Source organism: Oceanobacillus kimchii X50 (genome assembly GCF_000340475.1).
Lineage (GTDB): Bacteria > Bacillota > Bacilli > Bacillales > Amphibacillaceae > Oceanobacillus > Oceanobacillus kimchii.
In genome coordinates, this window is record NZ_CM001792.1 from 2,653,606 (window position 1) to 2,768,948 (window position 115,343).

Annotated in this window: 105 protein-coding genes, 1 pseudogene and 1 riboswitch (2 of these 107 only partly in view); of the genes and pseudogenes, 20 read left to right on the forward strand and 86 right to left on the reverse strand. The window is 35.7% G+C overall.

Annotated features, from left to right (window positions below; translation table 11 throughout):
• From C794_RS13915 to C794_RS13945, 7 genes are all read right to left on the reverse strand, one after another.
• Positions 1–315 carry the start of an ABC transporter substrate-binding protein gene (locus C794_RS13915; protein ID WP_017797758.1) on the reverse strand. It extends 984 nt beyond the left edge of the window, so the window shows 315 of its 1,299 coding nt (coding positions 1–315); the start codon lies at positions 313–315; the stop codon falls past the left edge of the window.
• Positions 316–805: 490 nt separating this feature from the next.
• Positions 806–1,717 (reverse strand): ribose ABC transporter substrate-binding protein RbsB, encoded by a 912-nt coding sequence (gene rbsB, locus C794_RS13920; RefSeq protein ID WP_017797759.1) that lies wholly within the window; start codon positions 1,715–1,717, stop codon positions 806–808.
• A 13-nt stretch (positions 1,718–1,730) separates the two neighbouring features.
• Positions 1,731–2,669, reverse strand: a complete 939-nt coding sequence (locus C794_RS13925) for an ABC transporter permease subunit (protein WP_017797760.1) — start codon at positions 2,667–2,669, stop codon at positions 1,731–1,733.
• The gene (locus C794_RS13930) at positions 2,659–4,152 is read right to left on the reverse strand and encodes a sugar ABC transporter ATP-binding protein (protein WP_017797761.1); all 1,494 of its coding nucleotides are present in this window, start codon (positions 4,150–4,152) and stop codon (positions 2,659–2,661) included. Before C794_RS13930 ends, C794_RS13925 begins: the two co-directional genes overlap by 11 nt.
• 192 nt (positions 4,153–4,344) lie before the next feature.
• Positions 4,345–4,740 carry a D-ribose pyranase gene (gene rbsD / locus C794_RS13935; protein WP_017797762.1) on the reverse strand — a complete coding sequence of 132 codons (396 nt, stop codon included), beginning with the start codon at positions 4,738–4,740 and terminating at the stop codon, positions 4,345–4,347.
• Positions 4,741–4,745: 5 nt separating this feature from the next.
• Positions 4,746–5,618 carry a ribokinase gene (gene rbsK / locus C794_RS13940; protein WP_017797763.1) on the reverse strand — a complete coding sequence of 291 codons (873 nt, stop codon included), beginning with the start codon at positions 5,616–5,618 and terminating at the stop codon, positions 4,746–4,748.
• Positions 5,619–6,602: a LacI family DNA-binding transcriptional regulator gene (locus tag C794_RS13945; protein WP_017797764.1), complete on the reverse strand. Its 984-nt coding sequence runs from the start codon at positions 6,600–6,602 to the stop codon at positions 5,619–5,621.
• 169 nt (positions 6,603–6,771) lie between these two features.
• Between C794_RS13945 and C794_RS13950 the strand changes: the two genes are divergently transcribed.
• Together C794_RS13950 and C794_RS21195 are read left to right on the forward strand one after the other, a co-directional pair.
• Entirely contained in the window at positions 6,772–8,829 is a 2,058-nt protein-coding gene (locus tag C794_RS13950) for a thioredoxin domain-containing protein (RefSeq protein WP_017797765.1), read from the forward strand.
• 15 nt (positions 8,830–8,844) lie between these two features.
• The gene (locus C794_RS21195; RefSeq protein WP_017797766.1) at positions 8,845–8,979 is read left to right on the forward strand and encodes a hypothetical protein; all 135 of its coding nucleotides are present in this window, start codon (positions 8,845–8,847) and stop codon (positions 8,977–8,979) included.
• A gap of 252 nt (positions 8,980–9,231) precedes the next feature.
• Here C794_RS21195 and C794_RS13960 read toward each other — a convergent pair whose 3' ends face one another.
• The 5 genes from C794_RS13960 to C794_RS13980 all read right to left on the reverse strand — a co-directional run bounded on the left by C794_RS13960 (position 9,232) and on the right by C794_RS13980 (position 14,920).
• The gene (locus tag C794_RS13960) at positions 9,232–9,471 is read right to left on the reverse strand and encodes an indolepyruvate ferredoxin oxidoreductase subunit alpha (protein ID WP_017797767.1); all 240 of its coding nucleotides are present in this window, start codon (positions 9,469–9,471) and stop codon (positions 9,232–9,234) included.
• 93 nt (positions 9,472–9,564) lie between these two features.
• A complete protein-coding gene (locus C794_RS13965) occupies positions 9,565–11,055 on the reverse strand; it encodes an AbgT family transporter (RefSeq protein WP_039819809.1) in 1,491 nt (496 codons plus the stop codon).
• A 25-nt stretch (positions 11,056–11,080) separates the two neighbouring features.
• Positions 11,081–12,409 carry a hypothetical protein gene (locus C794_RS13970; RefSeq protein ID WP_017797769.1) on the reverse strand — a complete coding sequence of 443 codons (1,329 nt, stop codon included), beginning with the start codon at positions 12,407–12,409 and terminating at the stop codon, positions 11,081–11,083.
• Between the two features lie 5 nt (positions 12,410–12,414).
• Positions 12,415–13,722 carry an amidohydrolase gene (locus C794_RS13975; protein WP_017797770.1) on the reverse strand — a complete coding sequence of 436 codons (1,308 nt, stop codon included), beginning with the start codon at positions 13,720–13,722 and terminating at the stop codon, positions 12,415–12,417.
• On the reverse strand, positions 13,715–14,920 hold the full coding sequence (locus C794_RS13980) for a M20 metallopeptidase family protein (RefSeq protein WP_017797771.1): 1,206 nt from the start codon (positions 14,918–14,920) through the stop codon (positions 13,715–13,717). Before C794_RS13980 ends, C794_RS13975 begins: the two co-directional genes overlap by 8 nt.
• A 188-nt stretch (positions 14,921–15,108) precedes the next feature.
• Here C794_RS13980 and C794_RS13985 point away from each other — a divergent pair, with 188 nt between their 5' ends.
• Entirely contained in the window at positions 15,109–15,318 is a 210-nt protein-coding gene (locus C794_RS13985) for a DUF2188 domain-containing protein (protein WP_026133810.1), read from the forward strand.
• A gap of 517 nt (positions 15,319–15,835) precedes the next feature.
• Here C794_RS13985 and C794_RS21050 read toward each other — a convergent pair.
• The 4 genes and pseudogenes from C794_RS21050 to C794_RS14005 form a co-directional block, all read right to left on the reverse strand.
• A pseudogene (locus C794_RS21050) lies at positions 15,836–16,069 on the reverse strand (glycosyltransferase); the annotation flags it as partial.
• Positions 16,070–16,134: 65 nt separating this feature from the next.
• Positions 16,135–16,407, reverse strand: coding sequence for a YwqI/YxiC family protein (locus C794_RS13995; protein WP_017797773.1), 273 nt, complete (start codon positions 16,405–16,407; stop codon positions 16,135–16,137).
• The gene (locus C794_RS14000) at positions 16,408–16,824 is read right to left on the reverse strand and encodes a YwqH-like family protein (protein WP_017797774.1); all 417 of its coding nucleotides are present in this window, start codon (positions 16,822–16,824) and stop codon (positions 16,408–16,410) included.
• Between the two features lie 223 nt (positions 16,825–17,047).
• Positions 17,048–19,210: a DNA topoisomerase III gene (locus C794_RS14005; protein WP_017797775.1), complete on the reverse strand. Its 2,163-nt coding sequence runs from the start codon at positions 19,208–19,210 to the stop codon at positions 17,048–17,050.
• A 158-nt stretch (positions 19,211–19,368) separates the two neighbouring features.
• Between C794_RS14005 and ytaF the strand changes: the two genes are divergently transcribed.
• Complete coding sequence (gene ytaF / locus C794_RS14010) at positions 19,369–19,995, forward strand: sporulation membrane protein YtaF (protein ID WP_017797776.1); 627 nt, start codon at positions 19,369–19,371, stop codon at positions 19,993–19,995.
• A gap of 198 nt (positions 19,996–20,193) precedes the next feature.
• Here ytaF and C794_RS14015 read toward each other — a convergent pair whose 3' ends face one another.
• The gene (locus C794_RS14015) at positions 20,194–21,090 is read right to left on the reverse strand and encodes an AEC family transporter (RefSeq protein WP_017797777.1); all 897 of its coding nucleotides are present in this window, start codon (positions 21,088–21,090) and stop codon (positions 20,194–20,196) included.
• Between the two features lie 402 nt (positions 21,091–21,492).
• Here C794_RS14015 and C794_RS14020 point away from each other — a divergent pair, with 402 nt between their 5' ends.
• The gene (locus tag C794_RS14020) at positions 21,493–22,353 is read left to right on the forward strand and encodes a CvfB family protein (protein ID WP_017797778.1); all 861 of its coding nucleotides are present in this window, start codon (positions 21,493–21,495) and stop codon (positions 22,351–22,353) included.
• A gap of 527 nt (positions 22,354–22,880) precedes the next feature.
• Here the strand turns inward: C794_RS14020 and C794_RS14030 are convergent.
• On the reverse strand, positions 22,881–23,165 hold the full coding sequence (locus C794_RS14030) for a hypothetical protein (protein WP_017797780.1): 285 nt from the start codon (positions 23,163–23,165) through the stop codon (positions 22,881–22,883).
• Positions 23,166–23,353: 188 nt separating this feature from the next.
• Between C794_RS14030 and C794_RS14035 the strand changes: the two genes are divergently transcribed.
• Positions 23,354–25,051, forward strand: coding sequence for a M3 family oligoendopeptidase (locus C794_RS14035; protein ID WP_017797781.1), 1,698 nt, complete (start codon positions 23,354–23,356; stop codon positions 25,049–25,051).
• An 86-nt stretch (positions 25,052–25,137) separates the two neighbouring features.
• On the opposite strand, the gene C794_RS20875 is transcribed toward C794_RS14035, so the two are convergent.
• Positions 25,138–25,305 (reverse strand): hypothetical protein, encoded by a 168-nt coding sequence (locus C794_RS20875; protein WP_017797782.1) that lies wholly within the window; start codon positions 25,303–25,305, stop codon positions 25,138–25,140.
• A 5-nt stretch (positions 25,306–25,310) separates the two neighbouring features.
• Positions 25,311–26,564, reverse strand: a complete 1,254-nt coding sequence (locus C794_RS14045; RefSeq protein ID WP_230199350.1) for a helix-turn-helix domain-containing protein — start codon at positions 26,562–26,564, stop codon at positions 25,311–25,313.
• Positions 26,565–26,859: 295 nt separating this feature from the next.
• On the opposite strand from C794_RS14045, the gene C794_RS14050 reads away from it, so the two are divergent.
• Together C794_RS14050 and C794_RS14055 are read left to right on the forward strand one after the other, a co-directional pair.
• Positions 26,860–28,074 (forward strand): S8 family peptidase, encoded by a 1,215-nt coding sequence (locus tag C794_RS14050; protein ID WP_017797784.1) that lies wholly within the window; start codon positions 26,860–26,862, stop codon positions 28,072–28,074.
• Positions 28,075–28,406: 332 nt separating this feature from the next.
• Positions 28,407–29,195, forward strand: a complete 789-nt coding sequence (locus tag C794_RS14055; protein ID WP_017797785.1) for a Cof-type HAD-IIB family hydrolase — start codon at positions 28,407–28,409, stop codon at positions 29,193–29,195.
• Between the two features lie 117 nt (positions 29,196–29,312).
• Here C794_RS14055 and C794_RS14060 read toward each other — a convergent pair whose 3' ends face one another.
• The 25 genes from C794_RS14060 to ilvD form a co-directional block, all read right to left on the reverse strand.
• On the reverse strand, positions 29,313–30,473 hold the full coding sequence (locus C794_RS14060) for a mannitol-1-phosphate 5-dehydrogenase (RefSeq protein WP_017797786.1): 1,161 nt from the start codon (positions 30,471–30,473) through the stop codon (positions 29,313–29,315).
• Position 30,474: 1 nt separating this feature from the next.
• Positions 30,475–30,912, reverse strand: a complete 438-nt coding sequence (locus C794_RS14065; protein WP_017797787.1) for a PTS mannitol transporter subunit IIA — start codon at positions 30,910–30,912, stop codon at positions 30,475–30,477.
• Between the two features lie 13 nt (positions 30,913–30,925).
• Positions 30,926–33,022: a BglG family transcription antiterminator gene (locus C794_RS14070; RefSeq protein WP_260076122.1), complete on the reverse strand. Its 2,097-nt coding sequence runs from the start codon at positions 33,020–33,022 to the stop codon at positions 30,926–30,928.
• A 16-nt stretch (positions 33,023–33,038) separates the two neighbouring features.
• Positions 33,039–34,505 (reverse strand): PTS mannitol transporter subunit IIBC, encoded by a 1,467-nt coding sequence (locus C794_RS14075; RefSeq protein WP_017797789.1) that lies wholly within the window; start codon positions 34,503–34,505, stop codon positions 33,039–33,041.
• Between the two features lie 844 nt (positions 34,506–35,349).
• Positions 35,350–35,877 carry a chromate transporter gene (locus C794_RS14080; protein WP_017797790.1) on the reverse strand — a complete coding sequence of 176 codons (528 nt, stop codon included), beginning with the start codon at positions 35,875–35,877 and terminating at the stop codon, positions 35,350–35,352.
• Positions 35,874–36,437: a chromate transporter gene (locus tag C794_RS14085; RefSeq protein ID WP_017797791.1), complete on the reverse strand. Its 564-nt coding sequence runs from the start codon at positions 36,435–36,437 to the stop codon at positions 35,874–35,876. Before C794_RS14085 ends, C794_RS14080 begins: the two co-directional genes overlap by 4 nt.
• Before the next feature lie 191 nt (positions 36,438–36,628).
• The gene (locus C794_RS14090) at positions 36,629–37,309 is read right to left on the reverse strand and encodes a FadR/GntR family transcriptional regulator (protein WP_017797792.1); all 681 of its coding nucleotides are present in this window, start codon (positions 37,307–37,309) and stop codon (positions 36,629–36,631) included.
• Between the two features lie 242 nt (positions 37,310–37,551).
• Positions 37,552–37,830 (reverse strand): YciI family protein, encoded by a 279-nt coding sequence (locus tag C794_RS14095; protein ID WP_017797793.1) that lies wholly within the window; start codon positions 37,828–37,830, stop codon positions 37,552–37,554.
• 233 nt (positions 37,831–38,063) lie between these two features.
• Positions 38,064–39,908, reverse strand: coding sequence for an asparagine synthase (glutamine-hydrolyzing) (gene asnB, locus C794_RS14105; RefSeq protein ID WP_026133812.1), 1,845 nt, complete (start codon positions 39,906–39,908; stop codon positions 38,064–38,066).
• Positions 39,909–40,318: 410 nt separating this feature from the next.
• Entirely contained in the window at positions 40,319–40,993 is a 675-nt protein-coding gene (rpiA, locus tag C794_RS14110) for a ribose 5-phosphate isomerase A (protein WP_017797796.1), read from the reverse strand.
• 244 nt (positions 40,994–41,237) lie between these two features.
• Complete coding sequence (locus C794_RS14115; RefSeq protein WP_017797797.1) at positions 41,238–41,693, reverse strand: GNAT family N-acetyltransferase; 456 nt, start codon at positions 41,691–41,693, stop codon at positions 41,238–41,240.
• An 83-nt stretch (positions 41,694–41,776) separates the two neighbouring features.
• Positions 41,777–43,624, reverse strand: a complete 1,848-nt coding sequence (opp4A, locus tag C794_RS14120; RefSeq protein ID WP_017797798.1) for an oligopeptide ABC transporter substrate-binding protein — start codon at positions 43,622–43,624, stop codon at positions 41,777–41,779.
• A 107-nt stretch (positions 43,625–43,731) separates the two neighbouring features.
• The gene (locus C794_RS14125) at positions 43,732–44,628 is read right to left on the reverse strand and encodes an ABC transporter permease (RefSeq protein WP_017797799.1); all 897 of its coding nucleotides are present in this window, start codon (positions 44,626–44,628) and stop codon (positions 43,732–43,734) included.
• A gap of 26 nt (positions 44,629–44,654) precedes the next feature.
• A complete protein-coding gene (gene opp4B, locus C794_RS14130; protein WP_017797800.1) occupies positions 44,655–45,617 on the reverse strand; it encodes an oligopeptide ABC transporter permease in 963 nt (320 codons plus the stop codon).
• Positions 45,618–45,624: 7 nt separating this feature from the next.
• Positions 45,625–46,560, reverse strand: a complete 936-nt coding sequence (locus tag C794_RS14135) for an ABC transporter ATP-binding protein (protein WP_017797801.1) — start codon at positions 46,558–46,560, stop codon at positions 45,625–45,627.
• Positions 46,547–47,554: an ABC transporter ATP-binding protein gene (locus C794_RS14140; RefSeq protein ID WP_017797802.1), complete on the reverse strand. Its 1,008-nt coding sequence runs from the start codon at positions 47,552–47,554 to the stop codon at positions 46,547–46,549. The genes C794_RS14135 and C794_RS14140 overlap by 14 nt, the downstream gene beginning before the upstream one ends.
• 578 nt (positions 47,555–48,132) lie before the next feature.
• Complete coding sequence (ilvA, locus tag C794_RS14145) at positions 48,133–49,149, reverse strand: threonine ammonia-lyase (RefSeq protein ID WP_017797803.1); 1,017 nt, start codon at positions 49,147–49,149, stop codon at positions 48,133–48,135.
• A 52-nt stretch (positions 49,150–49,201) separates the two neighbouring features.
• A complete protein-coding gene (leuD, locus tag C794_RS14150) occupies positions 49,202–49,780 on the reverse strand; it encodes a 3-isopropylmalate dehydratase small subunit (RefSeq protein ID WP_017797804.1) in 579 nt (192 codons plus the stop codon).
• A gap of 13 nt (positions 49,781–49,793) precedes the next feature.
• A complete protein-coding gene (gene leuC / locus C794_RS14155; protein ID WP_017797805.1) occupies positions 49,794–51,200 on the reverse strand; it encodes a 3-isopropylmalate dehydratase large subunit in 1,407 nt (468 codons plus the stop codon).
• 16 nt (positions 51,201–51,216) lie between these two features.
• Positions 51,217–52,317 (reverse strand): 3-isopropylmalate dehydrogenase, encoded by a 1,101-nt coding sequence (leuB, locus tag C794_RS14160; protein WP_017797806.1) that lies wholly within the window; start codon positions 52,315–52,317, stop codon positions 51,217–51,219.
• A gap of 15 nt (positions 52,318–52,332) precedes the next feature.
• Positions 52,333–53,880: a 2-isopropylmalate synthase gene (locus C794_RS14165; RefSeq protein ID WP_017797807.1), complete on the reverse strand. Its 1,548-nt coding sequence runs from the start codon at positions 53,878–53,880 to the stop codon at positions 52,333–52,335.
• Positions 53,867–54,901, reverse strand: coding sequence for a ketol-acid reductoisomerase (gene ilvC, locus C794_RS14170; RefSeq protein WP_017797808.1), 1,035 nt, complete (start codon positions 54,899–54,901; stop codon positions 53,867–53,869). The genes C794_RS14165 and ilvC overlap by 14 nt, the downstream gene beginning before the upstream one ends.
• A 51-nt stretch (positions 54,902–54,952) precedes the next feature.
• Positions 54,953–55,477: an acetolactate synthase small subunit gene (gene ilvN / locus C794_RS14175; protein ID WP_011067015.1), complete on the reverse strand. Its 525-nt coding sequence runs from the start codon at positions 55,475–55,477 to the stop codon at positions 54,953–54,955.
• Complete coding sequence (gene ilvB, locus C794_RS14180; RefSeq protein WP_017797809.1) at positions 55,474–57,195, reverse strand: biosynthetic-type acetolactate synthase large subunit; 1,722 nt, start codon at positions 57,193–57,195, stop codon at positions 55,474–55,476. The genes ilvN and ilvB overlap by 4 nt, the downstream gene beginning before the upstream one ends.
• A gap of 993 nt (positions 57,196–58,188) precedes the next feature.
• Positions 58,189–59,874 (reverse strand): dihydroxy-acid dehydratase, encoded by a 1,686-nt coding sequence (gene ilvD / locus C794_RS14185; RefSeq protein ID WP_017797810.1) that lies wholly within the window; start codon positions 59,872–59,874, stop codon positions 58,189–58,191.
• 219 nt (positions 59,875–60,093) lie between these two features.
• On the opposite strand from ilvD, the gene C794_RS14190 reads away from it, so the two are divergent.
• Together C794_RS14190 and serA are read left to right on the forward strand one after the other, a co-directional pair.
• Entirely contained in the window at positions 60,094–61,251 is a 1,158-nt protein-coding gene (locus tag C794_RS14190) for a pyridoxal-phosphate-dependent aminotransferase family protein (RefSeq protein WP_017797811.1), read from the forward strand.
• A 3-nt stretch (positions 61,252–61,254) separates the two neighbouring features.
• Positions 61,255–62,841 carry a phosphoglycerate dehydrogenase gene (serA, locus tag C794_RS14195; protein WP_017797812.1) on the forward strand — a complete coding sequence of 529 codons (1,587 nt, stop codon included), beginning with the start codon at positions 61,255–61,257 and terminating at the stop codon, positions 62,839–62,841.
• A 176-nt stretch (positions 62,842–63,017) separates the two neighbouring features.
• Here serA and C794_RS14200 read toward each other — a convergent pair whose 3' ends face one another.
• On the reverse strand, positions 63,018–63,797 hold the full coding sequence (locus C794_RS14200) for an HAD family hydrolase (protein ID WP_017797813.1): 780 nt from the start codon (positions 63,795–63,797) through the stop codon (positions 63,018–63,020).
• A 146-nt stretch (positions 63,798–63,943) separates the two neighbouring features.
• Between C794_RS14200 and C794_RS14205 the strand changes: the two genes are divergently transcribed.
• Positions 63,944–65,038: a branched-chain amino acid aminotransferase gene (locus C794_RS14205; RefSeq protein WP_017797814.1), complete on the forward strand. Its 1,095-nt coding sequence runs from the start codon at positions 63,944–63,946 to the stop codon at positions 65,036–65,038.
• 325 nt (positions 65,039–65,363) lie between these two features.
• Here the strand turns inward: C794_RS14205 and C794_RS14210 are convergent, their stop codons facing one another.
• Both C794_RS14210 and C794_RS14220 read right to left on the reverse strand, forming a co-directional pair.
• Positions 65,364–66,278, reverse strand: a complete 915-nt coding sequence (locus tag C794_RS14210) for an aldo/keto reductase (protein WP_017797815.1) — start codon at positions 66,276–66,278, stop codon at positions 65,364–65,366.
• Between the two features lie 378 nt (positions 66,279–66,656).
• Positions 66,657–66,866, reverse strand: a complete 210-nt coding sequence (locus C794_RS14220; protein ID WP_017797817.1) for an alpha/beta-type small acid-soluble spore protein — start codon at positions 66,864–66,866, stop codon at positions 66,657–66,659.
• A gap of 208 nt (positions 66,867–67,074) precedes the next feature.
• On the opposite strand from C794_RS14220, the gene C794_RS14225 reads away from it, so the two are divergent.
• Positions 67,075–67,554 carry an SRPBCC family protein gene (locus tag C794_RS14225; RefSeq protein ID WP_017797818.1) on the forward strand — a complete coding sequence of 160 codons (480 nt, stop codon included), beginning with the start codon at positions 67,075–67,077 and terminating at the stop codon, positions 67,552–67,554.
• A 77-nt stretch (positions 67,555–67,631) separates the two neighbouring features.
• Positions 67,632–68,498, forward strand: a complete 867-nt coding sequence (locus C794_RS14230) for a YitT family protein (RefSeq protein WP_017797819.1) — start codon at positions 67,632–67,634, stop codon at positions 68,496–68,498.
• A 179-nt stretch (positions 68,499–68,677) separates the two neighbouring features.
• Here C794_RS14230 and C794_RS14240 read toward each other — a convergent pair whose 3' ends face one another.
• The 4 genes from C794_RS14240 to mbcS form a co-directional block, all read right to left on the reverse strand.
• Positions 68,678–69,973 carry an O-acetylhomoserine aminocarboxypropyltransferase/cysteine synthase family protein gene (locus C794_RS14240; RefSeq protein WP_017797821.1) on the reverse strand — a complete coding sequence of 432 codons (1,296 nt, stop codon included), beginning with the start codon at positions 69,971–69,973 and terminating at the stop codon, positions 68,678–68,680.
• Between the two features lie 77 nt (positions 69,974–70,050).
• Positions 70,051–70,157: riboswitch (SAM riboswitch) on the reverse strand.
• A 127-nt stretch (positions 70,158–70,284) separates the two neighbouring features.
• Positions 70,285–70,593: a hypothetical protein gene (locus C794_RS14245; RefSeq protein ID WP_017797822.1), complete on the reverse strand. Its 309-nt coding sequence runs from the start codon at positions 70,591–70,593 to the stop codon at positions 70,285–70,287.
• Positions 70,594–70,652: 59 nt separating this feature from the next.
• Positions 70,653–71,606 carry a dipeptidase gene (locus tag C794_RS14250; RefSeq protein ID WP_017797823.1) on the reverse strand — a complete coding sequence of 318 codons (954 nt, stop codon included), beginning with the start codon at positions 71,604–71,606 and terminating at the stop codon, positions 70,653–70,655.
• 379 nt (positions 71,607–71,985) lie between these two features.
• Entirely contained in the window at positions 71,986–73,578 is a 1,593-nt protein-coding gene (gene mbcS, locus C794_RS14255) for an acyl-CoA synthetase MbcS (protein ID WP_017797824.1), read from the reverse strand.
• Positions 73,579–73,760: 182 nt separating this feature from the next.
• Between mbcS and C794_RS14260 the strand changes: the two genes are divergently transcribed.
• A complete protein-coding gene (locus tag C794_RS14260; protein ID WP_017797825.1) occupies positions 73,761–74,765 on the forward strand; it encodes a YcjF family protein in 1,005 nt (334 codons plus the stop codon).
• A 79-nt stretch (positions 74,766–74,844) separates the two neighbouring features.
• On the opposite strand, the gene C794_RS14265 is transcribed toward C794_RS14260, so the two are convergent.
• The 12 genes from C794_RS14265 to C794_RS14320 form a co-directional block, all read right to left on the reverse strand.
• Positions 74,845–75,408 (reverse strand): GNAT family N-acetyltransferase, encoded by a 564-nt coding sequence (locus tag C794_RS14265; RefSeq protein WP_017797826.1) that lies wholly within the window; start codon positions 75,406–75,408, stop codon positions 74,845–74,847.
• Positions 75,409–75,509: 101 nt separating this feature from the next.
• Entirely contained in the window at positions 75,510–76,919 is a 1,410-nt protein-coding gene (locus C794_RS14270; protein ID WP_017797827.1) for a SpoVR family protein, read from the reverse strand.
• A 278-nt stretch (positions 76,920–77,197) separates the two neighbouring features.
• Positions 77,198–78,370 (reverse strand): sporulation protein YhbH, encoded by a 1,173-nt coding sequence (gene yhbH, locus C794_RS14275; RefSeq protein WP_017797828.1) that lies wholly within the window; start codon positions 78,368–78,370, stop codon positions 77,198–77,200.
• Between the two features lie 122 nt (positions 78,371–78,492).
• The gene (locus C794_RS14280) at positions 78,493–79,281 is read right to left on the reverse strand and encodes a sulfite exporter TauE/SafE family protein (RefSeq protein ID WP_017797829.1); all 789 of its coding nucleotides are present in this window, start codon (positions 79,279–79,281) and stop codon (positions 78,493–78,495) included.
• 316 nt (positions 79,282–79,597) lie between these two features.
• Positions 79,598–79,837, reverse strand: coding sequence for a sulfurtransferase TusA family protein (locus C794_RS14285; protein ID WP_017797830.1), 240 nt, complete (start codon positions 79,835–79,837; stop codon positions 79,598–79,600).
• A 31-nt stretch (positions 79,838–79,868) separates the two neighbouring features.
• Complete coding sequence (locus C794_RS14290) at positions 79,869–80,990, reverse strand: MBL fold metallo-hydrolase (RefSeq protein WP_017797831.1); 1,122 nt, start codon at positions 80,988–80,990, stop codon at positions 79,869–79,871.
• A gap of 52 nt (positions 80,991–81,042) precedes the next feature.
• Positions 81,043–81,621: a sulfurtransferase TusA family protein gene (locus tag C794_RS14295; RefSeq protein ID WP_017797832.1), complete on the reverse strand. Its 579-nt coding sequence runs from the start codon at positions 81,619–81,621 to the stop codon at positions 81,043–81,045.
• Positions 81,622–81,640: 19 nt separating this feature from the next.
• Entirely contained in the window at positions 81,641–82,120 is a 480-nt protein-coding gene (locus C794_RS14300; protein WP_026133816.1) for a DsrE/DsrF/DrsH-like family protein, read from the reverse strand.
• A 139-nt stretch (positions 82,121–82,259) separates the two neighbouring features.
• Complete coding sequence (locus C794_RS14305; protein ID WP_017797834.1) at positions 82,260–82,520, reverse strand: metal-sensitive transcriptional regulator; 261 nt, start codon at positions 82,518–82,520, stop codon at positions 82,260–82,262.
• A gap of 181 nt (positions 82,521–82,701) precedes the next feature.
• The gene (locus C794_RS14310; protein ID WP_017797835.1) at positions 82,702–84,597 is read right to left on the reverse strand and encodes a PrkA family serine protein kinase; all 1,896 of its coding nucleotides are present in this window, start codon (positions 84,595–84,597) and stop codon (positions 82,702–82,704) included.
• A 262-nt stretch (positions 84,598–84,859) separates the two neighbouring features.
• Positions 84,860–85,159, reverse strand: coding sequence for an iron-sulfur cluster assembly accessory protein (locus C794_RS14315; protein ID WP_017797836.1), 300 nt, complete (start codon positions 85,157–85,159; stop codon positions 84,860–84,862).
• A 23-nt stretch (positions 85,160–85,182) separates the two neighbouring features.
• Positions 85,183–85,623: a putative periplasmic lipoprotein gene (locus C794_RS14320; RefSeq protein WP_017797837.1), complete on the reverse strand. Its 441-nt coding sequence runs from the start codon at positions 85,621–85,623 to the stop codon at positions 85,183–85,185.
• A gap of 192 nt (positions 85,624–85,815) precedes the next feature.
• On the opposite strand from C794_RS14320, the gene C794_RS14325 reads away from it, so the two are divergent.
• The 3 genes from C794_RS14325 to C794_RS14335 all read left to right on the forward strand — a co-directional run bounded on the left by C794_RS14325 (position 85,816) and on the right by C794_RS14335 (position 90,124).
• The gene (locus C794_RS14325; protein WP_017797838.1) at positions 85,816–87,045 is read left to right on the forward strand and encodes an MFS transporter; all 1,230 of its coding nucleotides are present in this window, start codon (positions 85,816–85,818) and stop codon (positions 87,043–87,045) included.
• A gap of 62 nt (positions 87,046–87,107) precedes the next feature.
• Positions 87,108–87,896: a Cof-type HAD-IIB family hydrolase gene (locus C794_RS14330; RefSeq protein WP_017797839.1), complete on the forward strand. Its 789-nt coding sequence runs from the start codon at positions 87,108–87,110 to the stop codon at positions 87,894–87,896.
• 164 nt (positions 87,897–88,060) lie between these two features.
• Positions 88,061–90,124: a catalase gene (locus C794_RS14335; protein ID WP_017797840.1), complete on the forward strand. Its 2,064-nt coding sequence runs from the start codon at positions 88,061–88,063 to the stop codon at positions 90,122–90,124.
• 219 nt (positions 90,125–90,343) lie between these two features.
• On the opposite strand, the gene C794_RS14340 is transcribed toward C794_RS14335, so the two are convergent.
• The 19 genes from C794_RS14340 to C794_RS14430 form a co-directional block, all read right to left on the reverse strand.
• The gene (locus tag C794_RS14340) at positions 90,344–91,171 is read right to left on the reverse strand and encodes an aldo/keto reductase (RefSeq protein ID WP_017797841.1); all 828 of its coding nucleotides are present in this window, start codon (positions 91,169–91,171) and stop codon (positions 90,344–90,346) included.
• Between the two features lie 80 nt (positions 91,172–91,251).
• Positions 91,252–92,193 carry an MBL fold metallo-hydrolase gene (locus tag C794_RS14345; RefSeq protein WP_017797842.1) on the reverse strand — a complete coding sequence of 314 codons (942 nt, stop codon included), beginning with the start codon at positions 92,191–92,193 and terminating at the stop codon, positions 91,252–91,254.
• Between the two features lie 317 nt (positions 92,194–92,510).
• The gene (locus C794_RS14350) at positions 92,511–94,103 is read right to left on the reverse strand and encodes a long-chain-fatty-acid--CoA ligase (protein ID WP_017797843.1); all 1,593 of its coding nucleotides are present in this window, start codon (positions 94,101–94,103) and stop codon (positions 92,511–92,513) included.
• Positions 94,104–94,162: 59 nt separating this feature from the next.
• Positions 94,163–95,329, reverse strand: a complete 1,167-nt coding sequence (locus C794_RS14355) for an acyl-CoA dehydrogenase family protein (protein ID WP_017797844.1) — start codon at positions 95,327–95,329, stop codon at positions 94,163–94,165.
• A gap of 15 nt (positions 95,330–95,344) precedes the next feature.
• Positions 95,345–96,127, reverse strand: a complete 783-nt coding sequence (locus C794_RS14360; protein ID WP_017797845.1) for an enoyl-CoA hydratase/isomerase family protein — start codon at positions 96,125–96,127, stop codon at positions 95,345–95,347.
• A 12-nt stretch (positions 96,128–96,139) separates the two neighbouring features.
• Positions 96,140–97,108 (reverse strand): NAD(P)H-dependent flavin oxidoreductase, encoded by a 969-nt coding sequence (locus C794_RS14365; RefSeq protein ID WP_017797846.1) that lies wholly within the window; start codon positions 97,106–97,108, stop codon positions 96,140–96,142.
• 269 nt (positions 97,109–97,377) lie between these two features.
• Entirely contained in the window at positions 97,378–98,994 is a 1,617-nt protein-coding gene (locus C794_RS14370; RefSeq protein ID WP_017797847.1) for a long-chain fatty acid--CoA ligase, read from the reverse strand.
• 58 nt (positions 98,995–99,052) lie between these two features.
• Positions 99,053–100,174: a CaiB/BaiF CoA transferase family protein gene (locus tag C794_RS14375; RefSeq protein ID WP_017797848.1), complete on the reverse strand. Its 1,122-nt coding sequence runs from the start codon at positions 100,172–100,174 to the stop codon at positions 99,053–99,055.
• A 17-nt stretch (positions 100,175–100,191) separates the two neighbouring features.
• The gene (locus C794_RS14380) at positions 100,192–101,346 is read right to left on the reverse strand and encodes a thiolase family protein (protein ID WP_017797849.1); all 1,155 of its coding nucleotides are present in this window, start codon (positions 101,344–101,346) and stop codon (positions 100,192–100,194) included.
• A gap of 329 nt (positions 101,347–101,675) precedes the next feature.
• A complete protein-coding gene (locus C794_RS14385; protein WP_017797850.1) occupies positions 101,676–102,443 on the reverse strand; it encodes a 3-hydroxyacyl-CoA dehydrogenase in 768 nt (255 codons plus the stop codon).
• Positions 102,440–103,051 carry a TetR/AcrR family transcriptional regulator gene (locus tag C794_RS14390; RefSeq protein WP_017797851.1) on the reverse strand — a complete coding sequence of 204 codons (612 nt, stop codon included), beginning with the start codon at positions 103,049–103,051 and terminating at the stop codon, positions 102,440–102,442. Before C794_RS14390 ends, C794_RS14385 begins: the two co-directional genes overlap by 4 nt.
• A gap of 239 nt (positions 103,052–103,290) precedes the next feature.
• The gene (locus tag C794_RS14395) at positions 103,291–104,709 is read right to left on the reverse strand and encodes a hypothetical protein (RefSeq protein WP_017797852.1); all 1,419 of its coding nucleotides are present in this window, start codon (positions 104,707–104,709) and stop codon (positions 103,291–103,293) included.
• A gap of 300 nt (positions 104,710–105,009) precedes the next feature.
• On the reverse strand, positions 105,010–105,180 hold the full coding sequence (locus tag C794_RS20730) for a hypothetical protein (protein ID WP_017797853.1): 171 nt from the start codon (positions 105,178–105,180) through the stop codon (positions 105,010–105,012).
• Positions 105,181–105,253: 73 nt separating this feature from the next.
• Positions 105,254–106,204: a 5-oxoprolinase subunit C family protein gene (locus tag C794_RS14405; RefSeq protein WP_017797854.1), complete on the reverse strand. Its 951-nt coding sequence runs from the start codon at positions 106,202–106,204 to the stop codon at positions 105,254–105,256.
• On the reverse strand, positions 106,197–106,970 hold the full coding sequence (locus C794_RS14410; protein ID WP_017797855.1) for a LamB/YcsF family protein: 774 nt from the start codon (positions 106,968–106,970) through the stop codon (positions 106,197–106,199). Before C794_RS14410 ends, C794_RS14405 begins: the two co-directional genes overlap by 8 nt.
• 19 nt (positions 106,971–106,989) lie before the next feature.
• Positions 106,990–107,703: a 5-oxoprolinase subunit PxpB gene (gene pxpB, locus C794_RS14415; protein ID WP_017797856.1), complete on the reverse strand. Its 714-nt coding sequence runs from the start codon at positions 107,701–107,703 to the stop codon at positions 106,990–106,992.
• Between the two features lie 26 nt (positions 107,704–107,729).
• Entirely contained in the window at positions 107,730–108,953 is a 1,224-nt protein-coding gene (locus tag C794_RS14420; protein WP_017797857.1) for an NRAMP family divalent metal transporter, read from the reverse strand.
• A gap of 380 nt (positions 108,954–109,333) precedes the next feature.
• Positions 109,334–110,488, reverse strand: a complete 1,155-nt coding sequence (locus C794_RS14425) for a toxic anion resistance protein (RefSeq protein ID WP_017797858.1) — start codon at positions 110,486–110,488, stop codon at positions 109,334–109,336.
• 17 nt (positions 110,489–110,505) lie between these two features.
• Positions 110,506–111,129, reverse strand: coding sequence for a 5-bromo-4-chloroindolyl phosphate hydrolysis family protein (locus C794_RS14430; RefSeq protein ID WP_017797859.1), 624 nt, complete (start codon positions 111,127–111,129; stop codon positions 110,506–110,508).
• Positions 111,130–111,440: 311 nt separating this feature from the next.
• Here C794_RS14430 and coaW point away from each other — a divergent pair, with 311 nt between their 5' ends.
• From coaW to C794_RS14445, 3 genes are all read left to right on the forward strand, one after another.
• Positions 111,441–112,229: a type II pantothenate kinase gene (gene coaW / locus C794_RS14435; RefSeq protein WP_017797860.1), complete on the forward strand. Its 789-nt coding sequence runs from the start codon at positions 111,441–111,443 to the stop codon at positions 112,227–112,229.
• Between the two features lie 90 nt (positions 112,230–112,319).
• Entirely contained in the window at positions 112,320–113,396 is a 1,077-nt protein-coding gene (locus C794_RS14440; protein WP_017797861.1) for an MBL fold metallo-hydrolase, read from the forward strand.
• Positions 113,397–113,411: 15 nt separating this feature from the next.
• Entirely contained in the window at positions 113,412–113,672 is a 261-nt protein-coding gene (locus tag C794_RS14445; protein ID WP_017797862.1) for a DUF3006 domain-containing protein, read from the forward strand.
• A gap of 56 nt (positions 113,673–113,728) precedes the next feature.
• Here the strand turns inward: C794_RS14445 and C794_RS20500 are convergent, their stop codons facing one another.
• The 3 genes in view from C794_RS20500 to pdxS are tightly spaced (at most 54 nt apart) and all read right to left on the reverse strand, a layout consistent with a single transcriptional unit that may run on beyond the window.
• Complete coding sequence (locus C794_RS20500) at positions 113,729–113,905, reverse strand: CsbD family protein (protein WP_017797863.1); 177 nt, start codon at positions 113,903–113,905, stop codon at positions 113,729–113,731.
• 54 nt (positions 113,906–113,959) lie between these two features.
• Positions 113,960–114,562 carry a pyridoxal 5'-phosphate synthase glutaminase subunit PdxT gene (pdxT, locus tag C794_RS14455; RefSeq protein ID WP_017797864.1) on the reverse strand — a complete coding sequence of 201 codons (603 nt, stop codon included), beginning with the start codon at positions 114,560–114,562 and terminating at the stop codon, positions 113,960–113,962.
• Between the two features lie 23 nt (positions 114,563–114,585).
• Positions 114,586–115,343 carry the 3' portion of a pyridoxal 5'-phosphate synthase lyase subunit PdxS gene (pdxS, locus tag C794_RS14460; protein WP_017797865.1) on the reverse strand. Its footprint extends 130 nt past the window's final position, so the window shows 758 of its 888 coding nt (coding positions 131–888); its start codon lies beyond the right edge, outside the window; its stop codon occupies positions 114,586–114,588.

Below are 115,343 nucleotides of genomic sequence, written 5' to 3' on the forward strand. Positions count from 1 at the left end.
AGTCGGTCCACCAACATTGAAAATTGCCGGTTCATTTCCAGCAGCAAAAGATGATTTTAAGGAAGCAGCATAATCATTTCCTCCACCTACTGTTTGAACATCAATTTTCACATCAGGATTTTCTTCTTCATATTGTTTAACAATTTCTTCAAATTGTTCTTTAAATTCTACTTTAAATTGGAAAATATCTACTACTGTTTTTCCATCTGTTGACTCTTCATTTTCATCACCAGAAGAACAACCAGCTATAATAAGTACAGCTACAAACATAAATGCGATAAACCCTTTTGTAAGAAACGTTTTGTTTCTTTTCATGAACCCCACCCCTAAGTAGTATTTTTTAGTAATTTATGAAAACACTATAAAATAGCGCTTTCATAACACTATATTAATTTAGGACATATAATTTATGCCCTGGTATGCAAACAAGGAAAACGTTTGCATTAATATATCTGAATAATATCATAAGCATAGGAAACCAACAACCCTTTTTTATCGTATGTTTTAATTTCCATACTATTAAAGTTAACTATACCTATGCTCAATAATTGATATAACAACATCTAAGTAATAGAAATTCAACTTCTAAATAAATTTAAATTTTATTAAATCGTTTGCATAAATTATGCATAATGCTACTTAATGTTAGGTGGAAGATTCGGTCATTACAGGCAACTTAATTCCCGCCTAATTGCTTGAAATATATTTTCTATTCCCCGTTATATATGAAATAGATTCTAGAGTATGAAAAAAGCCAAACCAAACACAATAATAATAATTATCGTGTTCGTTTGGCTTACAATAATTATTCTTTTGTTTTTAAGTCTAATGGTACTGGAATTAATTCATCCACATCATTCCCTGCAAAAACTTCTTGCACTGTATTAATCGCTTCCTGTCCCATTAAATCAGGCTGTTGAGCTACTGTCGCTGTTAGTTCTCCTGCTTCTACAGCAGCAATTGCATCATCTACACCATCAAACCCTACAACAACAATATCTTTTCCGGTTGCTTTGATAGCTTCAATCGCGCCTAATGCCATTTCATCATTGTGCGCAAATACAGCATCAATATCGTTATACCCTTGTAACGTATTTTCCATAACCGTTAAACCTTCTGTTCGATCAAAATTTGCCGGTTGAGAAACCAATACATTCAGTTTTTCTTCAGCAACATTATGGAAGCCTTCACCACGTTCACGGGTTGCTGATGCTCCTGCGATTCCTTGAAGTTCAACAACATTTGCATCTTCTCCAACTGTTTCAGCGATAAATTCTGCTGCCATTTCTCCACCAGATATATTGTCTGATGTTATTAATGTTTCGACCTCTCCTTCATCCGCTGAACGATCAATTGTAATAACAGGAATATCTGCAGCATTTGCAGATTGTACCGCTGAAGATACCGCTGCTGAATCTGTTGGGTTAATTAATAAGATATCTACTTGCTGTTGAACTAAATCTTCTATTCCACTAATTTCCACTGAGGCATCATCTTGTGCATTTACAGTAACAATATCCATGCCTTGTTCTTCCGCTTCTTTCACAATCGTATCATGCAATGTAACAAAAAAAGGATTCTCCATTGTAGAAATACTTAGTCCAATTTTTATATTCCCTTCGTTATCTGAACCATTATTTACAAATGGACTTTCCATGGAACATGCTGCTAAAAATAATAACATTACACTTAATAATGCTATTTGGAAATTCTTCATTATATTCACCTCGTTAAGATTTTTTACGATCTAGTAGTACTGCGATTAGGATAACGACACCTTTTACTACTTGTTGATAGAAAGAGGAAATACCTAGTAAGTTCATTCCATTGTTTAAAATACCGATAATCAATACCCCGATAAACGTACCTGCTATACGTCCCTTCCCTCCAGCAAGACTTGTACCACCAAGAACTACGGCAGCAATAGCGTCCATTTCATAGGAAGTACCTGCAGTTGGTTGAGCAGAATTAAGACGTGAAGTAAGAATCATTCCTGCTAACGCTGCCATCATACCACTGATAGAGTAAATAAAGATTTTTACACGGTCTACCTTAATACCTGATATTTTTGCTGCCTTTTCATTCCCACCGATTGCATATGTTTTACGTCCAAATGACATCTTATGAAGTAAGAACCAAAGAATCACAAAAGCAATAATCATCGTTACTGCCGGAACCGGTATTCCTAAAAAGTATCCTTTACCAAATAATTGAAAGGCATAAGAATCTCCTAATCCAGTTACCGGTTTACCATCTGTAAACACTAATGTTAATCCTCTAAATATGGTCATTGTTGCTAATGTAACAATGAATGGTGCCAAGTTTCCTTTTGATACTAAAATACCATTCAGCGCCCCAAAAACAGCACCTAATAAAACACCGATAATCACGGCTAAAATAGGATCAATTCCAGACGTCATCATAATAGCCGCTATCGCACTTGACAAAGCAAGAATTGAGCCTACTGAGAGGTCTATTCCGCCTGTTAAAATTACAAATGTCATACCAAACGCAATTAATCCATTAATAGAAATTTGTCTTAGTAAGTTCATAATATTTGCTGGATCTAAAAATGCTGGATTCATGATGGTAACAGTGACAATTAGTAATACTAAAGCTATTAACGGAATTACTTTTTGCCACATCGAATCTATTTTATTATTTTTCATGCCCATTCCCTCCTGTAGCATATGTCATTATTTTTTCTTGCGTGGCTTCTTCTCGTGCTAATTCTCCTGCAATCTTCCCTTCGTGTATAACCATTACTCGGTCACTCATTCCAAGTACTTCTGGTAAATCAGAAGAAATCATTATAATTGCTAAGCCTCGTTCTGTTAATTCATTCATCAACTGATAAATTTCTCGTTTTGCTCCAACATCTATTCCTCTAGTAGGTTCGTCCATAATTAATACTCTTGGCGATGTCCCTACCCATTTTGCAATGACAACCTTTTGCTGGTTCCCACCAGATAAGTTACCTACAGGTAGCTCCTGGGTCTGTGTTTTAATTTGTAATCGCTTTATCATAAGTTCAACAAAATCTTTTTCGTCTTTACCTTTGATAAACCCTTTACTGGAGAAGCTTTTTAAATTTGATAAACCTATGTTCTCTCTAATCGAAAAGTCTAAAACTAATCCTTCATCTTTTCGGTTTTCTGTAATGAATGCTATTCCTGCTTTCATCGCATCTGTTGGATCTTTAATTGTCATTCTATTACCATCGAGGATTATTTCCCCTTGATCTACATCATCTATTCCAAAAATTGCTCGCATAATCTCTGTACGTCCAGCGCCCATTAATCCGGAAACACCGAGTATTTCTCCTTCTTTAACGGAAAAACTTATATCCTTGAAATAGCCTTTGCGATTAAAGTTATTCACTTGTAATATTGGATCGCCTAATGTAGGAGTACGATCAGGATAACGTTCTTCCAGTTCTCTTCCTACCATTTGTTTGACAACCTCGTTATAGTTTGTATCTTTGATCCAAGATGTTGTTACAGAAGTACCATCTCGCATGACAGTAATACGATCACAAATCGCAAAAATTTCTTCCATGCGATGTGAAATATAAACCAATGAAACTCCTTGTTGTGTAAGCTCTTTCATAATTTCAAATAACTTATCGATTTCTCTATCTGTGAGTGCAGCTGTTGGCTCATCCATGATAATAACTTTAGCGTTTAACATTAGCGCTTTGGCAATTTCAATTAGTTGTTGTTCACCAACAGAGCATTCGCCCGCTTCTTTATCAAAAGGAATTGAAAAATCTAATCTATCGAAGACTGCTTCTGCTTGTTTCTTCATTACTTTTTCTTTTAAGAATCCAAATGCATTTGTCATTTCTTTACCGATAAACAGGTTTTCTAATACGGTCATCTGTGGTAATATATTTAACTCTTGACGTATAAATGCAATTCCTGCTTGCTCCGATTCCTTTGAATCTTTATATTGTGTTTTTACTCCATCAATAGTAATCGAACCTTGGTTTGAAGGGAAAAGACCTGTGAGAATATTCATTAATGTAGACTTTCCAGCTCCATTCTCTCCCATCAGCGCATGGATTTCTCCAGGTTCTAATGTGAAATCTACACCTTGGAGCACTTTGTTGGAACCGAAAGATTTATGAATGTTTTCCATGACAATCTTCATTTTTAATCACTCCTCCTTTAATAAAACTCTACATTCAGTGTCGGTTTTCCGCACTGAATGTTCTTACTACAAGTGCATGACCTAATGGCCCTTGAACAGCGTCATACATTTACGGGTAATTTATATCCAACTTATTCACTATAGGTAAGCTGCATAGTCTTGAAGTAAGGAGATTTCTGCCTGATACATATGTTAGAAGAAAACACCCGATCGTAATATACAATTTGCGTAAGGAGTTGTTTCTCCTGTTCGTATAATTGCTTTCGCTTGTTTATTCAACGATTTGAATTGTTCATGGGTTACATAACTTATTGGTGTATCGTTAATAAGTTCCTTTACTTGCTTATGTTTTTCAGTATTATCTACCTTAATCTCTTGAGCTAATGTTACTTCTTCAATGACCATATCATCTATTAGTGCATTTAGTACTTCTATAAAAGATGGAGTACCAGGAGTTAAGGCTACATCAATCTTTTTAACTCCTTCTGGAACAGGTAACCCTGCATCGGCAATAACGATTTGATCGGTATGTCCCAAATCAGATAAAAGTTTTGATATATGACTATTTAACATACCTTTTTTCTTCATATGATTTATTCCTCCATCTCTTTTCTTGTTGGCATTCCGCCCTGAGCACCGAATTTTGTAATCGATATCGATGCAGCCTTATTTGCAAAACGAATTGCATCTGTTATTGATTTACCTTCTGCAATTGCAACTGCGAATGAAGCATTAAAGGTATCTCCAGCTCCAGTAGTGTCTACAGGGGTAACTTCAAAAGAAGGAACTACGACTTCTTTTTCACCGTCATAGTAGCGTACACCATTTTTTCCTTCAGTAATGAATAATTTATTAGGATAGAGTTGTAATACATCGCTTCGGTTCTCATTGCCAAACATAACCGCAAATTCATGTTCATTTGGGGTAAGATAAGTGGCACGTTCTATTACTCTATTGGATACTTCTCTTGCAGGAGCTGGATTTAGTAACACTGGTACTTCGAAAGCGTGGCAAGTTTCTACTACAAACTCCACCGTCTCTTCAGGAATTTCTTGTTGGATTAACACCATATCCGCTTCTTTCAATTTATCCATCGATTTTCTTATATAATCTGACGTCACATAATCATTCGCACCTTTTACGAAAATGATGCTATTATCTTCTTCAGCTAACGTAATATGCGCAGTTCCAGATGCAACATCGGTAACCGGTTCCACATACTCCACAGAAACACCGTTGTCTTGTAAATTGCTTAAAATTTCCTTACCAAACGTATCCTTTCCTACTCTTCCAATCATGGATACATTTGCACCTAACCGAGATGCAGCTACAGCTTGATTCGCTCCCTTACCACCTGGCACCGTTTGAAAATCATTACCAATTATTGTCTCTCCTGCCTTTGGTCTTGCTGGAGCTGTTACGACCAGGTCAATTGATGAGCTTCCTACTACAGTTATATTTACCATCTATATTCCTCCATTTAATGTTGAATTTCTTTCTTTTAAGTAAACAGGTAATTGTTCGTGTATCATACCTAGTTTTTCTTTATTTATGAGTTTTATAAGCATGTCTGCTGCTTTTACGCCCATATCATAAGTTGGCTGATGAATGGTGGTAAGACTTGGATGCACAATTTCACTAATCGTTATATTATCGTACCCGATTACTTGTAAATCAGTTGGTACGTTAATTCCTCTTGTTACAGCTTCATGTAACATCGCAGCAGCTACTAAATCATTACAAGCAATAATCCCTTCTGTATCAGGGAATTGATTAAATAGCTCTTTTGCTTTCTTTCTACCATCTTCAAAAGATAACTGACAATCTATAAAATTGACCGAAACGTTCTTTTCACTTAAATATTGCATCGCTGATTGAAATCGATCATATAACGGTTTCGCATCTTGCGGCCCTCTTAGAACAACAATTTTTTCACAACCAGATGATATTAATTTTTCTGCAGCTAATCGCCCTCCTGATTTATGATCTGCATACACTGCAGGAAGTTCTTCGGTAATACGATCGACTGTAACAACCGGTACACGCAAATTAGTAAGCACTTCATGATGCAAGTGATCCACAGAAGCTATTAATCCAACAACGTTATGTTGTAAAAATGTATCAATATATTCCATTTCCTTTGTGGTATCACCATCCGTATTACCAAAAATAACACGATACCCTTGTTGTTGAAGATTGTCTTCTACTCCTCTTGCTAATGCAGGAAAAAATGGGTTTGTAATATCTGGTAATACAAGTCCAATTAACTTAGATGTTCTTTTATACAAAGACCGTGCAACTTCATTAGGCTTATATTGCAGGTGATTAATTGCTTCCATAACTGCTTTCCTTGTATCCTCATATACATATCCACTATTATTAAGTACTCTTGATACAGTAGCCGCTGATACACCTGCTTTTTTAGCTACATCTTTAATAGTTACTGTCATATTCATTCATTCCTTCAAGAAAATGTGGAACCGTTTACAGATAAAATATTATCATGAAAGCGTTTTGATAGCAATAGAAATTATCACCCGTTACTGTACAGTTTCTGGAAATCCATTATTCTATTTCGTATGATAGAAGGAGACCATAAAGAAAAGGTGGAGCTTATATATGGAATCCTCAGAACATCATAATCATTTAATTAATGAAACCTCTCCCTATTTACTACAACATGTAAATAATCCAGTAGATTGGTATCCATGGGGGGAAGAGGCATTTAATAAAGCAAAAAAGGAACAAAAACCTATCTTTTTAAGTATAGGTTACAGTAGTTGTACATGGTGCCATAACATGAACCGAGAATCCTTTATGGATGAAGAAGTAGCTGCACTATTAAATCAACATTATATCTCTATTAAAGTAGATCGAGAGGAAAGACCTGATATAGATGGTTTATATATGAAAACATGTCAAATGATGACTGGACATGGTGGTTGGCCATTATCAATTATTATGACGGATGACCAAGTCCCTTTTTTTGCAGGAACTTATTTTCCAAAGCACCAAAATTATGGTTTACCGGGGTTAATGGATATATTACCTACAATCGCTAAAAAGTATAATGAAGATCCACAACAAATAACGGAGTATATGGAAAAAGTTGAATATGCATTACAAGAAACGCTTATTAAAAAAAGTAATGAATCACTTACTAGTGAAGATACGGTAAGAACTTACAAACAACTCAAAGATGTATTTGACTACCAGTATGGAGGTTTTCATAAAGAACCTAAATTTCCTTCTCCCCAACACCTTTCTTTTTTAATTCATTATTATCATATAACTGGAGAAAAAAATGCATTAAAAATGACGGATATGACATTAAAGTCAATTTTTAGAAGCGGTACTTGGGATCATGTGGGATTCGGACTTTTCCGATATGCTACTGATAGAAAATGGATGTTTCCTCATTTCGAGAAAATGCTTTATGACCAAGCTTTTTTATTAGATGTTTGCATAGATATGTTTCTCATCACGAAAGATCCTTACTATCAATTAAAAGTTGACCAAATTATCCAATTTGTAAAAAGAGAAATGACAGCTGAAAATGATTGTTTTTATGCTTCTTTAAGTGCAGATTCAAACGGAGAAGAAGGAGCTTATTATCTCTGGTCACTTGAAGAAATATATTCTTTATTAGGTGAAGATGAAGGAGATCTGTTCGCTGAAGTATATGGAATTTCCCCAGTGGGTGTTCATCAAAGAAAGAATCTACCTTATCGGCGGGGTATTTCTATAGAGTCACTTGCATCCACTTATGGAATTCATGTAGAGAAGGTAAAGACAACATTGACTAAGAGTTTAGATACATTAGAAAAAGCGAGAGTACAACGAGTAGCTCCTGCAACAGATGATAAGGTTCTAACAAGTTGGAATGGATATATGATAGCTGCACTTGCTAAGGCAGGAAGAGTTTTTCTAAATGAGAATTGGATTAATCACGCTATAAAGGCAATGGCTCAATTAAGAGATTTACTGACCAAAAATAATCGATGGTTCGCAAGTTATCGACATGGAAAAACCAACACGAAAGGATTTCTAGATGACTATGCAGCTATCCTTTGGGGGTATATAGAACTATATCAAGCTACAATGGAAATTGACTACCTTAAAAAAGCAGAAACAATTGCAAACGATATGATTGAACTTTTCTGGGATAGTAATCAAGGTGGATTCTTTTTTGTAGCGAATGACGCAGAGCAATTAATATCCAGAGAAAAGGAAATCTTCGATAGTCCTATACCATCAGGTAATAGCCTTGCCAGCATTCAATTGTCTCGATTAGCAAACTTAACTGAAAATATGAATTATTATCAGTATATTGATACGATGATGTATACTTTTTATAAAGAACTTCATAATGACCCAAGTGGAGCATCTTTCTTTATGCGAAATTTATTTTTACAACAAGACAAGACGAAGCAAGTCATTATCATCGGGGAAAACACGGAAGTTTTCTTTAATCAAATTAGAGAGAGTTATTTACCGAATGTCCATATTATCTCCGTAAAAGATTCTAAGTCTCTAGCCAAGTTATTACCTACTGGAGAGAATTTTAAAAAAATCAATGGACAAACAACCTATTATGTGTGCTCCAATTTTCACTGTAATCAACCAACTACTTCTATTAAGGAAGTTTTAGCAGAAATAATCAAGGAGACTAAGTAGAAAGGAGAGTTTTATATGAAAGTAAAAATGAATGTACAGACTGCTTATCATGGAGAATTATTACGTGCTGGAAAAGTATATGATATCGATGAAGAAACAGCAAAACGTTGGATTGCCAGTAAGATAGCTATAGAAGATAATGAAAGGTAATCCGCATAAGTTTGAAGATCCTAGTTGCTAGGCGCATGCCCCTAATGTAGCCGTTTCTCTCCACGTACAATATGAAGTCAAAAACACTAATAAAAAAAGAAGACTTGTCCACTACAACAAGCCTTCTTTTTTTTATTATCTAGTAAATTATAAAATTAGGTACTTGTAAAGATTACGACGATTGCCGAACTTCCTCAAAAAACAGAGGCGCACTCGCTACGTTGCTAAACGGGCGCTTGCGCCTTTGTTTCTTTATCTATTGGCGAAAAACTCTTCTGCCTCTTCTAAATATTTTTCTTGATCAGGAGTTAGATCATATTCTTCTTCAATGGCAGATACAGGGCATACTGCTTTACAAGCTCCACAATCAATACAAATATCCGGATCAATGTAAAACTGTTTTACGCCTTCTTCTATACAATCAACAGGACATACACTAACGCATTCTCCTGCTTTCTCACCTCTACAAGGGTCAAGTATGACAAAAGCCATAGATGGATTTACCTCCTTACTCATTAAACAATGCTCACCTTAAATGATAAGGGTTTTCAAAAAAGAAGTAAACCATTTGATATCACTTTATCTTTAAACATGTACATCTACACCTGGTCCAAATGGAATACCAGTATAGTAGAAAATTAATAACATAATAGTAAATGTGATTAAGAAGAAAATAGTATAAGGTAACATCAATGCAATGATTGTTCCTAGACCAGCTTTTTTATCGTACTGTCTCACAAATCCTAATACGATTATCATATATGGATTCATTGGAGTAATAACATTAGTAGAAGAATCTGCAATGCGATATGCTGCTTGTACAAATGCAGGACTGTATCCTAAATAATAGAACATTGGTACGAAAATTGGCGCTTCCAAAGCCCATTGTGCCGAACCACTAAATACAAACAAGTTTAGAATTGTTGTAAACAACACAAATGCTAGTATTACTATAATTCCTGTCATTCCAATAGATTGCAAGAATTCAGCCCCACTAATTGCTATCCAGGCTCCCATATTAGTCCAACTAAAGTAAGCAATAAATTGAGAAGCTGCAAACACTAATACGATGAAACCAGACATATCTTTCATTGCTTCTCCCATTAAGGAACCAACATCTCTAGATGATTTAATTTTCCCAACAGTAACCCCATAAGTGACGCCTGCAACTACAAAAAATAATAATAAAATTGGTACGATCCCAGTTAAGAATGGAGAAGGAACAATACTTCCATCTTCACCAGTTAATGGAGAGTTAGGAATCAAAATTGCAGTTACAAGTAATGCGACAAAAATCACACAAGCTATAACCGAATTTCTTAAACCTTTCATTTCTAGTGAAGTAGTTTCTTTTACTTCTTCTCCTGCATTACCTTCGTACTTACCTAAACGTGGTTCTACAATTTTTTCTGTGATGAAACCACCAACAAACGTTAAGATAAATGTACAAGCCATCATAAAGTACCAGTTATCAACAGGAGTTACGGATAAATTCTCATTTACTGTTCGAATTGCTTCTGTGGAAATCCCAGCAAGCAATGCATCGGTTCCTGTGACAATTAGATTAGATGTAAAGCCAGCTCCAACTCCAGCGAATCCAGCTGCAAGTCCTGCTAATGGATGGCGTCCTAGATTATAAAATACCATTGCCGCTAATGGAGGAATGATAACAAAAGCCGCATCGGATGCAATATTCCCTAAAATACCAGTTAGTACAATTGCATACGTAACAAGTGATCTTGGTGCTTTCAAAATCGTACTCTTTATCCCGGTTTCAATTAATCCTACTTTATCAGCTAATCCAATACCCAGCATCATCGTCAATACAATACCTAGAGGAGCGAATCCTACAAAATTTTCCAATGTATCCGATAGTATATATTGGATCCCCTCGGCAGAAAGAATACTCTTTATAGCTAATTCCTCTGGCTCATCACCAGGTACTACGAATGTTACATCAAATAACGAAATTACCCATGAAGCTACAGCAACAAGAGCTGCCAATACGATAAATAATATAAATGGATCGGGAAGTTTATTACCTATTCGTTCGACTCCATTTAAAAATTTTGCCATTCGTGCTTTCCTTTGCTTAGCCAATTTAATTTCCCCCTTTATTTAATTCTTTATCTTCTTTAAAACAAAAAACTCTACGTGGTCTGCCACGAATTCCAGATTGGATCTCACCACATTGTTCGATGATATTCGCTTTTTCTAACAACGTAATGATCCTTCTAGCATTTCGGTCCGTACCTTTAAGCCATCGTGATAAATCTTGAGCGGTAAATTCCCTATGGTTATATTGTTTGCTATATGAAAATATCCGATGGACTACACCTGGGCTAACACCTGTATGTTTAATCTTGTTCCGCCAACTTTCCCCTAATTCAATTGTTTTATAGGAAACAGATGCATCATTCCCATGTTTCACTGTGATTCTTTCGTCTTCATCAATGATAATAATAGAAGGAAGGTGTTGAACTTTTTGATGATGGAATCCTTTACGCACATGCTGTTCAGCCTGAGAAACCGTTTCTCCATAGCCAATTGTAATTAGAAGTTCCATATTTTCTTGCTCTTTTACATCATGAATCACACTTAATAATTCCTCCTCAGATAGTGGTCCAATTTCACCTCTGGTAGTGAATATTAAGAATAATCCGTCTCCTATTTGTAATAAAGATCCATGAACCTTTTCGGAAATAAATAAGAGGGTTCTTCGAAGTTCAATTTCCTTATGTTTCATTCGAAAAGAGTAATGAATATCTTCTATTGATGTATCCATATTGACTTGGCAACCAATTACCGCTAGTTGTGCATTTTTATAACGAGAGGTTTTTGCCCTTTCAACTAATATCCGAAAAGTTTGTTCGATTGATAAATAAGAAGGTGTAACACGAAATACTGGAATTCCATTCCTTTTGAGTTCATTGTATGTTTCCCATATAAAGGTGATAGCAATATCGATTTTGCCTTGTTCAAATAATTCTTTATGAAACTCCACTCGTTCTTCTTGATCTGCATATGATTGAAACGGACGATTAAAATAATTTATTCCTTCCAGTCTATAATAAGATACTATCTTTTCAACCTCTTCATTGGTGATTGTATCCATACTTATTCGTTTATACACTTGATTGTTTTCTAGTTGAGCTTCTAATAATGTACCGAAGAAAGTTGATCCACTCATATTTGGATATAAAGCATTAAGATTTGTAACCAACTTCTTTTCGATTGCATAACTGTAATTTAAAATCCCGGAAAAAAACCATTGATCCATTCGAAAATCATTTTCTTGAATAATGGCATGTATTTCTTCTAAATAATTATACGTAAAAGGGGTAATTTCAGTATTCGGAAATTCTTTTGCCACTGCCATTATTTGTTTCACGGAATCAGCAGGTCCAATAACCCCAATTTTTATTTTCACATTATCTACCCCTCTCCAATACTATAAATATTCTCTTGTTCTATAATTCTAGTAAAAGTATCAACAGCAACAGGTAATACCTCTTCCTGAAAATCAAAGGATGGATGATGATGCGGATAATCTAATTTTGTACCAAATAACATATATGTTGCTTCCCCACCATGTTTCAGTACTTCATTCATCATATAGCTCGCATCTTCAGAACCAGAAACCGATGTCTCTGAAATGACGTTTTTTACATAGTTACTTTTTTTACATGCATGTTTAATGTTATTTATTATGGATGAACTACAATCCATTTCCTCTGTTGAACCGACAGTTTTTATTTCACATTCCGTATCGTGCATCGTGGCAGCAGAATTTATTATTCTTTTTGCATGCTCTGTCATATAATTATTTAATTCTTTTGTCTCCCCGCGAACCTCTACTTCCATATAAGCTGCGTCAGGAATAATATTTCTGCCACTACCTGCTTCTAATCTTCCAACATTTACTCTCGTCGTACCTTCACTATGTCTAGGTATACCATATAGATGTATCGAAGCTGATGCCGCAGATAGAAGTGCATTCTTTCCTGTTTCAGGGTTCATACCTGCATGAGACGCATTACCATGATAGCGAACATTTAATTTAGTTGAGGCAAGGAATCCTTTAACAGTTGCAGCAACATTGCCAACAGACATTTCTTTTATTCCAATATGCCCAGCATAAAAGCGATCAACGTTAGCTAACCAGCCTTTTTTTGTCATTGCTAAAGCTCCTCGGCCACCTTCTTCTGCTGGTTGGAATAAGAAGGTGAATTTTCCGACTAATTGGTTTTGATGTTCATAAATATATTTAGCAACCCCTAACCCAATCGTTATATGACCATCATGACCACATGCATGCATCACTCTTGGATTTATGGAGTTAAACGCTTTGCTTGCTGGTATATGAGATTGATGTGTTGATTCATTAATTGGTAATGCGTCTATATCAAATCGAAGAGCAATATGTTTACCCGGCCTACCTGTATCAAAGGTAGCTACTAACCCAGTATTTCCACCTGTCATTTTACGAAGCCAAGATTCCTCAACCCCTTGCTCTTTTGCCTTTTGTTCAAAATGAGTTAATATGTCTTTATTTGGTATACCTACCCTTGCATCAGAATCAAGAGCATCTTTACCAATAAATAACGTATAATCCCATTCCTCTAAAATTTTCCCTATGCGATAAGTAGTTAAATATTCTGTAAATCCTAGTTCTGGATAAGAATGAAACATTCTACGCCATTGAGTTAGTTCTTGATTTAAATTGTGAATATACTTAGACATGATTTGCCTCCTGTTCCAACTCTCGTAAGGCATCTAGCGCTATTTGAACTAACAATTTTGTCCCATTCGGTAGTGCTCGCTCATCAATTTGAAATTTACTGTCATGAAGTGGTGCTTGTTCATATTCATTCTCTATTTGAGTACCTAACCAAACAAAAGCTCCTGGATATTTTTGTAAAAATCTACCGAAATCTTCTCCAGCTAAAGCAGGATTCAAATCTGGTGTTGCAGATTCACCATACACTCGTTGCGCAGACTGGCGAGCAATTCGTGCCCATTTTGGAGTATTAATAGTTGCAGGATATCCTTCTTGATAATCAATTTCAGCCTTCGTACCAAAAGCTTCCGCAATTTGATTAGTAATAGTAAAAAAACGTTCCTTTAATCGCTTTTGAATATGTGGTTGGAATGTTCGAATAGAACCTTGTAACGTAACTGTTTTTGGAATGATATTTGGCACACTTCCGGCTTCTAACATACTAACAGTAACTACAGACGCTTCCATCGGATCTAAATTTCTACTAACGATAGTCTGCAGAGAGGTAATTAAATGACCAGCTGCAATCACAGCATCATTCGTTTGGTGTGGCATACTTGCATGTCCACCTTTACCTTCGATTGTTATCTTGAAACGATCCGAAGCCCCCATCACTTCTTTATCATGCACCCCAATAATTCCAGGCTTTATAGACGGCCATACATGTTGAGCAAATATTACATCTGGCTCATATGTAGAAAATACTCCGCTATCCATCATTGCTTGTGAACCACCTATTGGCGCATCTTCTTCTGCAGGTTGGAATACAAGTAGTATGGTACCTGATAATTCTTTTTGCATTTGTTTTAAAATAAACCCTGCACCTAAAAGCATAGCGGTGTGTGCATCATGTCCACATGCATGCATGATATTTGCTTTTTTTGATTTAAAAGATAAATCTGTTTCCTCTTGAATAGGAAGTGCATCCATATCAGCTCTTAATGCAACGGTTTTTCCAGGCTTTTCTCCCTTTATAATTCCTAACACGCCATATCCAGAAAATCCTACCTCATAGTCAATACCATATTCTTGTAATTTCCGCTGTACAAAAGCAGATGTTTCTTTTTCTTGATGGCTTAATTCCGGATTTTCATGTAAAAATCTTCGATTATTAATAATTTCATCCGTTAAATCTGATAGTTGTTGATCGATATCTCTCATATTTATCCCTCCATTATTAACGGAAAATTTCCTTTAATATTCCTTTTTTGAGAATTATATAGGAAAATCTTAAATTTGTACATATTTATTTGAAAATTAGTTCTTATTATCAATGATGACCTTTTTCGTTTAAAAATAATTACACATGGGAATATCTTTAATAAATTCATAGATTAAAGGAGCTTTGTTTGATGAGATTATATACCGTAACACCAAATGTTGATGCAACTGGCTGGTTTATCAAATTAGAAAATGTAGCACCCGAGGAATTATACGATTCGAAAGATGAAGCAGTTAGTGCTGCCACACAAATGGCAAAGGAAAATACACCTAGTACAGTACAAATATTAGATGGTGATAATAACGTTGAGGACGAGTATCATTATAAAGGGATTTAAATAAAAATTTAAGGAGCTAACCCTAGATGGTTAGCTCTTTCTTGTGCTTTAATTTATTTTTATAAATATTATATATGGAAGTGAGTAATTTCCCCTTACCACCGTTTAGCTCTTGTATATATTAATATAAGGATTTTTTTAAGGGGGGTTATATTTTGAATAATCACTATGATTATAGAAGAAATAATATTTACTATTCTAGATCTAGAAGAAGACATCAATATAATCAGAATGATAGTTATGATTATTATCGACCAGAATTCCATTGTAACTGTAGATATAAGTGTACATGTATTGACCCTTTAACATCTCCTGGACCGACTGGGGCTGGCGGAATTGACGGCTTGATCGGACCGACTGGAGCCACGGGACCTACCGGCGCGGACGGAATCGTCGGTGCTACAGGCCCAACTGGAGCCATGGGACCTACCGGCGCGGATGGAGTGGCAGGAGCTACTGGTCCAATTGGCGTCACTGGACCTACGGGGGCGGACGGAATCAATGGCGCTACTGGCCCGATATAATCCTTAGTTGCTTTTGAGAATGAAAAGTTTCTAGCTTTTGCAAAAGAATCTACCCATTCAAACTCATAAATTTTATCCGTATATTTTCTCGCTATATCCATCGTAGTATCTGTTGATCCAGTATCTACAATTATAATTTCATCACAAAAACGTTTTGCACAAGACAGAATACGTTGCAAAACGTCCTCTTCGTTTTTTACAATCATACATAAACTTATACTGATCATTTCTTACCACCACCAATATTTATTTAAAATATTGTATGATGGAGGGAATCTTACTGATATTATCCTTAAATATTAAAATTTTGCGCAGACATTTTTTCTGCTTCTTCGAGGGATTCTACAACCAACTTTGTCGATTTTACATGTTGCTCAGCTAGTTGCTGATATGTTTGAAATATTTGCTTCATATTTTGATTAATTTCATTGATTTTTTCTGAAAAGTCCATAATACTTTGTCCGGTAGGTGGTTCTTGAATGTCAATATGTAAATTTGCAATTGTTTCATTTAATAAAATAAGTTTTTGCTCAACTTGCGCAATATCTAATTTAATCTCGCTCATCTATGAAAATTGCTCCTCTCGCTTCATCACTTCTAAATCATCCAACCGTAATTCTTGATGTTGAATATCAGATTCTAAACCAGTGACTTCTGAACGTAATGTATCTCTTGCTTTCAAAAGTGTATGTAAAATTTGGTCTAATTGAATCCTTGAAACATGATGATAGCTTTCCCGGATGTTTTCTTCTCGTATAGATTCAAATTGTTCTGCAAAATCTCCTGCCCATGTCGAATGAGTTAATAACGGTTGTTCCCAATGTTTTTTACTTTGGTTATATTCTTGTTGATATAATTTTACGTCACTAATTACTTGTTCTAACCGTTCTAGATCTTCTCTTCTCTGATCCATTTGATAATTTAAGTTATAAATTTGCTCATGAACATTACTCATTTGTAAATCAATTGAATGTAAAGACATTCAAACACACCTCGTTTCAAAATCAGAAAAATCCCATCATATCTTTATATTATAGCGACAAATCTATATCATTCGTAGAGTAGAATAGCACTGTTTTTATTTTAAATTCAAACAAAATTAGTCAAAAAGAACTAAGTATTAAGTATCTATTATAAAAATTATATTGCGAATTGTTAAATGAAAGAAACTGCCCTCAAAGAGAGACAGTTTCTTTCATAATAATTTATTCATCTTTCTTTAGTTTAGCCAATGCGTCAGCTAAAGCATTATTTTTAAATCCTTCATCTTGTTTATTCAAGTATTTTTTCACATCTTTCTTTGACACACGTTGTTTTTTTTCTTTCTCTCTTCTTGCCTGGAAAGTAGATAATTTTTCACGATGCCCACACTTGCAAGTGAATATTTGTCCATCGCCTTCTCCGCGAAGCTCTAATCGTTTATGGCAATTTGGACAGCGAGCATTCGTATACTTAGCAATATTTTTCTTGCCTCCACATGAACGATCCTGGCATACTAATTTTTTTCCGTGTTTATTTTTAATCTCTAGCATAAGTTTTCCACACTTCGGACATTTAGTTCCAGTCATGTTATCATGCTTGAAAGTTTCATTACTTTGCTTAATTTCTGAAACTGCTTCTTTAGTGTATGATTTAATTTCTTTGATAAACTGGTCTTTCTTTAATTTCCCTTCCGCAATAAGAGATAATTTTTGTTCCCATTCTGCAGTTAACAAAGGAGAGCGCAATTCTTCTGGTGCGAGATCTAAAAGTTGACGGCCCGTTTGTGTTAAATGAATATTTCTTCCTTTTAATTCAATATAGCTATTCATAAATAGTTTCTCAATAATATCTGCACGGGTTGCTACAGTACCTATTCCACCCGTTTCTTTAATTGTATCTACCAATTCTTTTTTATTTGTACCCATATAACGAGTCGGGTTTTCCATTGCTTGCAAAATAGTACCTTCAGTAAAGCGTTCAGGTGGCTTTGTTTCTCCTTCTTTCACCTCAACTTTTAGTGATAATTTGCTACCTTTTGAAATGTTTAATGGTTGTAGCTCGTCTTCCTCATCACTGTGTTTATAAATTTCTTTCCACCCTAGTCTTTTCGTAACTTTACCATTAGCTATAAATTGTTCGCCTGCAATGTCAATGGTAATCGTTGTTTGCTCATATTCCATAGGATCAGACAAAGCTGCCAAAAATCTTTGTACAATTAAGTGATATATCTTTTTTTCCTTCTCATCTAATGCAGTCCAATCAACTGGAACCTCTGTTGGAATAATGGCATGATGATCCGTTACTTTTGAATTGTCTACAATCGATTTACTCAATCGTAATTCTTTTTTCAAAATAGTATTTGCCGTTTTCGCATACTCATCTACACCACATGCCTTTACTCGATCTTTTAGTGTAGGTATGATATCGGTCGATAAATGTCTTGAATCTGTTCGGGGATAAGTTACCAATTTATGCTGTTCGTATAGTTTTTGCATAACAGATAATGTTTGTTTACCTGAAAATTGAAATATTCGGTTTGCATCACGTTGTAAATCCGTTAAATCGTATAGCCCTTGAGCGTGTTTCTTTTTCAGTTTTTTATCTACATGAATGACTGTAGCTTGTTTATTACTTAATTGTTCTTCTAACTTAAATGCGTGTTTTTTTGAAAAGATTCGGTTTTGGTTCTTATCATCTTTCCACAAAAAGCGGTGTCCTTTGTTTGTTTTGGCTTCTAATTGATAGAACTTTTGCGGTTGAAAATTTTTGATTTCTTGTTCTCGTAACGCCACCATTTCCAATGTAGGAGTCTGCACACGTCCACTAGATAATTGAGCATTATGTTTCGTTGTTAATGCTCTTGTAGCATTAAGTCCTACATACCAATCAGCCTCTGAACGTGCTACAGCAGATTGGTATAAATTCCAATAATTCTTTCCAGGCTTCAAATGTTTAAATCCATCTTTTATTGCTTTATCTGTCACGGAACTAATCCAAAGTCGTTTAATCGGTTTTTTTACTCTGGCTTTTTCAATAATCCAACGTGCTACCAACTCACCTTCTCTACCTGCATCTGTAGCGATAACAATATCGGCAACATCTTGACGGTTTAGTTGGGTTTTTACCGACTGGAATTGCTTACTTGTCTTTTTCATTACCACAAGCTTCAAGTGGTCTGGAAGCATAGGTAAATCTTCCATACGCCATGTTTTATATTTACTGTCATACATATCTGGATCTGCCAATGTTACTAAGTGTCCTAAAGCCCACGTTACAATATACTTTGATCCCTCTAAGTATCCATTTCCTTTTTTATGGCATCCGAGTACTTTCGCTATATCTCGACCAACGGATGGCTTTTCTGCTAAAACTACTGTTTTACTCATTTATGACTCCTCATTTCGAAGATTATCTATATTATTTCAATGTTTACTGTAACATATTTTCATCAAACTGTATGGCATGATGCAATCACAACATCCTCTCTATAACCATACTATAAATTACAAAACACCGAGTTTCATTATGAAAGAGGATGTACATCATGCTGATATATGTTGGAATGCTCTTACTTGTTATGGCAGTTAGTTTAGACGGATTAGGCGTCGGTATCACATATGGAATGCGTAAAATAAGAGTTCCATTTGTTGCAATTTTTATAATCATGATTTGTTCAGGATGCATTGTCTATACTTCGATGACAATTGGAGAGATTATAAGTAATCTTTTATCCACAAAAATTACGAGTATGTTAGGTGGTAGTATATTAATTTTCCTTGGGATTTTTTCTTTTATTAATATATTTCGTTCTAAAAATGATTCTACACAATCTCAAGAGATGAATGATTTATCGAGACTGGAAAATCTGAAAACTGTTATGTCAACACCAGATAATGCAGACCTTGATAAATCAGGAGTGATTTCAATTGGCGAAGCATTCTTGTTAGGCTTAGCGCTTGCATTAGATGCTTTTGGTGCTGGAATTGGTGCGGCTATGCTTGGTTACCCACCTTTCATAACAGCAATATTAACTGCTGTTATGAGCGGACTATTCTTAAAATGCGGTATCCAATTAGGCAGTTTTATCTCTAACAATCCGAGACTCCGCAGGCTTTCATTTTTACCACCAGCTATTTTAATAAGTATTGGAATTTTTAATCTAATTGGGTAACAAATAAAAATATCCCAGCAAAGACGAATGAACGTTCTTAACTGGGATATTTCTTTGTTTATTTTAAATCAACGATATAATAAAGCTGATAACTACAATAGCTCCAATGATCATTAATATTGTACGTAACATGACAATCCATCCTTTCATTATGCCTTTGTACGTTACAATACCCAATCATTCAAAAAGAAAAACCTTCTATGTAATTATATTTAGAAGTATAGTTAATGTGATAACACTTACGATCGTTGATATAAAGGTAATACTGGATACTAATTCTGGTTCCGTATCAAATTCAATAGCATACATAGTCGTCGTTGCTGCAGTCGGCATTGCTGAAATGATTATAAGTACTGATGCAATTAATGGATCTACATCAATAATAATAACGAATAACCAAGCAATCAAAGGTGCGATAATCATTTTTAATGATACCGAAGATAAAACAACTTGCCAGTCTAATTTTAAACCGATTAATGACCCTAGTTGCATCCCTAACATAATCATCATAACTGGAATTGCCGCATCACCAACCATTGTTAATGTTGAATGAATAAAATCAGGTATAGTTATCGACACCCAAGAACATACAAATGCGAAAACTGCTGCATATGTAGTTGGCATTTTTAGTACATTTTTTACTGCTTTTTTCATTCCACTCGTACTGCGGGACGCATAATATACACCAAAAAAATTATTCTGTAAGGCTTGAACAACCATTATAAAAATCGCATATGGAACCGCTGCTGGCCCTATACTATATAAAACTACAGGTAATCCATAATTTCCAGAATTCATAAATCCTGTTGCTAGAATGGCTGCACTTTCTTTATTCGAATTCCATCCGAATATTTTTGCTAATAATTTATTTATGAATACCATAATGAAAAATAGCACGAACATATAGATTAATATAATTAGAAAGCCACTATCGAAGGTTGCATCATATAACGTTACAAAGACTAAAGCTGGCGTTAATATGTATAAACTAACTGCGGAAACAGATTTCACATCTAACAATCGAATACGTTGTAATATAAATCCTGATGCAAAAACTGCCATAATCGGCAAAATAACCTCTATAAACAAACTCATTTAAACATCTCCATCTATCATAGTACTCTCATATTAGTTTACCATATACCGTCAAGAGTCAGATAAGATACTCTTGACAAATCGAATAAGTTAATTCATAATGTATTAGTTAAGAAGTAACATTTAGTGATGATCTGGCATTCTGCTATGTTTTAGGGAAGATGCTTATTCACACTGGCGCGACTAAGGGGTCGCAAGGATGTAAGAGCAGGTAGGGCTTACATTGCTTAAGTAGAAACATCAAGTAGGAAAATAACCGCGGTAAATGATATAAAAAATAAGTTTAATCTTAGAATGAAAAAATTATAAAGTGTTACTTTAACTATAAAAGGGTACTCTTTTAAAAAGGGTACCCTTTTTCCAATCCATACATAAAACCAAACGAAGAAAGGATTGTTGTGAATGCAAACAGAATTACCACTAGGCTCAATTGTAACAATGAAAGTATTACGAAAAATAGATACGGGATATGTACTTACTGCATTTGGAGAAGAAGCTTTACTACACAACAAGGAAACAGAAGAACAATTGGAGATTGATCAAGAAGTTGATGTTTTCCTCTATACCGATAAACAAGGGAAGATAATTTCTTCTGCTCGTTTACCATTTATTACAGTTGGTATATATGATTGGGCAGAAGTAGTAGGTGTCATTCCAAGACTAGGTGTATTTGTGTCTATCGGTATCGTGAAAGACATACTTGTATCTAAAGATGACTTACCATTATATAGAGATACGTGGCCAAAATCAGGTGACCGTTTATTCATCACCCTTAAAGTAGATAAAAAAGGTCGCTTATTAGCTGTGCCAGCAGAGGAAGACATTATTGCAAATGAAGTATTTGCTGCTCCCGAAAACATCATTCATGATAAAGTACGTGGGACGGTTTATCATACTGAAAAAGAAGGGGCTGCCTTACTGACGACCGAGGGATATCGGGGATTTATCCATCATACAGAAAGAAAGGAAGAGCCACGAGTCGGACAAGTAGTTGAAGGTAGAGTAATTGCAGTAAAAGAAGATGGTTCTATCAACATTTCTTTGCGACCATTAAAACAAGATAGTCTCGATGAGGACGCGGACTTAATTCTAAAACATTTAAAAGATAATCATGGTACCATTCCGTTCCACGATAAAAGTGAACCAGAAGAAATAAGAGCTACTTTTCAAATTAGTAAAGCTGCCTTTAAACGGGCATTAGGAAGATTACTTAAAGAAGGAAAAGTAAAACAAGAAAATGGACAGACCATTCTATTAGAATAATATGAAGAGGCGCTCGCTATCTTATGAGCGCCTCTTTTCTGTTTTTTCCCGATTCCTGGTCACTCATCTCCTTTATGAATTACCACTTTTACTTTTTTACAGAAATAAGGTAACCCATCTCTATTATGAGTTACCAGTTTGACTTCTTCTCTATATTCTCGGCACTCATTCTCCCACTCCTTACTCAGAACAAAAGCGGAAGCGCCCATTTAGCTAGTTCGTCCCTATTTTTAGGGGTGCTTCGACAAAGGGCGAACTTCCTCTTCCTTTAAGATAAAGGAATCGTGGTGAGGGAAGAGCTGATGATGATTATCACCGCAATGGTATAAGTAAGACTAAGCCTCATAAAGAGCATTCGGCAGTCTTCTTTAACGTATATCAATTTCATGAAGTTTCCTATTTTCTGCGCGCTGTAGCTGGACGGCTATTTCTGTCTACGAAAATATGACGTCCAAATATTTATACTTTCTTACTTTAAAACAAAGAAAAAAGCAGAGTCTGCAATTAAACAGATTCTGCTTTTTTCTTTAGGCTTCTGCGTTCTTATAAGAATCCATTACGGATGAAATTATAAAGCCTAGAGCGGAAGCGAATAAACAAGCGATGCCAAGTCCGCCAAATCCTGCCCCCATAATGTCAACTTTTGGTGCAACTGAAGAGACTAGAATTAATAATAAACCTACTATTGCTAATAAAAAGTTCGGATAGTATCCAGCATGCGATTTTTTAGAAGACATTCTAACTAAGAAAATACTCGCAACTGCTGTTACCGCTGTCAAAATAGCCCCAATCGTAATTACAGATTCGACCATATCTTTCACCTCATCACAAAAATAAATTACTCTAACTCAAGTCTACAATTGAATGTTTAGAAAGTCAATTACAGTACCAATATTGTAGGCAGACAATTTCTCTAATACAATTAATTATATCCATAACAAGGAATCTCATTACCCAATGTCGAAATAAGTTACCATAAAGAAAAGAGGGAGGAAATATAATGCTGACATTTAAAGACTATATATATGAACGTCCGGATATAGAAAAGAGCAAAGATAAATTCCATCAATTGGTGGACGTTTTTAAAAGTGCACCAGATGTGAAACAAGCTAAAAAAGCTATTGATGAAATTAATCAGTTAAGGAATAACCTTTATACAATGTATAATCTCGTATATATTCGTGCTTCTATTGACACAAAGGATGAATATTATCAACAAGAACGGGATCACTTTGACTTAATTGAACCCGAAATACAAGAAATGGTGACAAGCTTCTATAAAGCATTGTTTGAATCACCATTTGAAAAAGATTTACGAAAAGAGTATGGTTCACAACTTTTTGATTTAGCAGCTTGCAAGGTAAAAGCTTTTTCAAAAGAAATTATACCTCTGCTTCAACAAGAAAACAAACTTTCTTCGGAGTACTCTAAGTTAATTGCTTCTGCAGATATCGAATTCAAAGGCAAAACATATACTTTAGCTCAATTAGGTCCTTTTGCACAACATAAAGATCGTAGTGTGCGTAAAGATGCGATGAAGGCAGCTCAGAGTTTCTTTGTTGAAAATGAAGAAGCATTAGATCGGATCTACGATGATTTAGTTAAAGTCCGACATGAAATTGCCCAAAAGCTAGGATATGATAATTTTATTGAAGTTGGGTATCTACGTATGCAGCGAGTAGATTACAATGCAAATATGGTGGAGGTATTCCGACAACAAGTACGTGATGTCATAGTGCCAATAGCTACGAAACTATATAAAAAACAAGCAAAACGAATTGGTGTCGATAAACTGAAAGCATATGACGAAAGCTTTGTGTTTCCTTCTGGCAATGCTACACCTAAAGGATCTCCAGAATGGATTATTGAAAACGGAAAGAAAATGTATCAAGAGTTATCAAAGGAGACAGGTGAGTTCTTTCAATTTATGTTAGATCATGAGCTTATGGATTTAGAAGCAAAGAAAGGAAAAGAAGCTGGAGGATATTGTACGTTTATTGAGGATTATTCCTCTCCATACATCTTTGCTAATTTCAATGGAACATCGGATGATATTGATGTTTTAACACACGAAGCTGGTCACGCTTTCCAGGTTTATAGCAGTAGAAATTACAGTGTGCCAGAGTATTATTTTCCAACAAGTGAATCAGCTGAAATACATTCGATGAGTATGGAGTTCTTTACCTACCCTTGGATGAAAGAATTCTTTGGAGATGAGGTAGAAAAGTATAAATATGCTCATTTATCTGATGCTTTACAATTTATTCCTTATGGTGTTGCGGTAGATGAATTTCAACATTTAGTTTACGAAAATCCTGAATGGACTCCTATAGAAAGAAAACAAGCGTGGAAAAAACTTGAGGAAATTTACTTACCACACCGGGATTATGATGGTATTCCAAATCTAGAAGCTGGTGGATTCTGGCAAAAACAAGGTCATATCTATGAAGATCCTTTTTATTATATTGATTATACATTAGCACAAATTTGCGCATTCCAATTTTGGAAGAAAGCGCAAGAAGATAATGAATCTGCTTGGGAAGATTATGTAAAATTATGCAAACTAGGTGGATCTAAGCCATTTCTCCAACTTTTAAAAGAAGGTAATTTACAATCTCCTTTTGAAGAAGGTACAGTTGCCTCTGTAGTAAAAATAATTAAAGATTACTTAGAATCCATTGATGATAACAGCTTATAAAGCTTGATAATTTCTAAAAGAGTTACAAAAAAGGTGTTGGTACAAACTATTTCCAAAAAGAACAGTTTGTCCCAACACTTTTATTTTTAGCTAGGATCTGGATGTTCTTCTTCGCTTGGATCTGGATGCTCTTCTTCAGTTGGTTGGTAAGTGGATGACATTAAATCGAATTTCTCTGCTCCAACGTTCCCAGGAACAATTACCATTACAGTAAGCAGAAAAACGATTCCTAAAAGATAATTGATCTTTTTCATCTTAATCACCTCCCTTCAACAGCTTTTGTTGTATGGAGTGCATGATTGTAATAGGTAGCTGCTAGTTTGTATTTTCTTTGACCATAATAATGTGTAGCTAATATTTCTAGATAAGCAGTTTTCTTCAAATATAATTGTTTCTCATCAGCAAATGGTATAATTTTCTCCAAAATAATTTCTTCTAATTTCGATGATACTTTATTTATTAATTGATTATACACGTCTAACTCATACCGATATATCGATTGATCATCTTCTTCCACAATAGCTAGTCCTTTATCTAACCACTCTTTTGCATGAATTAAATCATGGATACGATAGTATTCTTTCATCAATCCAATAATTGGGTATAATTGCTTCTCTGGTTCAGCTCTTAGTACAAAACTTTTTTTATAATATTCTATGGCCTGTTCCGATTGCTTGCATTCAGAAAATAAATATCCAATATTTTGGTAACATTTTGTTTGTAAATTTATATTGTTGATTCGATCAGCAATTTTTTTTGCTTGTTGGTAGCTGTTCATCGCAGCTTCATAGTCCTGCATTCTAGAATGAGAAATACCCAATAATAAATAACATTGCGCTGTTCGTTTGAAGTTATATTGCTTTTGATAATAAATTAAGGTTTGTTGAGCATGGATGAGTGTCGTATAGGTTTCTCGAATGTAACTTGCAGATAAGGCAATCATATAGAATACATCGTGTTTCTCTTCTTTTTTTGATACTTCAATATAAGTTAATCGATCCAACGACTTTTGAAAATAATCAATTGCTTTCTTATATTTCTCTCGTGAAAAATAGTACTGTCCAATAAATTTCAACCAATAAAAGGATTCCGCATCTGTAAAATAAGGAGAGAGTAATTGAAGCTTTTGAAATTGCTCCTCTATCTTCTGTTTGTCATTTTGGATTAAATAGTACCTTAATTTATGAATTTCAAAGAGATGATTCATATCCTGAACAGTAATAAGTTGTTTATTACTACATAACAGCTTGTATAACATGACTGAAGAGTTTATATTTCTTAAAAACAAGGATTGAAACCATTTTTGACACAAATCTAAAATAGGGACTTGTCGTAATTGTGTTTCATTGATTCCTAATTTACTACAGAGTAATTCTTTTATTTCATCCGGAGGGTCGACATACTTATTCTCAATCTTTGATAAATAAGAAATTGATATAATACCATCGGCGAGTTCGGATTGCGTCATTTTTTGCTCTTGTCTATAAAATTTAAGCATATAGCCAAAATGCACCAATCGATATTCATCCCCCTCTATATTAATTTTCATTTATTTTACCATAAAATGTAAAAACTCACCATTTATTTTTATCTAAATTTTTTGATTTATCAACCAAATTTATATTTCAATTTGTTAGGATAATTTTAAAAGCTGGAAATAAGTCTTTTACATTATTATTTTCGAAAAAAATAGTTTTACGATGGATTTATCTTCTAACATTCTTATAGTTTTTCCCAACCTTTGATTAGCAGGATTCTCCGAAATTTTAAAGAATATGTATAAACATATCTTAAAAGGAGGAATCATGATGAAAAGCAAAATTTTTGGCGGATTAGCGTTAGCAACTTTATTAATTACTTCACCATTGGCCACGGATGCTGCAACGGACAGGAACATCGGGATTGACACAGAAAAAAACCCAAGTATTTCAGACTCTTATAACAAACAAGCCCCTTATGTTGAAGGAGAAGTTCTCGTTAAGTTCAAAGAGGATATGTCCATGAATATGCAACAAGACGTATTAAGTGATATTAATGCCGAAATTCTTGTTGATGAAAATGTAGTAGACTCTCCTTTTAATGTTTTAAAAGTAAAGGATGTAGATCAAGTAGTACAAACTTTAAGTAACAATTCTCAAATTGAATATGTCGAACCAAATTATATTATGAATGCAACTTACACACCAAATGATCCATTCTTTGATATTAGTTATCAATATGGATTATTTACAACAGAAACAACCTCAGCTTGGGATGTGACAACCGGTAATTCAAATCAAGTTGTTGCCGTTCTTGACACCGGAGTGGATTATAATCATGAAGATTTAGATGATAAGACGATTCTTGGATATAATTTTGTTAATAATAATAACAACCCTATGGATGGTAATGGACATGGTACGCATGTAGCTGGAACAGCAGCTGCAGAAACAAATAACGGGTTAGGAATTGCTGGCGTAGCTCCAGACACTTCTATATTAGCTGTTCAAGTTCTAGATAGCAGTGGTAGCGGAAGTTTAGCAAATATCGTTGATGGTATTATTTACGCAGCAGATTATGGTGCAGAAGTTATTAACCTTTCCTTAGGTTGTAATTGTGATACACAAGCAATGGAAGATGCTGTCGATTATGCTTGGGATAGTGGTTCTGTAGTTGTAGCAGCAGCAGGAAATAGTAGTACGTCTACAACATTTGAACCAGCATCATATGATAATGCTATCGCAGTTGGAGCAGTTGATGAAAATAATAATATAGCTAGCTTTTCAAACTATGGAAGTTGGGTGGATGTAACTGCACCAGGTGTTGAAATTGCAGGAACATACCCATCAAATAGATATGTCTATTTATCAGGAACTTCAATGGCTTCTCCACACGTTGCTGGTTTAGCTGCATTACTCGCCTCACAAGGTAAAGATAATAGCGAGGTTCGTCGTTCGATTGAAAATACAGCAACACCAATTAGCGGAACAGGTTATTACTTCCAACATGGATTAATCAATTCATTTGATGCAGTAAACTATTAATCTTTGAAAACGTGCCCCCTTCCCCTTCACTTTTTGAAGGGGAATTTTTTATGCGCTGAAGTTTGGTCAATAAATTTTGGATATAGGCTGGAAAATAATCAAAATCAGTGAGACTTCTCTGGGAATAAAGTAAAGAGCAAATCCCTATAGTTAAACAAAAGCTCATACACCGTAAAATAAGCGGAGGAAATTTTTGAAGGATTGCAAAAAGGCTCATTCAGATTTAACTTAAGTAAATCCTTGTATTTCACGTTAATTTACAGTAAATATGTGAATACGTGATAGCCAATATGATAAAATAAGTCTAATTACGTTAAGATAAGGAGAATACAATGAATTATCAAGCACTTTTCTTAGATATTGATGGAACTATTTTACGACCGGATCATACATATTCCGAACATACAAAAATAGCAATTGAACAAGTGAAAAAACAAGGAATAGAAGTTTTTCTTTGTACGGGAAGACCAATTATTGAAATTGATGATTTAGCAGACGAACTTGGTGTTGAATCATTAATTGGTTACAACGGTGCCTATGCAAAATATAAAGGAAAAACGATATTAAATGAGCCTATGCCGGAGAATGATGTAGATACGTTTTTAAGTGTAGCTAAAAGTGAAAACCATGAACTTATTTTATATACAAAGGATAAAAATCATTTTACAACATTCGAAGATGATTTTGTTCAAACTTTCAAAGAGATCTTTCAGCTACGGAAAAATGAATTATTTGATAAAAGTCTCAATGACCAAATTCTTGGTATTACTGCATTAAATGTGCACCCTAATGAAGCTAGTCACTATATTATTAATGATAATATTCGTCCTTCTCAAGTAAATGTTAATGGAGTTGTATCTGCATTTGATATTATTCGTATTAATATGAATAAAGGAGAAGCAATTAAGCGTGTACTACATGAACTTAATATCCCAATAGAAAATTCAATTGCTTTCGGTGATGGTATGAATGATAAAGAAATGCTACAAACAGTTGGTGTTGGATTTGCGATGGGGAATGCAGATAGCGAACTGGTTCAATACGCAGATTATCAAACTAAATCATCAGAGGAAGATGGAATTTTTTATGGCTTGAAACAATTAGGAGTCGTTAAAGAATAATTTTATAACGTTATTATCATGAGTAAATAACAGTACTAAATGAATATCCCTTACTAATTGAAAAGCCTAGAATGATGGCAGCGATTTTGTGCCTTTCTTCATTCTAGGCTTTATTTCCTACTTCTTATCTTGTAGTAGGCGAAGCTGCTCCATTACTGACTTTGTAAGTATAGAGTCTACATCACAACCACTTACTTCTACAAAAGCTTCTTGGTAACTAGTATTTGTAATTTTCTTTTGTAATTCTAATGCTTCTCCGTCTTCTTCATTATTAAATAATAAAGCTGCAGCGATTGTCTTCGCTAAATAAACAGGTGTTCTTCCTGTATATTCAATATACATTAAAGCTGGTTTTACTAAGCGATCCTTTGCACTTAATTTTCGAATAGGCCCACGTGCAACTCGTTTTACATCATCTGATATATAAGGATTTTTGAAACGCTGAATGATTTTATCCACATACTCTTGTTGAGTTTCGCGATTGAAACCATATGCTTGAATTAATGCTTCTCCTGATTCAGATAAGGCACCATGTATAGTATTATCAATAAGTGAATCTTTCATTGCTTCCACAATAGTATCATAGCCTAAATATGTTCCTACGTATGCCGGAATAGCATGTCCCGTATTTACTGTAAACAATTTACGTTCAATATAAGGTGCAAGGTCATCTACATAGGTAATCCCAGTAATTGAGGGTAGCTCATCGACGATCGCTTTTTTCTCAACTACCCACTCATAATAGGGTTCAACCATTACATCTAATATATTCTGATTTGTTTGATTAGGAACGATTCGATCTACTGCAGCATTAGGAAAACCATATAATTTTTCAAAGTCGCCTACTTCGTTAGCCTCTATTGATTCATATACATGCTCTTTTAACAATGAACTTCCGCCAACCATATTTTCACAAGCAATGATATTTAAGGGTCGTTTATTTTGCTTTGCTCTTTCTTGCAATCCTTTAGAAATTACCTTTGCAATAATTGGAAGAATTGTTGGTCCAACTGCAGTAGTAACTACATCAGCTTTCACGATAGCTTTTGTAACAGCATCTGGCTCTTCCACACTATTAATCCCAATAATATGACTTACTGTTAATTCTTGTTTTTCTTCACCTGCAAGGTAAACATGATATGATTTTTGTTTATTAATTTCTTCAATAACTCGACTATTTACATCGATAAAAATGGTTTGGTAATCTGATTGATCAAGTAAAAGTCCGATAAAACCTCGGCCAATATTTCCTGCTCCAAAATGGACTGCTGTTTTCATATTAGTTCACCTCTCGAAGGAGTCCTAAAATTTCTTCTTTAGTACTTGCAGCTACTAATTTCTCGACATTTTCAACTTCAGAACAAATAATCGCAATTTGAGACAGAATTTCCAAATGTTCATCACCTTTACCCGCAATTCCAATTAAAATTTGCACTTCATTTCCATCTCCAAAATCTACACCTTTTGGCACAGTTACAACAGATAACCCTGTTTCATTTACCATTTCTCTTGCATCTTCTGTTCCATGAGGAATCGCTAGTGCATTTCCCATAAATGTTGAAGTTAATTCTTCTCGTTCAAGCATTTTTTCAATATACGTTTTCTCTACATAACCATTACGGAATAAAATTTCTCCAGTATAACGAATTGCTTCTTCTTTTGATGAAATTTCAACACCTAATTGAATATTTTCTTTGCTTAAAATTTCTTTTGCCATGATGTATGCACTCCTACTCGTGAAATTTTTCGTTCATAAAATTTTGAAACTCATTTGCCAGAAATTGATGAATATCTTCCTCTGTTCCATATTCAAAAATTCGAATATTCTCTTCTTTTTGTATAAATAAGCCACTAATAAAACTTAAAATATTTAACACTTCTGAATCAGATGATTGTGGAGCCAACATTAGTAGAATTCGTTTTATCATCATCGGAGTATTATCCATTCCTTTTAAATAAATCGGTTGTTCCAATTCATATACCCGAAGATACGGCCCCTGAACCCATTCTGAACGAGTGTGGAACAATGCAAGCTGAGATAAAGGTATTCCTAACCCTCCCTGTTGTTCGCGTTCCACTAGTTTTTCTAAAATAAAATCGGCTTGTGTAACTATTTCTGCTTGTTCTATTTCTTTGCCAATTAACTGTAAATAAGACAGCATATCTGTATTCTTTGCTAAAGTAGTGACTTTCAAATTATTAATTAATTGAATCATAGCTTTTGAATAAAGTTGCATAGAATAAAGTTTGGCAACAAAATCATCCTGACTATTTCTTCTTTCCATTTGCTGCTTTTTAATTGGAGCTGTAATTTTACTTTTTCTCAATTCTACTTTTATTTTCCTTGCTTCTTCGTCCGTTAGCAATGGAGATATTAATACATAACTTCGATTAATATCTTCCAAAGCAACCGTTGATACAATAACATCATATCCTGACAATGTCTCTTCATTCAAGTCAAATAGAGATTGATGATTTGCGATACTTATCTCAGGAAATGTATTCTTCAATTTAGAAGCTAACATTTTTGAAGTCCCAATCCCACTTGAACAAATAACAAGAACCTTTATATCTGATTGTGAATCAGTCTGTAAAAACGTGGCTGCAAAATGAAGCACGATATAACCTATTTCTTCATCCGGAAACGCAATATTTGGGAATACATGTTGAATAGCTTTATCGACTACTTCAAACAGTTCAACATAATCTTTTTTAATTTCATCAATCATTGGGTTATTAATATTCATTTGTTGCTTTAGGCGATATACAGCTGGTTTTAAATGTGTCGTTAAATCATTTAAAAACCGATTGTTAGTTGTAACATCAATATTCATTTCATTGCTTACAAAGCGTATTAATTCTTTTGCTTTATAAGCTATATCCATACTCGATTCCTCTAAAAGATAATTTTGGTTCTCTCTTAACTTAGCTCCCATTAAATGCATCGTAATATAGCCTATTTCATCTTCTGGGATAGATAAAGAGAAAGCTTCTTCTAAATGGTCTATAATCTCTGCAGCAATTTTATATTCTTGTTTATCTTTGATTTGTTCTTTGTATCCATCATCGAAATGAATGGTATCTCCTTTTTGTAATCGTTCAATTGCTAAAGCAAGATGAACGACTAAACCTATATATGCACTATCAGCAAGATCATAAGGCAGTTGGTGTCGCATACGTTGAATTTGCTCTTCAATTTTATCCAGTTTATCGGCATCAACCAGTCCAAGTAAACGAGCTGAAATGGTATCTGATTTAGCTACATCCTCTTGAATTCTTTCTTTTAACTTCTCTACATATTGAAAAGGGTCAATATGACGGGAAATAAGGTGACTGAGCACGGATCTTTTCCGTGCTTCGTCCCCTTCAATTCGAACGCCATATCCTTTTTTTCTAATTAAACTAAGCCCGAAAGATTTCACTTGAGATTCTAACTTGTTTAAATCTTGACTTACCATGGCAATCGTCACATTTAGCTCGGTTGCCAAGTGAAATAATTTCACGGGATCCCGAAATTGCAATAATGTATATAACAATATCACCTGTCTTTCTTCTTCGGTTAATTCCGCAGAAGACAACTCTTCAATAGCTTGTTGTAAGACATTTTTATTTTCCAAAGAACCTTGGATTATAATACCTGTTCCTGTCTTTTTAGTAAGATTCAGTTGATAATCTTCAAGCACTTTCTCCGTCTTTTTTATTTCACGGTGAATGGTCCGAATACTTACGCCAAGTTGACCGGCAATATCTTTTACTGGCATTTCCTTTTCCGCCTCTAAAAGAATCTTCAGTATATGTCGCTCACGACTAGAAAGATACAAGACCATTCACCTCCAATAATAATTATTTATTTTTCAAACGTTCTACAAGCTCATCATATTTAGGACTGTTTAAGAAGTTCTCTACAGAAATATGCTCTGCAGTCGGCAATTTAGCCTTCGCGCGATTTGTTAACGTTTTTTGAGTAATTACAATATCGGCATCATCAGGTATTTCATTAATCGCTTTGTTCGTGACATCGATATTGATATCGTTCTTCTTAAATTTATTCTTTAATAATGATGCACCCATAGCACTTGAGCCCATTCCAGCATCACATGCAAAGATTATTTTATCTACTTGTGATACATCTTTTACAGGTGTTTCTGGTACAGCATCTTCGCCATTTACTTCAGAAGTATTCTCATTATTCTGATTCCCTTTCAATGTATCTGCTACACTACTTTCTTTTCCTTTCATTGCTTCCATTTTTTCTGTAGAAGCACTTAAATCCCCTTCGTCATCCGACTTCGATGATTTCAAGATAACTGCAGCAATAATAAAGGAAACAGCAGTTGCTAAAATAACACTTAAAATAACTCCAATATAACTATCAGAAGCTGTCATAGCTAATACTGCAAAAATACTACCTGGAGATGCTGCCGCACGTAACCCTGCATCAAATAATTGTAGTGTGAATACTCCTGTGACTCCACCCCCAATTGCAGCTAAGATAAGCATTGGTTTCATAAGAACATACGGGAAATAAATCTCATGAATACCACCTAAAAATTGAATTATTGCAGCACCTGGTGCAGATGCTTTGGAAACCCCTTTACCAAAAATAGCAAACGCTAGTAAAATTCCAAGTCCAGGACCAGGGTTTGCTTCCATAAGGAATAAAATTGATTTTCCAATCTCTGAAGCCTGATCAGCACCTAATGGAGTTAATATCCCATGGTTAATTGCATTATTAAGAAATAAGATTTTTGCTGGTTCAATAATGATATTTGCCAATGGCAATAATCCCGCATTAACAATTACTTCTACTCCAGCAGCAAGTGCGGTGTTTAATCCTGATACAATTGGACCAATTGCTTTTAGTGCAATAATCGCCATGATTGCCGCTAGTATACCTGCTGAAAAGTTATTATATAACATTTCAAAACCTTGACGAATTCTGTGTTGGAACACACCGTCAAATTTCTTCATCAAGTAAGCAGCTAATGGACCCATTAACATTGCTCCTAAAAACATTGGTGCATCTGCTCCAACGATTACTCCCATTGTTGCAGTCGCACCTACGACTCCTCCACGAATATCGTAAACCATACGTCCACCAGTAAAACCAATTAATAATGGCAATAGATATAGGATCATTGGATCTACTAATCCTGCCAAGTCTTCATTCGGCCACCAACCGTCTGGTATAAATAAAGCTGTAATTATTCCCCATGCGATAAAAGCACCGATGTTTGGCATAATCATTCCACTTAGATAACTACCAAATTTCTGTACTTTTGCACGAAAGCCAGATTGTTTTTCAGACATAACAAACTCCCCTTTTTTCTATATTTATTGTATCTACCTTTATTTTATGGTATTCAGGAATCCGCTTACAACACTATCTTAATGTGAATTTGGCAATTAATTGTTGCCAAATATAAATTTGTGCTTATAGTAAATAACTTTCTGTTCCCAGTTACGATTGAAAAAACGTTGTTAACATCTTATAAATTTGGACAAAATGTCGCCCTTACATGTAAATATCATCACAATCTTTAATCTGGACCATAATGAGCTGATTGAATAGTAACCGCTGTATATTCCAATGATTCAGAGTGTATATTCTTGTGAAATATGATTCAGGGAAGGTTTAATGACAGTGGGGAGTTGTTGTAGGTATGAGCGTAAGTTTTATGCGGATTTAGCTACTTTTTTAGCTTTTTTATGCTTTTGTGGTTTTGAGAAAAAAGCTTACAATCATTGAATATTTCGTTTTTCCCTCCACTGATTGTAAGATAGTAACAGACATTTAATCCCAAAATAACTTATTTCGCAAAGATTATTGTCTAGGAAATTTAGAATAGGTATTACTGATCGTTATGTGTAGGATCACAAGTAAACACCCAGGAAAACATCATAATTAGTTTTAATGAGAGTCATATTTCATTTACTTGTAAAATGAGTTTTGTATTGTGAAATGGCGACCTAGGTGACCTTAACTAAAGATCACCAATTGTATATTACTGTTGAATAAACGTAGTATATTTTGGAAGCTTTTTAAACCCAATTCATTCGGATTTATATTTTGAATACATAATTTGGTCCACTGTCATAATTACTATTCTTTTTTTGAAAAGCAATCTAGATTACAACTTTTCCAAAAACGGATTTACAGGAAAAAACCGCCATATAATAACGCTCCTGCAATAATAAATGCTGGATGAACATTTTTTCTCTCAATTAAATAATAACTTATAACTACAATAATTGCTGTTTGCCAAAACCCAATTCCTATGTACGCTTCATTCCAAAAATTCCAAGCTAATACACCTAACAATATTGCAATTACAGGTTGTACAAATAGAGTAAGTCTTTTAACACGTGGAGATTTCTTATATTTTATTAAAATTCCTCCAAGTAAAATCATCAATATTAATGAAGGAGCCAAGCTAGCAAATAGCCCAATTCCAGCACCTAAATAACCACCTACTTCAAATCCAATATATCCTGCTAATTTTGTAGCAATCGGACCTGGTAAAGAATTAGCAAATGCAAGTAGTTCACCAAATTCTTGTGTAGTCATCCATTCAAAATTTCGTACTACCTCATTTTCCACAAGCGGAATAGATGCTGGTCCTCCACCGTATCCGAGTATCCCAGGAACAAAGAAAGCTACAAAAATTTCCCAATATATCAAGAGGGATCACCTTCTTTTCCTTGCTTTTTCACAGGTAGTGCGAGTGCTAAAATAAGTAGCACTGCAATGACAATTCCCGGATGTATATGGATAACCTGAAGCAATATAAACATAATAATAATCATTATTATTGTTATAATCCAGCCTAAACCTTTTCCTGCTTTTTGTATAAATTGCCATGTCAAAACAGCCATCATCATACCTACAACTGCTATAACTGCTGCTGTCATCCCTTTCACCCAATCAAATTCACTAATTCCCGAAAGGGTACGTAATAAAATAATGAGTAAAATTACTGTAGGTATAACAGAAGCAATCAAAGAATTAAGCATACCTATCCAACCAGAGACTCGATAACCGATATATCCTGCAAGTTTGGTTGCAACAGGGCCTGGTAATGTATTTGCAATCGCTAATATATCACTAAACTCTTCATCATCCATCCAATGATATTTCTGGACTACCTCTTTTTGAATTAATGGTATAGAGGCTGGACCTCCCCCAAATCCAAGCATCCCTACTCGAAAAAATGCAATAAAAATATGCCAATGTTTTTTCATTACGCCATTTCCTTCTTAGTTCAAATAATTACTTATAAGTAAAGAATACCATATTTGCTCTATATCAGTTACCTATAGTTTGTGCAACCAGTTGAAATTCATTATGGTGAAGGAATGTACTTATTGATTCTTTAAAAAGTATTAATGAAAAAATGAATATTTTAATGTCTCTATTGCATCACACGGGGTCATTAGTGGAGTGATTCGAAATTGGATGGAGTAGCCCAATGCGCATGTAAATGTTCCATCATCATTTGTTTCGCATTGGTTTCTTGATGTGTTTTTATCGCTTCATAAATTTTCACATGTTCTTCAAAGCACTTATCCGAATCTACTGTATCCCATTTCTGATAAAGTGTATCTTGTACTAAATCATGAAGACTTTGATAAACATGCTTAATAACATGATTATTTGATGCTACTATAATTGCTTGGTGAAATAATTCATCCGCTTGGATAAATGATGTCTTCTGATCGATTGCTTTTTGATGTAAATAAATTGCTTCCTCCATTTGTATGAGATCTTGTTTACTCGCAAAACAAGCTGCTCTTCCAGCCATTTCCACTTCTAAAATAAAACGAAAATCCAGTAGTTCTCTTGAACAATGATTATCTAATAAGGAAGCAACTACATACGCATCAGCAAGTTGGTTCACTCTCAATTGTTTGACAAACACGCCAATTCCCATTCTTTTTTCTACAACCCCCATATCTTCTAATGTGTTCAAAGATTCACGTATGGATGAACGACCAACATGAAGTAATTCCATAAATTCTCTCTCTGATGGTAATTTATCACCAATCTTATATCGTTCATTTTTTAATTGCTGAACAATATATTCTGTTACGGTAGCACTTATTTTCTTAGACATTCAAGCCCCTCCCTATGCAAACCAATTACCATTATAAATTAGCTTCCTTATTCTGTTATTTATATTTACTTTCTATGTTAGGTAATATAACATATATTTTAAAAGGAATTTTCAAAAAAATCAATCCAACTTCTGACTTATAACAGAAAGGAAAAGCAATGCCTCAATTTAATTAAGATGTATCCGCACAAAAAAAATAGAGCCAATCACTTATAAAGTAATTGGCTCAAATTTATAATATTTTATTCTGGTAAAATAGCTCTTGTTGTCATTTCCCACTCATGAATCTCATAAGTACGTGCTCCTTTAACAACATACGGATCTTCTTTTGCTATTGACTCAGCATTAGCTAAATCTTCCGCTATGTAAATGACCATACCGCCAAAACCATCAGCAAATCTTCCCTTAGCAAAAACATGACCTTCTGCGTCTTTTTTTGCTATAAAATCAAGATGATCTTGACGATATTGTTTACTTTTCTCTTCATCTAACATTGGTAAAAGCACTACAAAATATTTCATCTTATCCCTCCCTCAGCTAGTATTATACTATACTTCTTGTCCAAATAAAGCTTAAAAAATTCGTTCAAAAAGAATTTCAATTGGCTTTGAAAAGGCGATGCAGGTATAAACTCGCATATCCAACAGGTGGCTGGTGAACCTCCGTAAATTAGTAAATCCGCAGGCTCACCTAAATATTCCTCCTGCAAGAATCTAATTATATTAATCAATCGTTGGTGTTTTAAACCCCTAAATCAATCAACTACTTCTACTTCATACTGGCGTAACCAATGATCAATTTGACAAAGATGCGCGATCAGTTGTGGGCCACGCATTAATTGTCCGTACCAAGGATCTTTAAATTCCTTCCCTTCACTTTTTACAATCGCTTCTACTTTATCTTTTTTCATATATTCAAATAATCTCGCATTCGGATCAACGAGTATTCGATTCATCCATTGACTTACTTGTTCTGTATATTCTGGTTGGAAAGTTCGCGGATAAGGGCTCTTCTTTCGATAAAGCACCTCGTTTGGAAGAATACCTTCCATCGCTTTACGTAAAATTCCTTTTTCATGACCATTTATCATTTTGATATCCCACGGAACGTTCCAAACGTATTCTACTAGACGATGGTCTGCATATGGCACACGTACTTCCAAACTCGCTCCCATACTCATTCTGTCCTTACGATCTAACAACTGAGACATAAACCATTGCATATTTAAATAAAATAACTCTCTACGCCTTGCATCTACTTTATTTTCTCCATCCAATCGAGGTGTTTCAGCTATTGTAGATTGATATTGTTCTTGTACATAACTCTCTAAATCTAGTTTTTTCTTCCAATCTCCATGCAATAAATCAATTCTAGAATCCAAGGAACGTATCCAAGGGAAATTATCACCAACTGCAGTTGGATCATGGAACCATGGATACCCACCAAATATCTCATCTGCACATTCTCCAGATAAAGCTACTGTAGTATGCTGTTTAATTTGGCGACAAAACCAAAGTAGCGAAGAATCAATATCTGCTTGCCCTGGCTGATCACGAACTTCCACTGCCTCTTTAAGTAAAACTGCAAGTTCTTGGCCCGCAATTATCTCATCATGATGATCTGTGGAAAAACCTTCTACCATTTTTTCAATCCAAGCACGATCACTGGAAGGCTGAAATTTACTTTGTTGAAAGTGCTGTTCATTTCCAAGATAATCAATGGAAAATGTCGTTAATGGTCCATAGCCTTTTTCTCTATAGTAATTTGCTGCAATTGCAGTTATCGCACTTGAATCCAGTCCTCCCGATAAAAAAGCAGAAACTGGAACATCCGCTACAAGCTGCCGTTGTACTGCATCTACAAATAGCTCCCTCACTTTTTCTGCAGTTTCTTCTTCTGTATCTGTATGATGGTCACTTACCATATTCCAATATCTCCATACTTTTAGACCCTGCTTTGAGAAAGTTAAAGAATGTGCTGCTCTTAGTTCATCGATGTCTTTAAATAGTCCATGACCAGGTGTACGAGATGGTCCCAGACCAAATATTTCTGACAGTCCCGTACGGTCTACTTTTGTAGAAATATCCGGATGAGCTAAAATTGCTTTTAACTCCGAACCAAAAATAAATCCTTTTCCCTTTTCGGAATAAAATAAAGGTTTCACCCCTAATCGATCACGCGACATAAAGAGTTGTTCTTTCTCCTCATCCCAAATTCCAAATGCAAAAATTCCATTAAAATGGTCCACACATGCTTCTTTCCATTCTATATAACTTGTTAATAATACTTCAGTGTCTGATGTTGTAGAAAATATATATCCTCTTTTCAGAAGCTCTTTACGAAGATCTTCCGTATTATATAGTTCTCCGTTATAACAAATTGTATATGTTATCCCATCCACTGTCTTACTCATTGGTTGCTTTCCGCCCTCTAAGTCTACAACCGACAAACGCTTATGGCCGAAACCTGTATGCCCCTTCGTCCAAAGTTGTGTATCATCTGGACCGCGTAGTGATAACGTATCCGTCATTTTTTCTAATACAGACCGCTGATTGTCTGCTATTTTACCCCAATTCACAAAACCTGTAATTCCACACAAATCCAATCACCCTTTCTAATGGACCTAAGGCCTCCTACACATTTTATGCATAAGTGCCCATGAAGTGATTAGAAATCCATTCTTACTTTGGAATAAATTTCATAATATGATAATTTGTATAAAATCCGAATGCACTGTTGTTTGATCTCCATTGCAGACGGCACTTTCTAGCAGGCACCGGTTTTAGCTTAACTTGGAAAAGAAGAACGCTTTTTTAAATAGGCTTCAAGTTCCGTCTTCCTAGTAAGAGGCTTCGTCTTTTTTTAATCAAAATCATGTTATGTTTTAATCCAAAATTATGTAACTATCACTAAAATAATCGTTTCGAAATTGACTTAATTATGAGTCTATACACAAAAAAACAGGAAAAATCCAATGATTTTTCCCGCCATTCAAATAATATATAGAAATTACTTTATATTAATATTATCTTTTTCTCCAACAATTACAGTTGTGACCATATCAATAAATAACCCCGTTTCAATTACTCCAACGATCGATTTAATCTCTTTATTTAATTTATCAGGAAACGGGATGACTTTAAATGGACAATCCAAAATATAATTTCCATTATCGGTAACTAACGGTTCCTCTTCATTAACTCGAAGCGTTGGAACACAACCTAATTTAGAAATTTCATTTGCAGTTCGGTGCCAGGAAAATGGAAGAACTTCAACAGGAAGAGAAAATTCTCCTAATGTATCCACTATTTTTGACTGATCAACAATAATCACAAACTCTTTTGCCGCTTGTGCTATTACCTTTTCACGAAAAAGCGCTGCTCCTCCTCCTTTAATCAAATGATTATTAGCATCTACTTCATCTGCTCCATCGATTGTTATGTCTAATTCTTTCACATGCGAGAAATCGGTTAGTGGAATACCCGCTTCTTCCGCCCATATTGCTGTTTGATTTGAAGATGGAATTCCTTCGATTTTCAATCCATCTTTCTGAATACGTTCGCCTAGTGAACGTATCATCCAATATACCGTGGTTCCTGATCCTAATCCTACTTTCATTCCGTCCTTCACCATAGTGGCTGCTTTTTCTCCAACTGCTTTTTTTAATTTATCTTGCTCATTCACCGATAGCTACCTCCTCATTATGTATACGTAACCATTATAGCTTAAAAGGTGAAGAAGTTAAATTTGTAAATAAATGAACCAATTTCATAAGTACTAGGTATAATGTAAATAAATAAACATTGTAGTGGGCTTATATATTAATGTTCGTATTATAATAATAACTTGGCTTTGCTCGGTATGAAAGAACTCCTGCTCAGAATAACAGAGTTTGAAGATTCACTTGAAAAACGCTCTTCTTTTCAAGTTAGCTATAAATCGGTGCCTCTTGAAAAACAAAGTCACGCGCTTCATAAAACGGAATTCCTTTCATGTTTCCTTTTTGGACAGTCACATATTGCACCTTGGCACCTAATCGTTTTTGTTGCTCTGTCACCGCTTCAAGTATCTTCGTACCAATCCCTTCATTTCTACGAGCAGGATTCAAGTAGAGAACGTATAGCCAGCCTGTTTGGTCTGTCGTCATGCCACCACCTCCTGCACCAACGACGATATCACCCTCAAGCGCAACATAATAACCCCCCCATGAATGACTAAATTGTGTTACTTCTTTGCTTATACGTTCTTCATTATAATATTCATCACATTTTTCTTCGATAAGTTCGTCAGACAAGATTCCTTTTGATACGTCACGATATCCAGCTCTACATACTGAGATAATTCCTTGAACATGGTCTTCATTTGCAAGTTTGATACGAATCATTTTTTCACCTACTAGTTTAGTCTTTTATCTATATCCAATATAACGAAAAAACCCCACCAACGTAGGGTTTTTTCGTTATATTATTATTCCACAGTTTGTGGAGTGTCTTCTGTTACTCCAACTTCATGCCAAGCATAATTCCAATCAGTTGCTATCGAATATCCAACTACACGCTCATTAGCGGGAGAAAGAACAGCACGATAAACAGTCGGAAATACTGGAATGTCTTTTACCATTAATTCTTGCCACTCTTTATACACTTCTTGGCGATGTGCAACGTCTATTGACTCAGGTGAATTTCCTTCCGTAATTAAAGCTGTGCTTTCTTCGCTCTCATAACGAGGGTAGTTAAATGGCGCTTCTGCTCCATATAATCCTGATGGATCAACATCAGACCCAGTAGACCATGCACCTTGGTAAATATCAATGTCTGGATCATCTGCTTCTACACGATCATAGAAAGAATTAAATTCATGTAAACGACCTTCTAATAATTGAACTTTCAAACCAACTTGTTCCCAAGCTTGGATATAGTAGTTTGCAATTGGTTCAGCAGTATCTCCACCTGACATAGAAGCAAAATTAATTACTAACTCTTCTCCATCAGGAGTCTCACGGAAACCATCATCATTTGTATCTTTATAACCAGCATCTTCAAGAATTTGTTTTGCCTGTTCTGGATCGTATGCCGGTACTTCGATTTCTGCATTATGATAGTCTGGGTATGCCGGACCAATTAATGTAGTAGCTTTCCAGCGCAAGCCATTATAGAAACGCTCCCCAACTGCATCGTTATCAACTGCATGCCACATTGCTCTGCGCAATTCTACATCTGCCATTTTTGCATCAGGATCCATTTGAACTTTCCCTGCATCTGCATCCCATTTTCCTAATTTAAATCCAATATAAGTATATGCATTATCAATTTTTCCTAAAAATTCCACATTTGTCATTGTCTCAGCAACATCTGGATATTGATCAGTCGGGAACGAATCCACTATATCTACTTCACCAGTCTCTAAAGCTTGAGCAACTGTTGTAGGTGCTACTACTTTTAACGTTAATTCATCAAGTTTTGGTGCACCTTGCCAATAATCTTCGTTAGCTGTGTATGATACAGACTCACCAGGTACAATAGACTCTACTTTAAATGGTCCCATTCCAATTGGGTTTTTGCGTACTGCGTCAGCTTCTTCCATCTCTGCCACTGGAATGTCTTCAAAGATATGCTTTGGAGTAGCATATGCCCAAATACCACCAGCTAATAATGATGGAGAAGCTACTTTATAATTGATTTCTAATGTTTTCTCATCGATTACTTCAATTCCTGAAATTGTATCTGACTCACCAGCATGATATTCTTGCATACCTTCAATATTTTGGAAGCTTGAATCATAGCGAATACCTGTATAATCAGGGTGCCCGATTATTTCATAAGAGTATGCCCAATCCTCTGCTGTTACCGGCTCACCATCATGCCAATTTACGTTATCACCAATCGTGAAAGTAAATGTTTTATTTTCATTACTGGTTTCAAATGTTGCCGCTCCATCTTGAGTATAACTATAATTCTCATCAATACTTAATAAAGATTCGTCAAATATTTGAAGGATTTCTGCGTCAGGAGCACCCGAGTATAGGTTCCAGCTTAATGTACCTTCAAATACAGTATCTGTTACTAAACCATATGTTAAAGAACCACCATCCATTGCTTCTCCTTCATCTGTTTTAGCTGCAGAGAAGTCTTCAATGGAATAAATGCCATCTTCAGCACCACTCTCATCTTCACCTTCAGATCCTTCTTCTGTACCTTCTCCAGAGTCACTTCCTTCTGATCCTTCATCAGAACCTCCACTATTACAAGCAGCTAATACCAAAAGAAGCATTAACATGATAGCGAGCAATAGCTTACTTAAATTTACTTTCTTCATCCTCATAACCTCCCTTTTTTTATCCCTTACCGCGTCGGATTTTAAATTTTCCGACTTATATACTAAACATCAATCTAATAAATGATTGATGTAAGTAACAAAATTATCTACCCTCGTCGTTGCCGAGCATCAGCAGCTCTTTTTAATGCTTCACCCACATTTCTTACAGAAAGCATTAATAGAAAAATTAATACTGCTGGCGGAACCCAAATCCACCATCTAAATTCAAGTGTTTGTGGATTTGTAGCATAACTTAGTAAAGTACCTAAACTAGGTGTACTTTCAGGAAATCCAAAGCCTAAAAAGGATAGACCGGATTCCAGACCTATGTTAGATGCTAGATTTAACGTCATTGTAACAATAATCAAAGAAGCTATATTAGGCAATACTTGCTTGAATATGATATTAAGATTCGATGTTGCTAACGTCTTTGAAGCTTGAGCATAATCTAATTCTTTTTCTTGTAAAGCCTTCGACCGTATCAGCCTTGCAATGCCCATCCACGAAAATGCTGCCATGATTAATGAAAATGTGATGGTATTATAATCTGGAACAATCGCAACAAATACGATAATAATAAATAAGAATGGTAGTACATTAAAGAAATCTAAAATACGCATCATAATGTTATCTACATGACCACCGAAGTAACCAGATACAAGACCGTACGTAATACCAAACACACCACTAATAAGTGTTACTAAAAAACCAATTGCCAATGAGTTTCTTGTACCAATAATTAATTGTCCAAACACGTCTCTCCCACCATAATCGGTACCTAATATAAATTGATCACTTGGTGGCTCATGAATAGCAAACAAATCAACTTTAACAATCTCACTTTGATCAAGAAATAAAGATAGTCCAAATACAAATAATGTTACTAACGTAAAGAATATTAAAGACACAAGCGCTAATTTATCGCGATATAGTTCTTTTATTAATATGTTTATCGTTGAAGGACTTTTTGTTTGTTCGATCTCCTTCATATTCTGAATTTCCATCTTTTTTCACCTCAGTGTGATCAAGTTTACTTAATACGAATTCGTGGATCGACTATACTTAAAATAATATCCGATAATAATGCACCTAAGATATTAGCTACTCCAAAGAGTAAAACAATTGTATTGGCCACACTAAAATCACGTTGTGTAATTGATTCTAAGAATAGTACACCCATTCCAGGATAACTAAAAATTCTCTCCACAAAGACCGTACCAGTAATTAATAACGTTATTTCCCATCCAAAGAATGCCGCGATCGGTAATAATGAATTACGGAAAATATGCTTGTTATATACTCTTCTTTCAGTTGCTCCTTTTGCTCTTGCGGTTATAATAAAATCTTTCTGCTTCGTATCTATAATCTCACTTCGCAAATATTGAACAGTGGATACAACTTGAATGAGAGCCATTGATAAACCAGGTAAGAAAGCATGATGGAACTTACTAACATAGTATTGGAATGATCCAGGTTCTAGACCAGGTTGAACACTTCCGCTTGTCGGTAACCAACCTAAGTAATAACCAAAAACCCATAACATGACGAGCGCAAAAATAAATAATGGTGTCGCAAAGCCTACATACGTGTAACCGGATATACCCTGATCTAATAAACTATCATTGTAACGCCCACTTATAATGCCCAATGGTAATGCAATTAAATATGTAAATATTAATGTAACGACAGAAAGAATAATTGTATTCTCCATTCGTTGCCCAATTAATTCAGTAACTGGCATCTTAAATCGGAAAGATTGCCCAAAGTCACCCTGCATAATTCCAGCTATCCAATCTTTATATTGAACATACCAAGGATTATTTAACCCTAAACGTTCTCTTTGTTCAGCGATTGTAGCTGGATCGACATTTGGATCTAATAAGCCTGATAAAGCATCTCCAGGCATCATTTGAGCCATTAAGAAAACTAAAACACTTAGTAGTATGATTTGAGGAATTGTTATAAATAAACGGCGAACTGTAAATTTCCACATAGATGAATCAACCTTTCTGTTGTGGCAGAGCAACTTTATGACTTTCAGAGATAGACTGTAAATTGAACGCTAATCCCGCTTGATCAAAATAATCATTATATGCGTTGTTATACTCGTCTAAAATTTTATTACGATAGTTGAATTGCTCTTCTCGATTTCTTGGATTAATATCAGGTATTGCTGCAATCAATCGTTTAGTATAAATATGCTGGGGACTTTCAAAAATATCATTTCTAGTCCCTTGCTCTACATACCTACCTTTGTACATAATTGAGATATCATCACACATATGTTTTACAATCCCTAAATCATGACTGATAAACAAATAGGTCAGGTTGAGTTCACTTTGAATATCTTTCAAAAAGTTTAATACTTGTGCTTGTACAGACACATCAAGAGCAGATACAGGTTCATCCGCTATGATTAACTTTGGTTTTAAAGCGATTGCTCTTGCAACTCCAATCCGTTGTCTTTGCCCCCCAGAAAATTCATGAGGATACTTATAAATACTATCCGGGCTAATTCCTACAATTTCCAATAAACTTTGTACTCGCATTATTTCTTCTTTTTTTGTTAGTTTCTCAAAATTTCTAATTGGCTCAGCAATAATATCAATAACCCGTTTTCTAGGATTTAAAGATGAGTACGGATCCTGAAAAATCATTTGTACATCTTTCCTAAATGCTTTATCTTTACTTTTTTGACTTGTAATATCTTTTCCATTAAAGAAAATTTGTCCACCGGTAACTTCCTCTAACCCGATAATCGCTCTACCTGTAGTAGATTTGCCTGATCCTGATTCACCGACTAGTCCATAGGTTTTTCCTTCTTCTAATTCAAAAGAGACCCCATCAACCGCTTTTATATGATCTACTGTGCGGTTAAATATCCCACCTTTAATAGGAAAATAGACTTTTAGATCTTTGACCTCAAGAAATGCCATTGGATTGTTCCTCCTTGACTTCCTCTGGGAAGTAAAAATTCTCGTAGCAAGTACATCTAACAAAGTGACCTGGCTCTACTTCATGTAGATCCGGATTCTCCTCATGTGCAGATTCATCAATCCATGGAATTCGAGCAGCAAAACGACAACCTTTTCTTGGTAAATTTTTTAAATTCGGCACGATACCTTGTATAACATGAAGTTTATCTTCCCCTTCTTGGGGTACAGAGTGTAATAAAGACTTTGTGTAAGGATGTAATGGATTTTCAAACAACGTGTGCACTTCCGCTATTTCAACAATTTGACCTGCATACATAACTGCCACACGGTCAGCCATTTCAGCTACTACACCTAAGTCATGCGTAATCAATATAATTCCCGCATGGATTTTTTCTTTTAAATCCCGAATCAAGTCTAGTATTTGAGCTTGAATGGTTACATCTAACGCTGTTGTAGGTTCATCCGCAATCAGTAATTGTGGTTCATTTGCAATTGCAATTGCAATAATAACTCTTTGTCGCATCCCACCAGATAACTCATGAGGAAATTGCTCATAAACATTTTTAGGCCTTGGTATGCCAACCATCTCAAGAAGTTCTATCACTTTAATTTTCCGTTCATTTTGTCCCATTTTTTTATGTAGCAAAAGTACTTCTTCAATTTGTTTTCCTATAGGCATCAGTGGATTTAATGCAGTAAGTGGATCTTGGAAAATCATCGCCATTTCGTCTCCACGCATTTGATCCAAATTAGACTTAGACATGTTAACGATATCTTTATTATTTAAAAGAACTTTCCCTTCAATTTTTGCTCGATTATGTAATCGCATAATAGAAAATGCCAGTGCGCTTTTACCAGAACCAGATTCACCAACAATTCCTAATACCTCATTTTTATGCAAGGTTAGACTAACATCATCTACCGCTGCATAGTATTCACTTTCAATACGAAAAGATGTTTTTAAGTTTTCAATCTTTAACAGTTCTTTACTCAATCTTAATCTCCCCCTAATGAAATTAATTTATATTATATATGTCTAGAATCTATTGGACGGTTACAAATTTCATCAGGATAATACCTAACTTAAACGCATGCTCTATTTTTATAAGAACTTACGATATAACCTACTACCCTTTGATTTTTTATTGTTGTGATTTTTCTAATAATTAAATGTAAATATAAATTTGTTAAGATAAATACTTTAACTGTATAACGTAGATTTACTTGAGACGATTTATTCAACTAGAAATATAATCGTAAACAAATCTTAATATATTAAAAAATTATAGTTCATAATTTTTAGAAAAGCAATAAGTTTTGATAAAAATTAACATTAGTAATTTACAAAAAACTTCGTTTCACCTTCTAAAATGCTTTAATACCAAGCTGCTTCACAATTTCTTTATGGTGGAAATTTATAATTTTTTTACGACAGAAAAGTGTCGTTTTATGGGTTTGATTAACCTAAAATGTTACAAAATTCGTCTTAACTGAATCTCACTTTTAAACTTATTTTCTTATACACAGAAAAAGTCCTTTAACCCTTCTTCCTAGGCCAAAAGACTTTTTCTTTTACAGAGCAACATAAGCTTTTTCACGATTATTATTGATATGACTGGATAGATGTTGTATTTTTTGCATATTACTGATGTCCAAGTTTCCTCCACTAACTATAACACCACAATGTCTGGATGAGATGATGTCATTATGTGCAAATAATGCAGCTAAAGCTGCAGCACCAGCACCTTCCATTAACGTCTTATTTCTTTCCAACATGTAAATGATCGCTGAAGCGATTTGTTCATCATTTACTGTAACAATATCATCAACATAGGATCGAATAAGTGGCAATGTCAATTCACCTGGATGTTTTACTGCTATTCCTTCTGCTATTGTCGAAACATTTGATAAAGAATGTACTTTGCTCGAATGATAACTTCGATGTATTGCAGCAGCACCTTCAGCCTGTACGCCGATTATTTTGATATTCCTATTCACATGTTTAGCAGCAACTGCAATGCCACTTATTAATCCTCCACCACCAATTGGCGCAATAATTGTATCAATACGGTCCTCTTGGCGAAGTAATTCCATTGCAATTGTTCCTTGACCAGCCATAATATCATAATCATCAAAAGGGTGGATATAAGTAGCACCAGTTACTTTTTGATGTTGAAGTGAAGCTTCATAAGCTTCCTGAAAGCTTTCACCAACAAGGTTTACTGTTGCTCCATAATTTCTTGTCGCATTAATTTTCGCTAAAGGCGTTCCTTCAGACATAAAGATCGTTGCCTTAATACCTAATTTTGCTGCGGCATGAGCTACACCTTGCGCATGATTTCCAGCTGAAGCTGTAATTACGCCGTGTTGTAGTTCTTCTTTTGAAAGTTGCATTAATTTATAACTTGCTCCTCGAAATTTAAATGCCCCAGTTTTTTGTTGGTTTTCCATTTTACAGTAAACATGTTTTCCAACAATATCATCCGTTGTATGTGATGTTACTAATGGTGTACGATGAACAATCGGTGTTAATTTTTTCATAGCTTGGTATACTTTTTCACCAGTTAAGCGATCCCCAACACAACTCACTCTCCTTCTATTCTGTAACGATAAAATAAAATCTCATTCAGCGGAATATACCTTATTTTGCAGATTCATAAGCTGCAATCTTTTCTTCTTTTAATAAAGTTAAGGCAATATCATCCCAACCATTGATTAATTTCTCACGTTGGTATGGTGTAATTTCAAATGAAGTTGTCGTTCCATCAGAGGCTTGGATAGTTTGTTGTTTTAAATCAACATCTAATGTTAACCCATCTTCTGCCTTATGCATCCATGACTTCACTTGCTGCTCATCCATCTTAATAACTAATATGCCATTTTTTAACGCATTATTATAAAAAATATCCGCAAAGTCTGGAGCAATAATGACTTTAAACCCATAATCGGCAAGTGCCCACGGGGCATGTTCACGACTCGACCCACACCCAAAATTATCGCCAGCAACTAAAATAGTAGCATCTTGATAGTTAGGATCATTTAAGACAAAATCACTTCGCTCTGTTCCATCATCATTGAACCTCCAATGAAAAAATAGAAACTGCCCAAAACCAGTTCGTTCAATTCGTTTTAGAAATTGTTTTGGAATGATTTGATCCGTGTCTACATTAGCTCTATTTAATGGACAAACCTTTCCACGATGAAATTCCAATGGATCCATTTAAGATCTCCTCCTAACTCGGGACGCTTGCATAGGTTCTCACATCAACAAAGTGCCCTTCTATTGCTGCTGCTGCAGCCATTTCTGGACTCACGAGATGTGTTCTAGCCCCGTTTCCTTGTCTTCCTTCAAAATTTCGGTTGGAAGTGGAAGCACATCTACCTCCAGCTGGCACTATATCATCATTCATCCCTAGACACATACTACATCCGGAATTTCTCCATTCAAAACCAGCGTCCATAAAAATTTGATCTAACCCAATTTCTTCGGCTTTTTGTTTCACAAGAAAAGATCCAGGCACTACCATCGCACGAATACCAGATTTCACCTTTTTTCCTTTCACAATCGCTGCGGCTTTTTTCAAATCACTTAGTCTTGAGTTCGTACATGAACCAATAAATACATGGTCTACTTCAATAGAAGTCATTAATTGATTTTCTTTTAATCCCATATATTCAAGTGCACGTTCTACTTCGTCTGGGTACGTTGCTTTTTCAATAGATGGTGTAGTCGAGCTTATAGGTACACACATACCCGGATTTGTCCCCCATGTAACCTGGGGTTCAATTTCATTTGCATGAATAATAACCGTGTGATCGTAGACAGCATCTTCATCCGTAGCTAATTGTAACCATTCAGCTGCTAATTTATCATATGCGTCTCCATCTGGAACCATTTCACGTCCTCGTAGGTAATCTACAGTAGTTTGATCTGGACTAATTAAGCCCGCTCTAGCACCTGCTTCAATAGACATATTACAGATTGTCATTCTTTCTTCCATAGACATTTTACGAATAAGCTCACCTGTATATTCTATTACATAACCAGTACCAAATTGAACACCAAACTTTGCAATAATCGCTAAAATTAAATCTTTTGCAGTTACCCCTATTCCTAGTTCACCTATAACTTTGACATTTAATGTTTTTGGTTTGTCTTGCCAAATGGTTTGTGTGGCTAAAACATGTTCTACTTCACTTGTACCTATCCCAAATGCCAAAGCACCAAATGCTCCATGTGTTGAAGTATGACTGTCTCCGCAAACAATTGTTTTTCCTGGTTGCGTTAAACCAAGCTGTGGCCCAATGACGTGTACAATTCCTTGATCTGGATGGTACATATCAGCAAGTTTTATTCCAAATTCTTCACAATTTTTCTTCAGTGCTTCCATTTGCTTTTTGGATATTTCATCTTTAAATGATTCCCTATTCACAGTTGGAACATTATGGTCCATAGTTGCAAAGGTTAAGTCAGGTCGACGAACCTTACGATTATTTAAACGAAGTCCCTCAAAAGCTTGCGGAGAAGTTACTTCATGAACTAAATGTTGATCAATATAAAGAAGACTTGGTTTCCCTTCTTCCTCATGAACAATATGATTTTGCCATATCTTTTCGAAAATAGTTTGTGGTTTTTGCACGTCTTACACCTCCATCCTATACATACGATTTACATATAGAATCTGAAATACTTTTTGTTGTTACATTTTCTAAAACTGCTTCTGTCATTTGCTTTGTACCAACTTGAACTCCGCCTGGTATATGGATATCCGCTGTATGAAAACCTTGTAATAAACAATCATTTACCGCTCGCTCTATTTCTTTAGCTTCATCTACTAAACCAAAAGAATGCTCTAGCATTAATGCAGCAGATAAGATCATCGCTAATGGATTAGCAATTCCTTTTCCCGCAATATCAGGAGCTGAACCGTGAACAGGCTCATATAAACCAAGTCCATCAGAACGTAAACTCGCTGATGGAAGCATTCCTAAAGATCCAGTAAGCACTGACGCTTCATCACTCAATATATCTCCGAACAAATTCTCCGTTACGATTACATCAAAGAAACTTGGCTGTGTGACAAGCTTCATTGCAGCTGCATCAACAAGAAGATGGGTTACTGATACATCAGGATATTGTTTAGACTTTTCCTCAACGATTTCTCTCCATAGCTTGCTAGACTCTAAAACATTTGCCTTATCAACGGATGTAAGATGTTTTCTTCGAATTCTTGCAGCTTCAAATCCACGCTCGACAATTCGTTCTATTTCTTCTCGCGTGTAACGAAGCGTATCGACTACACCATTAGGGGTCCGTTCACTAGGTGTGCCAAAATAAATTCCTCCAGTTAGCTCTCGAATGATTAACATATCTGCCTGATTTACAATTTCTTCTTTTAATGGTGATGCATATAATAAGGAAGAAATTGTTTTAACTGGTCGTAAATTGGCAAAAAGTTCAAGTTGTTTTCGAATCCCTAATAATCCTTTTTCTGGTCGTAAATGAGATGGGTTGGCGTCCCATTTAGGACCACCAACAGCTCCCATTAAAATTGCGTCTGCTTTTGAACAGGCATCTACTGTTTTATCGGGCAATGGTGTATTATAATCATCTATGGCATTTCCACCAATCGCATGTTCTTCAAATGTAAATCGGTGGTTATATTCGCTTGCTATCGCTGTTAATACTTGTTTAGCAGAATCAATAATCTCTCTACCTATTCCATCACCAGGAAGCAAAATGATATGTTTCTCCATTTCTTTTTCCTCCTTTTATGACTCATAGACAAGTCGAGTTAGATTTGCTTTCTTTTGAACGTAATACCGATTTACTGCCTGTATAAATGCTACTGCTGATGCTTGCAATACATCCTGAGCAGATCCTCTTCCATTAATTGTTTCGCCATTAATTATAATTTGAACATGGGATTCTGCCAGGGCGTCTTTACCACCACCAACTGAATTAATCTGATAATCTACCAATGTGATATTTTCTGCAATCAAGTAATTTATCGTTTTATATAATGCCTCCACACTACCATTTCCTTGTTGTGTTGCTTCAATTAGTGACCCATTGGGAGATTCTAAGATGACATTTGCTTTTGGAGTATCCGCTGTATCATAAGATACTCCAAATTGTATTAACTTGTATTTATCAACTACAGTTGAATCTGTTTTAATATCCATCAAAATGGTATATAAATCATCATCTGTTACTTCTTTCTTTTGATCTGTTAATAATTTAAATTGGTCAAATGCCGTTTTGAGCTCTTTTTCTGATAGTTCAACACCGAACTCTTTTAATTTATCTTTAAACGCATGCCTTCCAGAATGTTTTCCAAGAAATAGCGTATTGGAGGACACTCCTACCATTTCTGGAGTAATAATCTCATATGTCTCCGTATTTTTTAATACACCATCTTGGTGAATACCGGATTCATGAGAAAAGGCATTTCTTCCAATTACCGCCTTATTTGCTTGCACATACATACCAGTTAGTTTTGCTACCAAATCACTCGTCCGTTTCGTCTCTTTCAGATTTAATCCTGTTTCAAATGGATAATAATCGGAACGAATTTTTAACGCAACAACCACCTCTTCTAACGCTGCATTTCCTGCTCGCTCACCAATACCATTGATCGTTCCCTCTACTTGTGTAGCCCCATTTTCCACAGCCGCTATTGAATTCGCTACTGCCATCCCAAGATCGTTGTGGCAATGACAAGACAAAGCAACTTGATCAATGTTTGAAACTGTTTCTTTTATAAATCGAAATAATTTCCCATATTCTTCAGGAGTTGTATAACCCACCGTATCCGGCAGATTAATCACGGTTGCTCCAGCTTCAATAACTTTTTCAATAATTTGAGCTAAGAAATTCCAATCCGAACGAGTTGCATCCTCAGCAGACCATTCAATTTCATCAAATCGTTCTTTTGCATAAGCGACCATGTTAACCGCTGTTTCAATCACTTGTTCTGGTGATTTCTTCAATTTATAAGTCATATGAATCGGAGATGTTGCCAGGAAAATATGAATCGCAGGTTTCTCTGCTCCTTTTAACGCTTCATATGCGGTATCGATATCAGATTTTACCGCACGAGCAAGCGCAATGATTGATGAATTCTTGATCGTTGAAGCAATTTGTTTTACCGATTCAAAATCCCCTTTAGAGGAAGCAGGAAACCCTGCCTCCATCCGATCCACACCATATTTTTCAAGTTGCTTTGCTATCTCAAGTTTTTCCGCTTTATTCAAGTTAACTCCTGGAGACTGCTCTCCATCTCGTAATGTTGTGTCAAAAATCTTAATTCGGGACATGAACGTTCACATCCTTTTTCTTAGCATTAATTGGCTGTTTAACAAATGGCATCAACTCACGTAACTCCCTTCCCACAGTTTCAATTGGATGACTATTTTCTCTGCGATTAATCGCATTAAATTGTGGTCTGCCAGCCTGGTTTTCTAAAATCCATCCTTTAGCAAATGATCCAGTTTGAATATCATCAAGAATAGATTTCATACGTTCTTTTGTTTGATCGTCTACCACACGCTGTCCCGATACAAAATCTCCCCATTGTGCTGTATCCGAAATAGAATAACGCATATTTTCTAATCCACCTTCATAAAGAAGATCAACAATTAATTTCATCTCATGAAGACATTCAAAGTATGCTACTTCTGGTTGATATCCAGCATCCGTTAATGTTTCAAATCCTGCTTTGATTAGACTAGTAACTCCTCCGCATAATACTGCTTGCTCCCCGAATAAATCTGTCTCCGTTTCTTCTTGGAAACTTGTTTCGAGTACTCCTGCTCTTGCAGCACCAATTCCTTTTGAATAAGCAAGTGCTACGGCTGTTGCTTCACCAGTATAATCTTGGTGTACTCCATATAGTGCAGGTACTCCAGCTCCCTCTTCAAACGTGCGGCGAACTAAATGTCCAGGTCCTTTTGGAGCAACTAAGAATACATCCACATTCGCTGGAGGTACAATTTGTGTGAAGTGAATATTAAAGCCATGTGCAAATACAAGTGCGTTCCCTTGCTCAAGATTATCTTTAATACTCTCCTCATACACTTTTGGCTGCATTTCATCCGGGAGTAGTACCATTACGACATCTGCCTGATTACTTGCCTCTGCTACAGACAACACATTAAATCCATCTTCTTCCGCTTTTTGCTGTGACTTTCCTTGACGTAATCCTACGACTACATCATATCCAGAATCCCTTAAATTCATCGCATGTGCATGCCCTTGTGATCCATAACCAATTACTGCAATCTTTTTATTTTTTAATACTGCATCCTGAATGTCTTTTTCATATAATACTTTTGCCATTTTAATCTCCCTCTCCATTTATCATTATTTTTAATTTGTGTTCAAAAGTAATTAACCTTTTGCCACTAGATTGAAATCACTGATCGATTGTTCCGGCTGCTGCCCTCTCAAGAAAGCAGTTAAGCCTGTTTTTGTAAGTTCCTTAATTCCATATGGTCTTAACAGAGCAATTAAAGCATCCACCTTATCTGGTTTACCTGTTACTTGAATAATTAGGCTATCTTTACTTACATCAATCACCGCTGCTCGAAATGGTGTAATAATACTTTGGATTTCAGCTCTTGTTTGATTGGTTCCAACCACTTTTATAAGAGCTAACTCTCTTGCAACTAAGGCTTTATCAGTTACATCCATCACTTTTAATACGTCGATTTGTTTATTTAATTGTTTAGTTAGTTGTTCTAGTTTTTGTTTGTCATTAATTTCAACAACGAATGTCATTTTGGATATACCTTCTGTTTCTGATGCTCCTACAGAAATACTTTCAATATTGAATTGCCTTTTATGAAGCATCCCTGTAATGCGATTCAGCACTCCTCCTCTATCCTGTACAGTAGCGATGATAATTCTCTTCATCTTCTCACCCCAATCATTTCTTGGATTCCTGTACCTGGAGCAATCATTGGATAAACTGATGTTTTTTGAACCACTCTGCAATCAATAACTACTGGGCCATCATACGCAAATACTTCAGATAAGATATCGGGTACATCCGCTTCCTTTTCTACCCTCATCCCTCTCACGCCATAACTTTCTGCTAATTTCACAAAGTCTGGGTTTTCTGAAAACAAAGAGTGTGAATATCTTTCTTCGTAAAAACTTTCCTGCCATTGACGAACCATCCCAAGTGCTTCATTGTTTAAAATTATTACTTTTACTGGGAGATTCTGCGATTTCAAAATGGACAATTCTTGTAAAGTCATTTGAAAACCACCATCTCCAACTACTGCTAATACTAAACTGTTTGGTTTAGCAATTTGAGCTCCAATTGCTGCAGGAAAACCAAATCCCATCGTCCCTAACCCACCAGATGTCACCCAATTATGGGGATCCTTAAATGAATAATATTGTGCCGCCCACATCTGATGCTGACCTACATCTGTTGTTACAACAGCTTCTCCATTGGATAATTCATATATTTGCTCCATTAACCATTGGGGAGAGATTAATTCATCCGAACGATCGTACCATAACGGGAAATCCAACTGATTATGTTTCAATTGATGCAGCCAATTTTGATGATTGCATTTTTCTGTTTTATTTTTTAAAAGAGCTGTTAACGCTCGTTTTGCATCAGCAACTACCGGAATATTCGTCTTGATATTTTTACCAATTTCTGCAGGATCGATATCAATGTGCACGATTTTCGCATTTGGTGCAAAATGTTTAATATTTCCTGTCAGTCGGTCATCAAATCGTGCTCCAATATTTATTAACAAATCACATTCATATATCGCCATATTCGCTGCATATGTTCCATGCATCCCAGCCATTCCTAGAGATAATGATTCCTTTCCAGGATAGCTTCCTAACCCAAGTAAGGTTGTAACTACCGGCAGTTGATAGTGATCAGCAAATTGTTTTAATTCATTGGAGGCATCGGAGATAAGAATCCCCGCTCCAGCTAATAGTACCGGCTTCTCCGCTCGTTTTAATGCTTCATTTACTTTTGTAATTTGTAAAGGATTCGGTGTGATTGTTGGCTGATAACCAGGTAAATGAAAATCCGCTTCATAATCATTCACTGTCACTGTTGAAGAAATATTCTTAGGAATATCAACAACGACTGGTCCTGGTCTACCTGTTGTCGCAATATGAAATGCTTCATTTACAATACGAGGCAGGTCAGCTATTTCACTCACTTGGTAGTTATACTTGGTAATAGGTGTGGTGATTCCCATTACATCTGCTTCTTGAAACGCATCTGTTCCAATAACTCCTTTTGCAACTTGACCAGTAAATATGACAAGAGGAATAGAGTCCATCATCGCATCCGTTATCCCAGTAATTAAATTTGTCGCCCCTGGTCCTGAAGTAGCTATCACAACTCCGGGTTTGCCAGAGACCCTCGCATAACCTTCTGCTGCATGAATAGATCCTTGCTCATGTCGCGAAAGCACATGCTCAAAAGATGTTTGATTTCGATGTAACGCATCGTAAATCGGTAATACAGCACCTCCAGGATAACCAAAAACTACTTCGACATTTGCTCTTTCCAATGCTTGCACAAACAAATCAGCACCCGTCACTAAATTACTTTTAACCTCTACCTGCTGGTTTGCATCTACTTTCACAACAGTACCCTCCTTCAGTTAATTTATCTGCTAACAAAAAGACCCTTCTCACCCACATACATGTTCTCTATCATGCATGGGATGAAAAGAGTCTTCTTTTCACGGTACCACCCAGTTTCACAGAATCCTCACGAATCCTGTCTCATCAGCTGCATATCAGCTGTTGGATAACAGGTACACGTTTATGTGCACCCGGCCACATCTACTTAGATAAAAACTATTCAAGTCTAGCTATTGTAAGAAGCAGCTAAACATGAAAAATCTGTTCCATATGGCACTCAGGGACGATGTCAGATCAAAGCACATTTCTGGGCTTCCAGCAACCCCAGCTCTCTGTGAATGCAACTCTTTTGATCCTTTATTCCCGTCAACGAATTAACGATATTAAATTCACATTATGCAGATGTCAGAATAATTATTCTTGTTAGTTAATTGTTATATTGCGGTTAATCATATCTGGTTTTTTTTATGTCGTCAATAGGTTTTCGAAAGTTTTTTAATTATTCCGGATTGTCAGATTTTATGAATGCGTTTACATCATTAACGTGATTAGGTATAGAGTTTTTTATTACATTTATGTAATAAAGTGAAAAAGAACTGACTTTGTTAGATGGAATATATGTCAGAAAACCTTACATATAAGTGATTCTAGGTATTAGGGACGAAAAAAATTGCATTCTTGATAGAAAAATTACTCAATGTGGAATGTCAATTATTAAAGAAACAATTTATTTGTCAATTTGAAAATTAATGTTCGGGTTATAAAAAATAATTGCTTTGATTGTAATGGAAGACGGCGACTCCAGCAGGAATAGTACGAGCTGAAGATCCACTTGAAAAGTGTTTTTCTTTTCAAGTTAGCTGAAGCCGTAGCTGCGGAAAGCGTCCGTCTGTAATGAAAATCAAATCAGCACTTAACAATCAGTATATTGAATAATCAAAAGAAAAAAGCTACCAATGAAGTCTGATTTGACCTCACTGACAGCTTTTGGTTTAGTCTCGATGTAAATAATCTGTTACCGCGCCTTTGGATGAGCAAGTTACATTATGCACGTACTTTCCAAGAATCCCTTTCTTATGTAGTTCAGGGGCTTTCCATTTTCCTTGACGTAGTTTAATTTCATCTGCTGAAACGTCCATGAAAATCTCTCTTTTATCAGAATCTATAGTCACCATATCCCCTTCTTGCAGGAATGCAATCGGTCCACCATCTTGTGCTTCGGGACTTATATGCCCCACGACAAGTCCATGTGTACCACCAGAGAATCTACCATCCGTCAATAAAGCTACCGATTCTCCCATTCCTTTACCTACAAGAATACTAGAAACAGACAACATCTCCGGCATTCCCGGACCACCTTTTGGTCCAACATAGCGAATAACTAATACATCTCCCTCTTTTATTTTGTTATCCAAAATTGCTTGGGTTGCCTCTTTTTCTGTATTAAAAACACGCGCAGGACCTGTGTGTCTTTTCACTTTAACTCCAGATACTTTCGCCACTGCTCCCGTTGGAGATAAATTTCCCTTTAAGACAATCAGAGGACCATCTTCTCTTTTTGGATTATCAAATGGCATAATCACTTGTTGGTTTTCTTTAAGATTAGGAGCTTCTGCTAGATTTTCTGCGATAGTCTTCCCTGTTACGGTTAGACAGTCGCCATGTAAGTAACCATTTTCATATAACAATTTCATTACTGCTTGTACCCCACCAACTCGATGAAGATCTTGCATAACGAAACGCCCGCTTGGTTTTAAGTCTGCTAAATGAGGAACTTTTTTCTGAATACGATTAAAATCATCAATCGTTAAGTCCACTTCTGCTGCATGAGAAACTGCAAGTAAATGCAAAATCGCATTTGTAGAACCACCCAATGCCATAACGACTGTAATAGCATTTTCAAAAGCTTTTTTTGTAAGTATATCTTTTGGATAAATGTCTTTTTCTAATAAATTCTTAATCGCTTCTCCAGCTGCCTCCACATCGGCTCGCTTTTCTTCTGATTCAGCTGGGTTAGAAGAGCTTCCAGGTAAACTGATTCCTAAAGCTTCCGCTGCAGATGCCATTGTATTTGCAGTATACATTCCTCCACATGCACCTGCGCCTGGACAAGCATGACATTCTACTCTTCTTAATTGACCATCGTCAATAGTACCTGCATTATGTTGTCCTACACCTTCAAAAACAGAAACAATATCTATATCTTTCCCATCAATATTTCCTGGTGCAATGGTGCCACCGTATACGAATACAGACGGAACCCCTGCATTAGCAATCGCAATTAAGCACCCTGGTATATTCTTGTCGCATGCTCCAATTGCTACTAATCCATCTAAATTTTCCGCTCCAACAACGGTTTCGATAGAATCAGCAATGATATCTCTACTTGGCAAAGAATAATTCATACCTTGCGTACCCATGGAGATTCCATCTGAAACTGTTATCGTATTAAAGATTAATGGAACAGCATCAGAATGCCGTACTCCTTTTTTTGCAAGAAGAGCTAAATCATTTAAATGTATGTTACACGGGGTTACTTCTGCCCATGTACTCGCTACACCAATCATCGGCTTTTTAAAATCTTCATCTGTTACACCGACCGCACGAAGCATCGCTCTATTTGGAGCTCGCATTGTACCGTCAAATGCTTTACTTTTTATCCGCAAATCTTTTCCCATAAATATTCCACCCTTCTTTTCGGACTATTATATGACTAATATTTTTATAGTTCAATGAATTTCGTCTTTTTAATTTATTTTCTGATAATCAAGCACCTTAAAACTATCGTTGTGTTTTTGAATTTCAGAAATATATTGACAATGGTTTTCAGATTGCTATATTGATAACAACACATCAAATACTTTGCTGATTTACAGCATTAAAAAGGAGTAATAATTATGCTTACTGACCAACACCTCCTTCGTATACCTGGTCCAAGTCCAATACCACCTAGTGTACAACAAGCTATGAATGGCACGATGATTGGACACAGAGGTAAGGAAACAAAAGAACTATTGCAACGTATATTACCTAGATTAAAACCAATTTTTGGCACAAAACAGGATGTAATTCCAATTGCTGGCAGTGGTACTGCAGGGCTGGAAATGGCAGTTACAAATGCTGCAAAACCGGGTGACCATGTACTAGTTATAGTTACTGGGGCATTTGGCGATCGCTTTACAAAGATTTGTAACGCATATAACTTACATGTAAACCGAATTGATGTACCATGGGGAGAGCCAATTGATCCATCTTACATAGAATCATATTTACAAGATCATCCAGAAATTAGTGTAGTTTTTGCAACATTTTGTGAAACTTCTACAGGAGTTTTAAATCCTATTCAAGCTTTAGGGAAAGTAATTCATCATAAATCTAATGCTTTATTGGTTGTAGACGGTGTCTCATGTGTAGCTGGAGTAGAAACAAAAATGGATGAATGGGGAGTAGATATCCTCGTAACTGGTTCTCAAAAAGCATTTATGCTACCAGCTGGTCTAATGTTTATCAGTGCTAGTGAACGTGCCTGGGAAGTCATTGAGAACAATCCACAACAGCGTTTCTATCTTGACATGCGAACCTATAAAAAAAGCTTAGCGGATACTTCTACTCCATTTACACCTGCTTTGTCTTTATTATTTGGTTTGGATCAAGTATTGAACTTAATTGATCAAGAAGGATTAAGTAATGTGTTTAGACGACATCTTCTTGTACGCGATATGACGAGAGAGGCTTTTAAGGCATTAGATATTCCGCTTTTAACCACAGACGAATCAGCTTCACCGACTGTTACTGCTGTTCAACCAAGTGATTTTAATTCTGAAGAACTCAGACAAACATTAAAATCACATTTTAATCTATCACTTGCAGGAGGTCAGCAACATCTAAAAGGAAAAATATTTCGGATAGGACATATGGGATATTGTTCCCCAGCAGATACTTTGCAAACAATCAGTTTAATTGAAATTGGTTTACAACTGATCGGAAAGAATATTGAATTAGGACAAGGCACAGCTGCAGCTCAGCAAATTTATATACAGCAGGAGGTAAGATAAATTATGGCTTTTCAAGTACTTATTAGTGACCCATTAAGTGAAGATGGACTCAAACCACTTCAAGAGGCTGAAAATATTGAACTCGTGATTAATCCGGGATGGAATGAAGAAGAATTATTAGACCAAATTGATGCTTTTGATGCCATATTAGTTCGAAGCCAGACGCAAATTACCCGTTCCTTAATTGAACAAGCGAGTAATTTAAAAATTATAGGTCGCGCTGGTGTTGGTGTCGATAATATAGATCTAGACGCTGCTACAGAGAATGGAGTTATTGTCGTTAATGCTCCAAATGGTAATACAAATTCTGCAGCAGAGCATACAATGGCAATGATTATGGCCTTATCACGAAATATCCCACAAGCTTACCATGCGTTAAAACAAAAACAATGGGATCGAAAACGTTTTGTAGGCGTTGAGTTAAAGCAAAAGACTTTAGGTATTGTCGGGTTAGGAAGAATCGGTGCTGAAGTAGCTGCACGAGCAAAAGGTCAGCGAATGAACGTCATTGCCTACGATCCATTCTTCACAGAAGAAAAAGCAGAGCAGATGGGAGTTCAATATGGGACACTAGAAGATGTATTACGTGCAGGAGATTTTATCACCGTGCATACACCACTGCTTAAGGAAACAAAGCATTTGATTAACAAAGATGCTTTTCACCTAATGAAAGATGGTGTACAAATTATTAATTGCGCTCGTGGCGGAATTATCGACGAAGACGCATTATACGATGCAATTCAGTCAGGAAAAGTAGCAGGTGCTGCACTTGATGTCTTTGAACAAGAACCTTTTACAGATCATAAGTTATTAACTCTACCTGAAGTGGTTGCTACACCTCACTTAGGTGCAAGTACGGTAGAAGCACAAGAAGTGGTTGCTATCGATGTTAGTCATGATGTACTTCGGTTCTCTCAAGGGAAAGCAGTTCGTAACCCAGTAAATATGCCATCAGTTCCAAGCGAGATTATGTATAAAATTGAACCATACTTCCACCTCGCTGAAAAACTTGGTACATTTATTACGGATTTAACAAAAGAAGTGGTAAGCGAAGTGAAAATTACGTATGCTGGTGATTTAGCGGATATCGAAATTGCACCATTAACGCGAAACGCTGTTAAAGGACTTCTAAAGCGCTACTTAGGAAGTAGGATCAATGATGTAAATGCACTGTTCCTAGCTGATCGAAAGGGTATTGAAGTTAGTGAGAGTAAAACGTCGTCTAAAAAAGGGTTTACAAACCTAATCACAATCGAAGTTTCAGGAAAGTTTGGGACTAGAAAAGCAGCAGGGACATTATTAAACGGATTAGGTCCACGCTTAGTTCGTGTAGATGAATATCGTGTAGATATAACACCAGAAGGTCATATGGTCGTTATCCAACATCGTGACCAGCCAGGAGTAATTGGTAGAATGGGGAGTACCATCGCAAAACATAATATTAATATTGCTACGATGCAAGTGGATCGATCAGATATTGGTGGTGACGCTATTATGATTCTTACCATAGATCGACATCTAGCGGATGAAGCATTAAACGAGATTGAAAGCCTAGATGAAATTAAATCCGTTACTGCGATTGATTTATAAATAGTCTTAACCTAATTTCCCAAGAAACTATGGGCGCCTTTTGCGGACACGATTCAACTAACTTGGCTATTTCCAAGTAGATTTTAAATTTGTGCTGTTTCCGCTGGAGTCGCCCATTTTCTTTTTTTATAGTATTAAATCTACTTCCTACACATATTGCATTAATTCAGATGAATTTATAAAATTTGCGTTAATAATTCGTCTAAAGATTTTATTTCATACGTAGGTTGAATATCCGTTTCATTGTTTTGATTAAATCGATTTAGCCATACAGAAGGAATTCCTTGATGATTCGCTCCAATAATGTCTGTATGCAAATTATCTCCAACCATCAACACATCTTGAGACCGTAACTCTAGTGTTGATAATGCTAGATTAAATATCACTGTATCAGGTTTACCTACACCCACATCACCTGAAATAATAATATGTTCAAAATAAGGTACTAATTCCGGCGATAAATCCAATTTTAGATTTTGTAAGCTAGGCGAACCATTTGTCAAAAGTAACAGTGGTAACTTCTTTTGTAACTTTTCCAGTACTTCTATTGCATCAGAAAATACACAGGCTGTTTGTTTTCTATTTTCACGAAAAGCATTTGCAAGCTGATTTGCATAGTTCTCATCTTCAATTCCAAAATCTCGTAGGCCTTGATTCCAAGATTCTTTTTGATAATGCGGAGCAATTTCTTTTAAATTTTCAAAGCTGCTTCCTTTATCATCAAACGTAGCCCATAGACCTTCAAAAGGATTTATACCAATTTTTTTAGTGAATTCATAGGTTTCGTATGATGCATACAGGTTTCGAGCATGCTTTCTTACACTATCCTCTAGACTTTTAGCATCAACACCTTTAGCTTGATTTGCCTTTTGACATGTGAGATCAAATGCATCTTGTACACTTTTTTTATCCCACAGCAATGTATCATCTAAATCAAACATGATTGCTTTAACCAAAATATATCCTCCCTTATCCAATAATTCTCTTTAATAAACAATATATTACTAATTTAACATAATTAATTTAAAATTTAGGCTTGATAAAATCTTTTTTATGTCTTATGATAAATAGAAATTTACCAACAGCAAGGGAGACGTTTGATATGGAAGAACAAACAATTCGCGTACAACGAAGTGAAACAAAGAAAGAGAAACCTCAGTCCGATCAGTTGATTTTTGGAAGATCTTTTACGGATCATATGTTTGTCATGGATTACTCTGATCCTTTGGGATGGCATAATGCGAGTATTGTACCATATCAACCACTAACGATTGACCCTTCTTCAATGATTTTTCATTATGGTCAATCTGTTTTTGAAGGATTAAAGGCATTCCGTACCGATAGCGGAGATATTCAATTATTCCGTGCGGAGAAAAACCTAGAGCGTTTAAATCGGTCAAATGATCGTCTATGTATTCCGCAAATCGATGAAGAGTTCACACTAAAAGCAATAAAACAGTTAATCTCCATCGATAAGGATTGGGTTCCGAGCGCAGAAGGAACATCCCTATATATTCGTCCGTTTATTATTTCAACAGAGGCTTATATTGGGGTAGCACCATCGATGAGTTATAAGTTAATCGTCATTTTATCTCCAGTAGGTGCTTATTACAAAGAAGGAATAAACCCGGTCAAAATTGCTGTTGAAGATCACTATGTACGAACGGTGAAAGGTGGTACTGGTGAAGCAAAAACTGGTGGAAACTATGCATCAAGTCTAAAAGCACAAGAAATTGTAGCTAAACAAGGGTTTGCACAAGTTCTTTGGTTAGATGGTGTTGAGAAAAAGTATGTTGAAGAAGTTGGAAGTATGAATGTCTTCTTCAAAATTAATGGAGAAGTTTTCACTCCTCAATTGAACGGAAGCATTCTTTCAGGAGTGACTCGTAGTTCTGTTATTGAACTATTAAAACATTGGGGCGTTCCTGTATCTGAAAAACGAATTTCAATTCAGGATTTATATCAAGCTTATTTAGACGGCGAGCTAGAAGAAGCTTTTGGATCAGGTACAGCTGCTGTTATTTCACCAATCGGTCAACTTACTTGGGAAGGTAAAGATATGATTATCAATAATGGTGAAACCGGCGAACTTTCTAAACGCATTTACGATACAATTACTGGTATTCAATATGGCGATTTAGATGATCCATTCCAATGGGTTCAAGGCATTGAAGCAAAGAGTCCAGTGAAACATTGAAAAAACCGTAATAAATATTAATATGATAAATCCCCCTTATAATTGTATCAAAAGGGGGATTTTGTTCATTAATACTATATTGGTTACAATTATCATATAGACTTGTTCTACTTACCCTAAAAGTTTCAATTTTGTATTGCTTTTCTGCATCCATTACTACTTCTTCAATCTTCCTTTCTTTCTCATCATTTTTCTCATCCTGTCCGATTTTCTGTCTTTCTTCTAATTCTATATTACGAATATAGAGTGGTAATGATGTTATAAAATAGTATTATCTTTAAATAGACGTGATTTTATAAACAACATAATCATGTCCTCTACTCTTTTATAGTAATTTATTACCTGCAGCTTGCCATAATCCATACCATTCTTGCCTAGTTAAATCTATTTCCGATGCTTTTACAATATTTGTAAGACGAATTGGTGTCATAGTACCAATAATTGTTAGTATATTTGCAGGATGGCGTAAAATCCATGCTACTGCAATTGCTGACTTACTTACATCATACTTATCCGCCAACTGTTGTAGTTCTGCATTTAACTCTGGATAGTCATCACTATCAACAAATAACCCATCAAAGAAACCATGACGGAAGGGTGACCACGCTTGTATGGTAATATCATTCAAACGACTATAGTCTAAAATACTACCATCACGATCTGATGCTTGCTCAAAGTTCGTATTTACGAAAAGTCCCTGATTCATCAATCCTGAATTAGTAAGACTTAATTGGAGTTGATTCGTTAGAATAGGTTGTTTTAAGTACTTTTCCAATAATTTAATTTGCATCGAATTATGATTACTTACACCAAAGAAACGCACCTTGCCACTTTCATGAAGTGCTGAAAATGCTTCAGCTACTTCTTCTGGTTCCATTAGAGCATCTGGACGATGTAGTAAAAATACATCTAAATAATCCGTATTCAATCTTTGTAAACTTTCCTCTGCTGATTTAATGATATGTTGTTTTGAAAAATCATAATACCCATTTCTAATACCTGTTTTCGATTGAATGATGATATCTTCTCGTCGTACTTCACGAGGGAGACCTTCTGCAAAAATTTCCTCCGATTTACCTTTCCCATAAATATCTGCATGATCAAAGAAATTTACACCATGCTCTATTGAATTTGAAATAACTCTTTCAACTTCGGCTTTTGTTAGTTTGTTCATACTCATACAACCTAAAGCAATAGCAGGTACTTCTAATCCACTTTTACCTAATTCCATTTTTTTCATCTGATCACCTCTAAAACTACTATATCATTTAATAGAGCATTTAAGGTGATGTTTAGTAATCGTGCAACTGTCTTTTGAAAGAGAATTATTAAAGAACTACAGTCCAAAAGCATTTATCCTATCTTTTGGATTGCTTTTATTTTGGGAACATATATGAAATTTACTTTACCTATTTGATTTGTTACCTTTACCTTTGGAAATATATCGAGATTTATTTTACTTTTTTGATTTATTTCTTTTACTTCTGGGAACATAAACAAATTTCTCTATGCACTCCATATAATTACTATTCGAATTTTCAACCTATGATAGAGAAGGACCGTGCTAAATAGCACAGCCCTCTTAGATCATCAATGTTCTGTTACTCAGATTGACGATCTAGTGCTGGTCATCATTTCGATAAGCCATGCTATCTTCAGCAATGCTTATCATTCTTTTGACCATCTCGCCACCCACCGATCCGTTTTCCCGTGCTGTGGTATCAGCACCTAATTGAACGTGCATCTCACTCGCGATTTCTTCTTTCATTTGGTTTAATGCACGATCTGCCTGCGGTACTAACAACTTATTTCTACGTCTGTCAGCCACATGATCACTCCTCGGTGTAATTGAACAGCAGTTATACACACTGTTCTTTCATCATTTTTTGTCAATTTATCTTTTTTATGCTCGGAAAACACTTCCAGCCTAACTGTTATCTTATTTTCACAGTAAAGGAAAAATTATCGTTCTAATCCTACATTTAATTTCATACATTACCCATGTGCGATTTTTTAGTACTGGGAGGAAATAGTAAATGGTAAAGTGTTATCATGAAGTTAAATTAAACAGTAATAGTATACAGGTTTGGGAATTTATTGAAGACTGGTCCAATTGGGTAGAAATTGTTCCCGGCTATCAAAGTCATCAAATCGTATCTAATGAAGAATCGATTTGGAAAATACATGGCGAATTTGGCTCTTTAAAAAAGGACACACACATCCATGTACGCATTTTAGAAATAAAAGCTCCTTCATCCATTCTTTTTAAGGTTGATGCTTTAAAAGAACAATGTATTGGTGAAGGTAGCTTCCATGTAAAATCATTTAATCAGAATGACACCATAGTTTCTGTAAATATGAAATTAACAATAAAAGGCTGGAAAGGTACGATGCTTTATCCCGTCGTAAAGCAATTACTCCCAAAAATATTAGAAGATTTCATGGAAAAAATTTCGACAAAAATAAAAACACCAAATAAACAACAACGTTCCATGAGAGTGAATATTCCAATATAAATAAAGATAGTATTTACTCCTTTCCCCTCCAGTGATACAGTATAAGAGGTATGTTTGAGGGAAAGGATACAGTTTACATGGATAAATTAAAACAAAACAAAGTTATAAGAGAATATTTGTATATTATTGTCGGAGCAACACTTGTAGGACTTTCTTATAATATCTTCTTTTTACCTGCAAGGCTTGCTGCAGGCGGTATTTCTGGCATTAGTACAATTTTATTTGAATTATATGAACTAAGTCCTGCATTAACACAATTGGTTATTAATATTCCAATTTTTATTATTGGTTGGATTGCATTAGGAAAAGACTTTAGTTTCAAAACATTGGTTGGAACATTCTGGGTTCCTTTTATTATATTTTTAAGTGCTGAAATACCTGTTACAGTGACGAATCCACTTTTGGGTGCGTTATATGGTGGTTTATTACTTGGTGTAGGGTTAGGTATTGTATATAAAGGAAATGGATCTACTGGTGGAACAGCAGCAATTGCCCAGATTGTTAAAAAGTTCACCGGTATATCTAGCGGATACTCCCAGTTTATTGTTGATGGACTTGTCGTAATAGGTTCCATTATTGTATTTAGTGTCGAGCTTACTTTATTTGCACTAATGGCTATTTATATTTCTGGAAAAGCAATTGATTTCGTACAATTGCGTACTTCGTCCACTAAATTAATTATGATCATTACCGAAGATGAAGAAGGCGTTCAAAAACTGATCCAAAATGGAATCGATCGTGGACTTACAAAAATCCGTTCCGTAGGTGGTTACTCCAAACTTGATAAAACCATGATACTTTGTGTTGCAGAACAAACTGAAGCAGTAAAATTAAAAAGACTCTTACAGACTGAATCTCCAGAGTCCTTTGTCATATTTATAAATGCATCTGAAATTCTTGGAAAAGGATTTTCACTCGATCGTTATTCTGGACAAAAATTATAAGGTTTTATTATACAGAACTACAATTCAAGAGATTGTAGTTCTGGTTTTGTCTTACTTGGTTTTTTAACGTTGAATAACTTAATTCTGGTAGCGATAATTGAATGTCCTCTCAGTGTATTCGTGCACTTCTTGTTAAAAGAATTCGTATTACCTGTTCTTACGGATCGTGCCATCTCAAATTACCCCCTACTTTTTTGAAGAGCTTGATGAATATCGCTTTTTATATCCTCCACATCTTCTAATCCAACTGATATACGAATCTGATCTGGTGTCACACCCGTCCTTTTTTGTTGTTCTGGGGTTAATCTTGCGTGTGTCGTACTTGCAGGATGAATTACCAGCGTCTTCGAATCGCCAATATTTGCAACGTGTGATAATAAATTTAACGATTGAATAAACGTTTTCGCTGCTTCATGCCCTCCTTCTATTCCAAATGTAAAAATCGCTCCGGCCCCTTGAGGTAAATAGGTTTTTGCAAGTTCATATTGATGATTTCCTGATAATCCAGGGTAATTTACCCAGGTTACTCTTTCATGTTCACTTAAATACGTAGCAATTTGTCTCGTATTTATTACGTGTTGCTTCATTCGTAATGGTAGTGATTCTAATCCTTGAATAAATAACCACCCATTAAACGGAGATAATGCTGTCCCAATGTCATGTCCTAATTCAAATCGCGCTTTTGAAATAAATGCATTGGCATTTTTTAGTTCGATATAAGATTGATTGTTTAAAGAACTTTTAGGTGTTGTAAATTCAGGGAAATTTCCGTTTGCCCAGTTAAATTCCCCTGAATCAACGATAATCCCACCGATAGATGTTCCATGTCCTCCTATAAACTTTGTAGTTGAATGGACTACAATATCTGCACCAAATGTAAATGGCCGTTGTAAATATGGAGTAGTAAATGTAGAATCAACGACTAAAGGTATTCCATGATTATGCGCTATAGTGCTTAACGCTTTGATATCAGCTATTTGCAATCCAGGATTACCAATTGTTTCCGTAAAGATTGCCTTCGTATTCTCATTAATGGATGAGGATATTTCCGAGAAGTTTGTGCCATCGACAAAACGGACCGTTACACCAAAGCGTTTAAACGTCTCAGAAAATAGATTATAAGTACCACCATACAACTCATTTGTTGCCACAATTTCATCGCCTACTTTCGCAAGTGTTAATAAAGCAATGGTAATAGCGGATTGTCCAGAAGAAACTGCAAATGCATCAATTCCTCCCTCTAATTCTGCTATGCGCTTTTCCAGAACTCGGTTTGTTGGATTTGCATTACGAGAATAAATGTAGCCAGCTTCTTGCATTTGAAAAAGAGACGCAGCTTGTTCCGGACTTTCGAACCCATAGGATGTAGTTTGATAAATAGGTACCGCCCTAGCATTCGTTTCCTTATCAAACTCCTGTCCTCCATGTTGAGCAATCGTATTAAAATTTAAAGTTCCATCAGATTTATTAGTCAATATTATTCCTCCCTCTTCATTCAAAAAACCTCTATTCTGCAATAAGAATAGAGGTTAGCAACTAAAAAGTCATTCTATTCTTATCTTCCAAGCGACTCGCTTGATGGAATTGGCACAGTATCCTATGAAGAACCTGTTGCCGAGGTTTCTTAGGGCCATATCCCTCCACCTCTCATGATAAGAAAAAACATATATAAAGTTATTGGTAGAATAATAATGCAAAATGTACGAAATGTCAATAAATTTTTTCGTATTAATCTTAGTGTGATATGAAAGTAGTATGTCAACCAACGCATCACTTTTATCATTTATTATGAATGATCTTCACTATGTTCAATCTTTTCTAAAACCGTTTCTACTTTTGTATGTCCATGTATCTCACAATAGTAAACAATAGTACGTATATGATGATAAATTTTACAAGGTCTTGTTTCTTTAATAAAATTTCGACGATATTCAATATAATGAGTATCTACATGTATTTTTTCTACATGATTTTCGATTTCTTTCCATTCATGTATCGTATTCTTTGGAGTATCCAATTCCAAAGGCTCAGCAGAAGTCTCTATATGATTAATACTAAATAATAATACCAGTGTTAAAACGAGGAATCGTAACATGGAAAGCACCTGCCATTCTTTTCATTTCTAATGGCTAGTATTAGAAAAATCAAAGCTTCTTATACATGAGGTAAATGATTAATAAAGTTTTGATATATAAATCCTCTTACTAAATGCTCAGAATAATGCTTTTGTAACTCATCTCGCAATAACTCATACTTAGAAGCATCCTCGAGTCCTTCAATAAAATATGAAATACCATCAAAATCTGATCCAAATCCAATGTGTTTCTCACCACCTAACGCACATATATGATCTATATGATGAAAAAGATCCGTTAGTTTAGCAGACTCTGCATTTTTTACAAGAAATGGTGGATACAACGCAAGCTGTATTTGTCCGTTGCAATCAATCAACGCCTTAATTTGATCATCATATAAATTTCTTGGATGATCGCAAATTGCGCGAACATTAGAATGTGAAGCAAAAGGATATTTTGCACTTTTCATTACATCCCAAAAGCCTTCTACGGTTAAATGAGAAACATCCGTAAAGACCATGTGGTTATTGTTCATTTCAACAACCGACTTACCTAATCTTGTTAATCCACCACCTCGTGGTTCCTCCGCACCGTCTGCACATAAATTAGCATGATTCCATGTTAACCCAATCGAAAGAACTCCTAAACGATATAGATATCTCAATTTCACCAAGTCATTACCTATTGCTTCTGCTCCTTCTAACGTTAGGACTGCACCAATTTGATGTTCTTTAAGATTGTTAATTTCATCCCATTGTTTAATATGTTTTATTTGCGGATGTTTCTCAATAATCTCCGAATAAAACAAATCTATTTGTTCTAAAGCATGTTGCCATTGCTCATTTGTCGGTACATCTGGATGTATGAAAACAGCAAAGAACTGTACTTGTACCCCACCTTGCTGCAATCTTTCTAAATTTGTATTTAGTTCATGATCATTTTCAAAATTCAATACCCTTTTTGGTTGTTGAAAGCCCCTTTTTGCCATCTGCAATTTAAGAAGTGCATCACAATGTGTGTCGATAAATCTCATTACTTTCACCCTCCTTTACATATACAATACATTAAAAACCACCTATATTATTGACTTTGTAAGATGAATCAATTTCATAATTACCAAGTTATATAAATAATTACTGAGAGTAGATATTAATTTTCGGATTCTAGCAAAAACCTGGCTTTGATTGGAATGAAAGATGGTGACTCCTGCAGGAATTGCACGAGCTGAAGATCCACTTAAAAAGTGTTCTTCTTTTCAAGTTAGCTGAGGCCGTGCCTGTTAAAAAGCGTTCGTCTGCAATGAAATCAAACAGAGCATTATTCGAGTTTCACACACAATATCTTGATTATGAAATTGATTCAAGTAAAAAACCCGAATTCATTTTCATAAATTCAGGCAACTCTAATCTATTCTAACGCTTAATATCATCCATCACGTTTTGTTTTTCTTTCTGTCTTAGTTCCACTCTCCGTATTTTACCTGAGGTAGTTTTCGGTAATTCAGATACAAATTCTATTTTCCTAGGATATTTGTATGGAGCAACACTATTTTTCACATGATCTTGTAATTCTTTTACTACTGCATCATTTCCAATTATATCTTCTTGTAAAATAATAAATGCTTTAACAACATTTCCTCTTTCCACATCCGGACTTGCTACAACAGCACACTCTTTAACCAAGGAGTGCTTAACTAATGCATCTTCTACCTCAAAGGGTCCGATCGTATATCCCGAAGTAATGATAATATCATCACTTCTTCCTTCAAACCAGAAATATCCATCTTCATCAATTCGCGCTTGATCACCAGTTACATAATAATCCCCGCGTCGTGATTTCATTGTGCGTTCTTCATCCTTATAATATCCGATAAACAGAGCAGGCGTATCTAGCGGTATAGCAATATCTCCTACTATTCCATTTTTAACCGGATTTCCGTCTTCATCAATTACCAGTACGTTATTGCCCGGTGTTGGTTTCCCCATTGATCCTGGCCTTACTTCCATTCCTTTTAAAAATCCAAGTAATAATGTATTCTCTGTTTGTCCATATCCATCACGTACGGTAACATTAAAATGGTTGCGAAAACGCTCAATCACTTCTCGATTCAATGGTTCCCCCGCAGATACTGCACTGTGTAAAGCATCTAACTGGTATTCAGATAAATTTTCCAGTTTTGCCATTAAACGATATTCAGTTGGTGTACAACAAAATACATTTACTTGATGTCTTTCAAGGATTTCAAGATACCTCTTTGGCTCGAATTTCCCCTGATAAACGAGAGCAGTACCACCCTTATATAACACGGATAAGAATGGACTCCACACCCATTTTTGCCATCCTGGAGCAGCTGTTGCCCATACTGTATCTCCCTCTTCTATACTAAGCCAATGTTCTGGCGCCGTTTGCATATGAGCATAGCCCCAGCCATGTGTATGCATAACTGCTTTTGGATTACCCGTTGTTCCTGATGTATAAGGTAAGAAAGCAATATCATCTTTTTTAGTAATCGTAGTCTCTAATTTGGAAGAAGCTGTTTGTTTCAAATAATCTAAAGACAACCATTCAGATTTCTCCTCCCCAACAGAAAACTTTATTAAATCATGAAATTCCCCTACATTTTGGAATTCGCTAGTGTACGCTGAATAACTTACAACACCCTTCACTTCACCATGAGTTATACGATATTGTAAATCCTTTGATCGAAACATTTCAGAACTGGGAATAATAATAATTCCTGTCTTTAGTGCTGCAAGATAAATTTCATAGGTTTCCATCAATCTCGGAAGCATGACAAGAATCTTATCACCTTTTGATAATCCATTTTCTAGAAATAAGTTCCCTATTTTGTTGGCATTATCAAATAATTGTTTGTACGTTATCTGTTTAGATTCACCTTTTTCGTCTTCCCATTTCACTGCAATTCTCGTTTGATCTTCTGCATATTTCTCAAAATCATTTATAATATTGTACTGCTCTGGTGCAATTAAATCAGATTGCTTCATCAATTATTTCCCCCTCCTCAATTTAGTACCTACTACTATGTTCTGATTATTATAGCAGAAACTAACATTAATTCAAAACGATATTAATATTCAGATCATATATCGTACTTACTAGCTAGAATCGAATAACTGGTGTATGATTCGATATATTAGGGAATAGTACAGTTAAGGAGTGTGAGAACGTGCAAGAATTTAATGAAAAAGATTTTGAACAGGCTTATAATCAAGAAACTTCTAAAATAAATAATCAGTTAGATAAAGAGATATTATTTGCAATGATAGGTGATGTAAACACTGGGAAATCTTCTACCATAAACCAATTAATTGGTGATGAAGTAGCAAAGGTTGGAGCAAAACCAGGAGAAACGACTGGAATTGATAAGTATATTTATCGAGATAAAATTATTTTTGCAGATACTCCAGGTCTAGATGATATTAATCATAAAAATTCGGAGGAAACTATTTCTTTCTACCAACAAGCAGATGTTGTTTTATTTTTCTTAAACGCTGCAGGTACTGTATTTTCTGATGGGGAACGAAAATCCTTCGAACTAATTGAAAAACACAACAAAAATATTGTATTTGTATTAAATAAAATTGATGCTGCAGATGATATTCCGACTCTTGTTCAATATATAAAGAAGCATACGAAAAATCGTTACACTGTCGTACCGATATCATCACGTACCGGTGAAAATATTCATCAATTGCGCGATGAAATTTTAAGTATTCTTAAAAAAAAACATAAAGAAATTCAGTTCGCACGACTAATCAAAGAAAAGTCTGCTACTGCAAACAAATGGATTTTAGCAGCTTCCGGATCTGCAACAGCTGTAGGCGCTGTTCCATTACCAGGTTCTGATTTCGTTCCGCTTACTGGAATACAAGTTGGTCTAATTGTTCGTTTAGCTGCCCTTTACGAAAAACCTCTCTCCAAAAAGAAAGCAAGAGAACTTACCATTGCTACCATTACAGGTAATATTGGTAGAACTATCTTTCGACAGGTGACAAAATTTGTTCCAGGTGCAGGCTCTGTTATAGGTGGAAGTGTTGCTGGTGGAATGACTTTAGCCTTAGGTTATGCAGTGAAATATGCATTTGAAAATAATATTGAATTAAATGCTGATACATTAAAATCGTTATATACGTACTTTCAGGAAAAAGATAAGAAAGCTTCTCGTCAATAGCAGCGAGAAGCTTTTTTGCACGAATCAGTTTCATAATAACTGAACTAACCACGTCAGGCTTTGCTTGCGCCTATGTTAATTACACATATTCATTTCGCAATATAGAGTACATCTTTATATCTTCTTGTTTTCCTTTACGAAACATTGATTTTCGCAGCGTACCCTCATATGTCATCCCTACTGTTTCCATTAGACGATAAGAAGCAATATTATCCGGTACACACCTTGCTTGAATCCGTTCTAACTCCATTTCTTTAAAGCCAAAGTTAATTATTTTCTTTACTGCTTCAGTACCTAGACCTTGCCTCCAAAATTCTCGAGATATTGCATAAGCTAATTCTGCACTGTAATGTTTTTTATTCCAAACTAAATCAATTGTTCCAATTACCTGATTTTTTTCTTTCCATACAATTGCCCAAGGACCAACACCATTTTCCTCGTATTGCTTAAATGCGAACTGAATAAAAGCATGAGTATCTTGTAACGTTCGATGGGCGTCCCAAGTTAAATGTGTTGTTAACATTGGATCCGATGCATAAGCATGGATATCATCTATATCACTTTCCTCCACTTGCCTTAAGATTAATCGATTTGTGTCTAATCTCGGATATGGTGTAAACAAATCCTGTATCAGCAATTTCATCTCTCCTCCCATTTAAGTGAAAATTATAATTATTATAAAGGATTAGAACTACGATGTCACCAAGAGGAGGGATAAAAGATATTTTTATTTTTCCCCGTTTGTTATATTTTTCGTTTTAGCATTTCTTTTCCATCATACGTGTATAACATTTCTTTTTCTTCCAAAACGGTCTCTAAATGAATGGTTCTTCCCCATAACTGATAAATATATGGCATTACGTGTTCCAAGTATTTTATATCTAACTCAATTCCCTCGTACCCGTGTACAAGATACAGTTCACCATTGCGAAGATAATCTCCATTCTCTACCGTAATATACGGAAAACCACCATTAACCCGCATGGAGATAAGTTGATCGCGAATTTGCTGATGATCTTTTTCCGTAATGCGATAATCTCTTCCTTTTTTCTCAAAAAGATACATATCTTCTTGCGCAACAAGATCTTTTGTTAAGTAATTACGAATAAACGAAATATCCGATTCAATTTCTCTGACTTCAAAGATTTTTTCTCTTCCACCATTCGGTTTGTAACCATTTTCTATCATTTCTTTTGTAGGATGGTTATATCGATCCTCGATGTCTTCAAATATTTTTATGCCTAAATAATATGGATTTATGGAAGTTCGAGATGGCTGTACTACGCCTGCATTTAATTTAGAGTATTCAATAGTTTCATTCGTTGTTAAATCAAGTTCTCGCATAATACGTTGGTGCCAATAAGATGCCCAACCTTCATTCATAATTTTTGTTTCCAGTTGTGGCCAAAAGTAAAGCATTTCTTCACGCATCATCGTTAAAATATCCCGTTGCCAACCTTCAAGTTCACGACTGTATTTTTCAATAAATAGAAGAATATCTTTCTCTGGTTGTGCTGGTATTTTCTTCGTTTTTTTTCTTTTCTTTGGTTCTTGTTTTAATTGATCTTCATCTAATTTCCATAAATCATCGTACTCAGATACTCTCGATTTTGTAGTATCCTCTATTTCTTCCTCCTCGTTTTGTGGTAATTTAGAACGAACGATAGATGGATCAATATGCTCTTGAATCGATAATACTGCATCGAGAAAACTTTCCACTTCGTCTTTACCATAAACCATTTCATAATGAGCAATTCTCTCTGCAGTAGCAGTCATACTCTCCACCATATCACGACGTGTATTAGAAAAACGAATATTATTTTTAAAGAAATCACAATGAGCAAGAACATGTGCAATAATCAATTTGTTTTGCACCAAGCTATTTGTATCTAATAAAAAAGCGTAGCATGGATCTGAATTAATGACTAATTCATAAATTTGGCTTAATCCTAAATCATATTGAAGTTTCATTTTATGAAATTGTTTTCCAAAACTCCAATGGGTAAACCTGGTAGGCATACCATATGCACCGAATGTATAAATAATATCCGCTGGGCAAATCTCGTACCTCATCGGATAAAAATCAAGCCCAAATCCCTTTGCCACTTCCGTAATTTCTTCAATTGCATATGATAATTCTTTTGTCTGATCCAACAAATATCCCTCCTCAATCACTTATTAATAGTCTATGATACAGAGCTAAAAAATTTACGTAGAATTGCCAGAGTTTTAAATATCTAGATTTTAAACAAGTAAAAAATGCTTGTGAACAATAAAGTGAAACATACAGTCGGTTTTTTACTACTCTCAGGATAAAGGGATTTAATAATCATTAGAGAATAAAAATTAACAATGCTTCGCTTATAATCCCTTTCAAAGAAAATATTAAAAGGCTCAAAAGCATGTGTTACCTTACTTTTGAGCCTTTACCACTATACTTTTTCGGACTGCTTATGAAAGAAACTTTTCATCGCATGATAGACATCTGCTTTTTCTTTTAATATATAATGCTTAAATTTCGGATCTTCAATATTCTTATAGGCATTCATTAACGTAGAATAGCGATTATAGCCATTAACCTCGCCATATCCAAACATATTCGATTTTTCCATAATTTCATGGACTAGATCTATACAAGTAGCATTATCTGAGCTAATATTCTCACCATCAGAAAAATGGAATGGATAAATATTATAGCTTCTTGGATTAAACTTCTCTTCAATAACTTCTAATGCTTTATAATAAGCAGAAGAACAAATCGTTCCACCACTCTCTCCTTTAGAAAAGAAATCTTTCTCAGAAACAACTTTTGCTTCGGTATGATGCGCTATAAATTCAAATTCTACAGTATCATACTTCGTACGCAAAAAACGATTCATCCAAAAGAAAAAGCTTCGTGCCATATACTTCTCAAAAGTCCCCATAGAAGCACTTGTATCCATCATTGCTATAACAACTGCTTTAGAGTCTCGCCTAATTACTTCATTCCATGTTTTAAAACGGAGATCATCATTATAAATAGGAGTAATTTGCGCCTTCCCTTCACGTGCATTTCGTTTTAATGCAGTTAAAATAGTACGCTTCTTATCAACATTTCCCATTAGACCTTTTTTACGAACATCATTAAATTCAATTTTTTCTGTGGTAATTTCCGCTTCATCTTTCTGTTCAAGATTTGGTAGCTCTAACTCTTGAAACAATGCTTCTTCAATTTCCGCAATAGATACCTCAGATTCATAAAAATCGGTTCCTGGCTGATCTCCTGCTTTCTTTCCATTACCCTGCCCTTGTTGTCCTTGTTGGGAAGCATTCGGATCACGAGCTACGACATCTCCAACTTCTGATTCTCCATCCCCTTGCCCGACATGTTTTGATTTCTCATAATTATATCGAATTTTATATTCATCTAGTGAACGTATCGGTATCTTCACGACATCGCGACCATTGGACATAATAATATTCTCTTCACTAACCAGATCAGGTAAATTGTTTTTAATCGCATCTTTAACTTTATCATTATGTCGTTGCTGATCTTGATATCCTTTACGATGGAGAGACCAGTTTTCCTGGGAAACTACAAAATTATGCTCATGTTCTTCCGGCATGTTAACCCTCTCCTATTATTATAATTTTCAGTATTTTCAAGCTATAAAATACTTTCTTTATCCTATGCAATAGAATACAAGTTATTTCCTAATAATTGAAAATAGGGCTAACAAGTCTAGCCCTATAAATTAAAAATAATATCTGTCCATATTTTGATTGCAGTTCCAGTAATTAATATCGCTAGAATCCACTGAAGTAACGATGTATTAACTTTTTGTCCTATCTTCGCTCCAAGTGGTGCTGCAATTAAACTTGAAATAATCATAATAACAGCTGGAAGCAGCGGGACCTGACCTGTCGAAATCTTACCGATTGTTGAACCAATAGAGGAGATAAAAGTAATTGCTAAGGATGATGCAATTGTAACTCTCATTGGAATTTTTAAAAGGGTAAGCATAATCGGTACTAATAAAAATGCTCCAGCTGCCCCCACAATCCCTGCTCCAATTCCAACAATTAATGCCAACACACTCGCTACTACTCTATTAAACTGGATCTGATCAGATTTAGCATTAACCGTTTTTCTTGGAATAAACATCATGATTGCTGCTATTATTGCTAATAAACCATAAACAATATTGATGATTCCTTCAGAAAAAGAACTAGACCCGAAACTTCCAATAATACTACCAATTAATACACTCACACCCATATATCCAATTAACGAACGGTGTAAATAACCAGTGTTACGATAAGCCCAAACACCACCAATAGTTGCAAAAAATACCTGTACGGCACTAATTCCTGATACTTCATGCGCAGTGAAAGCAGTTAAACCTAGCATAGACGGGATGTATAACAACAGTGGATATTTTATGATCGATCCACCGATCCCAATCATTCCGGAAATTAATGATCCAATAAATCCAATCATAAAAACCGTAATCATTAATAAAATATCAAATTCCACAATTTTCCCTCCTCACAAAAGAAAGGGGTTGAGACAAAAATATTTACACAAAAGTTAAATCCGAATGAATAGGTTTTGAAAACCCGCTTCAGAAATATACTTCGCTTTCCGTGGGTGACTGATGAGCCTCCGGTTGCTTCGCAATCCGGGGTCTCACCTAGGCCTTACTCCCACAGGACAAGGAAGACCTCGACAACATTGCATCGCACGCAGAAAATCGATTTTTGATTTTCAAGGAGATTCCGTATATTTCTTACGCTTATTCTAGCTATCATTCATTTGACTTTTGAAAAAAACTTTTTGTTATGTCCAATCTCTATTGTTTGTCACGAGCTTTTTTAATCCAAAATTTGAATACACCGTCTTCTTCCCTAGACTCCAGTAGTTCATGACCACCTGATTTAGCCCAAGCAGTCAAATCATTTTTTGCACCTGGGTCGGTTGCGTGGATTTCGATAATCTCACCTGAATTAATTTTTCCTATTGCTTTCTTTGTTCTTACGATTGGCATTGGGCATGCCAATCCTTTTGCGTCTAACACTTTTTTTACATTCATTTTTTATCCTCCTAATTAGTTAAAGTTTAAGTTAGCGAATAGCACATCGGTTTGGACCAATCTCCATTTCACGCTGTTTTTCTATATCTGGGTTAATTTTACCTATATTGGTTTCACGAATTTGTTGATAAGCATTTGGTTGTGGCGGTAAATTTTTTGTAACAGATCTTGTAAACGCTTCTTCGTCCATATTCAATCCGTGGTTTTCTTCATATAGCTTGGCTAATTTTTTCGCTACAGTACCATCCTCATTCAACTCTTCCATAATCATAAAGTGTGCTGGCAATACAATTAATTCACCAGACAGTTCTTTATACTTGTTATACAGGCTATCTCTTAAATTATCACTCCATGATTCAGCTTTTCCGGCTAAGTCTGGTCTTCCGATGGAATCAATAAATAAAATATCGCCTGTCAATAGATACATATCATCAATAATCAACGATGTTGAACCAATCGTGTGCCCTGGTGTATAAATTGCTTTTATATCAACCGTTGAAGAACCAACTGTCAGTTGACTGCCGTCTTCTAGTCTTTCATATTGAAAGGTAACCTCTTCTGCATCCCGTGGTGGTAGCCAATAAGACCCACTTGTTTGTTCTGCAAGTTTGCGTCCTCCGGAAATATGATCTGCATGTAAGTGCGTATCAATCGCGTGTATAATTTTGACTTCTTTTTCTTCCGTAAATTTCATATATTTATCTATCATTCTTGTCGAATCGATAATTGCCGCTTCTCCATCTGAGATAATCATATAAGATAAACATCCTTTTCCGATTCGTACAAATTGATACAATTCACCTTTACCAATTAAATCACCTAATTTTATTGGCTCTAAATGCTCACTCCATGCTTTCATTCCACCTTCAAGATAGAAAACATCAACATCTTTCTCAACAAGCATTTCCGCTACCATCACCGAAGAGCCTTCTTTTGCACAAACCACCAGAATATCTTTATCAGATGGCAGTTCCGTTACTAAACCATCGACACCTTCTAATAATTCAAAATAAGGAATGTTCTTGTACGTAAGTTTTTCACCTTCTATTTTCCAATCTTCAAAATCTGATTGATTACGAACATCCAAAATAAACAATTCTTCTTTTTGCAAAATGCGCTGTGTTAATTCATCTGTGCTCATCTTTGTTATCATTTTTATACCCTCATCTGTATCTGAAATATTAAAAATAAAATGCCTTCTCGGCTTAAATATCGCTTTGCATATACCCTGACCATTCACTCATCCCTGGTTTGACATTAACTACATTTCCAAAACCGCTATCAATGAGCTTTTGAGCTGCCATCCCGCTACGTGTACCAGTTCGGCAAATAATATAGATTGTCTTGTCTTTATCTAGTTCGTCCTTGCGATTATCTATTTCTCCTAAAGGAATGGAAATCGCCTGTGGAATATGGCCAAATGCATATTCTGCTTGCTCACGCACGTCTACCAATATTGCTTGATCGGTATGATAGTCCAATAACTTTTTCATTAATTCTTCGTTATCTATAGTTTTTGAGAATATCATTTCTTCTTTTTCCACCTCTGTAGTCTTTCGTAAATAATGCTTGAGTACATTACCTTCTTCGATTGTTCCCAAATATTGGTGTCCAGCACTGTTTGTCCAAGCCTGTATATCCGCTTTTGAACCTTGATCAGTTGCAAGAATTTCAACTATTTCCCCTGCATTCACATTATTCATCGCTTTTTTCGTTTTTACAATTGGCATTGGACATGCAAATCCCTTAGCATCAACTTGATGATCTGTTTTCAAGTATTCCATCATAGTTTCCTCCCTTAGATTATATGAATAGGTTAATTTGTCCCTCCTCAGCATCACCAATATATGCAGCCACTCCTGCGTACTCGATGTAATCTATCAATTCTTCTTTTTGAAGTCCTAGCAAATCCATTGTCATCGTACATGCAATTAACTTCACATCTTGTTCTTGAGCTAAATTAATTAAATCTGGTAATGGCATCGCATTATGCTTTTTCATTATTTGCTTTATCATTTTTGGTCCCATCCCACCATAATTCATCTTGGATAGCCCCATTTTATTTGCACCGCGCGGCATCATTTTCGCAAACATCTTTTCCATGAAACCTTTCTTGAGAGGTACTTGTTCTTCTTTTCTGAGTGCATTTAGCCCCCAAAATGTATGGAAGATGGTTACCTCATGGTCATATGCTGCTGCACCATTCGCAATAATGTATGCAGCCATTGCTTTATCATAATCTCCACTAAAAAGTACAATGGTTGTCTTCTTTTTTTCCATAATTCTTTCCTCCTTTTTATACCCGCATAGGTATTAAATTAATGAAATAAAAAACGAGTGAATTAGATAACTTATAATCCTAGTTACCCATACCCGCATAGGTATATATTATTACTAAAAAAAGGAACTGTCAACCTTTTTATTATCTGCTCTTTACAAGCATATTGACAGCTTCTTTCACTAGTTCATCACTATCTTCACCACGTTCTTCTGCGTTTCGGACACACTCAATTAAATTCGTACTGACTAAAACACCAATCGTACGGTCAATGGCTGTCCGGCTTGCAGACAACTGTGTAATAATATCTTTACACTCTTTTTCTTCTTCCATCATCTTCAAGACTCCCCGAAGTTGTCCTTCAATTCGTTTTAATCTATTTTTAGTTTGAACATCGTATTCCATTATTATTTCCCCTCCTATCCTCTATTTTCGTAACGATTGCCTTCATTTTATACCCCTATAGGTATAATGTCAAATGGACAGACTTTTGATTTGGAAATCAGATCAAATTGTATAATAAAAAAAACCAAAAGTTAGACTATCTACTCTAACTTTTGGGTTTTTATCATATCTATTTATCTATTTACCTATTCAATAAACTTCCAACATATCGAAGTAATTCATTAGCAGAAACTGAATTATAACCATGTTCATCAATAAGACGAGCAATAACTTCATTAATTTTCTTTAGTTGTGATTCATCCGGTGTTTTGGACGAGGTGGTGATTTTAACCACATCTTTTAAATCTGCAAATAACTTCTTCTGAATTGCTTCTCTTAAACGTTCATGCGAATTATAATCAAAACGTTTCCCTTTTCGAGCATAAGCTGATAACCGAATTAAAATTTCTTCTCGGAATGCTTTCTTCGCATTTTCTGAAATTCCTATTTGTTCTTCAATCGAACGCATTAATTTTTCATCTGGATTCATTTCTTCTCCAGTCAATGGATCACGAAGCTTATTCTTATTGCAATATGCTTCCACATTGTCGAGATAATTGTCCATTAATGTCTTGGCAGATTCTTCATATGAATAAACAAATGCTTTTTGTACTTCTTTCTTAGCAATTTCATCATATTCTTTTCGTGCAATCGAGATGTAATTTAAATACGTTTCCAAATCGTCTTTGGAAATGGATGGATGTTGATCTAAACCTTCTTTCAGTGAGCGAAGAACATCCAATGCATTAATGGAAGGGACTTCTTTACGAATAATGGTAGAAGATATTCGATTAATGACATATCTCGGATCTATTCCATCCATGCCTTCATCTTGATATTCTTTCCGCAATTCTTCTACGTCTACTTGATTAAAACCTTCTACATTTTCGCCATCATAAAGACGCATTTTCTTAACAATATCAACGCCTTGTTTTTTTGATTCTTTTAATCTACTTAAAATAGAAAAGATAGCAGCAGCTCGTAAAGCATGTGGTGCTACATGTACATCTGATATATCACTTTCTTTAATCATTTTTTGATAAATACGTTCCTCTTCGCTAACTTTCAAATTATAAGGTATTGGCATAACAATCATTCGAGAATGTAATGCTTCATTTTTCTTATTAGAAATAAATGATTTATACTCTGATTCATTCGTGTGAGCAATTATAAGTTCATCTGCCGATATCAGAGCAAACCTTCCAGCTTTAAAGTTTCCTTCTTGTGTTAAGGAAAGTAGATGCCATAAAAATTTCTCATCACTCTTTAAAATTTCCTGGAATTCCATCATTCCTCGATTTGCTTTATTTAGTTCTCCATCAAAACGATAAGCACGGGGATCTGATTCAGAACCAAACTCTGCTATTGTAGAAAAATCTATACTTCCTGTTAAATCAGCGATATCTTGTGATTTAGGATCGGACGGACTAAACGTACCAATTCCTACTCGTTTATCTTCAGAGAAAAAGATTCTCTCTACTTTTACATCCTCAATTCTCCCACCGTATTCTTTATCTAATCTCATCGTATTTAATGGTGATAAACTACCTTCAATACGAATACCATATTCTTGAAAAAAATCTTCTCTTAAATGTTGTGGAATTAAATGTAGAGGATCTTCATGCATCGGACATCCTTTTATTGCATACACTGCACCTTCATCTGTCCGAGAGTATTGCTCTAGTCCTCGCTTCAACATACTAACAATCGTTGATTTTCCCCCACTTACCGGCCCCATTAATAACAATATACGTTTTCTAACATCGAGGCGTTTTGCAGCTGGATGAAAATATTCTTCTACTAATCGTTCAATTGCAGACTCTAAGCCAAAAATGGACGATCCAAAAAATTCATACATCCTACGACCATCACGTTCCTTTACTCCTGCACTTTTAACCATATTATACACACGTGAATGTGCGGTTTGAGCAACTTCTGGACGTTCCTTTACAATCTCTAAATAATCTGCGAATGTACCTTCCCATTCTAATCGTTTTTCTTCATCTCTCAAATTTTTCACTCTGTTGATTATATCCATCGATGACTCCCTCCATCTTGCAACGATTTCTATATCCTATGCATAGGCTATTTAAATCATGCTTGTACAAATAATTTTGACGAATAGTCCTTATGAGATAACTCCTAATTCGACAAATATAATAAAATACCACATTTACAGATTGTTTTTCCACGTCTATCCTCATGATTAAGCATAAGAAATGCAGGGATTACATCCTATCACATTCAAAATAAAAAAATCTGTAGATAGCAAAACTGCTGCTCTACAGATTTTTATATAATTAATGATGATGGTGATGGCCTTTTGTTGGATTCGTTATTACAAATCCTTCATCTTCCACAAAGAAGTATTGAATCCAAATTCCATCTAAAAATTCTTCTCTAGAATCTAATATAATATCGACATCTTTGTCAGTTTGTACAATAACATCATGTTCACCGGGAGTATCTAAAGACATCCCATAATGTGCGTGATCACCATGCATATGAGAGATATATATACGAACCTTTTTATCTGAGCCATCCTCTAACAACATACGTTTTAATACCTTTGCTGCATTACGATTAATTTTTACTTTCATCATGTCATCTCCATTTCTTTAGTTTAGCTAATAATTTCTTCATTATATCTATCAAAACTCATTCGATCACTATTGACAAGAATATAGCTTGCTTCACCACGAATTATCGTCCAAACAACCACTTCTTGATCGTTCGTTTGAGCCACTACAATACTCCAATCATCGTTATCATACCGCTTTTCTAGTTCTTCTACATAACTATCTTGCATTTCTCTAATACGTAATTCTTTCAAATTCATCATGTTTACACCATAGCGATTTCTTACATCTTCAGCCATTTCTTGCGTTAGTTCTTCAGCGGAATGTTGTGCCAAATACTCCTCAGAAAAATATCTAGCAACTAATTCATCGTCTTCCACAATTGCAGCTTCATATGCATCCGCTACTACCTTTACGGAAGTTGGACTAAGGCAGCCTACTAATAATAGCGGGATACATAGGATAATTGGCAATATTTTTTTCATTTTTTAACTCCTAACTGACAACATTCTAGTATGATTGTAAGCGATTTGTTGAATTTTGTGAAACTAAAAGTCGAAAAATAATAGAAAATAAGAACTAAATTTATGATACTGCTACTCCTATCTTTAACAGATTGTGTTATAATAAAATGTTATTTTCTGAAAATACATACATAGTAGGAAGGTGCTAACTTCATGAATTTTTCTTCTCGTAGTAAGGTTGCATGGATTGCCATTATTACGGGGGTTGCGGTTATGGGTGATGCCATGTTATTTATCGTGCTCCCGTTATTTTGGCAAGATTTTGGACTTACGGAAATATGGCAAATTGGAGTATTGTTATCGATTAATCGTTTTATTCGATTGCCATTAAATCCATTAGTGGGCTTTTTTTATAAACATTTCCAACTGAGGACAGGCGTTTTTATTGCACTCATTCTTGCCGTAATTACCACATTATCTTATGGTATCTTTGAAGGATTTTGGATGCTTGTTATTATGCGGGCTTTATGGGGAGTAGCCTGGTCGTTTATAAGATTAGGAGGATTTTTAACAGTCATAGATGTAACAACTGATAATAATCGTGGATGGCATATGGGGTTGTATAATGGATTATGGGGATTAGGTGGTCTTACCGGTATGTTAGCAGGAGGATTCTTAGTCGATCAAACTTCTATTCTATTTGTTACTGCGTTATTTTCTCTTATTAGTTTACTAGCAATACCAGTGGCTTGGTTTGTGGTCCCTCCTAATAGAGGTGAGAAACAAGATTCTCCCGCTCCTATTTCAGTCCAAAAAACAAAATGGCTGACTCCTTTCACTGTACTCGTTCTAGCTACAGGGATTACCCAAGGCTTTATTATTATGGGATTATTTAATTCAACTATCAGTCCTTTACTAGAAAATGTATATCAACGTCCAATACAAATAGGAACTATTATTCTAGGAGTAGCTACGTTAGCTGGTACTATGCAAGCTATCAGATGGGCATGGGACCCATTTATTGCTCCAGCCATCGGTAAAATGATCGATCAGCGTACTCTCATTTATCCAATTATTCTTGTCCCGCTAATTGGTGGATCTATTCTATTATCAGCAATGGCATATACTTCTTCCATTGCAATGTTAATTTTATTTATATTCTTATTCCAATTATTATCAACAATATTTACCACTACCACAGACACACTCGCGGCTCGTGCTGCCGTTCGTACGGATCGTGTTAAAATGATGACCGCTCATACGGTAGTTGTAGATGTTGGTTCAGCATTAGGTCCGATGGTTTCATTCATAATTTTAATGTATTTGCCACTTTCTGCAGTGTACATTTTTGCTAGTTTTCTAATGATAACTTTAGCCATATTTTGGATTGTATTTCGCAGGCTTGAATTAGAAACAACAAACGTACAAAGTAATATAAGTTGAATACTATTACTACTTTCTCCATAATAGAGTCGTATGACATCGTTAAAGAATAGAGGGATATAGTGGTTAAAGAATCAAGTATTATATTTTTTGATATTGATGGCACCCTTCTAACTGAAGGGGATAAATTATTACCGCCTTCAACGAAAGATGCAATATTTCAATTAAAAAAGCTTGGGCATGAGGTTGCGATTGCTACTGGTCGGGCACCATTTATGTTTGAAGATATACGAAAAGAACTAGAAATTGATACGTATGTCTGCTATAACGGTCAATACGTTGTGTATAAAGGTAAAGTTATATATGCGAACCCACTAAAGGCAAGTTCTCTAGAAGAACTTACTCAGTTTGCCCTTGATCGAGATCACCCCATTGTGTTTATGAATCATGAGTCCATGAAAGCGAATGTACCAGAAGATCATGAATATATTCAAGAAAGTATTAACAGCTTAAAATCAGTACATTATCCTACACATGATCCAGCTTTCTATAAAGGCAGAGAAATATATCAGGCACTTTTATTTAATACAGCTGGAGAAGAAAAGCAATATGAAAAAGCGTTTGAGGATTTTCAATTTGTTCGTTGGCATGACAAATCCGTCGACATTTTGCCAGCCAATGGTTCTAAAGCAAATGGAATTAACAAATTATTAGCTTATACGGACTATCCGGATGAAAAGCAGTATGCATTTGGAGATGGTCTTAATGATATTGAAATGCTTACGGAAGTTCAAAACAGTGTAGCGATGGGTAATGGGCAACCAGAAGCAAAGGCTGCAGCACGTTATATTACAAAATCCGTAAATAACGATGGAATATTACATGGATTAAAAATGGTTGGATTACTGTGATTAAAATTTGGTCCCCTGCAATTAGATTTTAAAATAATTGCAAGGGGATTTTTTATTGCAATAAGGGTATTATCCGTATCATGTCATTTCTGAACTCTGACTTGAATACACTCTTAATGATGTTTTTGGAAAAATCTCTATGCTTTATTAGGAGGGGTATAAATATGTCAGATAAGGATAATGAACCAGAGAAACGAAAACAAGATGACAATAAGAAAATGGATCAATTAAAGAAATTCTATCGTGATAATACTGACAAGGTAATGACTACAGATGAAGGAGTAAAGATCTCAAATGACGAAAATACGTTAAGTGCAGGAGATAGAGGACCTCAATTATTAGAAGATTTTATCTATCGTGAAAAACTGACCCACTTCGATCGAGAGCGTATCCCAGAACGAAATGTACATGCACGTGGTTATGGTGCACATGGAGTATTTGAATGTTATGAAACTCAATCAAATCTAACGAAAGCACATTTTTTACAAGAAGCTGGTCAACAAACACCTGTATTTGTCCGCTTTTCGCAAGTAGCCGGTTCACGGGGAGCCAATGAAACATTACGTGATGTTCGTGGTTTTGCTACAAAATTTTATACCGATGAAGGAAATTTTGACTTAGTCGGAAATAATATTCCTATATTTTTTATTCAAGACGGTATCAAGTTTCCAGATTTAATTCACGCACTGAAACCTGAACCTAATAATGAAATCCCTCAAGGACAAACAGCCCATGATACGTTTTGGGATTTTATCGGTAGTAATGAAGAATCGGCAGCTATGATGATGTGGATTATGTCGGATCGAACCATTCCTAGAAGTTTCCGTACCATACAGGGTTTCGGGGTTCATACCTTCCGACTGGTTAATGCGGAAGGCAAGTCTGTCTTTTGTAAATTCCATTGGCGTCCTGTACTAGGAATACATTCATTAATTTGGAATGAAGCGCAAAAAATTGGCGGTGCTGATCCTGACTTTCACCGGAGAGATCTTTGGGAAAATATTGAGCAAGGATTTTATCCAGAATATGAACTAGGGGTCCAGGTCATAGAAGAAGATCAAGAATTTGATTTTGATTTCGATATATTAGATGCAACAAAACTATGGCCTGAAGAAGATGTGCCCCTACAAATGATTGGAAAGATGACATTAAATAAAAATGTAGAGAATGTTTTTGCTGAGACTGAACAAGTTGCACTTCATCCCGGTAATATTGTTCCAGGGATTGACTTTACAAATGATCCTTTACTACAAGGAAGACTATTCTCATATACCGATACGCAAATTTATCGTGTAGGCACTAACTTCAAGCAGCTCCCTATCAATCGTCCCGTTTGCCCTTTTCACAATAATCATCGCGATGGATCTCAACGTTATATTATCGATAAAGGCCAAGTAGCCTACCATCAGAATTATTTAGCTGGAAATACTCCATATACCGTACCTGGTTCTCAAGGTGGATTTGTTACGTATCCGTCTTTAGTCGAAGGGTTGAAAGTACGAAAAACTGCACCTAGTTTTCTCGATCATTTCTCACAGGCGAGACTATTTTGGAACAGTATGACGGATGTTGAAAAGAGTCATATACTTCAAGCATTTAGTTTTGAATTAGGTAAAGTGAATGTTCCTGAAGTCCGCCAACGTGTTGTTAATCTTATTGGGCATATAAGCCGGCCGCTCGCTACTGCAGTAGCAGAACAAGTTGGTGTAGAACCACCAGATGGGAGCATAAAACAATCAGATGTCACTAAATCCTCTCCTGCTTTAAGTTTAATGAATACAAAATTTCTTCCAGATACGTTAAAAGTTGCTGTTATTGTTGGTAATGGATATGATGGAAATGCTTTAGAATCTTTATTACAATCTTTTAAAAAAGTAGAACTTAAACCATTTATTATAAGTGAGCGCTTAGGAGAAATAACTGCGGATAATGGTGATAAATTAAATGTAGATGCCACCTTCTTAACAACTTCACCGGTTCTGTATGATGGGTTACTCGTTGTTGGAGGAGATCAAACCAGCGATCAATTCGCTTATCAGACTGGCAACTTTATTACGGAACAATTCAACCATTATAAACCAATTGGAGGCATTGAAGAAGGTGCTATATTAATTCAACAATTAGGAATTGCTAATCGGCCAGGAGTATTCACAAGTCCAACAGGTGGAGGACAATTTACAAGGCAATTTATAGATGGAATGGCAAAACAACGGTTTTGGGATAGATAAATAAGATTAATTTACTACCACTTAACTCTATTAACCACTTTTTTCGATTTCTAAAGCTATTTTGGGTTTTAGAGCTGCTCTATTAACCACTTTCACGGATTTCTAAAGCTGTTTTGGGTTTTAGAGCTGCTCTATTAACCACTTTCACGGATTTCTAAAGCTATTTTGGGATTTAGATCAGTTTAATAATTAGTGATCGTACAAAATAATTAAACTTTATCAATCAAAACTATCTGGGTTACTACCGGAACGATCATTTTGATTCATCGCATCAATCTGGTTCATTTCTTCTTCTGTTAAAGAAAAATCAAAGATATCCGCATTAGCTATTATTCTTTCTTTTGTAATTGATTTAGGTATCGTAATTACATCATGCTGAACATCCCAACGTAAAATGACCTGTGCTGGAGACTTAGCGTATTTCTTAGCGATCGTTTGAATAATATCCTCTTCTAGCAATTGCCCTCGCTTCAATGGAGACCAAGCTTCTAGTTGAATATTATGTTGACGACAAAATGCACGCAGTCCTTCCTGTGTTAGATGCGGATGGAATTCCACTTGATTTACTGCCGGAATAATTTCAGCATTCGCAAATAATTTTTCTAGATGTTGTACATGGAAGTTACTTACACCAATGGCTCTTACTTTACCTTCTCGGTAGAGTTCTTCCATCGCCTTCCAGGTTTCTACAAAAGTATCTTTCACTGGCCAATGAATTAAATATAAATCCAAATAATCAGTTCCTAATTTCTCTAAGCTTCTTTGAAATGCCTGTTTGGTAGAAGTATATCCTTGCTCATCATTCCATACTTTAGAAGTAAGAAAAATATCTTCACGAGGAACTCCAGAATTTTTGATTCCTTCACCTACCCCTTTTTCATTATCATAGAATGAAGCTGTATCAATACTACGGTACCCGTTTTCTAAAGCTGTTTTCACCGCCTCTTCTGCAACCGATCCATCTTCAACTTTATACACCCCTAAACCGAATCCTGGCATTTCTAATCCATTATTTAATGTAAATGTATCTTGTAAATGTTTAATCATGTAGCGCACCTCCATAATCTTTGTTACTACTATCATACATGAAATACCTTTTTTTCTTAAATATATCGTCACACTATAATTTAGTTTGCTTTATATAGATAGCTTCCATTGATTAACTCTTTGGTACACTCTCCTGCTATTCTTAAATATTCTAAGTGGGCAATTGTCTCACCAACAGCAAATCGGGAATCATGTACAGACAGTTTTTTTGGAAACAGTTTGTCGGTTGCTTCATAAACGGTAGTTTCTACTTTTATCTCTTCCAATAAATAGGATAGTCGATCTTCATGATGTGATTTTATTTCTTCAATTCGTTTATTGGCATCTGGGAACGGATTACCATGAGAAGGAATCACCCATTCTACTTGTAACTTTTTAATCTTTTCTAGTGAAGCTAAATAATTTTTTAATGGGTTTGCCTCACCATGAAACCAATATGAGATATTTGGGGTAATCTTTGGTAAAATATGATCTGTTGATAAAAGGACATTTTTCTCTTGGTTATAAAAGGTTACTAATCCATCTGAATGACCTGGCGTATAAATAATTTCATACTCATATGTACCGAACTGAATTTGTTCTCCTTCTTTTAAGTGCCCATGAACAGTTGGATACGGAGTTACATATGGATAAAAAGATGATGTGTTATCCGCTAATTGCGATGCTATTTCTTTCGGGATACCAGCTAATTTATAATTATCATTTAACTGTTGCAGAAATGGTTTTTCCCAAGAGGATAATGCTGCACGCTCATCAACCTCTGTCATCCATAAATTTGCTCCCGTTTGTTGTTGCAATCCCCCTGCATATCCAAAATGATCTGGATGATAATGAGTAATGATAATATCGGAAACATGCTTTCCTCGAAGTTCTTCATTCCAACGTTGTACAGTTTGGTTACGATGTAGTCCTGTATCCATCACTTTCACGCCATAATCTGTTTCTCCGATAAAACAATTTACATGATTTAATCGAAATGGTAAATCTAAGGTTACTTTTTTAATTCCAAGCTGATCTAACAAACAAATCCCTTCCTTCACTAAGCTGTTGATGGATATATGAAGAAGAGATTGGGAGATGGTCAAAAAACGGATGATAGCTAGAATAAGAACAAGAAATACACGGAGAATCCGCTGAGAGCAAGGCATAGGTGAAACCCCGGTAATAAGCATTCGGGGGCTCACAGCCGCCTTAGGATAAGCGCAGTATGTTTCTGAACAGGTTTTCAAATCTACTCTCATCTATTAGGTAAATACTTTTCTCCCAACCTCTATCGAACAAAAAATCTAGTTACTTAACTCTCTCCAAGTTATCAACTTTTCAGCTTCAAAACGCTACATTAATTTACTCTCTTTGCTCTCTCCCAGTATAACTCTCTTAAACGGAATTTTTGTAGCTTTCCTGTAGCTGTTTTTGGTAATTCTTCAACAAATTCAACTTTTTTTGGAGCTTTAAAGTGAGCAAGATTCTCCCGACAATACGATATGACTTCCTCTTCTATCATAGTTGAATTTGGCTGTGGAACAATAATTGCTAAAGGTACTTCTCCCCACTTTTCATCAGGAATTGCAATTACTGCTACTTCTAATACATCTGGATGTTTATAAAGAACTCCCTCCACTTCTGTAGATGAAATGTTCTCTCCACCAGAAATAATTAAATCCTTTGCTCGATCTCGAATTTCAATATAACCATCTGAATGAATGACAGCTAAATCACCCGTGTGGAACCATCCGTCTTTCATCGCTGCATCGGTTCTTTCCACATCTTTATAATAACCTCTCATCACTACATTTCCACGAGTGACAATCTCCCCTAACTCCTCACCATTCCAGGCAACTTCTTCTCCATCTGGACGAATGACCGTTGTTTCACCATTAAACGCAAGCTCAATTCCCTGTCTCGCTTTAATGGTTGCTTGTTTATCTGTGGATTTGTCATTAAAATCTTGTTTCCATTCACAATATAAGATAAAAGGTGATGTTTCTGTTAGCCCATATACATGTATCATTTCTAAACCTAGAATATCTTGTGCTTTTTGAATTAATGCCGCTGCAGGAGGAGATCCAGCTGTTGCCATCCTAAGTTTCGACTGTAAATTTAATTGTTTTGCTTTCGGCTCATTCACCAACATATTTACCACTGTAGGTGCCCCGCACAGCATGGTTATCTGTCGTTGTTCAAATATATCTAATATTAATGACGGGTCCACTTTGCGCAAACAAACATGCGTACCACCTGCAGCAGTTATTGCCCAAACTCCTCCCCAACCATTCGCATGAAACATCGGTAATGTGTGCAAATAGCGATCATCATGAGAAACATTAATATGATAAAGAAAGTTGGCTGCATTTATATAGTTGCTACGATGGGTTAGCATGACACCTTTTGGATTCGATGTCGTACCACTCGTATAATTAATCGTCATTAACTGATTTTCATCAATTTCTACTACTGGTAATTCTACCTTATCATTATCATGATGTATGAACGATTCATAACGAGTCCCTTGTAAGGAAGTGTTCTCTCCATCAACTTCTACAATAATAATTTCTTCTAAGGTCAAACTATTTTGAATATCTTCAATTGGACCAGCGAATGCCTCATCAACAATTAATAACTTAGCATCACTATGATTAATGATATAGTTTAAATCTTTTGCTGAGAGACGATAGTTTAATGGAACCATCACTGCTCCAATCTGACATATTCCATAGAAGCATTCCAACATATAATGTGTATTCGGAAGCATCACAGCGACATGGTCACCTTCTTTAATACCTTTATCGAGTAAACCTTTAGATAATTGATCAACTCGGCGGCCAAATTCTTTATACGTAAACGATTTGTCTCCATCAACGATAGCTATTTTTTCCGGATAATATTTAATTGCTCTCCGTTTCCAATCTAGTGGGGTTAGTGGTGCTAGCATTTGCAAACAACTCCCTTATAGTAAGATTTGTTCCATACTTCTCACTTTAAAACAGCCAATTACTTTGACAACAATTCTCTACTAATGATTAGCTTCATCACTTCTGATGTACCACCATAAATACGTTGGACTCGAGCATCCGCATAAGCCCGGGCTACAGGATACTCTAGCATATATCCATATCCTCCAAATAACTGCAGACAACGATCAATCACTTCTCCTTGAACTTCAGTACAACTCAGTTTTGCCATACTAGCTGTAGCAGTGTCTAAATTCCCTTCTATACACCTCGTAGTACATTCATCGGCAAAAGACCGTTGGACACGTACTTTGGTTTGCAACTCAGCCAATGTAAATTGTGTATGCTGGAATTGATCAAGGGTTGTTCCGAATAACTCTCTTTCCTTCACATAGGTAACCGTGTCAGTAAGTACACCTTCCATACAAGCAACGGCACAATTTGCAACAATTAAACGTTCACGAGGCAATTCGTTCATTAAAATGGAAAATCCTTGATTCACTTCTCCGAGAATGTCACGATCATCTAGCAGAATATCTTCAAAATATAATTCAGAGGTATCGCAAGCATGTAATCCTATTTTTTCAAGATTCTTTCCTTTGGTAAAACCATTCTTCCTTGTGTCAACGATAAATAACGATATACCTTTGGATGGTTTTACATCCAATTTCGTTTTCGCTACGACAATTGCAAAATCACAATGCTGACCGTTCGTAATAAATGTTTTCGAACCATTTAATACATATCCATTTAGTCCTTCATCAAAATTGGCTGTTGTATTTATTCGTTGAAGATCGCTCCCCGCACCCGGCTCAGTCATTGCGATTGCACCAACTAATTCACCTGAAATCATTCTCGGCAAGTAATATTTCTTTTGTTCTTCGGTTCCATATTGCAAGAAATAGTTTGCAAGAATCGTATCATGCACTGATAGATTTGCTGCTATCGAGCTATATCCATGTCGGCAAAACGATTCTATTATTGTTGTGGAATAAAGAAAGCTAGCACCAAGACCTCCATATTCTTCTGGTACTTCTGCAAGTAGAAATCCTTGTTCTCCAAGCTTATTCCAAAATTCTCTTGGAACCATTCCTTTTTCTTCCCACGTGGAATAATATGGTGCGACCTCCTGTTTGCAAAAGGTCTCCACGCTACGTTTTAGCAAATCTAGTTCTGTTTGTTCCGATGAAGAAATAGATAAATTCATTACTGTCCTCTCCTTTTACTTCCCTTTAAAAGCAGGTTTTCTTTTTTCAAAGAAGGCAGCAATCCCCTCTTTATTATCTTCTGACTGTAAAAGTAAGGTTTGCACAGCTAATTCCTGTAAATCATTCGTATCCTGGTTGTATTCACTAGCATGATTCACCATGTGCTTTACAAATTGATTTGCTAACGGGGGACCATGTACAATAAATTGCGCAAATTCCGTCGCTTCTTCTAATAAATCTCCTTCTACTACCCGGTTTACTATTCCTCGCTCATAAGCTTCTTGTGCAGTTACTTGCCTCCCAGATGAAATCCACTCTTTTGCAACTGCTGTTGGTAGTTTATCAGCGAGCCCTTTTAACAGACCTAAATCTGGGATAATCCCTACATTTGTAAAACTACAAGCAAAACTAGCATCTTTCTTTGCTACTATAAAGTCTGCCGCAATTGCAATGCTAAATCCCGCTCCTGCTGCAAATCCATGCACGGCACTGATTACATATTTATCTAAGTCTTTCATCGTTTGGATAATTTGCAATGCTTTCTTCATATAATTCATAATTTGTGCGGAATTATTTAATGTGTGCAATACTTGTAAATCCCCACCAGCAGAGAAGCCTTTTCCTTCACCAGTTAATATTACTACCTTTACTTCAGGATCTTTCTCTGCCTGATGTAGTGCAGCTATTAATTCTTCCGCCATTTCTATTGATAAAGCATTTCGTTTTTCTGGTCGATTCATTACTATATAAGCTATTTGATTTTCTTTTTGATAAAGAACAGCAGACGAAATTGTCACTTTTTCACCCCTTTAATTTTGTTCAATAGCAATTCCCATTTTATTTTTTGCCTGTTCATATTGTTGCTGTAGTTCATCTACTACTTGTTGAATTGACTGTACTTTCGTTGTTCCTGCGACACCTTGACCAGCCCCCCAGATGTCTTTCCATGCTCTTATTGATGGATCTCCGAGCTCAGAGAAATCTATCTTCTCTTTTTTTGGTAGTTTATTAGGGTCGAGCCCTGACTTAACTATACTAGGTATTAAATAGTTTGCTGGAATCCCACTAAATGCAGGAGTATAGAGTATATCTTTACTGGTTGCCTCAATCGTTGATTGACGATATTCTTCATTTGCTCCACTTTCTTCTGTTGCAATAAAGTGAGTACCTATATAAGCAAAATCAGCGCCTAATATTTGCGAAGCTAGCACCTGCTCTCCTTGTGAAATAGCTCCTGCTAAAGCAATCGGTCCATTAAAGAACGTCCGTACTTCTTGAATAAAAGCAAACGGATTTAACGTTCCACCATGACCACCTGCACCATTGGCAACAAGAATTAATCCGTCGCTTCCTTTTTCTAAGGCTTTTTTGGCAAATTTAAGATTGATTACATCAGAGAGTACCATTCCACCGTATGAATGAACAATTGAAACTACTGGAGATGGGTCACCTAACGATGTAATGACAATTGGAGGTTGATGTTTTTCTATCAACTTTAAATCCTCGTAAAACCGTTTATTCGATGAATGACTAATAAAATTAATCCCCCAAGGTGCTATCTTTTTATTCGGATTAACAGCTCTTTTCTCATCTAATTTTGTATTAATTTCTGTCATCCACTCATCCAAAATATCCGTAGTGCGGGCATTCAATGCTGGAAAAGTACCGATGATCCCCGCTTCACATCCACGAATCACCATATTCGGATTTGAAATTAAAAACATCGGTGCCATCATTACCGGTAATGTCATTTGATTATTAATATCTGTTAATTGCATAATTATTTCCCCTTTTTTCTATTTGAGTCAATTTCATAATTGGAATGATAATAATGTTCGGATTATAGCTATAACTTGGCTTTGATTGTAATGGAAGACGGCGACTCCTGCAGGAATAGCGCGAGTCGAAGATCCACTTGAAAAGTGTTCTTCTTTTCAAGTTAGCTGAGGCCGTGCCTGCGGAAAGCGTCCGTCTGTAATGAAAATCAAAACAGTGAACATTCGGATTTCACACAAAATATTTAATTATTAAATTGACTCATTATTTTTTACTCATCTTTTATAGATAAAGCCTCTTTCACTTGGTCTCTCAATGCCTTTTTCAGGAATTTACCAACTGAGGTTTTCGGAATTTCCTTCATAAATATCACTTCATCTGGCAACCAAAATTTCGCAAATTGAGGTTCTAAAAATTGTATTATATCCTCTTTTGTTAGTTGTGTTTTTTCTTTGCATACTACACATGCTACTGGACGCTCTTGCCATTTAGGATCTGGTATTGCTACTACGGCTGCTTCGAATATATCTTCATGTGCCATTAAAGCGTTTTCTAAATCGACAGAAGAAATCCATTCTCCTCCGCTTTTAATAAGATCTTTTGTACGATCTACAATTTTGATGGTACCTTCTTCATCCAACGTGACCACATCTCCTGTATGCAACCACCCATCATGAAATGCGTCTCCACTACGATTATCTTTATAATATTGATCAGCAATCCATGGACCTCTAATTAATAATTCACCCATATCTTCTCCATCTCGGGCAATGTCTCCATTTTCATTTATCGCTCTAATTTCAATCCCTGGTACGACCATGCCTTGTCTGGAACGTAATTCAAGCCGCTCTTCCCCGTCCATACTGTGTTGATAGCTTTTTAATCTAGATACGGTAACTAAAGGTGACGTCTCTGTCATCCCGTACGCATGCAAAAATGGTATATTGTACTTTGTTTCAAATGTTTTTATCATACCCTTTGGAGCTGCAGATCCCCCACAAAGAATGTTTCTTAAACTTTTCATCGAGTAATTTCCTGACTCTAATTCTTTTAACAACCCTAACCAAATCGTTGGAACTCCTGCAGTAGTTGTCACTTCATAGTCATCAATTAATTGGGCTAACACTTGTGGTGTTGGCATTGGACCTGGTAATACTTGTTTTGCTCCTAACCAAGTAGCTGCAAAGGGCATTCCCCAGGCGTTCACATGAAACATCGGTACCACAGGCATAGTTGTATCCATTTCTGATAATCCGACTGTATCTGTCATTCCTAAAGCCATACTGTGTAAATAAATACCACGATGTGTATACACAACACCTTTAGGTTTTCCGGTTGTTCCTGAGGTGTAACAAATTCCTGCTGGGTCTTCTTCGTTCAGTTCAGCAGTAAATTCATACTCCGTATTTGCTCTTTCTAATAGTGCTTCGTAGGAATAGACAGAACTTAAACTAGTTTCTGGAAGGCTTTCTCGATCTGTCATAACAATATAAGCTTCCACATGTTCTAATTGATCCTTCACTCTCTCAATCAACGGCAATAAATCTTCATCAACTAGAATCACTTTATCTTCAGCATGATTAATAATATATACGAGATCTTCTTGGGCTAATCTAATATTTATTGTGTGTAAAATTGCTCCCATACTCGGAACAGCAAAATATGCTTCAAGATGTCGATGGTGATTCCACGCAAATGTACCCACTTTATCACCTTTTTTAATACCAAGTGATTCTAAAGCATGGCCAAGGCGTTTCATACGTTGTATCGTTTCTTCATAAGTAAACGTCTGTACACCAGCTAACGTTCTTGATATCACTTCTTTCTTTGGAAAATATTTTTCCGTATGTTTAATCATCGATGCTAAAGTTAATTGTGTGTTCATCATAACAATCTACCCCTTCATTATTTTTTTAGATTGATGGAAACAACTGCATCAAAATGATTTATTTAATGGTTCTTGCTGGGTTTAATAGTTCTTCATTATGCTCACCAAGAGAGGGCGACTTAGATCGGATTTCTCCTGGGGTTTCTGACATCTTAATTGGGATTCCGATTTGTTTCATCCCTCCTTTATCAATAATCATCTCTCGGTGAGAAACATGTGGATCTACTACTAGTTCATCTAGGGTTTGTAATGCTGTAACACATGCTTCTTCCCCATCAAATAAAATCATCCATTCATCTAATGTTTTTTTCTTGATGATATTTTGGATAGATGTAATCATTTCACGTTGTATCTCAAGTGAAGCATGTAATTGTGATATATACTCATATTTACCTATAACTCTACAAAACGTTGACCAAAATTTATCTTCTAATCCTCCCATGGACAAATAGCGGCGATCTTTCGTCTCATATATTTGATAACATGCGTAACCACCGTAAAGCAGTGATTTCTCACGGTCCACCGACTGCCCGTGAAAGGTTGCAGGTAACAGCATATGCAGCCATGAAACCGCCCCATCTAACATGGAGACATCAATATACTGGCCTTCTCCAGTATTCTGACGATGAATATATGCCATTAAAATTCCGATTAATGCTGGATAAGCCCCCATTCCTATATCTGCAATTTGAACAGATGGTAATACTGGTTTTTTGCTGTTATCACTCATCATTTGAAGGATACCTGCCGTACTTAAGTAATTAATATCGTGTCCTGCTTTATCTTTATACGGTCCTGTTTGGCCATAACCAGTTAGAGAACAATAAATTAAACTAGGTTGATATTCTTTTAGTGTGTCGTAGTCAAGTCCAAGATTTTTCATTACTCCTGGACGAAAAGATTCTATTAAAATATCAGAACTAGTTAGTAATTCTAAAAAGCTTTGTTTATCCTCTTCATCTTTTAAATCTAGACAAACACTCTTTTTGTTTCTATTTATTGACTGAAAAAACACACTATCTTCATTTCCGTATTTAGGATCAAAATCACGTAGATAATCTCCACCATTTGGTTGTTCTATCTTAATTACCTCCGCTCCAAAATCCGCTAGCATCATCGAACAATAAGGACCAGGAAGTAGCCTCGTTAAATCTAATACTCTTATATTGGATAGCGGCATATTGTTCCTCCTCTTTACTATTCATCTAATCTTTCAATAATGGTTGCATTTGCCATCCCATGTCCTTCACACATAGTTTGAAGACCATATCTTCCACCTGTTCTTTCCAATGTATGTAACATGGTAGTCATTAATCGGGATCCACTAGCACCAAGTGGATGCCCTAAAGCAATTGCACCTCCATCTTGATTCAATTTCTTTGGATCTGCTCCCGTTTCTTTCAACCACATCAATGGTACAGAAGCAAATGCTTCATTCACTTCAAATACATCAATGTCATCTAACTTTAATTTTGCTTTTTCAAGCACCTTTTTTGTAGCTGGAACGGGACCAGTTAGCATTAATGTTGGATCTGATCCAATTACAGAGCGCGCAATAATTCGAAAGCGTGGTTTAAAACCCAGTTCTTCTGCCTTCTCTCGCGACATAATCAATAATCCAGCTGCACCATCACTAATTTGACTCGCATTTCCGGCAGTCACACTACCATTCTTCTCAAACGGCGACGATAACCCAGCTAATTTTTCCATCGAAGTATTTTCTCTTGGGCCTTCATCAGTATCAATAGTCACTTTTGTTCCATCAGATCTTGTAATTTCTACTGACATAATCTGATCGGAAAAATAACCGTTGTTTCTTGCTTCAATTGCTTTTTGATGACTTTCTAACGCAAATAAATCCATCTCTTCTCTGGAAATATTCCATTTCCTTGCAATTCTCGCTGCAGACAATCCTTGATTAATAATCTCGTAATTCGATGTCAACGATTTACTTAACTTTACTCCCTGTTGATTCGATCCCATAGGAACTCGCGACATACTTTCTATTCCAGCAGCGACAACTATATCCATGTCCCCACTTACAATTGCTTGTGCTGCAAAATGAATGGCTTGTTGACTCGAACCACATTGACGATCAATCGTAGTACCCGGAACTTCTATCGGGTATCCAGCGATTAAAGCTGCTTGCCTACCAATATCAAAGGCTTGTTCTCCACTTTGAGTGACACAACCCATAATGACATCTTCAATTAATCCTGAATCCAATCCAGTGCGAGTTATTAATTCTTTTAAAGGCATTGCTGCCAAATCCTCTGCTCTAATTTCACTAAGTGAACCGTTTCGCTTTCCAACAGGTGTACGAACCGCTTCTACTATTACTGCTTCACGCAAGCGAACTCCTCCTTTTAAATGATTTTGATTTCCTTTATCATAAGGGAAAAAGGAAGTTACTGGGACATAACAAAAAGATCTGATCAAAAGACGGATACGTAGCTTTTCGCACGCTATCACTTTTCTTGCCTAGCTTTAGCGTCCAGCAACTAGTAAACTTCACACCCTTCACTACGATAAAGAAGACTTGCAGAATGTTATGATGCTTAGTCGCACTTATACCCTTGTGGTGAAAGTCAATATCGATTCGCTTAAGCTCATCGTATTTCCTTTATCTCATTGCGAAGTGCTCCAGTTTATACGTTGCTTTTCGGACGCTATCACTTTTCTTACTTTGGTTGCATTCGGATGGCTCCGTCAAGTCGTATTACTTCCCCATTTAACATTGGATTTTCAATAATGCTTTGTGCGAGCTTCGCATACTCAATTGGTTTTCCTAAACGTGATGGAAAAGGTGTCATTTTCCCTAATTCTTCTTTTGCTTTCTCTGGTAACTTTTCAAATAACGGTGTTAAAAATAAACCAGGAGCAATGGTCATAACCCGAATACCATGGGTAGATAAATCTCTAGCAATCGGAAGCGTCATGCCTGCAACTCCTCCTTTTGAAGCACTGTATGCTGCCTGTCCAATTTGACCTTCAAACGCAGCTACAGAAGCAGTATTAATAATAACTCCTCGTTCTCCCTCTTCGTTTGGTTTATTTAGTGCCATTTTATCAGCAGCTAGTCGAATCACATTAAACGTACCGATTAGGTTAATTTCTATGACGTTTGAAAAATGTTGTAATGAATGAACACTTTTTTTCCCAATCGTTTTTTCTGCAATTGCAATACCAGCACAATTAACAACTGCATGAATGCCATTACCTTGTTCCACTACATTATCCAATGCTTTTTGAACACTAATTTCATCAGTTACATCGACTTGGTAATAACGAACACCATCTCCCAATTCTGTCGCTAAACGTTCTCCATTCTCTTTATTCAAATCAAAAATAGCTACTTTTCCGTTTTGATTTTTTAGTCGTCGTACGGTCGCTTCTCCCAGACCTGATGCACCGCCTGTAACAACTGTAGTCATTTGATTTATAATCACAGACATTCTCCTTTTCTGACTTGTTTTACTACAATATTTAATAGATATTCGGCCATTTGTTCTAGCATATCTTGCTTCTGTTTCTTACCCTCATTGTCATACCATTGCGTTAACCAATTCATTGCTCCTAGATAAATATTACGCGTGATTTTCGGATCTAATGCTTGAAATACGCCTTCTTCTATCCCAATTACTATTAATTGATCCAATAATTCCGTATAGTTTCGATGGAGTTGCAGAATAATTTCTAATTGTTGATGTGAAAAAAATTGCTCAGGTTTATGCATGAGTTCAAATCCATATTTATCTTCTAACAAATGGTCCATATGTGCGATCATTGCTTTTTTTAATTTTTCTCTTGGATGTAGTGGTTGATCGTGGATGTTTTTTAAGTTTTCAATGCTATTTTTAAGAAGTAGTTGATGGCTTTGAAATAATAAATCTTGTTTATCCTGAAAATAATAATATACAGTGCCCTTTGTAATTAAAAGCTTTGCAGCAATGTCTTCTATAGTGGTGCGATAGTAACCTTTTTCAGCAATAATTTGCATCGCTGAATGTATGATTTCTTTCTTTTTCTTCTCCGTTTTCTGTTCACGTAGAGACAAAAGATCCCTCCTTTTCTCTTCTACTTTTTTGAAATCGCTTTCATAATTACATTCTAGTAAGTATAATTTTGAATGTCAAGTATAATTTCTGAAAATTTAGTCATGAAGTTGTTATTCAGTCGAGGTATACTGACTGTTGTAAAGGATAAATTTTAGTAGTATATCTTTCTGTAAAAAAAAGCAGATAACTATCCGCCTATTCTCAATAAACGCTGTTATCTGCTTAATCGTTACCTATATTAAGTCGTAAGGACAACCATGATTTGAATATATGACATTACAACAATATAAAAGGCTAAGGCAAACCAACCATTAAAACGCAGGCCATTTTTAAAACCGCTAAGTCCGTTAGAACCACTTAATATAATGATCGGCATAATTACTGGGGACAGCATTATAGAAATTGAACTTCCCAAGGTTACTGCCAATACAATTAATTCAGGTGGGTATGGCAAATGTATTGATTGTAAAATCCCTGCAACGAGTACCATCACTGTTAATGGTCCAAGTCCAAAGAATCCTAAAATGATTACCATAATCGGCAATAAATATAAAACATTAATAAATGGTAGTACATTTTGGATAGAATAAATGCCATTCACTACATTTTCAGCAAACGAAGTATGGCCTAGTGATGCAATTAACATTCCCGCACCTAGCATTACACAAAGTTGATAAGACTTGCTTGCCATTTCATCTTTAATATAACTCGTTGCGATCTGCGTCAATTTATATACTCTACGTTTGATTACGTAATAACATACAATCCAAACTACAATCGTTAATGGAATTAGAACTAAAAGTTCTATTTCAACAAAAAAGCTCAGTATAAAAATCGAACCAAATAAGGTAATAAATAAAATAGCAAATTCACGTACTACTCGATTCATTTCTTTTTTATTTTTAGAATGATGCAGAACTTCATCGATTTCTTTTTGCAAACCTGCAGTGAAGTCTACTTGGTATCGTTTCTGTTCTTTCGTAGTAAATACAAGTGCTAACAGTGTACCGAATATAGCTACTGCAACCCCCTGTATAATAGCTGAACTTAAAGAAGCGTCCATAATTTCAACAACATAGGCAAACGATGGAATACTCAACACCCACATAACCGAAAGAGCAAACCCACGAAGTAATGCAGTTCCTTTAAAATATTCCCAAGCTTCTCCTTTTTCATCCTTTAAAATCATACTTACAAATTGATACATCATTGGAATCGCACCAAATAATAAGAAGTAAGCAATGATTTGAGTAAAGGAGACCATCCCAAGGTAGAACTTTCTGCTGGAATTTAACAACCGATGCCCGAAGCCGATAATTGATTCTAAAAATGCTTCTTCTCGTAATACCCAACTGACCATAGGAATTACTACCAACAAACCGATCATATTGCGCATTTGCTGAAGCCCTTCTCTAAGCCCATTTATGAGATTCATATCTGTAAAAAGAAAAATTACAATCCCTGTTACGAATAGCCCTAACGGCATTTTTAAATTTGAAGGCCCATAATAAAATGTAGCGAATAAAACAATCGCAAATCCACAAATCGCCATAATTAGCACTAAGCTATCTAACTCTTGGAAATACGTAAAGAAATGAAGGAGAGTGAAACCTATAATTCCTGTTGTTAAACCTGCTGTTACAAATCGATTACGCATATAATTAACTCCTATACAATTACTTTCTATATTTAACTATACACCCTTTGTCAAACCAAATTTCATGATATCGAGCTTCCGGGTATTTAAAAAGCATAGGAGGAATTTATTTGATTATAGGATTGTAAATCTGCGATGAATTGTCTATTCACTACTTTTTTGGATTTCTTGAGTTAGTTTGGTTGATAGACCGTGTCTATTCACCACTTTTTTGGATTTCTTGAGTTGTTTTGGTTGATAGACCATGTCTATTCACTACTTTTTTGGATTTCTCAAGTTATTTTGGTTGATAGACCATGTCTATTCACCACTTTTTTGGATATCTCGAGTTAGTTTGGTTGATAGACCGTGTCTATTCACTACTTTTTTGGATTTCTTGAGTTGTTTTGGTTGATAGACCGATTCACTACTTTTTTGGATTTCTAGAGTTGTTTTGGTTTTCCCCATTAACAGAAACTCTACGAATTGCAAAAGCTAATCATCCCTAAGCTGTGAATGATTAGCTTTCATTAATTCATCTTATTTTTTCACTCAATATTAAAAATTAAGAAATTGCTAAGTAACGTAAAAAGCTTTCTTGACTTTTATAGAGCCGCTGCGCTTGAGCCAAAGAAATTAATTCAAAGGTAAATGTAGCTCCACTCATTCTTTGAATAACCTGTGGTAAATCGACAGAGATCACTGTGGCTATACGGGCATAGCCTCCGGTGGTTTGCCGATCAGCTAATAAAATGATTGGTTGCCCATTTGCTGGAACTTGGATAGTACCTGGCAATATGGCATCTGAAATAATATCCGCACTGTTTTCACAAATATGTGAAATGGACTCTCCTTCTAAACGATATCCCATTCGATCTGATTGTGAAGACATTTTATATGTAGAAGCAAAAAAAGTATCGTACGTAGTTGAGGAGAAAAGTTGCTGATCCGGCCCTTTAATTACTCGAATCGGTCGTTCATTGTCGTAATCGGGAATATCATTATATTTTAATTGTCTACCAGAACGAGCATTTACCCCATAACTATCATGATTCTTAAGAATATCTCCTTTTTGCAGATATCGACCATGAAATCCACCCAATCCAGCCTTTACAAAAGTAGATTTACTTCCCATTACTGTTGGGACGTCAATTCCTCCTGCTACAGCTAAATAAGCATAGCTCCCTTTTACAGGTTGTCCAAAAGTAAGAACTTGTCCTTTACGAGCTTTGTAAGAACGCCACGGATAAATCGGTTGATTATCTAACTTTGCAGATAAATCCGCTCCACCAATTGCGAAAATAATATCTTCTAGAATTTTAATTTTTGGTCCCATAATTACGATTTCTAAGCCAGCTTCCGTTCTTTCATTTCCAACTAGTACATTGGCAACTTGAAGCGCGAAAGCATCCATCGCTCCTGATACAACCACTCCATACTGCTGATATCCAGTTCTCCCAAGGTCTTGTACTGAAGTAGCTAATCCAGGCTTTATCACTTCGAAACATTTAACCATGATGCTTTCCTACTTTTTTAATAGATATACCTTGGTTTTTTAGTTCGCGTGATAACTGTCTAGAGAACTCCAATGATTTTGGACCATCACCGTGTACACATATTGTATCAGCAATTATACTAACATCTGTTCCATCAACTGCTTCAACTTTATTTTCTTTTATCATTCGTATCACTCGTTTTACGGCTTCCTCCGTCTCGTGGATCATCGCATTCGTTGACGTACGAGGAGTTAGGCTTCCATCTGGCTGATAAGTTCGATCAGCAAAAACTTCATTTGCAACATGAAGTCCAACCTCTTTTCCCATTCGAATCAATTCTGAATTAGCAAGTCCGAATAAAATTAAATTCGAATTATAATCATATACTGCTTGTGCAATAGCTTTAGCAATTGCTGCATCTTTTACTGCCATATTATATAGAGCTCCATGAGGTTTGACATGGTGAAGTTTATATCCTTTTACCTGCGCAAAAGCTTGTACTGCTCCAATTTGATAGATCGTTAGTTGATAGACTTCTTCTGGTGAAATTTGCATTGGTCTTCTGCCAAATCCGATCAAGTCTTGTAATCCTGGGTGTGCACCAATTGCTACGTCATTGTCAATCGCCATCTCAACTGTGCGGTGAATAATATTATGATCCCCAGCATGATACCCACATGCGATGTTGGCTGAAGTAATGAATTCCATTACTTCTTCATCTCGTCCAATTGTATAAGCACCATAACTTTCACCGATGTCACTGTTTAAGTCTACTTGATATTGCATCGTCATTTCCCCTTAAGATTTAAGTCTCTATCGTAGGATGAAAACTTCCTGTCTCCACCTTTTTTGTAATTTCGTCGAATTCTTTACGGTCAATTGGTATAAAACGAATATAATCTCCTGCTTTTAATAATATAGGAGGTGCATCCTCCGGATTATATAAAGAAATTGGAGTCTGACCAATAATTCTCCAACCACCTGGTGACTCCAATGGATATATTCCTGTTTGCTCTCCTGCTATTCCAACACTACCTGCTGGAATACTTCTCCTTGGTTTTTCTAAACGCGGAGTAGCAATTTTCTCTGACATTCCTCCCAAATACGGAAAACCAGGTATAAATCCCATCATATAAATAAGATAATCGGAATTAGCATGAAGTGACACTACTTCTTCTGTAGTTATTCCATGGTATTGTGCCACTTCATTTAAATCCGGTCCTTTCTTCCCTCCATAATAAACAGGAATATGAACTACGCGAACTGGAGAAATATCTGCATTATTCATTTTTTCTCTTACATTTAAAATTTTTTCCTCCAATGACTCATAAACAAATTCAAACGGATCATACCAAATCGTTACTGCTGTATAGGTAGGAATCCATTCAAGTACGCCTTTGATATGCGATTTTTCTAAAACAGAGCAAAAATCTCGTATCTCGTTATTGACTGCTTTATGAATAGACTTCCCAAATTGAACTCTTACTCCTCTATCCCCATAGGGTTGAACCTCAAACATCTTGAACCAACCACTTTCTATGAATTTTACATATTAAATAGTTGTGGGATTTGTGTGATTAAAGTTTGGATTCCTAAATAAGTAGTTAGGATAACTACAATAGCACCAAAGACAGTTAACCAAACTGGATGTTTATATGTTCCCACGATTGATTTTTTATGTGCTGCAAATAGAATGGAACCTAATGTTAATGGTAAAATTAAGCCATTTACTGCACCTGCTAGTACTAATAATAAAGCAGCATCTCCTATGAACACAAATACAACGGTTGAGAAAACGATAAAACCAATTATCCAATAACGGTAGTGTTCATCAATTTTTTTATGAAACGTTCGTAAGAATGAAACAGACGTGTAGGCTGCACCAATCACAGAGGTGATACCTGCTACCCATAGTGCTAATCCAAATAATCGTAATCCTATTTCACCTGCGGCATGTTGGAATACAGATGCAGCAGGATTCACTGGATCGAGTCGTAAACCAGCAGAAACTACTCCAAGAACTGCTAAAAACAGCAGAATCCGAATTATGGAAGCTACAAGGATCCCCATAACCGATGTTCGTGTTACTTCAGGTATACTCTCTTTACCAGATATCCCTGCATCGAGTAACCGATGTCCACCTGAGAATGTAATATAACCACCGACAGTTCCACCAACAACGGTAATAATTGCATAGACATCTAACTCAAGCGGTATAAATGAGCGATGAATTGCTTCACCTACTGGTGGTTGACTGACAATCATCACGTAAGCAATCAGCAAAATTAATAATCCACCAAGCCATTTAACAATTTGGTCCATTGCTGCACCGGCTTCTCTAGATAAAAATACAAAAATTGCAATACCTGCTGTTATAATCGCTCCGAGTCTAGGATCAATGCCTAACAATGCATTGGTTCCTAAACCAGCTCCACCAATATTACCGATATTAAATGCTAAACCACCGATAACGACAAAGATGGCTACGACAAATCCTAAACCTGGTAATACTTCATTGGCAATTTCTTGTCCCCGCTTTTTAGAGACTGCAATTATTCTCCATACGTTTAATTGTGCCCCTATATCTAAAATGATTGACGCTAAAATAACAAACCCGAAACTAGCTAACAATGTTTCCGTAAAAATGGCAGTTTGTGTCAAAAAACCTGGTCCAACAGCTGAAGTTGCCATTAGAAAGGCTGCGCCAATCAAGGAATTTCTTCTATTCTTTTTTTCTTCCTTTGACATCAATTGAGAATTTTTTTCCATGATGTCCACTCTCCTTCCAATACAATTAATTTACAGCAATTAGTTTCTCCGATTTAACCTAATTTATTTGATAATTTCTAAAAAATGGAAGGTGGCTGGAAAATTTCAACTCATTATATCACAGGATGTTTTTTATGACACCCCGAAATTTAAATTTAAAAAAGATTATTTTGTGCATTATTTCTGATATTTTTTCCTTACTATTCACAGCTTATACTTGTCAGTTTGAGTTAACTTTGTAACTAAACTTGTTATTCTACACTCTTCGGATTATTTTTTATTTTCAGTACTTCTCTTCATCTCATTGCAATTTTTTAGTATCTTCCCAAATAAAAAAAGCATCGTTAACGATTCGTCGCTAAAACGATGCTTCAAACATTTTATTCTTTAAACTCTAACATTTTCTGTTTGAGTTCTTCTTCCATTCCCATTAATTCTTTTTCTGCTTCTGTTCTTTTCTTACGTCCTTCAGATTGAATTTGCAACGTTTCCTCAATCGTTGACATTAATTTTTCTTGTGTTTGTTTTAATGTATCTAAGTCGATAATTCCTCGTTCGTTTTCTTTCGTAGTTTCTACTGCATTTTCATTTAATAGTTCAGCATTTTTTAATAATAAATCATTCGTTGTTTTCGACACTTGCTTTTGTGCTTCCATAGCATGACGTTGACGTAATAATGTCAGCGCTATAGCAACCTGATTTTTCCATAAAGGAATTGCAGTGAGTACGGATGATTGAATTTTTTCTACTAATGCTTGATTTGTATTTTGAATCAAGCGAATCTGAGGTGCACTTTGCATCGTTATTTGCCTACTTAGTCGTAAATCATGGGTTCGTTTTTGCAGGCGATCTGCAAATTGCCTCATATCATTTACTTCTTGTACATCCATTTGATTTTGACTTTGATCAGCTTTGCTACGCAACGAAGGAAGAAGTTCTTGTTCGATTTCTTCTTGCTTTAATTCTCCAGCTGCAATATAGATATTTAGTGCATCATAATAATCCCTATTTTTTTGAAATAGTTTATCTAACATCTCATTATCTGATGTTAAAATATCTTTGTTACGTTCTAAACGTACACTTATTCGATCTATCTGTGCACTTGTTTTTTGATAACGAGATATTACTTCATTTACTGACTTAGAAAATTTCCCTAAGACCTTGGCGATAATCCCCTTCTTTTCTTGCTGTAATTCACTTGGATCTACTTGCTCTAGCCTTTTCATTAAATTTTCTAAAATAGACCCTACTTGACTTATATCTTTTTCTTGAACATGCTCTAACATTTCATGTGAAAACTGAATCAGCTTTGATTGAGCTTCGGTTCCAAACTGAACGAGCGCTTGATGATTGTTTGTATCTATTTGAGCAGCTAAGTGTTCTGCTTTTTTTCTGTTCTCCTCCGGCAACTGATCTACCAGTCTTTTGTTTTGATTTGGAGATTTATCTATTTCATTATTAGATGCCTTTGATTCTCCAAATGGATTATTTAATAATTCATCCATCGCATCTTGTCCATTTGTTTGAGCTGTCATAAGTGAAACCTCCTAAACTATTTTTTCGTCCTATTTAAAGATTGCTTTGCCACATCTAATTCGTAATCCAAAGTGTCCAGATCTTCATTAAGCATTACATGTAAATCCTTTTGAATCGTCCCTCCCAATTCGGTTAACGTATGCCTCGTTTGTTTTAGAGACTGTTGCATTTCTATAGATTTGGAAGGCTGATTATATAGATAAGCATACTTTTCAGCTAATTCTACAAGGGAGTCAAGATGATTGTAAAAGAATGACTCTGCTTGGTAAAAACGTGCTGGCTCTTTTCTAGCGTTACTATAAATTTTCTGTGCTGTTCGAGCAATGGATAAATTTTCACGTGCATGCTGTAATGAACGAACTCGAAACAATGCTTTTTGCATTCGAGATATTTTCTGCTTTGCTTCTTTTAGATTTGTATCAATATATTTATACTCTTTCTTTTTCAAACCATGTCGTTTTACAAAACGATACTCCAGAAGTTGTTTTGAAGAGACATACATTACAACTCCGCCAATCGCTGCAAATAAACTAGTTAATAAAACGGTTTGACTATATATAAAAAAGCTAACCAACCAAATAGCTGTCATACTACTAAAACCAATCATACTTTGTATAAAAAATTGAAATACTGCTCTCATCCCATCACTCCTAGATCATATAGCCGTCTTACATCATACTTATATTATACTATTACGAATGAAAGCTTTAAAAGTTTCACCTTCTCTTTTTTCTATTATTTCCATATAAGGAAGATGGAATTCCTTGTTTTCTAATTTTAAAGTCATCACTTTCCATTAATAAAAGATCGTTCCAACAATAGCTTTTCTCTGATGTTTAGTGAAACTTACTTACCTGGGTGTGAGCGTTCGATAACTCCGGTTTTACGGACACTTATTCACCGTGGTAAACTATTAGCAATAACTTGAGCGAGATAGAAAGGGGTATGTAGGTGAAACGAATCGGGATCGATGCTGGAGGTTCGCTAGTAAAAGTAGCATTTGAAGAAAAAGGAAAAATGCATCTGAAGACATACTCATCTTATAAAATGGATGAAGTGATTCAGTGGTTAAAGACTTTATCTCCATATGCTTCATTCCATATAACCGGCGGAAGAACAAATCAATTAAATTTAGAAGGATATCGTGTCTATACGATTCCAGAATTTAATGCCATCGTTGAAGGAACATCCTATCTACTTCACCAAGAACGCAAACTACCACAAAACAACTATTTACTTGTGAATATTGGTACAGGTACTTCGATTTTTTATAATGAAAATCGTATTTCTGGAACAGGAATTGGAGGAGGTCTATTAACCGGACTCGGCAAACTATTAACAAATGAATCTGATTATAATCAACTTATCCAGATGGCAAAACAAGGTGACCGTACAAAAAGTGACTTGCTGGTCAGAGATATTTATAACGATTCGATTTCTCCTATCGATGAAACACTTACCGCTGCTAATTTTGGAAAAGTCGGATTTAATCATTCAGGTTCAAAAGAAGATCATATAGCTGCTCTAATACAATTAATAGGAGAAACAATACTTTTGATATCCAATGCAGCTGCACAATCAGTAAATACGAGCCAGATTGTTTTTATTGGCGGAACACTAACAAATAACCAACCATTAAAAGAAGTATTGCTTCATTTCCAAGAAAAAATGAACTATACCGCCACCTTTATAAATAACGGAGGTCATGCTGGAGCAATTGGGGCCATGCTATCTACCTAATGTTATTTATCATACCTTTGTTGGATAGTCCCCCCTCCCATCTTTTGGTAATCTATTAGTCTAAACAAACAAAATGGGAGATAACAAACATTGAGAAAAAAAATAGTTCTAGTCTTATCAATCTTATTATTTCTGATTGGCTGTGGAGATACTCATACATCTGAAGCCAATAACTCTTCTAATTTACCTATAGAAAATGGAAACTTAAAAGTACACTTTATTGATGTTAAACAAGCTGATGCAACTCTATTTTCCTTTATTAGTGAAGATGAAAATTATGCTGTTCTGTTTGATACCGGAGATTGGCAAGGAGTTGAAGTAGTTCCTTATCTACAGGAACAAAATATATCTCATCTTGATCTTGTCATTATCAGTCACCCAGATGCGGATCATATCGGACAATTAACAGATGTAATTGAAAATATTCAAGTCGATGAAGTATGGATGTCTGGAAATGAAAGTACTTCCCAAACTTATTTAGATGCAATGGAAGCTATATTAGATCAAGATATTACCTATCAAGAACCCCGTACTGGTGAAGAGTACACAATAGGACCACTTGATATAGAGATATTATATCCAGAAACCATTTCAGGTAAATCTAACGAAGAATCCGTATCAATTCGATTGGATTACGATGAGGTTTCCTTTGTACTTACTGGAGACGCCGGTAAACAAGAAGAACTTGAAATGATAGAATCAACCGAGTCACTAGATAGCACGGTCTTACATCTTGGTCATCATGGTTCTGATACTTCCTCAGATGCTGATTTTGTAAGAGAAGTCAATCCAGAGTTAGCCATTTATAGTGCGGGTCAAAATAATTCATATGGGCATCCGAGTGAAGAAGTAATTCGACTATTAAATAATAAGGATATTGAATGGTATGGCACTGATGTCAATGGTACGATTATTGTTGAAACAGACGGACAAGAATACTCCGTACAAATGGAACGTTCTCATGATAATTCTAAATCTGAATGTGTAAATATTAATGAGAGCACAATAGAAGATCTTCAAGAAATAGTTCATATTGGATCTTCCCGAGCAGAACAAATGGTAGACGAGCGTCCGTTTGAATCACTTCAAGAACTTGATGTCATAGAAGGAATTGGTCCAAGTCGAATTGCAGATATTGAAGAACAAGGAATCATTTGTAGTTTATAATAAGGAGGTTTACATTTGAAAGGAATCATTGATCGTTTTGAAAAAAACCTCGCTGTTATTCTCGTTGAAGGACAGAACAAAGAATATCATATCCAAAAATCTGATCTACCAACAAATTGCTCAATAAACTCAGTAGTGCAGATAGAGGAGAGAAATGGACACATATATATAACCTCTGATATGCCACAAGAAAAACAACAGCAAGATAAGGTAACTGCACTTCGTAAAGCACTACTTAACAAGGAAAATCCTAGTAAACTAAAACGAAAGAAATAACACGAATAAAGCTAGAGGGCCAATCATTTATCGTCCCCCTAGCTTGATCACTTTAATTACTTATTCTTATTCTTTACATCAGCAATCGTGTCTTGAGCTTCACCTTTCGCTTTATCACGTTTACCTTCTGCTTTTCGTTGGGAATCATCTGTTGCACTTCCCCATTGATCCTTTGCTTCACCTTTAACTTTATTTCCAATTGCTTTCGCTTTATCTTTCATACCATCACTCATGACGAAAACCTCCTATCATGTTTGTTAGTATTTGTTTTCCCTTATTGTTATTGATTAAACATGATTGACGTTTCTGCTTGAAGAAATCATATTTATAAACATCTCCAAAAAACGATCATCGTCCGTCAATTCGGGATGAAATGCACAAACAAGATAGTTTTTTTGACGTGCAGCTACGATTTTATCATCATATGCAGCTATTACTTCTACACCTTCGCCAACAGAATCGATATACGGTGCACGGATAAATACAGCATGATAGCTTTCTTTCATATTTTGGACTTGGATATTAGATTCAAAACTATCTTTTTGTCTACCAAATCCATTTCGTTCAACAGTTATATCCATGAGTTGCAAAGTAGGAGTATAATCCCTTCCAATCGTTTCTTTACTTAATAATACTAATCCTGCACAAGTTCCAAAAATAGCTTTTCCGTCAGTTGCAAAGTTCTGTATAGGTTCATATAAATGATTTTCTTCAATCAGTTTCCAAATAGCTGTACTCTCTCCACCAGGAATAATTAAGCCATCTAATTGATGTAAATCCGTTGGTTTCTTGACAACTACAGGTTGTTGTTTTAATTCTTTTAATCGGCTTACATGTTCACTAATCGCTCCTTGTAAGCCTAATACTCCTATACGATAAGGACTGAACATTCTATACACCACCTTTAAAGTTATTACCAGCCACGTTCTTGCATACGCTGATCAGCAGCTAAAGAATGCACATCGATACCAGTCATTGCTTCCCCTAGATCTTTCGATACTTCTGCAATACGTTCATAATCATCATAATAAGTAGTTGCTTGGACAATCGCATGGGCGAACTTTTCAGGGTGATGCGATTTAAAAATACCAGAGCCAACAAATACACCGTCTGCCCCTAATTCCATCATCAACGCAGCATCTGCTGGTGTAGCTATTCCTCCTGCTGCAAAATTAACAACTGGTAATCTTCCATTTTCTTTAATTTGTAGAAGTATCTCATATGGTGCTCCTAGATTTTTCGCCTCTGTCATCAATTCATCTTTGCTCATATGAACGACTTTTTTGACTTGTGCTTGAACTTCTCGCATATGACGAACCGCTTCAACAATATTCCCAGTACCAGGTTCTCCTTTTGTACGTAGCATTGCTGCGCCTTCACCAATTCTCCTAGCTGCTTCCCCCAAGTCTCTGCAACCACAAACAAACGGCACCGTATAATCAGACTTATTTAAATGGAATACTTCATCTGCTGGAGTTAGCACTTCACTTTCGTCAATATAATCAACTCCCAGTGATTCTAATACTCTTGCTTCTACTATATGACCTATTCGTGCTTTCGCCATGACAGGGATCGAGACAGACTGAATAATTTCTTCTACTAAGCTTGGATTTGCCATCCTTGCCACTCCTCCAGCAGCGCGAATATCTGATGGCACGCGTTCTAAAGCCA

Bases quoted from the DNA above. Each gene is read 5' to 3' on its own strand.
- rbsB (WP_017797759.1), bottom strand. From the start codon at position 1,717: ATGAAGAATTTCCAAATAGCATTATTAAGTGTAATGTTATTATTTTTA.
- C794_RS13925 (WP_017797760.1), bottom strand. From the start codon at position 2,669: ATGAAAAATAATAAAATAGATTCGATGTGGCAAAAAGTAATTCCGTTA.
- C794_RS13930 (WP_017797761.1), bottom strand. From the start codon at position 4,152: ATGAAGATTGTCATGGAAAACATTCATAAATCTTTCGGTTCCAACAAA.
- rbsD (WP_017797762.1), bottom strand. From the start codon at position 4,740: ATGAAGAAAAAAGGTATGTTAAATAGTCATATATCAAAACTTTTATCT.
- rbsK (WP_017797763.1), bottom strand. From the start codon at position 5,618: ATGGTAAATATAACTGTAGTAGGAAGCTCATCAATTGACCTGGTCGTA.
- C794_RS13945 (WP_017797764.1), bottom strand. From the start codon at position 6,602: ATGACAGTAACTATTAAAGATGTAGCTAAAAAAGCAGGTGTATCAGCG.
- C794_RS13950 (WP_017797765.1), top strand. From the start codon at position 6,772: ATGGAATCCTCAGAACATCATAATCATTTAATTAATGAAACCTCTCCC.
- C794_RS21195 (WP_017797766.1), top strand. From the start codon at position 8,845: ATGAAAGTAAAAATGAATGTACAGACTGCTTATCATGGAGAATTATTA.
- C794_RS13960 (WP_017797767.1), bottom strand. From the start codon at position 9,471: ATGGCTTTTGTCATACTTGACCCTTGTAGAGGTGAGAAAGCAGGAGAA.
- C794_RS13965 (WP_039819809.1), bottom strand. From the start codon at position 11,055: ATGGCAAAATTTTTAAATGGAGTCGAACGAATAGGTAATAAACTTCCC.
- C794_RS13975 (WP_017797770.1), bottom strand. From the start codon at position 13,722: ATGTCTAAGTATATTCACAATTTAAATCAAGAACTAACTCAATGGCGT.
- C794_RS13980 (WP_017797771.1), bottom strand. From the start codon at position 14,920: ATGAGAGATATCGATCAACAACTATCAGATTTAACGGATGAAATTATT.
- C794_RS13995 (WP_017797773.1), bottom strand. From the start codon at position 16,407: ATGAGCGAGATTAAATTAGATATTGCGCAAGTTGAGCAAAAACTTATT.
- C794_RS14000 (WP_017797774.1), bottom strand. From the start codon at position 16,824: ATGTCTTTACATTCAATTGATTTACAAATGAGTAATGTTCATGAGCAA.
- C794_RS14005 (WP_017797775.1), bottom strand. From the start codon at position 19,210: ATGAGTAAAACAGTAGTTTTAGCAGAAAAGCCATCCGTTGGTCGAGAT.
- ytaF (WP_017797776.1), top strand. From the start codon at position 19,369: ATGCTGATATATGTTGGAATGCTCTTACTTGTTATGGCAGTTAGTTTA.
- C794_RS14015 (WP_017797777.1), bottom strand. From the start codon at position 21,090: ATGAGTTTGTTTATAGAGGTTATTTTGCCGATTATGGCAGTTTTTGCA.
- C794_RS14020 (WP_017797778.1), top strand. From the start codon at position 21,493: ATGCAAACAGAATTACCACTAGGCTCAATTGTAACAATGAAAGTATTA.
- C794_RS14030 (WP_017797780.1), bottom strand. From the start codon at position 23,165: ATGGTCGAATCTGTAATTACGATTGGGGCTATTTTGACAGCGGTAACA.
- C794_RS14035 (WP_017797781.1), top strand. From the start codon at position 23,354: ATGCTGACATTTAAAGACTATATATATGAACGTCCGGATATAGAAAAG.
- C794_RS20875 (WP_017797782.1), bottom strand. From the start codon at position 25,305: ATGAAAAAGATCAATTATCTTTTAGGAATCGTTTTTCTGCTTACTGTA.
- C794_RS14050 (WP_017797784.1), top strand. From the start codon at position 26,860: ATGAAAAGCAAAATTTTTGGCGGATTAGCGTTAGCAACTTTATTAATT.
- C794_RS14055 (WP_017797785.1), top strand. From the start codon at position 28,407: ATGAATTATCAAGCACTTTTCTTAGATATTGATGGAACTATTTTACGA.
- C794_RS14060 (WP_017797786.1), bottom strand. From the start codon at position 30,473: ATGAAAACAGCAGTCCATTTTGGAGCAGGAAATATTGGCCGAGGTTTT.
- C794_RS14065 (WP_017797787.1), bottom strand. From the start codon at position 30,912: ATGGCAAAAGAAATTTTAAGCAAAGAAAATATTCAATTAGGTGTTGAA.
- C794_RS14070 (WP_260076122.1), bottom strand. From the start codon at position 33,022: ATGGTCTTGTATCTTTCTAGTCGTGAGCGACATATACTGAAGATTCTT.
- C794_RS14075 (WP_017797789.1), bottom strand. From the start codon at position 34,505: ATGTCTGAAAAACAATCTGGCTTTCGTGCAAAAGTACAGAAATTTGGT.
- C794_RS14085 (WP_017797791.1), bottom strand. From the start codon at position 36,437: ATGAAAAAACATTGGCATATTTTTATTGCATTTTTTCGAGTAGGGATG.
- C794_RS14090 (WP_017797792.1), bottom strand. From the start codon at position 37,309: ATGTCTAAGAAAATAAGTGCTACCGTAACAGAATATATTGTTCAGCAA.
- C794_RS14095 (WP_017797793.1), bottom strand. From the start codon at position 37,830: ATGAAATATTTTGTAGTGCTTTTACCAATGTTAGATGAAGAGAAAAGT.
- C794_RS14115 (WP_017797797.1), bottom strand. From the start codon at position 41,693: ATGATTCGTATCAAACTTGCAAATGAAGACCATGTTCAAGGAATTATC.
- opp4A (WP_017797798.1), bottom strand. From the start codon at position 43,624: ATGAAGAAAGTAAATTTAAGTAAGCTATTGCTCGCTATCATGTTAATG.
- C794_RS14125 (WP_017797799.1), bottom strand. From the start codon at position 44,628: ATGGAAATTCAGAATATGAAGGAGATCGAACAAACAAAAAGTCCTTCA.
- opp4B (WP_017797800.1), bottom strand. From the start codon at position 45,617: ATGTGGAAATTTACAGTTCGCCGTTTATTTATAACAATTCCTCAAATC.
- C794_RS14135 (WP_017797801.1), bottom strand. From the start codon at position 46,560: ATGGCATTTCTTGAGGTCAAAGATCTAAAAGTCTATTTTCCTATTAAA.
- leuD (WP_017797804.1), bottom strand. From the start codon at position 49,780: ATGGATCCATTGGAATTTCATCGTGGAAAGGTTTGTCCATTAAATAGA.
- leuB (WP_017797806.1), bottom strand. From the start codon at position 52,317: ATGGAGAAACATATCATTTTGCTTCCTGGTGATGGAATAGGTAGAGAG.
- C794_RS14165 (WP_017797807.1), bottom strand. From the start codon at position 53,880: ATGTCCCGAATTAAGATTTTTGACACAACATTACGAGATGGAGAGCAG.
- ilvC (WP_017797808.1), bottom strand. From the start codon at position 54,901: ATGGCAAAAGTATTATATGAAAAAGACATTCAGGATGCAGTATTAAAA.
- ilvN (WP_011067015.1), bottom strand. From the start codon at position 55,477: ATGAAGAGAATTATCATCGCTACTGTACAGGATAGAGGAGGAGTGCTG.
- ilvD (WP_017797810.1), bottom strand. From the start codon at position 59,874: ATGGGAAAAGATTTGCGGATAAAAAGTAAAGCATTTGACGGTACAATG.
- C794_RS14190 (WP_017797811.1), top strand. From the start codon at position 60,094: ATGCTTACTGACCAACACCTCCTTCGTATACCTGGTCCAAGTCCAATA.
- serA (WP_017797812.1), top strand. From the start codon at position 61,255: ATGGCTTTTCAAGTACTTATTAGTGACCCATTAAGTGAAGATGGACTC.
- C794_RS14205 (WP_017797814.1), top strand. From the start codon at position 63,944: ATGGAAGAACAAACAATTCGCGTACAACGAAGTGAAACAAAGAAAGAG.
- C794_RS14210 (WP_017797815.1), bottom strand. From the start codon at position 66,278: ATGAAAAAAATGGAATTAGGTAAAAGTGGATTAGAAGTACCTGCTATT.
- C794_RS14225 (WP_017797818.1), top strand. From the start codon at position 67,075: ATGGTAAAGTGTTATCATGAAGTTAAATTAAACAGTAATAGTATACAG.
- C794_RS14230 (WP_017797819.1), top strand. From the start codon at position 67,632: ATGGATAAATTAAAACAAAACAAAGTTATAAGAGAATATTTGTATATT.
- C794_RS14245 (WP_017797822.1), bottom strand. From the start codon at position 70,593: ATGTTACGATTCCTCGTTTTAACACTGGTATTATTATTTAGTATTAAT.
- C794_RS14250 (WP_017797823.1), bottom strand. From the start codon at position 71,606: ATGAGATTTATCGACACACATTGTGATGCACTTCTTAAATTGCAGATG.
- mbcS (WP_017797824.1), bottom strand. From the start codon at position 73,578: ATGAAGCAATCTGATTTAATTGCACCAGAGCAGTACAATATTATAAAT.
- C794_RS14265 (WP_017797826.1), bottom strand. From the start codon at position 75,408: ATGAAATTGCTGATACAGGATTTGTTTACACCATATCCGAGATTAGAC.
- yhbH (WP_017797828.1), bottom strand. From the start codon at position 78,370: ATGCCGGAAGAACATGAGCATAATTTTGTAGTTTCCCAGGAAAACTGG.
- C794_RS14285 (WP_017797830.1), bottom strand. From the start codon at position 79,837: ATGAATGTAAAAAAAGTGTTAGACGCAAAAGGATTGGCATGCCCAATG.
- C794_RS14290 (WP_017797831.1), bottom strand. From the start codon at position 80,990: ATGATAACAAAGATGAGCACAGATGAATTAACACAGCGCATTTTGCAA.
- C794_RS14295 (WP_017797832.1), bottom strand. From the start codon at position 81,621: ATGGAATACTTGAAAACAGATCATCAAGTTGATGCTAAGGGATTTGCA.
- C794_RS14305 (WP_017797834.1), bottom strand. From the start codon at position 82,520: ATGGAATACGATGTTCAAACTAAAAATAGATTAAAACGAATTGAAGGA.
- C794_RS14310 (WP_017797835.1), bottom strand. From the start codon at position 84,597: ATGGATATAATCAACAGAGTGAAAAATTTGAGAGATGAAGAAAAACGA.
- C794_RS14315 (WP_017797836.1), bottom strand. From the start codon at position 85,159: ATGAAAGTAAAAATTAATCGTAATGCAGCAAAGGTATTAAAACGTATG.
- C794_RS14320 (WP_017797837.1), bottom strand. From the start codon at position 85,623: ATGAAAAAAATATTGCCAATTATCCTATGTATCCCGCTATTATTAGTA.
- C794_RS14325 (WP_017797838.1), top strand. From the start codon at position 85,816: ATGAATTTTTCTTCTCGTAGTAAGGTTGCATGGATTGCCATTATTACG.
- C794_RS14335 (WP_017797840.1), top strand. From the start codon at position 88,061: ATGTCAGATAAGGATAATGAACCAGAGAAACGAAAACAAGATGACAAT.
- C794_RS14340 (WP_017797841.1), bottom strand. From the start codon at position 91,171: ATGATTAAACATTTACAAGATACATTTACATTAAATAATGGATTAGAA.
- C794_RS14350 (WP_017797843.1), bottom strand. From the start codon at position 94,103: ATGCTAGCACCACTAACCCCACTAGATTGGAAACGGAGAGCAATTAAA.
- C794_RS14355 (WP_017797844.1), bottom strand. From the start codon at position 95,329: ATGAATTTATCTATTTCTTCATCGGAACAAACAGAACTAGATTTGCTA.
- C794_RS14365 (WP_017797846.1), bottom strand. From the start codon at position 97,108: ATGCAATTAACAGATATTAATAATCAAATGACATTACCGGTAATGATG.
- C794_RS14370 (WP_017797847.1), bottom strand. From the start codon at position 98,994: ATGATGAACACACAATTAACTTTAGCATCGATGATTAAACATACGGAA.
- C794_RS14375 (WP_017797848.1), bottom strand. From the start codon at position 100,174: ATGCCGCTATCCAATATAAGAGTATTAGATTTAACGAGGCTACTTCCT.
- C794_RS14395 (WP_017797852.1), bottom strand. From the start codon at position 104,709: ATGCGTAATCGATTTGTAACAGCAGGTTTAACAACAGGAATTATAGGT.
- C794_RS14405 (WP_017797854.1), bottom strand. From the start codon at position 106,204: ATGGTTAAATGTTTCGAAGTGATAAAGCCTGGATTAGCTACTTCAGTA.
- C794_RS14410 (WP_017797855.1), bottom strand. From the start codon at position 106,970: ATGCAATATCAAGTAGACTTAAACAGTGACATCGGTGAAAGTTATGGT.
- pxpB (WP_017797856.1), bottom strand. From the start codon at position 107,703: ATGTTTGAGGTTCAACCCTATGGGGATAGAGGAGTAAGAGTTCAATTT.
- C794_RS14420 (WP_017797857.1), bottom strand. From the start codon at position 108,953: ATGGAAAAAAATTCTCAATTGATGTCAAAGGAAGAAAAAAAGAATAGA.
- C794_RS14425 (WP_017797858.1), bottom strand. From the start codon at position 110,488: ATGACAGCTCAAACAAATGGACAAGATGCGATGGATGAATTATTAAAT.
- C794_RS14430 (WP_017797859.1), bottom strand. From the start codon at position 111,129: ATGAGAGCAGTATTTCAATTTTTTATACAAAGTATGATTGGTTTTAGT.
- C794_RS20500 (WP_017797863.1), bottom strand. From the start codon at position 113,905: ATGAGTGATGGTATGAAAGATAAAGCGAAAGCAATTGGAAATAAAGTT.
- pdxT (WP_017797864.1), bottom strand. From the start codon at position 114,562: ATGTTCAGTCCTTATCGTATAGGAGTATTAGGCTTACAAGGAGCGATT.